At 70.3% G+C, this 115343-nt stretch carries 100 protein-coding genes, 1 tRNA gene, 3 rRNA genes, 3 pseudogenes and 2 riboswitches; of the genes and pseudogenes, 76 read left to right on the forward strand and 31 right to left on the reverse strand.

The annotated features are described in order from the left end of the window. Together FHX53_RS00005 and FHX53_RS00010 are read left to right on the forward strand one after the other, a co-directional pair. Window positions 1–2026: pseudogene (locus FHX53_RS00005) on the forward strand (hypothetical protein); the annotation flags it as partial. Beyond that, window positions 2019–3407 carry a DUF5719 family protein gene (locus tag FHX53_RS00010; RefSeq protein WP_182489033.1) on the forward strand — a complete coding sequence of 463 codons (1389 nt, stop codon included), beginning with the start codon at window positions 2019–2021 and terminating at the stop codon, window positions 3405–3407. The pseudogene FHX53_RS00005 and the gene FHX53_RS00010, both read left to right, overlap by 8 nt. A gap of 21 nt (window positions 3408–3428) precedes the next feature. Here the strand turns inward: FHX53_RS00010 and FHX53_RS00015 are convergent, their stop codons facing one another. Then, complete coding sequence (locus tag FHX53_RS00015) at window positions 3429–3887, reverse strand: metallopeptidase family protein (protein WP_182489034.1); 459 nt, start codon at window positions 3885–3887, stop codon at window positions 3429–3431. Window positions 3888–3921: 34 nt separating this feature from the next. Here FHX53_RS00015 and FHX53_RS00020 point away from each other — a divergent pair, with 34 nt between their 5' ends. The 7 genes and pseudogenes from FHX53_RS00020 to FHX53_RS00050 all read left to right on the forward strand — a co-directional run. Beyond that, window positions 3922–4134 carry a DUF3499 family protein gene (locus FHX53_RS00020; protein WP_055858883.1) on the forward strand — a complete coding sequence of 71 codons (213 nt, stop codon included), beginning with the start codon at window positions 3922–3924 and terminating at the stop codon, window positions 4132–4134. 45 nt (window positions 4135–4179) lie between these two features. Further along, entirely contained in the window at window positions 4180–5595 is a 1416-nt protein-coding gene (locus tag FHX53_RS00025) for a phosphomannomutase/phosphoglucomutase (RefSeq protein ID WP_182489035.1), read from the forward strand. Between the two features lie 187 nt (window positions 5596–5782). Continuing rightward, window positions 5783–7300, forward strand: coding sequence for an adenosylhomocysteinase (gene ahcY, locus FHX53_RS00030; RefSeq protein WP_182489037.1), 1518 nt, complete (start codon window positions 5783–5785; stop codon window positions 7298–7300). A gap of 576 nt (window positions 7301–7876) precedes the next feature. Beyond that, window positions 7877–9397 (forward strand): 16S ribosomal RNA (locus tag FHX53_RS00035). Window positions 9398–9917: 520 nt separating this feature from the next. Further along, window positions 9918–13051 (forward strand): 23S ribosomal RNA (locus tag FHX53_RS00040). A gap of 129 nt (window positions 13052–13180) precedes the next feature. After that, window positions 13181–13297 (forward strand): 5S ribosomal RNA (rrf, locus tag FHX53_RS00045). Together the 16S, 23S and 5S rRNA genes form the textbook arrangement of a ribosomal RNA operon. 158 nt (window positions 13298–13455) lie before the next feature. Next, window positions 13456–13842, forward strand: a pseudogene (locus FHX53_RS00050) (transposase family protein); the annotation flags it as partial. An 83-nt stretch (window positions 13843–13925) separates the two neighbouring features. Here FHX53_RS00050 and FHX53_RS00055 read toward each other — a convergent pair. Next, entirely contained in the window at window positions 13926–14789 is an 864-nt protein-coding gene (locus FHX53_RS00055; RefSeq protein ID WP_246335365.1) for an RDD family protein, read from the reverse strand. A gap of 16 nt (window positions 14790–14805) precedes the next feature. Between FHX53_RS00055 and FHX53_RS00060 the strand changes: the two genes are divergently transcribed. From FHX53_RS00060 to FHX53_RS14120, 4 genes and pseudogenes are all read left to right on the forward strand, one after another. Beyond that, on the forward strand, window positions 14806–15801 hold the full coding sequence (locus tag FHX53_RS00060) for a stage II sporulation protein M (RefSeq protein WP_182489039.1): 996 nt from the start codon (window positions 14806–14808) through the stop codon (window positions 15799–15801). Window positions 15802–15861: 60 nt separating this feature from the next. Continuing rightward, entirely contained in the window at window positions 15862–16290 is a 429-nt protein-coding gene (locus tag FHX53_RS00065) for a Fur family transcriptional regulator (RefSeq protein WP_343050702.1), read from the forward strand. A gap of 104 nt (window positions 16291–16394) precedes the next feature. Then, window positions 16395–17888, forward strand: a complete 1494-nt coding sequence (locus tag FHX53_RS00070; RefSeq protein ID WP_182489041.1) for a catalase — start codon at window positions 16395–16397, stop codon at window positions 17886–17888. A gap of 72 nt (window positions 17889–17960) precedes the next feature. Then, a pseudogene (locus FHX53_RS14120) lies at window positions 17961–18188 on the forward strand (FtsX-like permease family protein); the annotation flags it as partial. A gap of 166 nt (window positions 18189–18354) precedes the next feature. On the opposite strand, the gene FHX53_RS00075 reads toward FHX53_RS14120, so the two are convergent. The 5 genes from FHX53_RS00075 to FHX53_RS00095 are packed head-to-tail and all read right to left on the reverse strand — an operon-like array spanning window position 18355 to window position 23747. Continuing rightward, entirely contained in the window at window positions 18355–19680 is a 1326-nt protein-coding gene (locus FHX53_RS00075; protein ID WP_182489043.1) for a DUF58 domain-containing protein, read from the reverse strand. Between the two features lie 2 nt (window positions 19681–19682). After that, the gene (locus FHX53_RS00080; protein WP_182489045.1) at window positions 19683–20636 is read right to left on the reverse strand and encodes an AAA family ATPase; all 954 of its coding nucleotides are present in this window, start codon (window positions 20634–20636) and stop codon (window positions 19683–19685) included. A gap of 14 nt (window positions 20637–20650) precedes the next feature. Then, the gene (locus tag FHX53_RS00085; protein ID WP_182489048.1) at window positions 20651–21934 is read right to left on the reverse strand and encodes a DUF4350 domain-containing protein; all 1284 of its coding nucleotides are present in this window, start codon (window positions 21932–21934) and stop codon (window positions 20651–20653) included. Continuing rightward, complete coding sequence (locus tag FHX53_RS00090; RefSeq protein ID WP_182489050.1) at window positions 21931–22614, reverse strand: DUF4129 domain-containing protein; 684 nt, start codon at window positions 22612–22614, stop codon at window positions 21931–21933. The genes FHX53_RS00085 and FHX53_RS00090 overlap by 4 nt, the downstream gene beginning before the upstream one ends. Continuing rightward, window positions 22611–23747, reverse strand: a complete 1137-nt coding sequence (locus FHX53_RS00095; protein WP_182489052.1) for a DUF7847 domain-containing protein — start codon at window positions 23745–23747, stop codon at window positions 22611–22613. Before FHX53_RS00095 ends, FHX53_RS00090 begins: the two co-directional genes overlap by 4 nt. 132 nt (window positions 23748–23879) lie before the next feature. Here FHX53_RS00095 and mtrA point away from each other — a divergent pair, with 132 nt between their 5' ends. From mtrA to secA, 6 genes are all read left to right on the forward strand, one after another. Further along, the gene (gene mtrA, locus FHX53_RS00100) at window positions 23880–24560 is read left to right on the forward strand and encodes an MtrAB system response regulator MtrA (protein WP_182489054.1); all 681 of its coding nucleotides are present in this window, start codon (window positions 23880–23882) and stop codon (window positions 24558–24560) included. Window positions 24561–24564: 4 nt separating this feature from the next. Next, entirely contained in the window at window positions 24565–26184 is a 1620-nt protein-coding gene (mtrB, locus tag FHX53_RS00105) for an MtrAB system histidine kinase MtrB (protein WP_182489056.1), read from the forward strand. Further along, complete coding sequence (locus FHX53_RS00110; RefSeq protein WP_182489057.1) at window positions 26177–27874, forward strand: LpqB family beta-propeller domain-containing protein; 1698 nt, start codon at window positions 26177–26179, stop codon at window positions 27872–27874. Before mtrB ends, FHX53_RS00110 begins: the two co-directional genes overlap by 8 nt. A 93-nt stretch (window positions 27875–27967) precedes the next feature. After that, window positions 27968–28804 (forward strand): ComF family protein, encoded by an 837-nt coding sequence (locus tag FHX53_RS00115; RefSeq protein WP_182489059.1) that lies wholly within the window; start codon window positions 27968–27970, stop codon window positions 28802–28804. A 47-nt stretch (window positions 28805–28851) separates the two neighbouring features. Beyond that, complete coding sequence (gene hpf / locus FHX53_RS00120; protein WP_182489062.1) at window positions 28852–29532, forward strand: ribosome hibernation-promoting factor, HPF/YfiA family; 681 nt, start codon at window positions 28852–28854, stop codon at window positions 29530–29532. Window positions 29533–29757: 225 nt separating this feature from the next. Beyond that, window positions 29758–32568: a preprotein translocase subunit SecA gene (secA, locus tag FHX53_RS00125; protein ID WP_182489064.1), complete on the forward strand. Its 2811-nt coding sequence runs from the start codon at window positions 29758–29760 to the stop codon at window positions 32566–32568. 30 nt (window positions 32569–32598) lie between these two features. On the opposite strand, the gene FHX53_RS00130 is transcribed toward secA, so the two are convergent. Both FHX53_RS00130 and FHX53_RS00135 read right to left on the reverse strand, forming a co-directional pair. Then, on the reverse strand, window positions 32599–33798 hold the full coding sequence (locus FHX53_RS00130; protein WP_182489066.1) for an MFS transporter: 1200 nt from the start codon (window positions 33796–33798) through the stop codon (window positions 32599–32601). Between the two features lie 138 nt (window positions 33799–33936). Next, window positions 33937–34431, reverse strand: a complete 495-nt coding sequence (locus FHX53_RS00135; RefSeq protein ID WP_220476060.1) for an Rv3235 family protein — start codon at window positions 34429–34431, stop codon at window positions 33937–33939. Window positions 34432–34616: 185 nt separating this feature from the next. Between FHX53_RS00135 and FHX53_RS00140 the strand changes: the two genes are divergently transcribed. Next, on the forward strand, window positions 34617–35201 hold the full coding sequence (locus FHX53_RS00140; protein WP_182489068.1) for a hypothetical protein: 585 nt from the start codon (window positions 34617–34619) through the stop codon (window positions 35199–35201). Here FHX53_RS00140 and FHX53_RS00145 read toward each other — a convergent pair. Continuing rightward, the gene (locus FHX53_RS00145; RefSeq protein WP_343050703.1) at window positions 35177–35461 is read right to left on the reverse strand and encodes a helix-turn-helix domain-containing protein; all 285 of its coding nucleotides are present in this window, start codon (window positions 35459–35461) and stop codon (window positions 35177–35179) included. The two genes, FHX53_RS00140 and FHX53_RS00145, sit on opposite strands and share 25 nt — an antisense overlap. Window positions 35462–35602: 141 nt before the next feature. On the opposite strand from FHX53_RS00145, the gene FHX53_RS00150 reads away from it, so the two are divergent. The 3 genes from FHX53_RS00150 to FHX53_RS00160 are packed head-to-tail and all read left to right on the forward strand — an operon-like array spanning window position 35603 to window position 39338. Next, window positions 35603–36241, forward strand: a complete 639-nt coding sequence (locus FHX53_RS00150; protein ID WP_182489070.1) for a CpaB family protein — start codon at window positions 35603–35605, stop codon at window positions 36239–36241. After that, complete coding sequence (locus FHX53_RS00155; RefSeq protein WP_182489072.1) at window positions 36180–37829, forward strand: CpaE/TadZ family protein; 1650 nt, start codon at window positions 36180–36182, stop codon at window positions 37827–37829. Before FHX53_RS00150 ends, FHX53_RS00155 begins: the two co-directional genes overlap by 62 nt. A 9-nt stretch (window positions 37830–37838) precedes the next feature. Beyond that, window positions 37839–39338: a histidine kinase N-terminal domain-containing protein gene (locus FHX53_RS00160; protein ID WP_182489074.1), complete on the forward strand. Its 1500-nt coding sequence runs from the start codon at window positions 37839–37841 to the stop codon at window positions 39336–39338. A gap of 102 nt (window positions 39339–39440) precedes the next feature. Here the strand turns inward: FHX53_RS00160 and FHX53_RS00165 are convergent, their stop codons facing one another. After that, the gene (locus FHX53_RS00165; protein ID WP_055859575.1) at window positions 39441–39689 is read right to left on the reverse strand and encodes a WhiB family transcriptional regulator; all 249 of its coding nucleotides are present in this window, start codon (window positions 39687–39689) and stop codon (window positions 39441–39443) included. A gap of 217 nt (window positions 39690–39906) precedes the next feature. Here FHX53_RS00165 and FHX53_RS00170 point away from each other — a divergent pair, with 217 nt between their 5' ends. Then, window positions 39907–40314 carry a hypothetical protein gene (locus tag FHX53_RS00170; RefSeq protein ID WP_182489076.1) on the forward strand — a complete coding sequence of 136 codons (408 nt, stop codon included), beginning with the start codon at window positions 39907–39909 and terminating at the stop codon, window positions 40312–40314. A gap of 33 nt (window positions 40315–40347) precedes the next feature. On the opposite strand, the gene bcp is transcribed toward FHX53_RS00170, so the two are convergent. Continuing rightward, on the reverse strand, window positions 40348–40824 hold the full coding sequence (gene bcp, locus FHX53_RS00175) for a thioredoxin-dependent thiol peroxidase (RefSeq protein WP_182489078.1): 477 nt from the start codon (window positions 40822–40824) through the stop codon (window positions 40348–40350). Window positions 40825–40989: 165 nt separating this feature from the next. Between bcp and FHX53_RS00180 the strand changes: the two genes are divergently transcribed. Together FHX53_RS00180 and FHX53_RS00185 are read left to right on the forward strand one after the other, a co-directional pair. Next, a tRNA-Lys gene (locus tag FHX53_RS00180) sits at window positions 40990–41062 on the forward strand. 81 nt (window positions 41063–41143) lie between these two features. Next, entirely contained in the window at window positions 41144–41776 is a 633-nt protein-coding gene (locus tag FHX53_RS00185) for a LysE family transporter (RefSeq protein WP_182489080.1), read from the forward strand. A 42-nt stretch (window positions 41777–41818) separates the two neighbouring features. Here FHX53_RS00185 and FHX53_RS00190 read toward each other — a convergent pair whose 3' ends face one another. Continuing rightward, on the reverse strand, window positions 41819–42025 hold the full coding sequence (locus tag FHX53_RS00190; RefSeq protein WP_182489082.1) for a hypothetical protein: 207 nt from the start codon (window positions 42023–42025) through the stop codon (window positions 41819–41821). 113 nt (window positions 42026–42138) lie between these two features. Between FHX53_RS00190 and FHX53_RS00195 the strand changes: the two genes are divergently transcribed. From FHX53_RS00195 to FHX53_RS00205, 3 genes are read left to right on the forward strand one after another with little or no spacing between them, the layout of a single operon-like run. Beyond that, window positions 42139–42699, forward strand: a complete 561-nt coding sequence (locus FHX53_RS00195; protein WP_182489084.1) for a TetR family transcriptional regulator — start codon at window positions 42139–42141, stop codon at window positions 42697–42699. 10 nt (window positions 42700–42709) lie between these two features. After that, entirely contained in the window at window positions 42710–45592 is a 2883-nt protein-coding gene (locus FHX53_RS00200) for an MMPL family transporter (protein ID WP_182489086.1), read from the forward strand. Beyond that, entirely contained in the window at window positions 45589–47487 is a 1899-nt protein-coding gene (locus tag FHX53_RS00205; protein WP_182489088.1) for a YhgE/Pip domain-containing protein, read from the forward strand. Before FHX53_RS00200 ends, FHX53_RS00205 begins: the two co-directional genes overlap by 4 nt. A 293-nt stretch (window positions 47488–47780) precedes the next feature. Here the strand turns inward: FHX53_RS00205 and FHX53_RS00210 are convergent, their stop codons facing one another. Further along, window positions 47781–49343 (reverse strand): amino acid permease, encoded by a 1563-nt coding sequence (locus tag FHX53_RS00210; protein WP_182489090.1) that lies wholly within the window; start codon window positions 49341–49343, stop codon window positions 47781–47783. Window positions 49344–49564: 221 nt separating this feature from the next. On the opposite strand from FHX53_RS00210, the gene FHX53_RS00215 reads away from it, so the two are divergent. From FHX53_RS00215 to FHX53_RS00235, 5 genes are read left to right on the forward strand one after another with little or no spacing between them, the layout of a single operon-like run. Next, entirely contained in the window at window positions 49565–50944 is a 1380-nt protein-coding gene (locus tag FHX53_RS00215; protein WP_182489092.1) for a glutamine synthetase family protein, read from the forward strand. Next, window positions 50925–51680 carry a gamma-glutamyl-gamma-aminobutyrate hydrolase family protein gene (locus FHX53_RS00220; protein WP_182489094.1) on the forward strand — a complete coding sequence of 252 codons (756 nt, stop codon included), beginning with the start codon at window positions 50925–50927 and terminating at the stop codon, window positions 51678–51680. The genes FHX53_RS00215 and FHX53_RS00220 overlap by 20 nt, the downstream gene beginning before the upstream one ends. Next, entirely contained in the window at window positions 51677–53035 is a 1359-nt protein-coding gene (locus FHX53_RS00225; protein WP_182489095.1) for an aldehyde dehydrogenase family protein, read from the forward strand. Before FHX53_RS00220 ends, FHX53_RS00225 begins: the two co-directional genes overlap by 4 nt. Before the next feature lie 14 nt (window positions 53036–53049). Then, window positions 53050–53838 (forward strand): 3-oxoacyl-ACP reductase, encoded by a 789-nt coding sequence (locus tag FHX53_RS00230; RefSeq protein ID WP_220476062.1) that lies wholly within the window; start codon window positions 53050–53052, stop codon window positions 53836–53838. Window positions 53839–53849: 11 nt separating this feature from the next. Beyond that, entirely contained in the window at window positions 53850–54581 is a 732-nt protein-coding gene (locus FHX53_RS00235; RefSeq protein ID WP_182489097.1) for an FCD domain-containing protein, read from the forward strand. A 44-nt stretch (window positions 54582–54625) separates the two neighbouring features. On the opposite strand, the gene FHX53_RS00240 is transcribed toward FHX53_RS00235, so the two are convergent. Then, a complete protein-coding gene (locus FHX53_RS00240; RefSeq protein ID WP_182489099.1) occupies window positions 54626–55417 on the reverse strand; it encodes a sugar phosphate isomerase/epimerase family protein in 792 nt (263 codons plus the stop codon). 151 nt (window positions 55418–55568) lie between these two features. Here FHX53_RS00240 and otsA point away from each other — a divergent pair, with 151 nt between their 5' ends. The 12 genes from otsA (at window position 55569) to ilvC (ending at window position 69295) form a co-directional block, all read left to right on the forward strand. Beyond that, window positions 55569–56990, forward strand: a complete 1422-nt coding sequence (otsA, locus tag FHX53_RS00245) for an alpha,alpha-trehalose-phosphate synthase (UDP-forming) (protein WP_182489100.1) — start codon at window positions 55569–55571, stop codon at window positions 56988–56990. Between the two features lie 12 nt (window positions 56991–57002). After that, the gene (gene otsB / locus FHX53_RS00250) at window positions 57003–57824 is read left to right on the forward strand and encodes a trehalose-phosphatase (protein WP_182489102.1); all 822 of its coding nucleotides are present in this window, start codon (window positions 57003–57005) and stop codon (window positions 57822–57824) included. A 75-nt stretch (window positions 57825–57899) separates the two neighbouring features. Continuing rightward, window positions 57900–60809, forward strand: a complete 2910-nt coding sequence (locus tag FHX53_RS00255; RefSeq protein WP_182489104.1) for a Na+/H+ antiporter subunit A — start codon at window positions 57900–57902, stop codon at window positions 60807–60809. Continuing rightward, window positions 60806–61240: a Na(+)/H(+) antiporter subunit C gene (locus tag FHX53_RS00260; protein WP_182489106.1), complete on the forward strand. Its 435-nt coding sequence runs from the start codon at window positions 60806–60808 to the stop codon at window positions 61238–61240. The genes FHX53_RS00255 and FHX53_RS00260 overlap by 4 nt, the downstream gene beginning before the upstream one ends. Further along, window positions 61237–62817, forward strand: coding sequence for a Na+/H+ antiporter subunit D (locus tag FHX53_RS00265; RefSeq protein ID WP_182489108.1), 1581 nt, complete (start codon window positions 61237–61239; stop codon window positions 62815–62817). The genes FHX53_RS00260 and FHX53_RS00265 overlap by 4 nt, the downstream gene beginning before the upstream one ends. Further along, complete coding sequence (locus FHX53_RS00270) at window positions 62810–63364, forward strand: Na+/H+ antiporter subunit E (protein WP_182489110.1); 555 nt, start codon at window positions 62810–62812, stop codon at window positions 63362–63364. Before FHX53_RS00265 ends, FHX53_RS00270 begins: the two co-directional genes overlap by 8 nt. Further along, window positions 63361–63690: an MrpF/PhaF family protein gene (locus tag FHX53_RS00275; RefSeq protein WP_343050705.1), complete on the forward strand. Its 330-nt coding sequence runs from the start codon at window positions 63361–63363 to the stop codon at window positions 63688–63690. Before FHX53_RS00270 ends, FHX53_RS00275 begins: the two co-directional genes overlap by 4 nt. Continuing rightward, window positions 63690–64145, forward strand: coding sequence for a monovalent cation/H(+) antiporter subunit G (mnhG, locus tag FHX53_RS00280; RefSeq protein ID WP_182489114.1), 456 nt, complete (start codon window positions 63690–63692; stop codon window positions 64143–64145). The genes FHX53_RS00275 and mnhG overlap by 1 nt, the downstream gene beginning before the upstream one ends. A 9-nt stretch (window positions 64146–64154) precedes the next feature. Next, window positions 64155–65849 carry a dihydroxy-acid dehydratase gene (ilvD, locus tag FHX53_RS00285; protein WP_182489116.1) on the forward strand — a complete coding sequence of 565 codons (1695 nt, stop codon included), beginning with the start codon at window positions 64155–64157 and terminating at the stop codon, window positions 65847–65849. 43 nt (window positions 65850–65892) lie between these two features. Next, window positions 65893–67692: an acetolactate synthase large subunit gene (locus tag FHX53_RS00290; RefSeq protein WP_182489118.1), complete on the forward strand. Its 1800-nt coding sequence runs from the start codon at window positions 65893–65895 to the stop codon at window positions 67690–67692. A 3-nt stretch (window positions 67693–67695) separates the two neighbouring features. Next, entirely contained in the window at window positions 67696–68208 is a 513-nt protein-coding gene (gene ilvN / locus FHX53_RS00295; RefSeq protein WP_182489120.1) for an acetolactate synthase small subunit, read from the forward strand. Between the two features lie 61 nt (window positions 68209–68269). After that, window positions 68270–69295 carry a ketol-acid reductoisomerase gene (gene ilvC, locus FHX53_RS00300; RefSeq protein ID WP_182489122.1) on the forward strand — a complete coding sequence of 342 codons (1026 nt, stop codon included), beginning with the start codon at window positions 68270–68272 and terminating at the stop codon, window positions 69293–69295. Between the two features lie 312 nt (window positions 69296–69607). On the opposite strand, the gene FHX53_RS00305 is transcribed toward ilvC, so the two are convergent. After that, complete coding sequence (locus FHX53_RS00305; protein ID WP_182489124.1) at window positions 69608–70402, reverse strand: DUF1353 domain-containing protein; 795 nt, start codon at window positions 70400–70402, stop codon at window positions 69608–69610. An 80-nt stretch (window positions 70403–70482) separates the two neighbouring features. On the opposite strand from FHX53_RS00305, the gene FHX53_RS00310 reads away from it, so the two are divergent. Beyond that, entirely contained in the window at window positions 70483–70950 is a 468-nt protein-coding gene (locus tag FHX53_RS00310) for a hypothetical protein (RefSeq protein ID WP_182489126.1), read from the forward strand. After that, the gene (locus FHX53_RS00315) at window positions 70920–71300 is read left to right on the forward strand and encodes a hypothetical protein (protein WP_182489128.1); all 381 of its coding nucleotides are present in this window, start codon (window positions 70920–70922) and stop codon (window positions 71298–71300) included. The genes FHX53_RS00310 and FHX53_RS00315 overlap by 31 nt, the downstream gene beginning before the upstream one ends. On the opposite strand, the gene thiD is transcribed toward FHX53_RS00315, so the two are convergent. The 5 genes from thiD to FHX53_RS00340 form a co-directional block, all read right to left on the reverse strand. Beyond that, a complete protein-coding gene (thiD, locus tag FHX53_RS00320; protein ID WP_182489130.1) occupies window positions 71290–72150 on the reverse strand; it encodes a bifunctional hydroxymethylpyrimidine kinase/phosphomethylpyrimidine kinase in 861 nt (286 codons plus the stop codon). The two genes, FHX53_RS00315 and thiD, sit on opposite strands and share 11 nt — an antisense overlap. Then, the gene (thiE, locus tag FHX53_RS00325; protein WP_182489132.1) at window positions 72138–72806 is read right to left on the reverse strand and encodes a thiamine phosphate synthase; all 669 of its coding nucleotides are present in this window, start codon (window positions 72804–72806) and stop codon (window positions 72138–72140) included. Before thiE ends, thiD begins: the two co-directional genes overlap by 13 nt. Continuing rightward, window positions 72803–73645 carry a hydroxyethylthiazole kinase gene (thiM, locus tag FHX53_RS00330; RefSeq protein WP_182489134.1) on the reverse strand — a complete coding sequence of 281 codons (843 nt, stop codon included), beginning with the start codon at window positions 73643–73645 and terminating at the stop codon, window positions 72803–72805. Before thiM ends, thiE begins: the two co-directional genes overlap by 4 nt. Then, on the reverse strand, window positions 73642–75375 hold the full coding sequence (gene thiC, locus FHX53_RS00335; protein ID WP_182489136.1) for a phosphomethylpyrimidine synthase ThiC: 1734 nt from the start codon (window positions 75373–75375) through the stop codon (window positions 73642–73644). The genes thiM and thiC overlap by 4 nt, the downstream gene beginning before the upstream one ends. A 169-nt stretch (window positions 75376–75544) precedes the next feature. Then, the gene (locus tag FHX53_RS00340) at window positions 75545–75922 is read right to left on the reverse strand and encodes a DoxX family protein (protein WP_246335366.1); all 378 of its coding nucleotides are present in this window, start codon (window positions 75920–75922) and stop codon (window positions 75545–75547) included. A gap of 116 nt (window positions 75923–76038) precedes the next feature. Here FHX53_RS00340 and serA point away from each other — a divergent pair, with 116 nt between their 5' ends. Next, on the forward strand, window positions 76039–77631 hold the full coding sequence (gene serA, locus FHX53_RS00345; RefSeq protein ID WP_182489140.1) for a phosphoglycerate dehydrogenase: 1593 nt from the start codon (window positions 76039–76041) through the stop codon (window positions 77629–77631). 89 nt (window positions 77632–77720) lie between these two features. On the opposite strand, the gene FHX53_RS00350 is transcribed toward serA, so the two are convergent. Beyond that, window positions 77721–77960 (reverse strand): DUF6458 family protein, encoded by a 240-nt coding sequence (locus tag FHX53_RS00350; protein ID WP_182489142.1) that lies wholly within the window; start codon window positions 77958–77960, stop codon window positions 77721–77723. 221 nt (window positions 77961–78181) lie between these two features. Here FHX53_RS00350 and FHX53_RS00355 point away from each other — a divergent pair, with 221 nt between their 5' ends. The 6 genes from FHX53_RS00355 to FHX53_RS00380 all read left to right on the forward strand — a co-directional run bounded on the left by FHX53_RS00355 (window position 78182) and on the right by FHX53_RS00380 (window position 83845). After that, window positions 78182–79231: a 3-isopropylmalate dehydrogenase gene (locus tag FHX53_RS00355; protein ID WP_182489144.1), complete on the forward strand. Its 1050-nt coding sequence runs from the start codon at window positions 78182–78184 to the stop codon at window positions 79229–79231. An 88-nt stretch (window positions 79232–79319) separates the two neighbouring features. After that, the gene (locus FHX53_RS00360) at window positions 79320–80444 is read left to right on the forward strand and encodes a branched-chain amino acid aminotransferase (protein ID WP_182489146.1); all 1125 of its coding nucleotides are present in this window, start codon (window positions 79320–79322) and stop codon (window positions 80442–80444) included. 5 nt (window positions 80445–80449) lie between these two features. Beyond that, window positions 80450–80878, forward strand: a complete 429-nt coding sequence (locus FHX53_RS00365) for a hypothetical protein (protein WP_182489148.1) — start codon at window positions 80450–80452, stop codon at window positions 80876–80878. Beyond that, on the forward strand, window positions 80875–81192 hold the full coding sequence (fdxA, locus tag FHX53_RS00370) for a ferredoxin (RefSeq protein WP_182489150.1): 318 nt from the start codon (window positions 80875–80877) through the stop codon (window positions 81190–81192). The genes FHX53_RS00365 and fdxA overlap by 4 nt, the downstream gene beginning before the upstream one ends. Window positions 81193–81204: 12 nt before the next feature. Continuing rightward, window positions 81205–82356: a succinyldiaminopimelate transaminase gene (gene dapC / locus FHX53_RS00375; protein WP_182489152.1), complete on the forward strand. Its 1152-nt coding sequence runs from the start codon at window positions 81205–81207 to the stop codon at window positions 82354–82356. A gap of 205 nt (window positions 82357–82561) precedes the next feature. Further along, window positions 82562–83845, forward strand: a complete 1284-nt coding sequence (locus FHX53_RS00380) for a citrate synthase (protein ID WP_182489154.1) — start codon at window positions 82562–82564, stop codon at window positions 83843–83845. Window positions 83846–84115: 270 nt separating this feature from the next. Here FHX53_RS00380 and dapD read toward each other — a convergent pair whose 3' ends face one another. Then, entirely contained in the window at window positions 84116–85081 is a 966-nt protein-coding gene (gene dapD / locus FHX53_RS00385; protein ID WP_182489156.1) for a 2,3,4,5-tetrahydropyridine-2,6-dicarboxylate N-succinyltransferase, read from the reverse strand. A 40-nt stretch (window positions 85082–85121) separates the two neighbouring features. On the opposite strand from dapD, the gene dapE reads away from it, so the two are divergent. From dapE to FHX53_RS00400, 3 genes are all read left to right on the forward strand, one after another. Next, window positions 85122–86240, forward strand: a complete 1119-nt coding sequence (gene dapE / locus FHX53_RS00390) for a succinyl-diaminopimelate desuccinylase (RefSeq protein ID WP_246335367.1) — start codon at window positions 85122–85124, stop codon at window positions 86238–86240. After that, window positions 86222–87469: a hypothetical protein gene (locus FHX53_RS00395; RefSeq protein ID WP_182489158.1), complete on the forward strand. Its 1248-nt coding sequence runs from the start codon at window positions 86222–86224 to the stop codon at window positions 87467–87469. The genes dapE and FHX53_RS00395 overlap by 19 nt, the downstream gene beginning before the upstream one ends. 118 nt (window positions 87470–87587) lie before the next feature. After that, window positions 87588–87755, forward strand: coding sequence for a DUF3117 domain-containing protein (locus FHX53_RS00400; RefSeq protein ID WP_082514986.1), 168 nt, complete (start codon window positions 87588–87590; stop codon window positions 87753–87755). Window positions 87756–87848: 93 nt separating this feature from the next. Here FHX53_RS00400 and FHX53_RS00405 read toward each other — a convergent pair whose 3' ends face one another. Beyond that, window positions 87849–88481, reverse strand: coding sequence for a class I SAM-dependent methyltransferase (locus tag FHX53_RS00405; protein ID WP_182489160.1), 633 nt, complete (start codon window positions 88479–88481; stop codon window positions 87849–87851). 63 nt (window positions 88482–88544) lie between these two features. Between FHX53_RS00405 and FHX53_RS00410 the strand changes: the two genes are divergently transcribed. Further along, entirely contained in the window at window positions 88545–88937 is a 393-nt protein-coding gene (locus FHX53_RS00410; protein ID WP_182489162.1) for a twin-arginine translocase TatA/TatE family subunit, read from the forward strand. A 19-nt stretch (window positions 88938–88956) separates the two neighbouring features. Here the strand turns inward: FHX53_RS00410 and FHX53_RS00415 are convergent, their stop codons facing one another. The 4 genes from FHX53_RS00415 to FHX53_RS00430 form a co-directional block, all read right to left on the reverse strand. Then, window positions 88957–89883 carry a LysR family transcriptional regulator gene (locus tag FHX53_RS00415; RefSeq protein WP_182489164.1) on the reverse strand — a complete coding sequence of 309 codons (927 nt, stop codon included), beginning with the start codon at window positions 89881–89883 and terminating at the stop codon, window positions 88957–88959. Window positions 89884–90216: 333 nt separating this feature from the next. Next, complete coding sequence (locus FHX53_RS00420; protein ID WP_343050706.1) at window positions 90217–91329, reverse strand: Mrp/NBP35 family ATP-binding protein; 1113 nt, start codon at window positions 91327–91329, stop codon at window positions 90217–90219. Then, window positions 91322–91882: a DUF1003 domain-containing protein gene (locus FHX53_RS00425; RefSeq protein ID WP_182489166.1), complete on the reverse strand. Its 561-nt coding sequence runs from the start codon at window positions 91880–91882 to the stop codon at window positions 91322–91324. The genes FHX53_RS00420 and FHX53_RS00425 overlap by 8 nt, the downstream gene beginning before the upstream one ends. After that, window positions 91872–93203, reverse strand: coding sequence for a magnesium transporter MgtE N-terminal domain-containing protein (locus FHX53_RS00430; protein ID WP_182489168.1), 1332 nt, complete (start codon window positions 93201–93203; stop codon window positions 91872–91874). Before FHX53_RS00430 ends, FHX53_RS00425 begins: the two co-directional genes overlap by 11 nt. 36 nt (window positions 93204–93239) lie before the next feature. On the opposite strand from FHX53_RS00430, the gene FHX53_RS00435 reads away from it, so the two are divergent. The 14 genes from FHX53_RS00435 (at window position 93240) to FHX53_RS00500 (ending at window position 107768) form a co-directional block, all read left to right on the forward strand. Then, window positions 93240–93803 carry a YflT domain-containing protein gene (locus FHX53_RS00435; RefSeq protein ID WP_182489170.1) on the forward strand — a complete coding sequence of 188 codons (564 nt, stop codon included), beginning with the start codon at window positions 93240–93242 and terminating at the stop codon, window positions 93801–93803. Window positions 93804–93880: 77 nt separating this feature from the next. Then, a complete protein-coding gene (locus tag FHX53_RS00440) occupies window positions 93881–94144 on the forward strand; it encodes a hypothetical protein (protein WP_182489172.1) in 264 nt (87 codons plus the stop codon). Window positions 94145–94272: 128 nt separating this feature from the next. After that, on the forward strand, window positions 94273–95280 hold the full coding sequence (locus tag FHX53_RS00445) for a sugar phosphate isomerase/epimerase family protein (protein ID WP_182489174.1): 1008 nt from the start codon (window positions 94273–94275) through the stop codon (window positions 95278–95280). Window positions 95281–95340: 60 nt separating this feature from the next. Next, window positions 95341–96306, forward strand: a complete 966-nt coding sequence (gene iolC / locus FHX53_RS00450; RefSeq protein WP_182489176.1) for a 5-dehydro-2-deoxygluconokinase — start codon at window positions 95341–95343, stop codon at window positions 96304–96306. After that, window positions 96303–97220 carry a Cgl0159 family (beta/alpha)8-fold protein gene (locus tag FHX53_RS00455; protein ID WP_220476064.1) on the forward strand — a complete coding sequence of 306 codons (918 nt, stop codon included), beginning with the start codon at window positions 96303–96305 and terminating at the stop codon, window positions 97218–97220. Before iolC ends, FHX53_RS00455 begins: the two co-directional genes overlap by 4 nt. A 47-nt stretch (window positions 97221–97267) precedes the next feature. After that, on the forward strand, window positions 97268–98764 hold the full coding sequence (locus FHX53_RS00460; RefSeq protein WP_182489178.1) for a CoA-acylating methylmalonate-semialdehyde dehydrogenase: 1497 nt from the start codon (window positions 97268–97270) through the stop codon (window positions 98762–98764). 8 nt (window positions 98765–98772) lie between these two features. Beyond that, window positions 98773–99735: a 5-deoxy-glucuronate isomerase gene (gene iolB / locus FHX53_RS00465; protein ID WP_182489180.1), complete on the forward strand. Its 963-nt coding sequence runs from the start codon at window positions 98773–98775 to the stop codon at window positions 99733–99735. Between the two features lie 11 nt (window positions 99736–99746). Next, complete coding sequence (gene iolD / locus FHX53_RS00470) at window positions 99747–101630, forward strand: 3D-(3,5/4)-trihydroxycyclohexane-1,2-dione acylhydrolase (decyclizing) (RefSeq protein ID WP_246335368.1); 1884 nt, start codon at window positions 99747–99749, stop codon at window positions 101628–101630. A gap of 28 nt (window positions 101631–101658) precedes the next feature. Then, on the forward strand, window positions 101659–102582 hold the full coding sequence (locus FHX53_RS00475; protein WP_182489184.1) for a sugar phosphate isomerase/epimerase family protein: 924 nt from the start codon (window positions 101659–101661) through the stop codon (window positions 102580–102582). Between the two features lie 32 nt (window positions 102583–102614). Continuing rightward, the gene (locus FHX53_RS00480) at window positions 102615–103625 is read left to right on the forward strand and encodes a Gfo/Idh/MocA family protein (protein WP_182489186.1); all 1011 of its coding nucleotides are present in this window, start codon (window positions 102615–102617) and stop codon (window positions 103623–103625) included. Window positions 103626–103645: 20 nt separating this feature from the next. Beyond that, the gene (locus FHX53_RS00485; protein WP_220476065.1) at window positions 103646–104530 is read left to right on the forward strand and encodes a sugar phosphate isomerase/epimerase family protein; all 885 of its coding nucleotides are present in this window, start codon (window positions 103646–103648) and stop codon (window positions 104528–104530) included. A gap of 198 nt (window positions 104531–104728) precedes the next feature. Next, the gene (locus FHX53_RS00490; RefSeq protein WP_182489190.1) at window positions 104729–105772 is read left to right on the forward strand and encodes a substrate-binding domain-containing protein; all 1044 of its coding nucleotides are present in this window, start codon (window positions 104729–104731) and stop codon (window positions 105770–105772) included. A gap of 128 nt (window positions 105773–105900) precedes the next feature. After that, the gene (locus FHX53_RS00495) at window positions 105901–107004 is read left to right on the forward strand and encodes an ABC transporter permease (protein ID WP_182489192.1); all 1104 of its coding nucleotides are present in this window, start codon (window positions 105901–105903) and stop codon (window positions 107002–107004) included. Beyond that, the gene (locus FHX53_RS00500) at window positions 107001–107768 is read left to right on the forward strand and encodes an ATP-binding cassette domain-containing protein (RefSeq protein ID WP_182489194.1); all 768 of its coding nucleotides are present in this window, start codon (window positions 107001–107003) and stop codon (window positions 107766–107768) included. The genes FHX53_RS00495 and FHX53_RS00500 overlap by 4 nt, the downstream gene beginning before the upstream one ends. 133 nt (window positions 107769–107901) lie before the next feature. Here FHX53_RS00500 and FHX53_RS00505 read toward each other — a convergent pair whose 3' ends face one another. Next, a complete protein-coding gene (locus FHX53_RS00505) occupies window positions 107902–108690 on the reverse strand; it encodes a GntR family transcriptional regulator (RefSeq protein ID WP_182489196.1) in 789 nt (262 codons plus the stop codon). Between the two features lie 170 nt (window positions 108691–108860). Further along, a riboswitch (glycine riboswitch) is annotated at window positions 108861–108960 on the forward strand. Between the two features lies 1 nt (window position 108961). After that, window positions 108962–109095: riboswitch (glycine riboswitch) on the forward strand. Between the two features lie 32 nt (window positions 109096–109127). On the opposite strand from FHX53_RS00505, the gene gcvT reads away from it, so the two are divergent. The 3 genes from gcvT to gcvP are packed head-to-tail and all read left to right on the forward strand — an operon-like array spanning window position 109128 to window position 113626. Beyond that, window positions 109128–110285 (forward strand): glycine cleavage system aminomethyltransferase GcvT, encoded by a 1158-nt coding sequence (gcvT, locus tag FHX53_RS00510; RefSeq protein ID WP_182489198.1) that lies wholly within the window; start codon window positions 109128–109130, stop codon window positions 110283–110285. Further along, window positions 110282–110656 carry a glycine cleavage system protein GcvH gene (gene gcvH, locus FHX53_RS00515; RefSeq protein WP_182489200.1) on the forward strand — a complete coding sequence of 125 codons (375 nt, stop codon included), beginning with the start codon at window positions 110282–110284 and terminating at the stop codon, window positions 110654–110656. Before gcvT ends, gcvH begins: the two co-directional genes overlap by 4 nt. A gap of 15 nt (window positions 110657–110671) precedes the next feature. Further along, a complete protein-coding gene (gcvP, locus tag FHX53_RS00520; protein ID WP_182489203.1) occupies window positions 110672–113626 on the forward strand; it encodes an aminomethyl-transferring glycine dehydrogenase in 2955 nt (984 codons plus the stop codon). A gap of 166 nt (window positions 113627–113792) precedes the next feature. Here the strand turns inward: gcvP and FHX53_RS00525 are convergent, their stop codons facing one another. After that, window positions 113793–114302: a peroxiredoxin gene (locus FHX53_RS00525; RefSeq protein ID WP_182489205.1), complete on the reverse strand. Its 510-nt coding sequence runs from the start codon at window positions 114300–114302 to the stop codon at window positions 113793–113795. Window positions 114303–114311: 9 nt separating this feature from the next. Beyond that, complete coding sequence (locus tag FHX53_RS00530; protein WP_182489207.1) at window positions 114312–115109, reverse strand: CPBP family glutamic-type intramembrane protease; 798 nt, start codon at window positions 115107–115109, stop codon at window positions 114312–114314. Between the last annotated feature and the right edge of the window lie 234 nt (window positions 115110–115343).

A 115343-nucleotide genomic window follows, 5' to 3' on the forward strand; every position in this document is an offset into this window, starting at 1 on the left:
CCTTCTCGGCAAGCGCCCGACGCGCGTGCTCGGCGAGTTCGGCGCCGCGTTCGCCATCGCGTTCTCGGGCGCGGCCATCCCCACTGCCCGCCGCCGCATCGCGCGGTCGCGGTCCGTCGGATGGGCCGCGATCGACGCCTTGCGCATGACGCCGGACGAGGTGCGCCGCCGCCGGGCGATCGGCCGCGACGCCCTCCTCGGCGCCGGTGAGGCGCAGGCCCGCCCCCGACCCGACTTCTTCCCCGGAGGCGGCCTCGTCGTCGCGGGCTTCGCCCTCACCGGCGGCCTCCTCATGTCCTCACTCCTCGCAGCGCCCGCCCTCGCGGGCGGCGCGCTCGGCCCCCTGGCGCCGGATGTCCCCGCGCTCTGGGCGGCGACCCTCGCGACCGACGACGGTCCCGCCGACCCCTTCGCCTTCGTCCTGGCGGCCCTCGGGTCGCTGACCGTCTGGCAGCCATCGCTCGCGGTCGTCGCGCTGTGGGTCGTGGCTCCGGCGCTCGCGGCGCTCGGCGCGTGGTGGGCCGCCGCTCACCTCGTCGAGCGGCGCGGCCCCGCGGCCGCGGTCGCCTCCGTCTACGCGCTCGCGCCCGCGGTCGCGGTGTCGCTCGTCGACGGGCGGCTCCCCGCCCTCGTGGCACTGCTGGCTCTGCCGTGGCTCGTCGTCGCGGCCGCGCGCGCGCCGCGATCGTGGAGCGCGACCGCGGTCGCGGGGCTCCTCGCGGCGGTGACCATCGCATCCGCCCCCTCTCTCGGCATCGCCCTCGTGGTGGTCTGGGCGGCCTGGATGGCCGCCAACCCGCGGCGGGTCGTTCGACTGCTCACCCTCGTCGTGCCGACGGCGGCGCTCTTCGCGCCCCTCGCCGTTGCGCACGTGCTGAGGGGCACTCCGCTCGGCCTCCTCGCCGACCCCGGCCTTCCCTCGCAGCCGGCGGGGATCGCTCCCACCGGGCTGCTCCTCGGCTGGCCCGACCTCTCGATCGCGCTGGGGCCGGTCGCCGCGCTCCTGCCCGCCGAGGCGCCGCCCCTCGTCGTCGCGGCGGTGCTCGCCGCTCTCGCCGCTCCGCTCGCGGCCCTCTCGCTCCTCGCCCTCGGGCTGCGCGGCGGGTCGCGCGCTGTCGTCCCCCTCGTCGCCGCCGCATCGGGCCTCGCCCTCGCCGTCCTGGTGTCGGGGGTCGCCGTGGTCACGGCCGAGGGGGTCGCGGTGCGCGTCGACCCCGCCCCTGCCCTCGGCCTCTACTGGCTCGGACTCGCGCTCGCCGCGGGCGTCGCCCTCGACGGTCTCCGCCGCGCCGCGGCCGTTCCCGCACTCGTCCTCGTGCTCGCGAGCGCGCTCGCCGCGAGCCCGGCCCTCGCGATGCTCCTCCTCGGCACGGCGAGCGTCGGACCGGGACCCGACCGCACCCTGCCGGCGATCGTCGCGGCCGACGCGGTCGCCGACGCGAGCATCGCCACGCTCGTTCTCACGCCGGTCGACGTCGGCCTCGCGGCGCGCATCGAGCGGGGAGCCGGCGACTCTCTCGTCGTCCACCGCACCTTTCCCGCGACGGTCGGCCTCGCGAGCGATGCCGACGCCACCCCCGAGCAGGAGCGCCTCGCCGAGCTCGCCGCGAGCCTCGCCGTGCGCAGCGGACTCGACGTGGCCCCGCTCATCGAGCAGGAGGACGTGCGATTCGTCCTACTGGCCGAGCGCGCCCGCACGACCGGTGTCGACGCCCCGCTCGACCCTTCCGGCTCGGTCGCCTCCGCCGACGTCTCCGCCGCCCTCGACGCGAACGTGCTCCTCGTCGCGGTCGGGGACACGGATGCCGGCCGGCTGTGGCGGGTCGTCGCCGCCGACGAGACCCCGGCCGCGATCGCGGCGCTCCCCGCGACTGCGCTCCCGATCCTCGTCGGCCAGCTCGGCATCCTCGCTCTGACGCTGCTGCTCGCCGCGCCCACGGGGCCGCGCCCCCGCCGGATGCGCGCGGAGGACGGCACGATCGACGACCCCGCCACGACGTTCGACCCCGAGGACGACGATGACTGATCGGCTCCTGCTCCTGGCGCGCGGACGCCACGTCGGCGTCGCGCTGCTCGGCGCGGGCGCCGCCGCCGCGCTCGTCGTCGGAGTGCTCGCCGTGCCGGGGCCGGTGATCACGGCGCGGCCGACGACGGTCGAGGTCACCCCGGTGCGCGCGACGCAGTCGCTCGTGTGCGGCGGCCCCGTCCTGGGGCTCTCGCGCGGGCCCGAGCCCGAGATCATCGCCGTGGGCGAGCCCGTCCGCCGCAGCGCGGGCGAGGGGCTCGTCGAGCGTGCGATCGGCGAGAGCGACGCGGTCGATGGGGGAGCGGTGATCGTCGAGCTCCCGGCCGAGGCGCCCGCCGACGACGTCTCCGCGACCGAGCGGCAGGAGCTCGACGAGCCCGAGCTGCGTGGCCTCGCCGTCGCCGAGTGCCTCCCTCCCGCACCGACCTCGTGGCTCGTCGGCGGGAGCACGACGACCGGCCGATCGAGCACGATCGTGCTGAGCAACCCCGGAGAGGTCGCCGCGACCGTCGACCTCTCGGTCTGGGGCGCGGACGGGCCGCTCGACACCGCGGGCAGCTCGGGCCTCATCGTCCCGCCCGGCGCCCAGCGCGTCATCCCGCTGTCCGGGCTCGCCCCGGATCAGTCGTCGCCCGTGGTCGGCATCACGAGCCGCGGCGGCGCGGTCGCGGCGACCCTCCAACAGTCGACGATCGTCGGACTCGAGCCCGCGGGAGTCGACATCGTCACGCCCGTGAGCGCGCCGAGAGAGCGCGTCGTCATCCCTGTGCTGCCCGTCGGCGACGGCGAGGGCCTCGCCGTCGCCGCGGCCGCCCTCGGCGCCACCGACTTCTCGACAGTGCTCCGAGTCCTCGCGCCCGGCGACGAGCCGGCCGACATCACCGTGAGCCTGCTGCCCGACGCCGGGGGAGCGGGAACGGCTCTCACCGCTCGCGTCGAGCCGGGCGCCGTCGTCGACATCGCCCTCGGCGACCTCGCCGACGGCGACTACAGCGTCATCATCGACGCGACCAGGCCGGTCGTCGCCGCCGCGCGCGCCTCGACGGCCAGCGACGGGGGCATCGACTCGGCGTGGTTCACCGCGGCGCCTCTCCTCGACGACGAGGACGGTGACATCGTGTTCGCCGTCGCTCCGGGTGCGGGAGCGCGCCTGCACCTCGTCGCCCCCGACGATGGCGCGATCGTGACGGTCGACGACGCTCTCGTCGAGCTCGGTCCCCGATCGCGCACGAGCCTGGAGCTCGCGGGAAGCACGGCGCCTGTGATGATCGTGAGCGGGGAGGTGCGGGCGTCCGTCTCGTATCTGACGGATGCGGGGCTCGCGTCATCGCGCATCCTCGCCCCGATCGCCGCCCCGCGACCGATCACCGTCCTCCCGTAGCCCGGAGAGCGACGGATGGCGCTACCAGTGCCGGAACCGGTCGGGCGCGAGATCCCACGGATCCTTGCCGATGAGCTCGCCGACGGCGCGGAACACGCACGACTCCACCATGAGCCGGCGGTGCCAGTCGTCCTCCCGGTGCAGGCGGCTCATGCGCTCGATCGGGATCCGGTAGAGCACGACGAGACGGTGCTGCGGGATCACCCGCCAGCGCGCAACGCCCGAGACTCCCGGCGGCTGATCGGGCATCGGCAGCACCTCGATGCGGAGGGCGGCGAGCTCGTCCGGCCAGAGGTCCTGCAGGTAGTCGGCGGTCGCCTGCACGGTCGCCTCGAAAGCGTCGAGACGGGTGTGGGCGAGGGGAAGGTCGGGCCCGGTCACGGGGGATCGGCCGTTGCGGCCGTGCCGCGCGCGCGCCCGTGCGCTCGGGAGCGCCCGGGGGCTCGCGTACGAGCGCGGACGACGCGAGGCGAACGGCATGGCTCCAGCGTATCGCCGCCGTATGCTGAAGGTGATGAGCGGTCGAGGGTGCAGCAAGGTCGCGTGCGGCGAGACGGCGGTGAGCACGCTCACCTACGTGTACGCCGACTCGATGGCCGTCCTCGGCCCCCTCAGCGCACGACCCGAACCGCACAGCTACGACCTGTGCTCGCGCCACTCGCAGTCGCTCTCCGCCCCGCAGGGCTGGCAGGTCGTGCGCTACTCGGCGCTCGGCGAGGTCGGCTGAGCGACGCCCGCCGGTCGCCCGCCCGCGCCCCGGTACGGTGGAGCGGTGAGCACCGCACCCGATCTCAGTCAGTTCATCAAGGCCTACGACGTCCGAGGGCTCGTCGGCTCCCAGCTGACTGACGAGGTCGTCGAGGCGCTCGGCGCCGGCTTCGTCGACGAGATCGGTTCGGCGGGGCTCGAGGTGATGGTCGGTCACGACATGCGCGACTCCTCGCCCGGCTTCGTCGCCGCCTTCGCCCGCGGCGCGCAGGCCCGCGGCGCTCACGTCGTCAACCTCGGGCTGTGCTCGACCGACGAGTCCTACTTCGCCTCGGGCCGGTACGACGCGCCCGCCGCGATGTTCACCGCGAGCCACAACCCGGCGACCTACAACGGCATCAAGTTCTCGCGGGCCGGTGCGCAGGGCATCAGCCTCGCGACGGGGCTCGCCGGTATCCGCGACCGCGCGCAGGCATACCTCGAGGCGGGGGCCGTCCCGGCCGTGGCCGAGCCGGGCGGCTACTCAGTGCGCGACGTGCTGGCCGACTACGCCGCGTACCTGAGATCCCTCGTCGATCTGTCGGGCATCCGCCCGCTGCGCATCGTCGTCGACGCCGGAAACGGCATGGGCGGGATGACCGCGCCCGCCGTCCTCGGAACCGCCGCGGGCCTCGCGCCGCTCCCGCTCGAGATCATCCCGCTCTACTTCGAGCTCGACGGCACCTTCCCCAACCACGAGGCGAACCCGCTCGAGCCCGCCAATCTCGTCGACCTGCAGAAGGCCGTGCTCGATCACGGCGCCGACCTCGGGCTCGCGTTCGACGGCGACGCCGACCGCTGCTTCGTCATCGACGAGCTCGGCCAGCCCGTGACGCCGAGCGCAGTCGCCGCGATCGTGGCGCAGCGCGAGATCGACCGCGTGCGCTCAGCAGGCGAGACGGGCGAGATCCACGTCATCCACAACCTCATCACCTCGCGCATCGTCGCCGAGACGATCGAGGCGGCGGGGGCCGAGCCCGTCCGCACGAACGTCGGGCACTCGCTCATCAAGGACCGCATGCGCGAGACGGGCGCGATCTTCGGCGGCGAGCACTCGGCGCACTACTACTTCCGCGACTTCTGGGGCGCGGACAACGGCATGCTCGCGGCGATGCACCTGCTATCCCAGTACGGTGCGTTCGACGGTCCGCTCTCGAAGCTCGCCGCGCAGTACACCCCGTACACCGCGAGCGGCGAGATCAACTCGACCGTGACCGACGTGCCCGCCGCGTACACGCGCATCGTCGAGGCCTTCGCCGGTCGCGCCGAGATCGACGAGCTCGACGGGCTCACCTTCACCGGCAGCGCCGATGACGGCTGGTTCTGGTTCAACGTGCGCCCCTCGAACACCGAGCCGCTGCTGCGCCTCAACGCCGAGGCGCAGACGCCCGAGGTCATGGCGGCGATCCGCGACGAGGTGCTGGGCCTGATCCGCGCGTAGCCGCGCGCCATCCGCGTCGAGCGCCTCTCGCACGGTTGAGTGCGTTCGCCACGGTTGCCCGCGAAGTTTCGGGCTCATTCGCCACTTATGTACTCGATCGCTCGGCCGCGCTTCTCTCACCCCCGCGCGGGCCGCACCCCCGGCTCGCGCTCAGCGGGCGTGCGCCGAGTCCTGCGAGAATGCCCGCATGGCCATCGAGACCGGCGCTCCTGCGAGCGCCCCCGCATCCCCCCTCGCCCGCGTGATCGAGCGCAACGGCGTTCCCTTCGCCGTGCGCGACCTCTCCCTCGCCGAGTCGGGGCGCCACCAGCTGCGGCTCGCCGAGCACGAGATGCCCGGCCTCATGGCCCTCCGCGAGGAGTTCGGGCCGCACCAGCCGCTCGCCGGGGCCCGCATCGCCGGGTCGCTGCACATGACCGTGCAGACCGCCGTGCTCATCGAGACGCTCGTCGCCCTCGGCGCCGACGTGCGCTGGGCGAGCTGCAACATCTTCTCTACGCAGGACGAGGCCGCCGCCGCTGTCGTCGTCGGCCGCACCGGCACCCCCGAGGCGCCCGAGGGAACCCCGGTCTTCGCCTGGAAGGGCGAGACCCTCGAGGAGTACTGGTGGGCCACGCAGCAGATCTTCGACTTCGGCGTCGACTCCTCTGGCGCCCCGCTGGGCCCGACGATGATCCTCGACGACGGCGGCGACGCGACCCTCCTGGTGCACAAGGGCACCGAGTTCGAGGCGGCAGGCGCGATGCCGGATGCCGCGGCCGACGAGAGCGCGGAAGGGCGCGTCGTCCTCGATGTGCTCCGCGCCTCGCTCGCGAGCGACCCGCAGCGCTGGACCCGCGTCGGCCAGGGCATCATCGGCGTGACGGAGGAGACCACGACGGGCGTCCACCGCCTGTACGAGCTGCACCGCGACGGCCAGCTGCTCTTCCCCGCCATCAACGTCAACGACTCGGTCACGAAGAGCAAGTTCGACAACAAGTACGGCATCCGGCACTCGCTGCCCGACGGCCTCAACCGCGCTACCGACGTGCTCATGGGCGGCAAGACCGTCTTCGTGTGCGGCTACGGCGACGTGGGCAAGGGCAGCGCGGATGCCCTCCGCGGTCAGGGCGCACGCGTCATCGTCTCCGAGATCGACCCGATCAACGCGCTGCAGGCCGCGATGGACGGCTATCAGGTCGCCCGGCTCGACGACGTCATCGGCGAGATCGACATCCTCGTCACCGCGACGGGCAACGAGTCGGTCGTGACGCTCGAGCACCTCCAGGGCCTCAAGCACCTGGCGATCGTCGCGAACGTCGGTCACTTCGACAACGAGATCGACATGGCGGGGCTCGAGAGCCTGCCGGGGGCCGAGCGAATCGAGATCAAGCCGCAGGTGCACGAGTGGCGCCTGCCGACCGGGCGATCGATCCTCGTGCTGAGCGAGGGGCGTCTGATGAACCTCGGCAACGCGACGGGGCACCCGAGCTTCGTGATGAGCGCCTCGTTCACGAACCAGGTGCTCGCCCAGCTCGAGCTGCACACGAATCTCGACGCGTACCCGCTCGGCGTCCACGTTCTACCGAAGGCGCTCGACGAGAAGGTCGCGCGCCTGCACCTGGACGCCCTCGGCGTGAAGCTCACCGAGCTCACCCCCCGCCAGGCCGCCTACATCGGCGTCGATCCTGCGGGCCCGTACAAGGTCGATCACTACCGCTACTGACGCGTTGACGGATGCGGGCCCGGTGCGATGCACCGGGCCCGTTCCCGCACCTCGGCAGAGGCATCCCGGACCCTGATCGCCCGCGACACGCCCGAGCCGACGAGGATTTGCCCGACGCCCCGCTCGGCCGTAATGTATCTACCTGTTGCCCCAAGCGGGCGGGAGAGCGAAAAGCCTCCCGAACCCCAAGCGGAAACGAACCCCCTCCTTCTCAGCCAGAACGGCTCGCCGTTCCGATGCGTGGAGGAGCGGGAAGCGGATCCCCTCCGATGACAGCGGCTCTCTCGAGAGCCGGCCAGTCGACGGGGAGCCGGAAGGAAGAGCCCTGTTGCGAGCGCTGCGAAGCGCGAGGTCAGGTGCGCCCGATCCTTGAGAACTCAACAGCGTGCACTAAGTCAATGCCAAATTATCCTCGTCGGTCGACATCGTCGGCCGGTTGAGATTCCTTTGGATTGAAACGAATGTCAGTAGATATTCGAACTTCAGTCAGACAAACTCGCGGCAGCTCATCACTTCGGTGGCGGTTGTCGCAACTAGATGTGTCGCTCGGCCTTCGGGTCGTTCGGCTATCAAACATTTACGGAGAGTTTGATCCTGGCTCAGGACGAACGCTGGCGGCGTGCTTAACACATGCAAGTCGAACGATGAAGCTGGAGCTTGCTCTGGTGGATTAGTGGCGAACGGGTGAGTAACACGTGAGTAACCTGCCCTTGACTCTGGGATAAGCGTTGGAAACGACGTCTAATACCGGATACGAGCTTCAGCCGCATGGCTAGGAGTTGGAAAGAATTTTGGTCAAGGATGGACTCGCGGCCTATCAGCTTGTTGGTGAGGTAATGGCTCACCAAGGCGACGACGGGTAGCCGGCCTGAGAGGGTGACCGGCCACACTGGGACTGAGACACGGCCCAGACTCCTACGGGAGGCAGCAGTGGGGAATATTGCACAATGGGCGCAAGCCTGATGCAGCAACGCCGCGTGAGGGACGACGGCCTTCGGGTTGTAAACCTCTTTTAGCAGGGAAGAAGCGCAAGTGACGGTACCTGCAGAAAAAGCACCGGCTAACTACGTGCCAGCAGCCGCGGTAATACGTAGGGTGCAAGCGTTGTCCGGAATTATTGGGCGTAAAGAGCTCGTAGGCGGTTTGTCGCGTCTGCTGTGAAAACGCGAGGCTCAACCTCGCGCCTGCAGTGGGTACGGGCAGACTAGAGTGCGGTAGGGGAGATTGGAATTCCTGGTGTAGCGGTGGAATGCGCAGATATCAGGAGGAACACCGATGGCGAAGGCAGATCTCTGGGCCGTAACTGACGCTGAGGAGCGAAAGCGTGGGGAGCGAACAGGATTAGATACCCTGGTAGTCCACGCCGTAAACGTTGGGAACTAGATGTAGGGACCATTCCACGGTTTCTGTGTCGCAGCTAACGCATTAAGTTCCCCGCCTGGGGAGTACGGTCGCAAGACTAAAACTCAAAGGAATTGACGGGGGCCCGCACAAGCGGCGGAGCATGCGGATTAATTCGATGCAACGCGAAGAACCTTACCAAGGCTTGACATATAGAGGAAACGTGCAGAAATGTACGCCCCGCAAGGTCTCTATACAGGTGGTGCATGGTTGTCGTCAGCTCGTGTCGTGAGATGTTGGGTTAAGTCCCGCAACGAGCGCAACCCTCGTCCTATGTTGCCAGCACGTTATGGTGGGAACTCATGGGAGACTGCCGGGGTCAACTCGGAGGAAGGTGGGGATGACGTCAAATCATCATGCCCCTTATGTCTTGGGCTTCACGCATGCTACAATGGCCGGTACAAAGGGCTGCGATACCGTAAGGTGGAGCGAATCCCAAAAAGCCGGTCTCAGTTCGGATTGAGGTCTGCAACTCGACCTCATGAAGTTGGAGTCGCTAGTAATCGTGGATCAGCAACGCCACGGTGAATACGTTCCCGGGCCTTGTACACACCGCCCGTCAAGTCATGAAAGTCGGTAACACCCGAAGCCAGTGGCCCAACCGCAAGGAGGGAGCTGTCGAAGGTGGGATCGGTGATTAGGACTAAGTCGTAACAAGGTAGCCGTACCGGAAGGTGCGGCTGGATCACCTCCTTTCTAAGGAGCATCTGCTGCGCGAGCCTCGGTTCGCTGCGGCCAGAACCCGCATCGCAGGCGTACGTTCTGCGGCGGGAGCTCATGGGTGGAACATTGACTTGGGTGTCGGGCGTTCATCGTCTGCTCAGTACGACCTCTCTTGAGGGGTCTGGAACGGCGGTCGGCGGTTCTCCTGGCACATGCACGCTGTTGGGTCCTGAGGGACCGGGCACCGCGAACGCTCGCGGGCAGTGGGGCTTACGGGCCGAAGCTGCCAGGTGGCGGGGGCGGGGAGCTGGTTTCTCGGACTTCCGAGCTGCGACGCTGATGCGTCAGGGCAGGGAGTGCCGACCGTACGTTGAGAACTACACAGTGGACGCGAGCATCTTAGAAACATCGATTCGTGCTGGGTTAAACCACGCAGGGTTGGTGATTTCTGAAGATCACCAGATCGAGAGATCTGGATAGATCATTGGTCTGCGCAGCGAGGCATCCTCTCGAGGGTGCTGTTCGGCGCACGATCGATTCAACATACTCATGTAGTCAAGTTTCTAAGAGCAAACGGTGGATGCCTTGGCATCTGGAGCCGAAGAAGGACGTAGCAATCTGCGATAAGCCTCGGGGAGCTGATAAGCGAGCCGTGATCCGAGGATGTCCGAATGGGGAAACCCCGCTGGGCGGCGTGCCGACCTAGTGACTCCCGCCTGAATATATAGGGCGGGTAGAGGGAACGTGGGGAAGTGAAACATCTCAGTACCCACAGGAAGAGAAAACAACAGTGATTCCGTCAGTAGTGGCGAGCGAACGCGGAAGAGGCTAAACCGATCATGTGTGATAGCCGGCAGGTGTTGCATGGTCGGGGTTGTGGGACTTTCCAGGGGATCTGCCGATCTCCAAGGGTTACAGCGCGATATAGACGAATGGTTCTTGAAAGGCCAGTCATAGAGGGTGCCAACCCCGTAGTCGAAATGTCGTAATGGCCCGGAGAGTATCCCAAGTAGCACGGGGCCCGAGAAATCCCGTGTGAATCTGTCAGGACCACCTGATAAGCCTAAATACTCCCAGATGACCGATAGCGGACAAGTACCGTGAGGGAAAGGTGAAAAGTACCCCGGGAGGGGAGTGAAATAGTACCTGAAACCGTTTGCTTACAATCCGTCGGAGCCGCCCTAGCAGCGGTGACGGCGTGCCTTTTGAAGAATGAGCCTGCGAGTTAGCGATATGTGGCGAGGTTAACCCGTGTGGGGTAGCCGTAGCGAAAGCGAGTCTGAATAGGGCGATTCAGTCGCATGTCCTAGACCCGAAGCGAAGTGATCTATCCATGGCCAGGTTGAAGCGACGGTAAGACGTCGTGGAGGACCGAACCCACTTAGGTTGAAAACTGAGGGGATGAGCTGTGGATAGGGGTGAAAGGCCAATCAAACTTCGTGATAGCTGGTTCTCTCCGAAATGCATTTAGGTGCAGCGTTGCGTGTTTCTTGCCGGAGGTAGAGCTACTGGATGGCCGATGGGCCCCAAAAGGTTACTGACGTCAGCCAAACTCCGAATGCCGGTAAGTGAGAGCGCAGCAGTGAGACAGTGGGGGATAAGCTTCATTGTCGAGAGGGAAACAACCCAGACTACCGACTAAGGTCCCTAAGCGTGTGCTAAGTGGGAAAGGATGTGGAGTTGCACAGACAACCAGGAGGTTGGCTTAGAAGCAGCCACCCTTGAAAGAGTGCGTAATAGCTCACTGGTCAAGTGATTCCGCGCCGACAATGTAACGGGGCTCAAGCACACCACCGAAGTCGTAGGATTCGCATATTAGGTAGGCCTTCGTGGTCCAGCCGTGCGGATCGGTAGGAGAGCGTCGTGTGGGCAGTGAAGCGGCGGTGTGAACCAGCCGTGGAGGCCACACGAGTGAGAATGCAGGCATGAGTAGCGAAAGACGGGTGAGAAACCCGTCCTCCGAAAGACCAAGGGTTCCAGGGCCAGGTTAATCCGCCCTGGGTAAGTCGGGACCTAAGGCGAGGCCGACAGGCGTAGTCGATGGACAACGGGTTGATATTCCCGTACTGACGAAGAACCGCCCAAGTCAATCCAGTAATGCTAAGTGTCCGAATCCCTCTGACTGAGCCCTTCGGGGTGAGGCGTTGGGGCTAGCACACGACCCTATGCTGGTGCGGCTAGCGTATTAACAGGTGTGACGCAGGAAGGTAGCTGAGCCGGGCGATGGTAGTCCCGGTGTAAGGACGTAGGGCGAGGGATAGGCAAATCCGTTCCTCACATAGCCTGAGATCCGATGCGTACCCCTCACGGGGGAAATCAGTGATCCTATGCTGCCGAGAAAAGCATCGACGCGAGGTTCTAGTCACCCGTACCCCAAACCGACTCAGGTGGTCAGGTAGAGAATACCAAGGAGATCGAGAGAATCGTGGTTAAGGAACTCGGCAAAATGCCCCCGTAACTTCGGGAGAAGGGGGGCCGGATTCGTGAAGGGACGTTCTCTTTCGAGGGAACATGGCTCCTGGAGCGTTGAAGGCCGCAGAGACCAGTGGGAAGCGACTGTTTACTAAAAACACAGGTCCGTGCCAAGTCGCAAGACGATGTATACGGACTGACGCCTGCCCGGTGCTGGAAGGTTAAGAGGAGTGGTTAGCGCAAGCGAAGCTACGAATTTAAGCCCCAGTAAACGGCGGTGGTAACTATAACCATCCTAAGGTAGCGAAATTCCTTGTCGGGTAAGTTCCGACCTGCACGAATGGCGTAACGACTTCCCAGCTGTCTCAACCGCGAACTCGGCGAAATTGCACTACGAGTAAAGATGCTCGTTACGCGCAGCAGGACGGAAAGACCCCGTGACCTTTACTACAGCTTGGTATTGGTGTTCGGTGTGGCTTGTGTAGGATAGGTGGGAGACTGTGAAGCTGGCACGCTAGTGTCGGTGGAGTCGTTGTTGAAATACCACTCTGGTCACTCTGGATGTCTAACTTAGAACCGTAATCCGGTTCAGGGACAGTGCCTGGTGGGTAGTTTAACTGGGGCGGTTGCCTCCCAAAAAGTAACGGAGGCGCCCAAAGGTTCCCTCAACCTGGTTGGCAATCAGGTGTCGAGTGTAAGTGCACAAGGGAGCTTGACTGTGAGACTGACAGGTCGAGCAGGGACGAAAGTCGGGACTAGTGATCCGGCAGTGGCTTGTGGAAGCGCTGTCGCTCAACGGATAAAAGGTACCTCGGGGATAACAGGCTGATCTTGCCCAAGAGTCCATATCGACGGCATGGTTTGGCACCTCGATGTCGGCTCGTCGCATCCTGGGGCTGGAGTAGGTCCCAAGGGTTGGGCTGTTCGCCCATTAAAGCGGTACGCGAGCTGGGTTTAGAACGTCGTGAGACAGTTCGGTCCCTATCCGCTGCGCGCGTAGGAAGTTTGAGAGGATCTGACCCTAGTACGAGAGGACCGGGTTGGACGAACCTCTGGTGTGTCAGTTGTTCCGCCAGGAGCACCGCTGATTAGCTACGTTCGGGATGGATAACCGCTGAAAGCATCTAAGCGGGAAGCCGGCCTCAAGATGAGACTTCCATACCCTTCGGGGTGAGAGGCTCCCAGCCAGATTACTGGGTTGATAGGCAGGATGTGGAAGAGGGGACTAAAGACCCTTGCAGCTGACCTGTACTAATAAGCCGATGACTTGACAACACCCCACCCTTGTGGTGGGGGGAGTATGCGCTTGCGTCCACTTTGTGGTTCCTGATTGACGGTCGGGAATCGCGCACAGAAACACTTCTAGTGAGTTCTGTCCGTAAACGATTGATAAATCAATAGTGTTTCGGCGGCCATAGCGAAGGGGAAACGCCCGGTTACATTCCGAACCCGGAAGCTAAGACCTTCTGCGCCGATGGTACTGCGAGGGTGACCTCGTGGGAGAGTAGGACACCGCCGGACTTCTTTCGAGAGAAGCCCCTCCATTCGTGGAGGGGCTTCTCGTCGTTAATGGGCTCTTCGCATTTGAGGGGGTAGGTCGGTAGCGCGTCGATCCGTGCAGATGGGTCGAGGTCTTCCAGGATGGAATTTCTCACGCTGCCGATCCGAAAGACCTCGACGTGTTCAACGCTACCTTCGACCCTGCCGATCTGACCGTATTCTGCCGTCTTGATGAGCTCGGGCTCGTGGCCGTCGGGCAGCGGGTCCAGCGCCACCTGGCAGTGTTGGAGTGCCGGTTCGTCGAGGCCGACCAGTGGTGTCGGTGGTGCGGGGCTGAGGGCATCTCGCGCGGCACCGAGGCCAGACGGCTGGCGCATGTCCCGTTCGGTGGGCGGCCGACGGTCCTGTTGGTGCGGGTGCGCCGCTACCGGTGCTCGGGCTGCGGGAGGTCGTGGCGGCAGGACACCACCGCGGCGGCTGCGCCGAGGTTGAAGCTGTCCCGTGGAGCGCTCACCTGGGCGCTCACCGCGCTCGTGGTGGACCATCTCACGATCTTACGAGGAGCCCGTTAATGGCCCAACCCCCGGCACCGGAGTGTGCCCGCGGCCTGGATCGGGGCGGAGCGCCCCGGTGCCACGTCGACGTCGGTTCAGCCGCGGTCGGGGAACCCGTGGGGCAGCGCTCCGAGCGTCGGCGCGAGCTGCTCGAGGCGAGCCCGCTCGAGATCGAGCGCCCGCGCCTCCCGCTCGCGGCGCAGCACTGCGACGGCGGCGAGGAAGAGCTCGGGGTCGGCGTCGGGAACGGGCGAGACGAACACGGCCGCATCCCGCGCCAGGGCGGCGGCGAGCCTCTGGCGCGTGGCCGGGGTGTGCCCGCCGGCCTGCGCGAGGAACTGCGCGATTCGGCGGGAGAGCACATCGGGGAGGCGGGCAACATCGGCAGTCTCGGCCCAGTCGGCGAGGCTCCCCGGCACACCGAAAGTCCGAGGAGCGATCCGGGCGATGCGCTCGTACTGGCTGTACGTCCCTGCGATGAGGTCGCCGAGGCGCTTCGCCCGCGCGTTGAGCATCGCGATCATGACCGCAGCGCCTCCGAGCGTGAGGACGATCTCGAAGAGGCCGACGAAGGAGCGGATGAACGCGTGCCGGAACGACACGGCCCCGCCGTCGTCGCGCACGATGCGATCGCCGAGGGCCCACCGCCCGAGCGACTTCCCCTGCGAGGCGGTCTCGACCACGGCGGGGACGATCACGAGCCCGAGCACAGCGCTCGAGATCGCGACGGCGGCGTAGAGGTTCTCGGGCACGCCGAGCGACGGCGCCGTCTCGAGCAGCAGCCAGACGAGCAGCCCCGTGCCGACGACGTACACGAGATAGTCGATCGCGGCGCCCGCGGCGCGGAGGATGACGCTCGACGCCCGGAGCTGCAGGGCGACCGCTTCGCCGGTGAGGAGCTCTCGCTCCGCGTCGTAGTCCATCCCGTTCGCGATCGGGGCCGACGCAGAACCGGACATGCCATCATCTAAACAGATGGATCTCGACGCGTACTCCGCCGCCCACTCCGACGAGTGGGACCGCCTTGATGCGCTCGCGCGCCGACGCCGCTTCGCCGGTCGCGACGCGGACGAGCTCATCGACCACTATCAGGCGGCCGCCACCCACCTCTCGGCGATCTCGACGACCGCGGGCGACGTGCCGGAGCGCGAGCGCCTCTCCGTTGCGCTGTCGCGGGCGCGTCTGCGCTTCACCGGCGCGCAGGCCGAGCCGCTCGCGCAGCTCGCGCGGTACGCGACGCGGGAGGTCCCGGCGGCGCTGTACCGCATCCGGTTTCTGACGCTCGTGGTCGCCGCCCTCTTCACGATCGTCGCGGCGCTCTATGCAGTGTGGATCGGCTCGAACCCGGCGGTGCTCGCGAGCCTCGGCGACTACGAGATGCTGCGCCGGTACGCCGAGCAGGATTTCGTCAACTACTACTCCGAGTCGTCCGAGGCGTCGTTCGCCGGCCAAGTGTGGGTCAACAACGCCTGGATCGCCGCGCAGTGCGTCGCGTTCGGCATCTCGGGGTTCTGGGTGCCGTTCGTCCTCCTGCAGAACGCTCAGGGAGTCGGCCAGAGCGCGGCGATCATGGCCGAGTTCGACCGCCTCGACGTGTTCTTCCTCAACATCGCCCCGCACGGCCAGCTCGAGCTGTACTGCATCTTCGTCGCGGCGGCGGCGGGGCTCATGATCTTCTGGGCCTGGGTCGCACCGGGCTCGCGCACCCGACTGCAGGCTCTTGCCGAGGACGGCCGCGCGCTCTTCGCGGTGATCGGCGGCCTCGTCGTCGGACTGCTCGTGAGCGGGATCGTCGAGGGGTACGTCACGCGGCAGGAGTGGCCCGACGTCATCCGCATCGGCATCGGCGCCCTCGCGCTCGCATGGTTCCTCTGGCTGCAGTGGGGCGTGGGCCGCGCCGCGACCCGCGACGGCGAGACCGGCGACCTCGACCCCATCAGCAGGGGCGCCCGCGTCGTCGTCGCCGACTGAGTGAGCATCCTGAATCCATCATGTTTTGGACTCATTCACGAAAAGGGATAGGGTCGAGAGGTGCCCGTGACCGATGAGACGCTCCTCCGCGAGGCGGGCCTGCGGGTGACCGCCGGCCGCCTGGCGGTGCTGCGCACCATCGAGCGGATGCCGCACAGCGAGGCCGATCGCATCCACGCCGCCCTCGTGGCCGGCGGCGATCGCCTCACGCTGCAGGCGGTGCACAACGTGCTCGGCGACCTGACGGCCGCCGGCCTCCTGCGGCGCATCGAACCCGCGCGGAGCCCCGCGCGCTACGAGCGCCGCACCGGCGACAACCACCACCACGTCGTCTGCACCCGGTGCGGCGCCGTTGGCGATGTCGACTGCGTCGTCGGCGAGGCCCCGTGCCTCGTGCCGTCGAGCACGGGCGGCTTCACGGTGACGACCGCCGAGGTGACGTTCTGGGGCCTGTGCCCCGCGTGCGCCGCATCGGCGGCCATCACCTAGCGCGCTCTCCGACCGACGAGCGCCGCGGATGTCCGTGGCTCTCGGTCGATCGTGCGCGCCTCGAGCACAGTCCATTTCCCCACCCCCTGAAGGAGCCCTTCCGCGTGACGAACCGTACGACGACCACCTCCGGCGCCCCCGTGGCGAGCGATCAGCATTCGCAGACCGTCGGCGCCGACGGCGTCATCCCGCTCACCGACCACTACCTGGTCGAGAAGCTCGCCCAGTTCAATCGCGAGCGCGTGCCCGAGCGCGTCGTGCACGCCAAGGGCGGCGGGGCCTTCGGCGTGTTCGAGACCACCCACGACGTGTCGGCGTACACCCGGGCCGCGTTCCTGCAGCCGGGGGCGACGGCCGAGACGCTCGCGCGCTTTTCCTCGGTCGCCGGCGAGCAGGGCAGCCCTGACACGTGGCGCGATCCGCGCGGATTCGCGCTGAAGTTCTACACCTCCGAGGGCAACTACGACCTCGTGGGCAACAACACGCCCGTCTTCTTCATCAAGGACGGCATCAAGTTCCCCGACTTCATCCGCTCGCAGAAGCGACTGCCGGGATCGGGACTCCGCGACCACAACATGCAGTGGGACTTCTGGACGCTGCAGCCGGAGTCGTCGCACCAGGTGACGTGGCTGATGGGCGATCGGGGCATCCCGTCGTCGTGGCGGCACATGGACGGCTTCGGGTCGCACACCTACCAGTGGATCAACGCCGCGGGCGAGCGATTCTGGGTGAAGTACCACTTCCGCACCGAGCAGGGCCACGAGACGCTCACGCAGGAGCAGGCGGACCGCATCGCCGGTGAGGACGCCGACCTGCACCGCCGCGATCTCTTCGAGGCGATCGAGCGCGGCGAGCACCCCTCGTGGCAGCTGTCGGTGCAGGTCATGCCGTACGAGGAGGCGAAGACCTACCGCTTCAACCCGTTCGACCTCACGAAGGTGTGGCCGAAGGCCGACTACCCGCTGATCCCGGTCGGGCGCCTGACGCTGAATCGCAACCCGGAGAACTTCTTCGCGCAGATCGAGCAGGCGACCTTCGCGCCGTCGAACTTCGTGCCCGGCATCGCCGCGAGCCCCGACCGCATGCTGCAGGCGCGCATCTTCAGCTACGCCGACGCGCACCGCTACCGCGTGGGCACCAACCACGCGCAGCTGCCGGTCAACGCGCCGAAGACCGAGGCGCACGCCTACTCGAAGGAAGGCGCGATGACGTACTCCTTCCCGCCCGCGGACCAGCCCGTCTACGCGCCGAACTCGTTCGGCGGCCCGCACGCCGACGCGGCCGCGCACGGCCCCGACCGCGGCTGGGAGATGGACGGCGAGCTCATCCGCACTTCGGCGACCGTGCACGCGGACGACGACGACTACGGCCAGGCGCGCGAGCTCATCACCCGGGTGATGGACGATGCCCAGCGCGACCGGCTCGTCGCGACGATCATCGGGCACGTCTCGGGCGTGACGATCCCCGAGTTGCGCGAGCGCGTCATCCAGTACTGGACGAGCATCGAGCCCACGATCGGTGCTCACGTCGCGGCCGGTCTTCCGGGGATCGCCGAGCCGCGGGAGACCCTCGTACCGGCGCCGACCGCCGCGAAGTAGCGGGCATCCTCGACTGACGGGTCGCCTCTCCGCACGGAGGGGCGGCCCGTTCGCGGGAGCGGCGACACGCCGATCCCGAGAACCTCTCGACGCGACGAGGCGATCCTCGGGGCGATGGGTGCGACGCGTCGCCTGCGCCGCGCGGTGAGCTTCTGGCAGGCCGTGCTGCTCGCAGGCATCGGCGCCGTCGTCGGGGCGGGCCTCGGCCTCCTCGCGGCGGGTGCCCTCGCGCTGCCGGGCGGCCCGATGCCGTTCGCGCCGCCGCTCCTCCAGCTCGGGATCGCCGCCCTCGGCGTCCCCCTGGTCATCGCCGTCGGCGCCCGACCCGCACACGATGCGCTGTTCGACCAAGTGAAGGGAGCGAGCGGTGTTCCGACGGCGTGTCGGCGTCGACACGCCGATCAGTGCGGCCCCGCTCCCTTCATTTCGTCGAGGGCGGCTGTGTCTGGCCGACCGAGCATCGCCGCTACAGCCGCCCGGCGGCCTTGTACGCGAGATACCGGTCGGCGACGGCGGGCGGAAGATCGAGCGGTGCGGCCGTCACGACGTCGGCGCCGAGGCGCTTCACCGCCGCGGCCACGCGCTGAGCATCCAGCATCGCCCGCTCGGCCGCCGCGGCGCGGTAGACGGATGCTCGGTCCGAGCGATCCGCCGCCGCCGACAGCAGCGCGGGGTCGGTGACGGCCGCGACGAGCACGAGATGCTTGTGCGTCAGCTGCGGCAGCATCGCGAGGAGCCCCCGCGTGGATCCTGGCGAGTCGAGCGGCGTCGCGATGACGACGAGCGCGCGCTGCGATGTCATCGAGCGCACGAGCGAGGGCACGGCCGTCCAGTCGGTCTCGAGCAGCTCGGGGTCGATGGGCGCCATGGTGTCGACGAGCTTCGCGAGCAGGTCGGCGCCGCGCGCCCCCTGCACGCGCCCGCGCACGCGCCGGTCGAACACGGCGACGTCGACGCGGTCGCCCGCGCGGTCGGCGAGGGCCGACAGCAGCAGAGTCGACTCGAAGGCGGTGTCGATGCGCGTCTCATCGGCGATGCGCGCTGCGGCGGTTCGACCCGAGTCGACGATCACGACGACGTGCCGGTCGCGCTCGGGCCGCCAGGTCCGCACCATGAGCGTCGGCGCGGGCGACCCCGCCGGTCCGGGTCCGCCGGCCCGCCGCGCCGTCGCGCGCCAGTCGATCGAGCGCACGTCGTCGCCGCGCACATACTCGCGCAGGCTGTCGAACTCGGTGCCCTGCCCTCGCACCATGAGCGAGGTGCGGCCGTCGAGCTCGCGCAGGCGGGCGAGCCGCGAGGGCAGGTGGCGCCGCGCGGAGAACTCGGGCAGCACCCGAATGCCTCCCGGCACGCGGATGCTCGCCTGCCGCCCCGCGAGCCGCATCGGCCCGATCGCGCGGATCGTCACCATCGCGGCCCGCCGCTCGCCGCGCCGCCACGGCCGCAGCACGCTGCGCACCGCGCGGCGCTCGCCCGCGGGCACGTCGATCCGCTGCCGTCGGGGAGTCGCTCCGGCCGAGGGCTCCCACGCGTCGCGGATCACGCCGCGCAAGCGGCGGCGCGAGCCGTTGGTGACGAGCAGGGTCACCTCGGCCTGCTCGGTCAGGCGCACGCGATCGGGGCCGGACCGCGCGAGCGACGTGGCGCGCGGGGAGGCCGCGAGCGCGGCATCCACCGCCATGAGCACGAGGCAGAGTCCGACCCAGCCGACGTACGCCCACCCGTTCGCGAGCAGCACGACGGGCACGGCGCCGAGAGCGACGAGCGCGACGAACCACCCGGTGACGGCCACGGCTACAGCGGGACCTGGGTCTGCTGCACGACCGAGCGCAGGATGGTGTCGGCCGAGACGCCCTCCAGCTCGGCCTCGGGCCGCAGGCCGATGCGGTGCCGCCACACGGGCAGGATCATCTGCTGCACGTGGTCGGGAGTGATCGCCTCGGCGCCCGACAGCCACGCCCACGCCTTGGTCGCGGCGAGCAGCGCCGTCGTGCCGCGCGGGCTCACGCCCAGGCGCACCGAAGGGCTCTGGCGCGTGCCGCGCGCGAGGTCGACGAGGTAGGCGAGCAGCTCGGGCGTCGCGCCGACCTTCGCCACCTCGGCCCGCGCGGCCGTGATCTGCTCGGCGCCGAGCACGGGCCGCAGCCCCGCGGCGGCGAGGTCGCGCGCGCTGAAGCCGTCCGCGTGGCGCCGAAGCACCTCGACCTCGGCCTCCCGCGGCGGCAGGTCGAGCACGAGCTTGAGCAGGAAGCGGTCGAGCTGCGCCTCGGGCAGCGTGTACGTGCCTTCGTACTCGACGGGGTTCTGCGTCGCCGCGACGAGGAATGGATCCGGCAGCGGATGGGTCGTTCCATCGACGGTGACCTGCCGCTCCTCCATGGCCTCGAGCAGCGACGACTGCGTCTTCGGGGGAGTGCGGTTGATCTCGTCCGCGAGCAGGATGTTCGTGAAGACGGGCCCGCGCCGGAACTCGAAGTCGCCGTTCTTCGCGTCGTACACGACCGAGCCCGTGACGTCGCCCGGCATGAGATCCGGCGTGAACTGCACGCGCGTCGTCGTGAGGCTGAGCGCGTGGCTGAGCGAGCGGACGAGGAGCGTCTTCGCCACGCCGGGAACGCCCTCGAGCAGCACGTGCCCGTTCGCGAGCAGCGCGACCATGAGCCCGCTCACGGCCGCGTCCTGGCCGACGACGGCCTTGCCCACCTCGCTCCGCACGTTCGCGAAGGATGCCCGCAGGTCGCTGTCCATGGTCGTTCTCCTCTTTATCGGGTGGTCGGTTCGGGGCGGTCGTCGGAGAGCGCGACGCGACGCTGGACGAGGCGCTCGAGCTCGAGCAGCTCGTCGGAGAGCGCGATGAGCTCGCCGTCGTCCTGCGGCTCGCGGTCGACGAGCAGGGCGCGCAGGCCCGCCCGATCGCGGCCGGTGATGCCCGCGACGGCGGTGATGATGTTGTCGAGGCCGGCGGCGCTGCCGAGCGCGAGGCCCTCGGCGAGGCGGCGCAGCGTGCCGACCCGAAGAGCGTCGAGCGCGCGTAGACGCGAGCCTTCGCGGGCGTAGAGGCGCGCGCGGCCCTCCATGGTCTCGGTCGTGCGCACGACGACCGGCAGGTTCTCGATCACGACAGGTCCGAGGCGACGGCCGCGCCATACGGCGGCGGCGAGCCCGACCGTGAGCGCGAGCCACGCGATCGGGTTCACCCAGCCGGGGTAGAGCTCCGACAGCTCGGTCGCCCCGTCCACGATGTCCGCCGTCGACGCGACGTACCAGACGAGGCGCGGATGCTCGCCCACGAGTCCGAGCGCGAGCGCGGCGTTGCCCTCCCGTCCGATGAGGCCGTTCTGCACGACGCCGCCCGCGCCGATCAGGTGCAGCGCGCCCCCGGCAGGCTGGTCGAGCGACACGAGCGCCGCGCCGCCTTCGCCCTCGCCGCCGGGGAAGCACACCTCGACGTCGGCTCCGGTCGAGGCCGCGCCCGTGGCGTCGAGGACCACGCCGTCGGTCGTGATCGACCCGGCGCGCTGAGCGGCCGGGAGCGAGCATCCCGGCTCATCCCTCACGCCGCCCAGGGAAGGGATCCCTGGCCCGACCGCGGGAGCGAGAGTTCCGACCGCGAGCGCTGGGGGCTCGACGAGGACGAGCGAGGGCGCGGCGCCGTCGAGGTCGCCCCACTGCTCAGCGGAGAGCACTGCACGCGGATCGGCGGCGACGAGCGTCGTCGCGGCCGGGTCGTCGACCGCAGCGAGGGCCGCGCCCAGGGTGTCGACCGTCACGACGTCGACTCCGGAGTCGCGCAGAACCTCGATGAGCGCGCGAGAGCCGGCCGGCGCGGCCTCATCGGCGGCGAAGCGATCGGCCTCCGCGGTCGATCGGCTCGTGAGTCCGTACACGGCGGCGAACGCGACGAGGAGGGCCGCGAGGACGATCCAGAAGAGCGCACGGCGGAGAGCCCGACGCGCGGTCGGGGTGACGACGTGCTGCGCCGAATGCACCGGCGCGCCGGTCACGACGCCGCGTGCGCTGCCCTCGTCCGTGCTCGTCGCCGTCATCGCGGAGCCTCGACGAGGTCGGGGGAGCCCGTCGCCCGCTCGAGGAGCGGCGTGGCCCCGACGAGCCGATCGTCCAGTGCACGGACCCGCTCGTAGCCGTCGCGATCGCCGTCATGCGCGAGGTAGCGCACGCCGTCGAACAGATCGGCCGCCGCCTCGAGGTCGGCGCCGGCGTCGGGGAACGCGCGCGCCGCCTGCCGGGCGACCGCGTGCGCGGTCGTGCCGGGGAGGAGCGCGACGAGCGTCCGCTCGTCGAGGGAGCGCGCGATCGCCCGGTAGCGGTCGGCGATGGCTGTATGCCAGTCGTCGCGCGCGGCCGCCGCCGCAGCATTCCGTCGCAGCTCGCGTGCCGAGCGCGCGTCGCTCTCGCCGAAGAGATCGTCGCCCGCCCGCGACCGGCGTCGCCAGCGCGGCAGGCCGTAGATGATCAGCGCGGCGATGACGGCCAGGGCGATGAGCACGCCGCCGACGAGGAGGACCCCGAGGGGCAGGCCGCCCGTCCCGCCGAACTCCAGATTCGCGAACCACTCGATGATCGACTGCGTCAGCAGGTCGAACCAGGTCGGCTGCGCCTGCGCGTACTCGAGCTTCGCCAGCTCGTCGAGCAGGAGGTCGCGCGCCCCGTCGGCATCGGGCTCGAGGGGTGCGGTGACGACCGGAGCGGCAGGGCGGGGGGTCACGACCGAGCGGGCAGGAACGGGTCGTCTGTACTCGCGCCGGCCGCCCTCGCCTCGACGGTGCGCTGCAGATCGAGATCGAGCCCCTCGTCGCGCATGCGGGCATCGACGTAGAGGAGCGTCGCGCCGCCGGAGAGCAGCACGGCGCCGACTGCGCCGACGACGGCGCTCAGCGCGATCGCGATGAGGTTGATGCCGATGAGGAAGCTCAGATCCGCCGTTAGGTCGCCGGTCGGGTTCACGAGTGCGCCGGCGAATCCGGAGACGAGGCTGAACGGGGCCGTGACGACGCTCGCCGCGGTCTGGATCGCGACCGACAGCAGGAGCATGATGCCGAAGGTGCGCCAGAAGCGGCCGATGATGAGCCGCCAGGATCGGCCGACGGACTCGCGGAGGGGCCGGCGCTCGAGCACGAGGGCGGGCGGGACGAAGAGGAGCTTGATCCAGAGCCAGGAGGCGAGCACGGCCATCCCGAGACCGCCGAGGACGCCGACGACGACGCCGGCGACGATGCCGCCCACGTCGCCGATGGAGACCATGAGGACGACGAGCCCGACGAGGATCGCGATCGCGACCACCAGGAGGGCGCTCAGGAGGAGGGACCAGCCTACGAGGGCGCCCCAGCGGCCGCGCCCCCGCGCCCACAGCTGGCGGAAGGTCAGGCGCTCGCCGAGGGAGGCGGTCGCGACCTCGATCGCGATGACCCCCTGGAGCAGCGCCCCGGCGACGACCGTGAGCGCGGCGGTGAGGAGAGCGGAGATCAGGACGACCGCGCCTGTGCCGATCGCGATCGCTTCCATGTCCTCCGGAGCGGCGCGCGCGATGCGGTCGGTGCCGAGGAGGACGACGACCGTGACGACCGCACCGGCGATGAACGCGACGAGCGTGGTCAGTCCGATCGCGACGCCGAAGACGGGTCGCGGGTTGCGGCGGAGCACGCGGAAGGTCGTCCCGAAGATCGTGCCGAAGTCCAGGGGTCGCAGGGGGATGAGGCCGGGACGCGGGGGCGGCGCCCAGCCGACGGCGGGCGGTGCGACCGCCGGGGCGGCCTGTGCCGCGTGCCACGGCGATTCGCTGCTCGGCGGAACAGGAGCGGCCGAGGCTCCGGGGGACTGCCACGTGGGGCTGTCGGTCATCGTCTCGCGTCCTTCACGGCGTGGTCGTTCCCTGACGAACGTATGGTGTCACACTCGTCTAGGCTGTAGCGAACACCCCTCGGGTTCGCCTGATAGGCGCCCAGGATCGGCCAAGGAGGGCCTCAGAGCACCATGACCCCGCGCATCCTCGTCGTCGATGACGACACGGCGCTCGCCGAGATGATCGGCATCGTGCTCCGCGGCGAGGGCTACGAGACCGTCTTCTCGCACGATGGGGCGGAGGCGGTCGGCGCGTTCGAGGAATCCAAGCCCGACCTCGTCCTCCTCGACCTCATGCTGCCGGGCATGGACGGCATCCAGGTGTGTCGCGCGATCCGCGAGACGAGCGGAACGCCCATCATCATGCTCACCGCGAAGTCCGACACAGCGGATGTCGTGCAGGGCCTGGAGAGCGGAGCCGACGACTACGTCGTCAAGCCCTTCAACCCCAAGGAGCTCGTGGCGCGCATCAAGACGCGCCTGCGCCCCTCTCCCGAGGCCGCCGTCTCGACTCTGCCGATCGGTGACCTCGTCATCGACGTCACCGCCCACGAGGTCAAGCGCGGCGACCAGTCGATCTCGCTCACGCCGCTCGAATTCGACCTGCTGCTCGCGCTCGCGATGAAGCCGAACCAGGTGTTCACGCGCGAGATGCTGCTCGAGCAGGTCTGGGGCTACCAGTACAAGGCCGACACGCGCCTGGTCAACGTCCACGTGCAGCGACTGCGCGCGAAGGTCGAGCTCGACCCCGATGAGCCCCGCATCGTCATGACCGTGCGCGGCGTGGGCTACCGGGCCGGCGCCACGCTCTGATCCGATGCCGCCCTTCGACTGGCGCGACTGGCTCGCCCGGGCCAGGAGGCTGTGGCGCACCTCCTTGCAGCTGCGCACGGTCGCGATCACGGTCGCGCTGTCGACGGTCGCGGTCACGATCATCTCTGGCTACATGTCGCTGAGCATCGCCACGAATCTGTACGAGGCACGCAAGCAGCAGGTGCTCGCCGAGGCGCGCCAGGCGACGGCGAGCGCGCAGCAGCTGTTCGACTCATCGGTGACCCAGACGGGCACGATCGACCTCGAGACGGCGAACTCGACCGCTCAGACGACGATCCGCGCCGCGACCTCTAACCCCGGAGGCACGCAGTACGCGATCCTCCGCAGCGAGGGGCAGTCCAGCGCCCAGATCATGCAGTCGGTGACGAGCCGTGAGCTCGACATCTCGGTGATCTCGTCCGAGCTCGAGTCGCAGGTTACGCGGGGGGACGGCTCGGTGTACGCGCAGGCCGTCTCGCTCTCGACCGCCGCGGGCGTCGACCCCGGTATCGTCGTGGGCGGCGCGATCGAGGTGCCGACGGCGGGGCAGTACGAGCTCTACCTCGTCTACAACGTGCGCGACGTGCAGCAGACCCTCGACTTCGTGCAGCAGACGCTCGTCATCGGCTCGCTCCTGCTCGTCCTCACGATCGGCCTCGTGACGTTCTTCGTCGTCCGGCTCGCGATCGCCCCGGTGCGCGTCGCCGCCGACACCGCCGAGAAGCTCGCCGCGGGCCAGCTGGAGGAGCGCATCCCCGAGAAGGGCGAGGACGTGATCGCGACCCTCGCGCGCTCGTTCAACCGCATGGCCGACAGCCTGCAGCGGCAGATCACGCAGCTCGCCGACCTGTCGCGCGTGCAGCAGCGCTTCGTCTCCGACGTCTCGCACGAACTGCGCACCCCGCTCACGACGATCCGCCTCGCGGGCGATGTCCTCTACGACCAGCGCGACCAGTTCGCCCCGGCGACCGCGCGCACCGCCGAACTGCTGCACACGCAGGTCGAGCGCTTCGAGTCGATGCTCGGCGACCTGCTCGAGATGAGCCGATTCGACGCCGGTGCCGCCCAGCTCGATATCGAGCCGACGAACCTCGTGCGCCTCGTGGAGGACTCGCTAGAGGGCATCCGGCCCCTCGCCGAGGAGAAGGGCAGCGAGCTACGGCTCGTGGCGCCGGGCGGCTACTTCGAGGCGGATGCCGATGCGCGCCGCCTGCGCCGCATCCTGCAGAATCTGCTCGGCAACGCCGTCGACCACGGCGAGGGCCGTCCGGTGGTCGTCTACGTCGACTCCGACGCGGACGCCGTCGCGATCGCCGTGCGGGACTACGGCGTCGGCATGAGCGCCGAGGAGCTCGAGCGGGTCTTCGACCGCTTCTGGCGCGCCGACCCCTCCCGTCAGCGATCGACGGGCGGGACGGGGCTCGGGCTCGCGATCGCGACCGAGGACGCGCACCTGCACGGCGGCGCGCTCGACGTGTGGTCGATTGAGGGAGAGGGGTCGTGCTTCCGGCTCACGCTGCCCCGCCGACCGGGCCGGCCGCTCACCGGCTCGCCCATCGATCTGCCGCCGGTCGATCCGCTCGACGCGGCGCTCGCCGAGATCGGGGGAGGCCCCGATGACTGAGCGCCGAGTGCGCGTTCGGCTGCGCCGCCGCTGGGTCGCGCTCGCCGCGGTCGTGCCTGCGCTGCTGCTCGCGGCCTGCGTGCAGGTGCCGTTCAGCGGCCCCGTCCAGCCCGGCGGCGAGGTGGAGGGGAACATCGACGCCGAGTTCGACTTCCTGCCATCGGGTCCCGCTGAAGGAGCGAGCCAGGAGGAGATCCTCGCCGGCTTCCTCGCCGCAACGACCGCGTCGCAGAACAACTACCGCATCGCCAGGCAGTACCTCGCGGAGGACGCGCAGCAGGTGTGGAACCCGTACGCCGGAACGCTCGTCCGCAGCCGCGAGGGCATCGTCGCCCGCGTCGACGACAGCACGCTGTCGTACACGGCCGCGGTGAGCGCCGAGGTCGACGGGCTGGGGCGCTACAGCTCGGCAGGCGAGAGCCCTCAGGAGCTCGCGCCGTTCCGCTTCGTGGAGGAGGAGGGCGAGTGGCGCATCGCCGAGCTGCAGGACGGCATCCTGATCTCGCAGCAGGCCTTCCCCTCCGCCTTCAGCCAGCACTCCGCCTACTACTACGACCCGGCGTTCCAGAACCTCGTCCCCGACCTGCGCTGGTTCCCGACCCGCGCTGAGGTCGCCTCGCGCATCGTGCGGGCCGTGCTCGAGGCGCCGACGAGCTGGCTGGAAGGGGCGGTCGTCTCCGCGGTGCCCGAGGGCGCTGCGCTCGCCGCCCCCGTCACGGTCACGGGCGGCGTGGCTCAGGTCGACCTGACCGACGAAGTTCTGCTCATCGATGATGCGCAGCGCCGGGCGCTCAAGCGTCAGCTCGAGGCGAGCCTGCGCAATGTCTCCAACGTCGCGAGCGTGCAGCTCACGGTCGATCAGAACCCCGTCCAGGTGACGGACGGCCCTCTCGGGCTCGACGTGCCTCCCCAGGTCGACGCGCGCCTGCTGGTCCGCACCGAGGAGAGCTTCGGATTCGTCGGGGCGTCCGGCGTCGAGCCCCTCGGCCTCCTGAGCGAGCGCGTGCTCGATCTTCAGGCGACGGCCGTGACGCTCGGGCCGAGCGGGACCCTCGCGGCGGCGCTCACCGACGCCGGCGTCTGGTCGGTGCGCACGGGGGAGGCCCCCGCTGCGCTGCTCGACGCGCGCGCCGGACTCATCGCCCCGAGCGTCGACGGCTACAGCTTCCTCTGGACCACGACCGCGAGCGGGGCGGGCGGCATCCGGGCGACTGAGCTCAACGGCACGATCCACGCCGTCGAAGCGCCGATCGCGGAGGGGGATCGCGTCGTCTCGATCGACGTGTCGCGCGATGACGCGCGCATGCTCCTGCTTCTCGACGGCGGCAGCGGGCCGCGGCTCGTCGTCGCGGCGATCATCCGCGACGTGCAGTCGAACGTGCCCGTCCGGCTGGGCCGGTTCGAGGAGCTCCCGATCGTCGGAGGCACCCCCATCGACGCCGCCTGGGTCGACGAGGTGAGGGTCGCCGCGCTCGTCTCCGATGTGGACGGTGCGCTCGCGCAGCTGCTCGAGATCGGCGGACGATCGCGCTCGCTCGGACGTCCGGCCGACGCCGTTCAGCTCGTCGGAGGCAATGGCGGGGCGGAGGGTCTGCGAGCCCTCACGGTCGATGGAGTGGTGCTCGAGCCCCGCGGGTCGGGCTGGCAGAGCACGGGCGCGCGCGCCGTGTTCCTCGGCATCCAGCAGTAGCGCCGCTCCTCCCCGCTGGGGTCCACGGCGTCGAATCCCCGACCGCCTGCTCCTCGGCGGCGCGCTCGCCACGCTGCGCGGCACACTCGCCGGATGATCGAACCGCCTCATCCCGTTCGACGCGCGTCGCTTCCGAGCCCTCTGCGCTCCGCGCTCCTCGATGCGGCGGCGCTCATCGCGCCGATCGACTGCGCGGGATGCGGCTCGCCCGACCGCGCTCTGTGCCCAGCCTGCGAGGCGGCGCTGGCCCCCGATATCCGAACAGCGCCCCTCGCAGTCGCACCGGGATGGTCGCTCCCGCTCGTCGCCGGCCTCGCCTACGAGGGAACCGCTCGCGCCGTCGTGCTCGCGCTGAAGGAGGACGGCCGAACCGAGCTCGCTCGTTCGCTGCGAGTGCCGCTGCTCGCTGCGCTCGACCTCGCCTACGCGCGGCCGGAGGCCCGGGGTGCCCTCCTCGTTCCCGTCCCCGGATCGCGCGGCGCGCTCGGCCGCCGCGGATTCCACCCGGTCGATCTCATCGCGCGCCGAGCCGGGCTCGCTACGACGCGGGCGCTCGACATCCGCGGTGAGTCCGGCACGCGCGCGCAGAAGCACAGGTCGCTCGCCGAGCGCACGCGAGAGAGCGCGGAGCCGGTGGTCGTGCGGGGTCTGCGCGGGTGCTCCGTCGTGCTGCTCGACGACGTCGTGACGAGCGGGGCGACCCTGCGCGCCGCGGCGCGCGCGCTCGCGCGAGCGGGCGCCGCGGTCGTGGGCTGCGCCGCGATCGCCGCGACGGATCGCCGGGCGGGGGAGTCGGCCATCCCCTGGACGCTCGCACCGGGTCCGGCGCGCACGGTCAGCACCTCCATAGGCGATGCGGAGGCGACCGCCACCGGCGCGGCGGTGACATTGCGCGCGGGGAGGACTAGCGTGTCGTCATGGAAGGCGTGATCACCGCCTGACCGCAGGCGGCACGCTCAACGGTCAAGGAGGTCGACGTGGACATCAGCATCACGGGTCGGAACATCGGGATCACCGACAGGTTCCGGGACTACGCCACCGAGAAGGCGGAGAAGGTCTCCCACCTCGCCGATCGTGCGCTCGCGCTCGAGATCAAGGTCTCGCGCCACCACGAGAAGGCCGGCGGGCATGTGGGAGACGACCGTGTGGAGATGACCCTCGTCGGGCCCGGGCCGGTGGTGCGGGCCGAATCGGCGGGCAGCGACAAGTACGTGGCCTTCGATCTGGCGATCGACAAGCTCCTGGAACGGCTGAGACGAGCCAAGGACAAGAAGAAGGTGCATCGCGGCCAGCATCGGCCCGTGTCTCTGCGCGAGGCGTCCGCTGATGGGTTCCGGGTCGTCGACATCACCCCCGCCGACGTCGAGACGATCGAGAAGGTCGCGACCGGCCAGCATCCGATCGTCGAGGAGCCGGCGGTCGAGGGCGAGGCGTCGTACTCGCCCGTCGTGGTCCGGCAGAAGGTCTTCCCTGCGGTGTCGATGACGGTCGACGAGGCGGTCGATCAGCTCGAGCTCGTGGGCCACGACTTCTTCCTGTTCATCGACGCCGCGTCCGACCGCCCGAGCGTCGTCTACCGCCGCACCGGCTGGAACTACGGAGTCATCGGTCTCGAGATCGAGCAGGAGGCCCCGGCGAAGAGCCGCCGCCGCGGCTGAGCCGCCGTCGCGGCCGCCGCGTCGCAGGATGCCCGGAGCGCCGGGTGCGTAGCTCGCGCACCCGGCGCTCCCGCGTCCGTCACCGGGCCTCCGCCGAGCGCACCTTGCTAGCATGGGCCCGCCGCACCTCGCGGTGGGCCGCCGCATGTCCGGGAATGATCCGTCGCGGCGACCCCGAGACCTGAGGGCCCCGACTGCGCGGGCTCGATGAGTGGAGTTACCGAAGTGGCGAATGTTCTCGAGCGAGTCCTCCGGGTCGGCGAAGGCCGCATCCTCCGTCGACTGAAGTCGTACGCCGATGCGATCAACCAGCTCGAGGACGACTTCACCGACCTCACGGACGACGAGCTCAAGAACGAGACGGCCGAGCTGCGCGAGCGCTACGGCAACGGCGAGTCGCTCGACGACCTCCTGCCCGAGGCCTTCGCCGCGGTGCGCGAGGCGGCCAAGCGCACGCTCGGGATGCGGCACTTCGATGTGCAGCTCATGGGCGGCGCGGCCCTGCACCTCGGGAACATCGCCGAGATGAAGACCGGTGAGGGCAAGACCCTCGTCGCGACGCTCGCCGCGTATCTCAACGCCATCCCCGCGCGCGGCGTTCACGTCATCACGGTCAACGACTACCTGGCGAGCTACCAGTCCGAGCTCATGGGGCGCATCTTCCGCGCGCTCGGCATGACCACAGGTTGCATCCTCTCCGGCCAGACGCCGGAGGTTCGTCGGCAGCAGTACTCGTGCGACATCACCTACGGCACGAACAACGAGTTCGGCTTCGACTACCTGCGCGACAACATGGCGTGGCAGTCGAGCGACATGGTGCAGCGCGGCCACTTCTTCGCGGTCGTCGACGAGGTCGACTCGATCCTGATCGATGAGGCCCGTACGCCGCTCATCATCTCCGGCCCCTCCTCGGGCGAGGCGAACCGCTGGTTCCAGGAGTTCGCGCGCATCGCGACGCGACTCGTCCCGGGCGAGGACTTCGAGGTCGATGAGAAGAAGCGCACGGTCGGCGTGCTCGAGCCCGGGATCGAGAAGGTCGAGGACTACCTCGGCATCGACAACCTCTACGAGTCGGCGAACACCCCGCTGATCTCCTTCCTCAACAACGCGATCAAGGCGGCGGCGCTCTTCAAGCGCGACAAGGACTACGTCGTCATGAATGGCGAGGTGCTCATCGTCGACGAGCACACCGGTCGCATCCTCGTCGGGCGCCGCTACAACGAGGGAATCCACCAGGCCATCGAGGCCAAGGAGGGCGTCACGGTCAAGGCAGAGAACCAGACGCTCGCGACCGTGACGCTGCAGAACTACTTCCGCCTGTACTCGAAGCTCTCCGGCATGACGGGAACCGCGGAGACCGAGGCCGCGGAGTTCATGAGCACCTACAAGCTCGGCGTGGTCCCCATCCCGACGAACCGGCCCATGCAGCGCATCGACCAGCCCGACCTCGTGTACAAGAACGAGCAGGCGAAGTTCGAGCAGGTGGTCGAGGACATCGTGCGTCGCCACGAGAAGGGCCAGCCCGTCCTCGTCGGCACGACGAGCGTCGAGAAGAGCGAGCTGCTCTCTCGGATGCTGGCCAAGCGCGGCGTGCGCCACGAGGTCCTCAACGCCAAGAACCACGCGCGCGAGGCCGCGATCATCGCGCAGGCGGGCCGCGTCGGCGCCGTCACCGTGGCGACGAACATGGCGGGCCGCGGCACGGACATCATGCTCGGCGGCAACGCCGAGTTCCTCGCCGTCTCCGAGATGAACGGCCGCGGCCTCAGCCCCGTCGACACTCCCGACGAGTACGAGGCGGAGTGGGATGCGGTGTTCGACCGCGTCAAGGAGCAGGTCGCCGTCGAGGCGGAGAAGGTGGTCGCCGCCGGCGGTCTCTACGTCCTCGGCACCGAGCGCCACGAGTCGCGCCGCATCGACAATCAGCTCCGCGGCCGCTCCGGCCGTCAGGGCGACCCCGGCGAGAGCCGCTTCTACCTCTCGTTGCAGGACGACCTCATGCGCCTATTCAACGCCGGTGCCGCGGAGGCCCTCATGGGCCGCTCGAACGTGCCGGACGACCTCGCGATCGAGTCGAAGGTCGTGAGCCGCGCCATCCGGTCGGCGCAGTCGCAGGTCGAGTCGCGCAACGCCGAGATTCGCAAGAACGTGCTTAAGTACGACGATGTCCTCAACCGCCAGCGCGAGGCGATCTACAACGACCGTCGCCACATCCTCGAGGGCGACGATCTGCAGGACCGCGTGCAGACGTTCATCGAGTCGGTCATCACCGAGGTCGTCGACTCGCACACCGCCTCCGGCCACTCCGACGAGTGGGATCTCGACCAGCTCTGGACCGAGCTGAAGACGCTCTACCCCGTCTCGCTCACGATCGATGAGGTCATCAGCGAGGCCGGGACGAAGCTCACGAGCGCCTTCCTCGTTCGGGAACTCGTCTCGGATGCCAAGCTCGCCTACGCCAAGCGCGAGGAGAGCCTCGGTCGCACGGCGACGCGCGAGCTCGAGCGCCGCGTCCTGCTGAGCGTCATCGACCGCCGCTGGCGCGACCACCTCTACGAGATGGACTATCTCAAGGACGGCATCGGCCTGCGCGCCATGGCGCAGCGCGACCCGCTCGTCGAGTACCAGCGCGAGGGCTTCGCTCTCTTCCAGTCGATGATGGGACAGATCCGCGAGGACGCCGTCGGGTTCCTGTTCAACCTCGAGGTCGAGGTCACGGGAGGGAAGGGCACCGCGCAGGTCACGGCGAAGGGCCTCAACGCCCCGCAGACCCCGCAGAACCTCAGCTACACGGCCCCGAGCGCCGACGGCGAGGTGGAGGTGCGCAACCAGCGCGGTCAGCTCCAGCAGGCGGAGACGACGAAGGCGCGCGAATCCGCTCCCGCTGGCACGACCACCGCGCCCGCGGCCGCGCGGGGCGCTGCTCCTGCTCGCCCGGCGGCCGGCGGCGTCGGCGCGTTCGGTCAGCGGACGGACGGCGATGCCGCCGCTCCGGCGAACCGCGCCCAGCGTCGGTCGCAGGGCAAGGGCAAGTAGTCGCGCAGGTCGCGCGCCCCGCGCCGCTGATCAGCGGAGGTCGGAGCGCGCGACCGCGACCGAGGTGCTGCCGAAAAGGACGGCGAGCACCGCGAAGACCGCGCCGGATCCGGCGACCACGGTCGCGGCACCGATGGCGACGGGGATGATCGACTGGCCGAGCCGGTTGCCTGTCAGCCGGGCGGCGAGCGCCGTGGCGCGCAGCCGGTCCGGAGCGGATCGTGAGACCCACGCCTTCGTCACGGGCTGGCCGATCCCGAGAACGACTCCGATGACGGCCATGAGCACGATCGCCGTCCACGCCGACCACGTCGGAGCCATGAGGACGAGCGCCGACGCGCCGATCCCGCACGCGCCCACGAGCAGCGGCCGACGCCCGAGACGCCGAACGAGCGGACCGATGCCGACGCGCACCGCGAACGAGAGCCCCGCCCGGATCGCGAGCAGGATGCTCACGAACGCGACCGACCACCCGCGGTCGGCGCCGATGGCCGGAAGGTGGACCGTGAGCACATCGGTCGCGGTGAGCACGATGGCGCTGGCCCAGAGCGCCTTTCCCATGTGCGGTGCTCGCAGCACCATGAGGATCCACTCCGGACCGTCGGGCGCGGGTTCGGCCGCTCTCGCCGCACCCGCGCCACCGGGATGATGGGGAAGGCGGGTCGCGGCGATGGCCGCCGCTGCGCACAGGCCGCCGGCGAGTAGGAAGGTCGGGGTGGTGCCGAACCGGTCGTCCGGCGCCGCGAGGTCGAGCGCGATGACGAGCTCGGCGAGCCCCCCCCCGGCGACGAACGGTCCGAGCATCTGTCCGAGCGAGATGGTCGCTCCGAAGGGGCCGAACCGAGCATCCGCCGCCTCGGAGGGGCCCGCATGCGCGACGATGGCCTGCAGTGTGACGACGGCGAAGATCAGGCCGAGACCGAGCAGCGCATGGGCGGCGACGAGCTGGGGGATCGAGGCGGCGATCGCGTGCGCGGCCGCGGCTCCCGCCATGAGGGCGATGCCGCCGATGGTCGTCCCGCGCGCGCCGCGACGGTCGACACGCCGGCCCACGGGGATGGCGATGAGGATCGAGAGGGCTCCGAAGGCGAAGGCGACGAGTCCGAGCTGCTCGACCGAGGCATCGGGGCCGAGCGCGCGATAGGAGGCCATGGGGCGCGACGCGTGCTGAGCGAACTGGACGAGCAGGGCGACGGCGAGCGCGAGGACGACCGTGGGGCGCGCCGCCATCGAAGCCTGCCGTCCATCGGTCGTGATCGGCGCCGTGCGCGACCGAAGCTGAGCGAGACGTCGTCTTGCTCAGACGCTGGGCCGTTGGAGGACGTCGGGTCAATCGAGGTGGCGCGGCGGTGCCCGACCGTGCGGTTCTCAGAGCACGTGGATGGCGCTCGCCCGCCAGCGGCGGTCGAGCCCTTCCAGTCGAACGGCGACGGCGCGCGACCGCGCGCGGGAGTTGACCACGACGACGGCCTCGATGATGCCGTCGCGGGGCTCGCAGATGATCGTGGAGCCGAGGGCGAACGCCGGCCGCACCGCCGGGCGGCCGCGCGCGGCCCGGGCGCGTGCGGAGATGACCTGGCGCTTCAGCAGGGTGGAGTACACGTCATCAGTGACCCAGCGGGCGATCTGCTCTAGTTCTCGCGCTCCGGCGAGGATCTCGATGACGCACCGCGTGAGGTTCTCGACGAGGGGCCGCGGGTCGGGCAGATCGGCGGTGGAGGTCGGCTGGTAGTCGAAGAACTCCTCGTGCGCGATGCGGGCGTGGACGGTGCGACCGGATCGGGAGCGAGCGCGGGGCGCGACGGATTCGTCGCGGTCTGCGTCGATGGCGGGGGACTCCGCAGGTGCGGCGGCAGAGCTCATTCCGACTCCTCATTCTCCGAGGGATCCAGGGGTGCCGCTCGCAGCGCGGGTGGCAGACCGTTGCGTTCACCCCCCGTTCGGGGGGCTGGATCACTCAAGCAGAATGATTTCTCAGTGTCCAGGGGGTGGCGCGAACTGTGGAGAACCGTGTCGTGATCGTCGGAGGGCGTGGCTAGCGTCGCCGCATGCGCTGGGACCATCTTTTCGACGACCTCGCCGCGCAGCTCGAGCACGAGCTGCGCGCGGAGGAGGCCGACCTGGAGCATGAGGAGGAGCGTCTGCGCCTCGGGCGTCTCGCGATCCGCGACCGCATCGCGGCGCTGCAGCGCGCGGCCGATCCCGGGGCGCGGCGCGTCCGCTACCGGTCACGATCCGGTGAGGTGCACTCCCTGCGTCCTCTGACGGTCGGACGTGACTGGATGGCTGGCGACCTCGACGACCGGTCGGGAACGCAGGGTGTGGTGCCGTTCTCGGCTATCGAGGCGCTTCTGATCGACCGCGCGCATGTCGCCGAGTCCCTCGCCGCGAGCCCGGAGGCACCCATCCTCGCAGCGCGGCTCGGCATCGCCTTCCTGCTGCGCGATCTCTGCCGGCGCCGGACCCCCCTGACGGTCGAGACGACCACCACGAGCGTCACCGGCACGATCGATCGCGTCGGGCGCGACCACTTCGACGTCGCCGTGCACGAGCTCGACACGCCCCGACGCGAGCGGGACGTCGATCACGTCCGCGTGATCGCGCTCGATCAGGTGCTCGTGCTGCGTCTCTGATCGGGGAAGATCTCGGCGACGTCGGCGTACTCCGCTTCGTGCCAAAGGGCGAGGCGACGGCTCTCGTCGTACTTGTCCGAAATGAATGACTCCAGAACGGCATGCTCGACCCGCCACTGACCGATCGACCCGAGCCGGATCGCCGGCAGCTCACCCGAGCGAACGAGGGCGAGCACTTCGGCCGCCGTGAGGCTGAGCACCTCCGCGACATCGGTGAGGGTCAGGAAACGCCCCATCGAGTCTCCGGTCGGGTCAGGCATGCACCGATCTTCGCATCACCGTCCGAGTGCGCGCCGAAGTGTGGATAACTGCGCTCGCCAGCCGCGGGCATTGCTCATCATCGTTCGCGTCTACCCGGGCGGCGCGCAGTCCGAGCCCGCCGCCCCTTCACGAGGAGCCCCATGAGCCAGCGCGATCGCGACGACCGCCCCGCCCGACGCCGCGCGCCCGACCCGCGGCTCCTCATCGGTCTCGCGCTCGTGGTGGCCTCGATCGCGGGAGTGGTGGGCATCGTCGCCGCGAACGATGACGGGAGCGAGGTCTACGTCGCCCCTCGTCTGCTCACCGCGGGCGAGCTCATCACCTCCGACGATCTCGAGGTGCGTCGAGTGTCGTTGGGCGCGGATGTGTCGACGTACATCGCGATCGGCACGCTCCCCGAGGCGGGCGTGGTGGTCGCGCGCACGATCGGCGAGGGCGAGCTCGTCCCGCTCGGAGCGGTCGGGGATGAGCGAGGTCCGTCGACTACGACGATCGTCGTCGCGCTCACGACTCCTCTGGGTGCGACGGTGCGCCCCGGGGATCAGCTCGATCTGTGGGGATCGCCTCTGGAGGAGGCCGGGCGGTTCGGAGCCCCCGTCGTGATCAGCTCCGCCGCGCAGCTCGTGCGGGAGGTCGCCGAGGAGGGGCTCGTGGCGGGAGCGCAGGCGGCGCGCGTGGAGCTGCTCGTCCCCCGACGGGACGTCGCACGGATCCTGCATGCTCTTGCGAACGGCGACGCCCTCGCCGCTGTTCCCGTCTCGCTCGCGGTCGGCCGCTGACGTGCGAGTCGCCCTCGCCCTCCCCGGCCCGATCTCGGATGTGGTCGAGCTCGAGCTGCTGCGGGCCGGTCACCGCATCGCCTGGAGGGCGGAGGATCGAGAATCGCTCCTCACGCAGCTCGCGGAGTGCGTCCCTGACGTCGTCCTCGTCGCCGACGACCCTGCGGTCGCGACCACGGAGGTCGTGGGAGCGTGCGATCTCCTCGGCGTCCGCACCTGTCTGGTGCGGGCGGACGAGGCCGTCTCGGCGACCGCCCGACTGCTCGGAGTGCACGACATCCTCCGGGTCCTGCCCGAGGCGCCCATCGACCTGAGAGTGCTCGCGCCGCCCTTCGACGCCCTCGATGGGGGCATCGCCGATGCCGCAGGCGTCCCCCCGGGGCTCGCGGCGGCACCCTCCTCCTCGCCGCCGGTCGGCCCGGATCCGCATTCGGCGACGGCACCGGGTCGGGCACCCGCTCCCGAGACGCCGTCTGATCCGGGTGGTGGGGCTCTGCCTCCCCACCGCATCGACCCCGCGGCTTCGCCGATCGATGCTGACGTCGGCCGCCGACGGACCCCGCGCGAGCCGGGAGCGAGCCGTCGCTGGCCGTGGGTCCGCCCGCCTCGATCGGAGCCCGCGCCCGTGGAGCGCGTCGTTGCGCGCCATGATGGCGTGCTCGACGGAAGGCAGGACATCGAGCGGCCGGACCGCACGACGGGTGTCGCCGCCGCGCCGCCGCAGCGCGTCGTCGCGATCTGGGGCCCCGCCGGCGCCCCGGGTCGCACGACGCTCGCGATCTCCCTGGCCGCGGAGCTCGCGGCCCGAGGACATCGGGTCTGCCTCGTGGATGCCGACACCTATGGAGGCACAGTCGCTCCTGCGCTCGGCCTGCTCGATGAGGCGCCGGGCTTCGCAGCCGCATGCCGGCTCGCCGGTTCGGATTCGCTCACCGAGGCCGAGCTCGATCGCATCGCCCTGACCTACGGGGGCACTGCTGCGCCTTTCCGCGTTCTCACCGGCATCGGTCGACCGCATCGTTGGCCGGAGCTGTCGCGCGACCGCGTCGCTCGCGCTCTCGAAGCCGCGCGTCGGTGGAACGACGTCGTCGTCGTCGACACCGGCTTCAACCTCGAGACCGACGAGGAGGTCTCGAGCGACATGCTCGCCCCGCGCCGGAACGCCGCCACGATCGCGGCGCTCCGCGCCGCCGACGAGGTCGTCGCCGTCGGCGCCGCTGACCCGGTGGGGCTCGCGCGCCTGCTGCGAACCCACGCGGATCTGCTCGAGACGGTGACGACCGATCGCGTGCACGTCGTCGCGAACCGGGTGCGAGGGAGCGTGCTCGGCATCGACCCGGCCGGTCAGGTGCGGCAGACGCTCGACCGCTTCGGCGGCATCGTCGATCCGATCCTCGTCGCCGATGACCCGAGCGCGGCGGACGCAGCGCTGCTGAGCGCCCGCACGGTGCTCGATGTCGCCCCGCGCTCGGCTCTGCGTCAGGGCGCAGCCGCTCTCACCGATCGGCTCGGCTTCGGCGCAGCCACCGCCCGGAGCCGCTCAGGGGCGGCGACCCGCGGGCGGGGGATGCTCCGGCGAACGGGGTAGCCTTTCCGGGTGTCGACCCTCTCCGATCTCGTTCACGAGCATGCGGCTCTGAGCGACGCCGACATCGAGTGGCTCCACCTCCTCATCGCCGAGGGTCAGCTGCTCGCCGACCTCGCCTTCGCCGACATCGTGCTGTGGGTGCCGACCACCGCGGGTGGCTTCGTCGCCGTCGCGCACGCTCGGCCCTCGAGCTCGGCGACGCTCTTCTACCGCGACTTCGTGGGCCAGGAGATCAAGCCCGAGTGGCGCCGGCAGGTCACCCAGGCCTTCGAGTCGGCAAAGATCGTCGACTCGAGCGCGCCCGACTGGTACGAGGAGACTCCCACCAGAGTGCGGGCGGTTCCCGTCGTGCGGCGGCTGTCGCCGGGCGGCAAGGCCGTGAGCGAGCATCCCATCGCGGTCACGACGCGCCACACCAACTTGAGCGAAGCGCGCATGCCGAGCCGCCAGGAGCTCACCTTCAACGAGTGCGCCAACGATCTTTTCGAGATGATCGCGAGCGCCGACTTCCCCGACATGGCGGCGCCGAGCGGGCCGCGACGTGGCGCGCCGCGCGCCTCGGACGGCCTGATCCGGCTCGACGTCGACGGCATGGTCACCTTCGCGAGCCCCAACGGTCTGAGCGCCTTCAACCGAATGGGATTCGCGGGCGAGCTCGAGGGCGAGTCGCTCGCCGACGTCACGACGCGCCTCCTGCACGGAAAGCTCGTCGTCGACGAGTCGCTGCCGCTCGTGGTCACGGGTCGCGCGCCGTGGCGCACCGATATCGACGCCCGTGGCGTGACGGTGAGCCTGCGGGCGATCCCGCTCCGGCTCGGCGGCGTGCGGATCGGCGCGATCGTGCTCGTGCGCGACGTCACCGAGGTGCGCCACCAGGAGCGCGAGCTCATCACCAAGGACGCGACGATCCGCGAGATCCATCACCGGGTGAAGAACAATCTGCAGACCGTCGCCTCGCTGCTGCGCATCCAAGCCCGCAGGACCCACAGCGAGGGGGCGAGGGATGCCCTGACGCAGGCCATGCGTCGCGTCGCGGCCATCGCCGTCGTGCACGACACCCTCTCGGAGGGCCTCAGTCAGAACGTCGACTTCGACGAGGTGTTCGCGCGCGTGCTCATGCTCATCGCCGAGGTCGCCTCGAGCCACAACACGGTCGTGCGGCCGAAGTCGACGGGCAGCTTCGGCACTCTGCCGAGCGAGTACGCGACGCCTCTCGCGCTCGCCCTCACGGAGCTCGTCACGAATGCCGTAGAGCACGGTCTCGTCGGCCGCAGCGACGGTGAGGTCGAGATCGTCGCGAGCCGCACCGACGACAGACTCGCGGTCAAGGTCCGCGACAACGGGGGAGGGCTTCCGGAGGGCAAGGTCGGCTCGGGTCTCGGCACGCAGATCGTGCGCACGCTCATCCAGGGCGAGCTCGGCGGCACGATCGACTGGCACACGCTCGAGGGGGAGGGCACCGAGGTCACGATCGAGGTGCCGCTGCTCTACCTCAAGCGCCGAGCCTGATCGCGAATCGCGTCAGCACGACGGCGAGCACCGCGCGGAGGGCAGAAGAACGCCCCGCCTCCGCGCGATGCTCGCAGCGACGACGGGGCGGTCGGTGCGGAGCTACGAGGCGCGTCGTGCGCGAGCGGCACGGCGCTTGAGGGCGCGGCGCTCGTCCTCGCTGAGACCGCCCCAGACGCCCGAGTCCTGATTGGTCTCGAGGGCGTACTGCAGGCACGTCTCGGTAACCGAGCAGCGACCGCACACCGTCTTGGCCTTCTCGATCTGGTCGACCGCTGGGCCGGTGTTGCCGACCGGGAAGAACAGCTCGGGGTCAGCGGTGAGGCAGGCTGCCTTGTCACGCCAGTCCATGGGACAGTGCTCCTAGGGTTGGGGTTCGGGCGCCATGAAACGAAGTGCCGAGAAGTGCTGTGATTGGCGCACCGCGACCTCGTGCGAACGAGATCTTCGAGTGGGGAGTGAAGAGGGATCTTCAGGACGGCCCACGGCGTTGTAGGCGGCACTTCAACCGCAACTAGGCTCGCACGTAACACGACCGAAATCAAGAGTTTCCGCGAGAGGGGTTTGCGTGCAGGACACCGGCCGGACACCTCCCGTCATCCTTCTGGTCGTCATCCTGGCGGCGGAGGCCGCCCTCATGATCGGTGTCTCGATCTTTCTGCTGACCGAGCTGGTGACAGGCCCCGCAGCATCGGTCGGCACAGCCGTCGCCCTCCTCATCGCGTGCGTCATCGCCGCCGCCTGGCTCGTGGTCATCACCATCGCCGCGTGGCGCGGGCGGCCCTGGACGCGCGGCGGCGCGCTCGTCTGGCAGTTCCTGCAGGTCGCGGTCGGCGTCGGCAGCATCCAGGGCTTCCTGCCGAGACCGGATATCGCGACGTGGCTTCTCATCCCGGCGATCGTCGCGATCGTCCTGCTGCTCACTCCCTCGGTGAGCGAGCACCTCGCTCGACGCGACGAAGGGCCCGAGTCGTAGCGACTCGAGCCCGTCGGCGGTGCGATTGGCGGCTCAGGCGTCGAGACCGAGCTTCTTGCGCAGGCTCGCGACGTGGCCGGTGGCCTTTACGTTGTAGAGAGGGTGCGTGAGGACGCCGCTCTCGTCGATGACGAACGTGGATCGGATGACGCCCGTCACCGTCTTCCCGTACATCGACTTCTCGCCGTAGGCCCCGTAAGCGTGGTGCACGGCGAGATCGGGATCGCTCAGCAGCGGGAAGTTCAGGTTCTCCTCGTCGGCGAACTTCTGCAGGGCCGAGCCCTGATCCTTCGAGACGCCCAGCACCTGGTAGCCGGCGGCCGCGAGTGAGTTGAGGTTGTCGCGGAAGTCGCACGCCTGCGTCGTGCAGCCGGGCGTGGAGGCGGCAGGGTAGAAGTAGAGAACGACCTTCTGGCCCGCGTAGTCGGCGAGCGAGACGTGCCGGCCATCCTTGTCGGCGAGAGTGAAAGCGGGGGCCGGCGTGCCGGCCTCGAGGCGGGCCTCGGTCATGGGGGCTCCTTGGGAGTGAGGGGTCTGCGTGCGCGTCACCCTCCGGGCGCCGGCGCTTCCTGGTCAGTGTATGGATGCGCGCCCCGCGTCGGCTGGGCGCTCGCTGTGTAGAGGGGGCCTCTCGATCTCTGCTATCGTTTCCTCTCGGTTCGCTCGTCGAACTACGCACCTCTAGCTCAATTGGCAGAGCAACTGACTCTTAATCAGTGGGTTCCGGGTTCAAGTCCCGGGGGGTGTACGAAACCCCGGTTCGCTCTCGCCAGCTGCCGGGGTTTTCTCGTGCTCAGAGGCCCGTCCGCACACCCCTAGCATCGGGAGCGTGGTGTTCGGTCCCGAGTTCGCGGCGTTCCTCCTGACGTCGATCGTCGTCATCGTCGTGCCGGGGCCCGGTGTGCTCTTCGTCATCGGCCGCGCCCTGGCCCTCGGCACGCGCGCCGCCCTGCTGAGCGTGCTCGGCGGCGCCGCCGGTGTCGGGCTCCAGATCGTGTCAGTCGCGTTCGGGGTCGGTGTCGCGATCGCGCAGTCGGAGCTGCTGTTCACCGCGCTCAAGATCGCCGGCGCCCTCGTCCTCGTGTGGCTCGGCGTGCAGTCGATCCGGCACAGGAACGACTTCGGCGAGGAGGAGCTGGACCCCGTCACGCCGCGCGCCCGGACGATCGTGCGCGAGAGCGTGGTCGTCGGCATCACGAACCCCAAGACGATCGTCTTCTTCGTCGCGGCGCTGCCCCAGGCGGTGGTGCCGGGTGGAGCCGACCCGATCGTCCAGATGCTGCTGCTCGGCGCGATCTTCTTGGTCATCGGCATCGTGAGCGACGGGCTCTACGGCGTCGCGGCGGGCACCGCGCGCGAGTGGTTCGCCTCGAACAGAGGCCGCATCGCCGCCGTGCGCGCGGCCGGCGGCGGGGCGCTCATCGCGCTCGGCCTCGTGATGGCCTTCGCGGCGCGCAGCTGAGCCGCGGGCATCCCCCCTCGGCGGAATCGCGGTCGGTGCGCCCTAGCTGTCGACGAGCTGGAAGGCGGGGTCGCCCGGGTTCTTCTGGTCCTCGATGATCGTGCCGACGGCGATCGCGACGCTGATGCCCCAGCTCGCCCACATCAGGGCGAGGCGCCAGTCGTGAGGGCCCCGCCGGGTGGCGTTGATGACGCTGACGGCCGAGACCGCGGCGCTGATGATCGCTCCGTTGAACAGGTACTTGCGCACGGATGCACCTCCATAAGATCGGTGGCCCACGCTACCGGGTGACCGGAGGGCCGTGCGGCGGGTGCTCAGGATCCCCTCAGCATCCTGACCGATCGGTCAGGTATGGTGCCGGGGTGTCCCGATCCGAAGATCTGCGCCTCATCGCGCTCACCGAGTTCGCGAGCGCGGGCTACGCCGCCACTTCGCTGCAGCGCATCGCCGACCTCGCCGGGTCGTCGAAGGCGAGCGTGCTGTACCACTACGACTCCAAGGAGCAGCTGCTCGAGGCGGCCCTCGCTCCTGCGCTCGACGACCTGTCCGCGCTCATCGACGAGACCGCCGCACGCGGCCTCGACCGCGAGCACCGCGCCGCCTTCGTCGAGCGATTCGTCGACTACCTGCTCGCGCACCGGCAGGTCGTCCACCTCGTGATCAACCAGGGAGCGACGCTCGAGGACGTCCCCGTCATGCAGCGCGCCCTCGTCCAGATGCGCCGCGTCTCCGACCTCTTCGACGTCGCCGCGAGCTCGCCCGTGGAGAAGCTCCGCTACGGCATCGCCCTCGGCGGCGCTGCCTACTGCCTCGCCGCCGCCCGCCAGCTCGAGGTCGTCGAGGAGGAGCCCGAGGTGCTCCGCGCCGGCCTCCTCGCCGTCATCAGCGAGCTCCTCCTCCCCGTCACCGACCCCGCTCGCTAGGAGTCCGCCAGTGTCCACACTGCTGTACCGCATCGGGCGCGTCGCCTACCGCCGTGCCTGGCTCGTCCTCGTCTCCTGGGTGCTCCTGCTCGCCGCCGCGCTCGGCGGCGGCCTCGCCCTCGGCGGGCAGACGGAGGAGGCGTTCTCCATCCCCGGAACCGAATCGCAGGAGGCGCTCGACCAGCTCGAGCAGCTGTTCCCTGCCGCGGCGGGGGCGAGCGCTCAGGCGGTCGTCGTCGCCCCCGACGGCGCGTCGGTGACCGATCCGGGCATCCGCGCCGAGATCGACGACCTCGCGGCCGACCTCTCGCGCATCGACGGCGTTCGCAGCGTCCTCGGCCCGTTCGACGAGTTCGCCGACGGGCAGGTGAGCGACGACGAGGGGGTCGCGATCGTGCAGGTGCAGCTCGAGGGCACCTCGGAGGAGGTCGACGACACCACGCTCGAGGCGCTTATCGCGACCGGCGACGACCGAGACGCGCGCGTCGAGTTCGCCGGCCAGGTGTTCCAGGACACCACCGTGGGCCTCACCGTGAGCGAGGTCATCGGCGTGCTCGTGGCCGCCGCCGTCCTGATCGTCACCTTCGGCTCCCTCGCCGCGGCGGGTATGCCCCTGGTCACCGCGCTGATCGGCGTCGGCATCGTGATGGGCGGCATCCTCGCGCTCGCCGCGGTCATGCCCGTGTCGAGCTCGGCGCCCCTGCTGGCGCTCATGATCGGCCTCGCGGTCGGCATCGACTACGCGCTGTTCATCGTCTCCCGGCACCGCACGCAGCTCGCGCGCGGCATGGACCCGGCCGAGTCTGCCGCGGTCGCCGTCGGCACCGCGGGCAGCGCGGTCGTCTTCGCGGGTCTCACGGTCATCATCGCGCTCCTCGGCCTGCTCGTCGTGGGCATCCCGTTCCTCTCGGTCATGGGGGTCGGGGCCGCCTTCGCGGTCCTCGTCGCGATCGCCGGAGCCGTGACCCTGCTGCCCGCTCTGCTCGGGATCTGGGGCGCGCGGCTCGTGCCCAGGGCAGGATCCCGCGCCTGGCGCCGCGCCCAGCGCGAGGCCGAGCACGCCCGCACGATGGGGCGCCGCTGGGTTCGGGGCGTCATGAAGCGGCCCGTGCTCACGACGATCGCCGTGGTCGTCGTGCTCGGCACGCTGTCGATACCGACGTTCTCGCTCGATCTCAACCTGCCAGACGGCGGAAGCGAGCCCGCGGGCTCGACCCAGCGCGAGGCATACGACCTCATCGCCGGCGCCTTCGGACCGGGCACCGCTGGCCCGCTGCTCGTGACGGCCGACATCACGCAGACCACCGACATCCTCGATGACCTGGATGGCATCCGCTCCGAGCTCGCGGACGTCGACGGCGTCGCGAGCGTCAGCCGCGGCATCCCCTCGCCCGGCCTGGAACTCGCGATCTTCCGCGTCGCCCCCGTGACGGCTCCCGACGACCCCGCGACGAAGACCGTCGTCGCCGAGCTCCGCGATGCCGCAGCCGGAATCGAGAGCGAGTTCGGCACGCCGCTGTCGATCACGGGCACGACCGCGGTCGGGATCGACATCTCGACCCGCCTGACAAACGCGCTGGTCCCGTTCGCGCTCATCGTCATGGGGCTGTCGGTCCTGCTGCTCATGGCGGTGTTCCGGTCGGTGCTCGTGCCGGTCAAGGCGGCGCTGGGCTTCCTGCTCACCGTCGGCACCGGCCTCGGCGTCTCGGTCGCCGTCTTCCAGTGGGGCTGGGGCGCCGAGCTCCTGCACACCGAGGCGGGTCCGATCCTTAGCTTCATGCCGATCATCCTCATGGCGGTGCTCTTCGGCCTCGCGATGGACTACGAGGTATTCCTCGTCTCGGGCATGCGCGAGGAGTTCGTCCGCACGGGCGACCCGCGCTCCGCCATCGAGGACGGCTTCGCCCACGGCGCCCGCGTCGTGACGGCCGCGGCGCTCATCATGTTCTTCGTCTTCGCGGCGTTCGTGCCGGAGGGCTCGAACCTCATCAAGCCCATCGCGCTCGGGCTCGCCGTCGGCATCGCCGTCGACGCGTTCGTCCTCCGCATGACGCTCGGCCCGGCGATCATGACGCTCCTCGGCCGCGCCGCGTGGTGGTTACCGCGATCGCTCGATCGGGCGATGCCGGATCTCGACGTCGAGGGCGAGCAGCTGCGCGACCACCGCGAGCACGTCGTGTGGGCGAGCCAGCAGGGCGACGCCGTCGTCGTGGCCGATCGCCTCCAGCTCCAGGCGACGGATGCCGTGCTCTCCCTGCGCGCGCAGGCGGGCGACCGCGTCGCTCTCGTCGCCGACGCGGCAACGCGTCGCCTCGCGGGTGCGACTCTCGCCGGCTACCTGCCGGCGCTCGGCGGCCGCGCGGTCGTGGCCGGCGCCGTCCTCCCCTCGGAGGCGGGGCGCGCCTCGCGCCGCGTCAGTCTCGTGGACGTCGGCGGCGACCGGCTCACGGTGTCGACCACGGCGGGCGAGCTCGTACGGGAGAGACTCGCGCTCGCGCCGCGCGCCGCCCGCCGCGGGCGCGGCGGCCCGGGAGCGCGCTCGACCGACCGCTGGCTCGAGCGCCTAGCGACCCTCGCCGAGCGTCACGGCGCCTCGTCCGGCCCGATCTCCGCCGCCGACCTCGTCGCGGCCCTCCCCGCTCACTCGCGCGCACTGCTTCTCGCGGCGGTCGGCACCCTCGACGGCACGCCGATCCTCGTGCTCGACGCGCCCGACGGCGCGCTCGCGCCCGGCGAGGTCGACGCGATCGACGAGGTCGTGCGCGCTCTCGCCGGCGACGGCGTCGTCCGCGTCTGGGGCGTGGCGCCCGGATCCGCCGACGGCCTCGACCCGGCCGACGAGCTCGCGCTGCTGCTGGATACCGCCCTCTCGACCACGGAGGCCTTCCGATGAGCACCCCCATCCCCGACCCCGATTCACGGCGTCGTCCGAGCGGCGCTCGCCGCTGGGCGGGCATCATCGCCGCCGTCATGGTCCCGCTCGGGCTCGTCGGCGCCGCGCTCGCCGCCGTCGGCGACGCGGACGACGCGCTCGACCGCATCCCCGCCGCCGTCGTCAACGCGGATGAGCTCGTCACGACGACGGGCCCCGACGGCGAGGAGCAGCCCGTCTTCGCCGGGCGCCAGCTCGTCACCGAGCTGACCGGCCCCGACGCATCGGGGTTCGACTGGCGCGCGATGAGCGCCGAGCAGGCCGCGGCCGATCTCGCCTCGGGCGAGGTTCTCGCCGTTCTTACGATCCCCGAGGGCTTCTCGCGCTCGCTGCTCACGGTGGGCTCGCCCGACCAGGAGCTCGCCGAGCTCGTGATCGAGACCGACGACGCGCACAGCTATCTCGCCGGGACGATCGTGCAGGCGGTCGGCTCGAGCCTCGCGACGCAGATCGGCGACACCGTGACCGGGCAGTACCTCGCGGGCTTGCAGTCCGGGCTGGGCGAGCTGGGCTCCGCGCTCGGCGACGCCTCCGAGGGCGCCGAGCAGCTCGGCGACGGCGTCGGCGAGGTCGGCGCGGGCGTCGCCTCGCTCGGCGACGGCATCGCGGCGCTCGGATCGGGTGCCGACGCGTCAGCCGCGGGAGCCCGCGACTTCGCGGCAGGGCTCGAGCAGTACACGGGCGGCGTGGCGAGCCTGTCGACCGGTCTCGCGCAGCTCGATCAGGGCGCGGCGGGGCTCGACCAGCTCGCGACCGCCGTCGCCTCGGCCGATGCTGCCGCGTCCTTCGCTGCCGGCCAGCTCGCGGCGCTCGTCCCCGCCGTGCAGGCGTCGAGCCTGGCCGACGCCGAGAAGCAGGCGTTCATCGCCGCGCTCACCCAGGCGCAGATCGCGGCAGGCACCACGACCGCGGTCGCCCCCCAGATCAAGGGAGCCGTCGACGGCATCCAGGGCGGCATCGCCGAGAGCGCGGTCGGAGCGGCAGCCCTCGCGGGCGGCGGCCCGGCCCTCGTTCAGGGCGCGGATGCTCTCGCCGACGGTCTCGGAGCCCTCGGGTCGGGCGCCGCCGAGGCGAGCGCAGGGGCCGGAGAGCTCGCCGCCGGGGCCGACGCCCTCGCCGCGGGCGCCGACGCCCTCGCCGCGGGGCTCGCCGACGGCGCTGCGCAGGTGCCCGAGTCGGGAGACGCCGAGCTCGCGAGCTCTCCCGTCGCCGTCGAGTCGACGCGCGCCAACGCCGTCGACGGCCTCGGGGGAGTCCTCGCGGGCACCCTCGTGCCCGTCGGTCTCTGGCTGGGGGCTCTCGCCACGATGATCGTCGTGCGCCCCGCGGCCTCGGGCGTGGTCGGGACGGCCGCATCGGCGGGCGCGATCCTGCGTCGGGTGCTGGGGCGGGCATCCCTTCTCGCGGTGGCGCAGGCGGTGCTAGTGACGGCCCTCCTGCACACCGCCGGGGGAGTGGACCTCGCTCTCGCGCCCGCCGTGCTCGCCCTCACGGCGCTCATCGCGCTCGCCCTCACGGCGCTGCACGCGGCGCTCGTGCTGGGGCTCGGGCGCGCAGGCCTCGTCGTGTCGATCCTGATGCTGGGCGTGCAGCTCGTGGCGATCGGCGGGCTCATCCCCGTCGTCGCGCTCGCCGAGCCGTTCCCCACCCTGAGCGCCGTGCTTCCGCTGTCGTACGCGGTGGACGGGCTGCAGGCGCTGCTCGCGGGAGGCGACGGAGCGCGCATCGCGGGCGCGGTCGGCGCGATGCTCGTGGTCGGGGTCCTCTCTCTCGTCGTCGCGCGCGTCGCGGTCGGTCGCGCCCGCCGCCGCTCGGCGCTCGCGGGGTTCGCGCCGGGAGCGCTCGCGCGGGCCTGATCGGCGCGGATCACACCCGCCGGTCGCATCCGGTCGCGCCGACGCCGGGCCCCACCGTCGCCCTCGCCCCTGCGACGGTCGCACGGCGTGCACGTTCTCCGGAGTCCCGGGATGACCGCCGCGTCGTGCTGCGGTCCGATCGCCGCCCCGCGCCGGAAATCCGGAGAACGTGCACGCCGCGGGTCGGCGATCGGACGGGCCCGGAGCCCCAGCCACTCGATGAGCCGGACCAGCAGGCGGGCACGCGAACGGGCCGCGGAGAACGATCACCGCGGCCCGTCGTGAAGCGAGCGTCAGCTGCGATTGAGCTCCGGGTCCCGCTCCGGGTCACCCTCGGAGTCGAGCTCCCTCGTGAGCTCGTGGGTGCCGCCGCTCATCGCGTACTCCTCCTCGGGGGACAGGACGAGCTGCTTGCGGTAGTGCAGGCCGAACCCGAGCAGGATGAGCGCGTAGACGATGATGATCGCGACGATCGCCGCCTGGAAGGCGGGGTTCAGGAGAAGACCCACGAACACGAGCGCGGCGATCGCGGCGGCGCTGTACGCCCCGAACGTTCCCATCGGGCTCTTGTACGGGCGGGGGACGTTCGGGAACTTTCTCCGCAAGATGAGGAACGCCACCATCTGCAGGAAGTACGCCACGACCGCGCCCCACACCGCGATGTTGAGGATGATCGCTCCGGCGACCGCGCCGATGCCCTCAGGGTCGACGCGACCGAGCAGGTCGAGCACGACGATCGCGATGAAGCCGACCATGGCGCCCACCGTGAGCGCGACCCACGGGGTCTTGTTCTTGCCGGTGAGCGACATGAACTTCGGGTAGTATCCTGCGCGCGATAGCGAGTACATGTTGCGCCCGTAGGCGAACATGATGCCGTGGAGCGAGGCGAGCAGCCCGATGAGGGCGAAGATCGCGAGCACGGCAGCCAGCTCGGGGCCCACGATCGAAGCGAAGCCCTCGACGAGCGGCTCGAGCGAGACACCCGTGGCCTCCGCCCCGAGAACGCCGGTGTTGAGGAAGAGCACGAGGAGGCCCGTGATGATGAGCGTCGCGCGAGCGAGCACCGCGGCGCGCGGGATGTCCTTCTCGGGGGAGTGCGACTCCTCGGCCGCGAGGGGGAGCTCCTCGATGCCCAGGAAGAACCACATCGCGAACGGCAGCGCGAACAGGATCGCGACCCAGCCCTCCGGCAGGAACACCGTCGATCCGGCGACCTCGGGATTGGGCGCCATGTCCCACAGCTTGTCCCACGAGAACGCGCCGGAGGCGAGCGCCATGACCGAGAACACCAGGATGATGCCGATCGCGATGATGGAGACGACGATCGCGAAGCGGAACGAGATGGCCGCGCCGGCCGCATTGAGCCCGACGAACGCTGCGTAGAGGAGGATCCACCAGATCCACATCAAGTTCTGATCGGCGAGCGAGAAGCCGAGGAGCCCGCCGGTCACGAAGTCCAGGTACTGGGCCGAGAAGAACACGACGACGGCGGTCGTCGCGACGTACTCGATCGTCTCGGCGGCTCCCGTGATCAGGCCGCCCCATGGGCCCATGGCCGAGCGGCCGAAGGAGTACGCGCCTCCCGTGTGCGGCATTGCGGCCGACATCTCGCTGATGGAGAAGGTCAGGCCGTAGTACATGAGCACGAGGACGGCAAAGGCGATGAGCATGCCGCCGAAGCCCGCGAAGTCGATGCCGAAGTTCCAGCCGGAGAAGTCGCCGGAGATGACCGCAGCGACGGCGAGGCCCCAGAGGCCCCACACTCCCGCTGATCGGCGCAGGCCGCGCTTCTCGAAGTAGCCCTTGTCGACGCTGGTGTACGTGACACCGCCCGTCGCCTTGGTCGTTTCCGCCATGCATTCCTCCTGGGGGGATGGACATCGAGTCCGGGGTGGACAGGGGTGGAGCTGTCATGCGCGTTCGATGGCACGGCGCCACGGTGCGCTTGTGGGGAAGCATGCCGCTAAAGGTGGTTCCTGTCTACCATTAACGCGCGAGCGGCCCGTAAACGGGCCGTTGCAGGTGCGCCGCGTGTGGTACTAATGGTCGAAACCGCGCCAGTCGAAGGAGACGAGCCATGACCGCTGCACCCTCCGGAGTCCGCTCGGGGAACCTGAGCGCCCACGATCTCGAGAAGAGCATCCGGGCCGGGGAGATCGACACGGTCATCGTCGCCTTCACCGACATGCAGGGCCGGCTCGTCGGGAAGCGCGTCTCGGCGCGCCTGTTCAGCGAGGAGGTCGGCTCGCACGGAGCGGAGTGCTGCAACTACCTGCTCGCGGTCGACGTCGAGATGAACACCGTCGACGGGTACGCCATCTCGAGCTGGGAGCGCGGCTACGGCGATATGGTCATGCAGCCCGACCTCGACACCCTCCGGCTCATTCCATGGCTGCCAGGCACCGCGATGGTGCTCGCCGATCTGCTCTTCCTCGACGGCACGCCGGTCGCCCCGAGCCCGCGCGCGGTCCTCCGCCGCCAGGTCGACCGCCTCGCCGCCCACGGCCTAGAGCCCTTCGTCGGCACCGAGCTCGAGTTCATCGTCTTCGACGACGGCTACCGCGACGCCTGGCGCAAGGGCTACCGCGACCTCACGCCCGCGAGCGACTACAACATCGACTACGCGCTCATGGCATCGACGCGCATGGAGCCGCTGCTGCGCGACATCCGCCTGAGCATGGACGGCGCGGGCATGTACTGCGAGGGCGTCAAGGGCGAGTGCAACCTCGGCCAGCAGGAGATCGCCTTCCGCTACGCTCACGCGCTCGCGACGTGCGACAACCACTCGATCTACAAGAACGGCGCGAAGGAGATCGCCGACCGTCACGGCAAGTCACTGACGTTCATGGCGAAGTTCAACGAGCGCGAGGGCAACAGCTGCCACATCCACCTCAGCGTGCGCGGCACAGACGGCGCCCCCGTCATGGCGGGCGATCGCGAGCACGGGTTCTCGCCCCTCATGGAGCACTGGCTCGCCGGCCAGCTCGCCGCAATGCGCGAGCTCACCCTGTTCTTCGCCCCCGCGATCAACTCGTACAAGCGCTACGTCGAGGGCAGCTTCGCCCCCACCGCGATCGCGTGGGGCTTCGACAACCGCACGTGCGCGCTCCGCGTCGTCGGCCACGGTCAGAGCCTGCGCGTCGAGAACCGCGTGCCGGGCGGCGACGTCAACCAGTACCTCGCGACGGCCGCGATCATCGCGGCGGGCATCCACGGGATCGAGAACGAGCTCACCCTCGAGGAGGCCTTCACGGGGAACGCCTACGGCTCCGACAAGCCGCGCGTGCCCGCGACGCTGCGCGAGGCCGCCGAGCTGTTCGCCGGCTCCGCGATCGCGCGGAGCGCGTTCGGGCAGGATGTCGTCGACCACTACCTGAACACGGCGCGCGTCGAGCAGAAGGCATTCGACGCGGCCGTCACCGACTGGGAGCGCTTCCGTGGCTTCGAACGATTCTGACCATCGCCGACCCGTCATCGGGCTCACGACCTACCTCGAGCAGGCGCAGACGGGCGTGTGGGATGTCCCCGCCGCGTTCCTGCCGAAGTTCTACTTCGAGGCGGTGACGCGCGCCGGCGGAACCGTCGTCCTGCTGCCTCCCCAGCCGGTGGACCAGGCCGTCGCCGACAGCGTCCTCGATGGGCTCGACGGGCTCATCATCACGGGAGGCAAGGACGTGGAGGCCGCCCGGTACGGGGAGGCTCCGCACCCGACCAACGACGTGCCGCGCACCGATCGCGACGACTTCGAGTTCGCGCTCCTGGAGCGCGCGATCGCCCGCGACATCCCCTTCTTCGGCATCTGCCGGGGCATGCAGGTTCTCAACGTGCTGCGTGGCGGCACGCTCATCCAGCACCTGCCGGACGTCATCGGCACCGACAGGTACAACGCGGGCGGCGGCGTCTTCACGCCGAACCCGGCGATCACCGTCCCGGGCACCCGCCTGGCCGAGCTCGTCGGCGGCGAGGTGACCGTGCAGAGCTACCACCACCAGGCGCTCGACGAGGTCGGCGATGGCCTGACGGTGAGCGCGCGCGGCGACGACGGCATCATCCAGGCCGTCGACGTCGACGGCATGAGCTTCGGCGTCGCCGTGCAGTGGCACCCCGAGATGTCGCAGGACGACCTCCGTCTGTTCGCGGGCCTCGTCGAGGCGGCGGCCGAGCGCGCCGAGAGCCGCCGGGTGCGCGCGTGAGCGAGACGACCCTCATCAACCCGGCCGACGAGACCGTCATCGCGGCGGTGCAGCACACGACGCTCGAGGAGGTCGACGAGGCCGTCGCGCGCGCAGTGGTCGCGCAGCGCGCCTGGTCCGCTCTCGCACCCGTCGACCGCGCGAGGGCCCTGCGCCGCTTCGCCGCCGTCGTCGACGCGCACATCGAGGAGCTCGCTCTGCTCGAGGTGCGCAACTCTGGCCACCCGATCGGCGCGGCCCGCTGGGAGGCGGGCAACGTGCGCGACGTGCTCGACTACTACAGCGGCGCACCCGAGCGGCTCATCGGCCAGCAGATCCCCGTCGCGGGCGGTCTCGACGTCACCTTCCACGAGCCGCTCGGCGTCGTCGGGGTGATCGTGCCGTGGAACTTCCCCATGCCGATCGCGGCATGGGGCTTCGCGCCGGCGCTCGCCGCGGGCAACGCCGTGCTCCTGAAGCCCGCCGACTGGACGCCGCTCACCGCCATCCGCCTCGGCGAGCTCGCGCTCGAGTCGGGCCTGCCGGAGCACCTCTTCCAGGTGCTCCCGGGCCGCGGCTCGGTCGTCGGCGACCGGTTCGTCACGCACGAGCAGGTGCGCAAGGTCGTCTTCACCGGCTCGACCGAGGTCGGCAAACGCGTGATGGCCGGATGCGCGGCGCAGGTGAAGCCCGTGACGCTCGAGCTCGGCGGCAAGAGCGCGAACATCGTGTTCGCCGACGCCGACCTCGAGGCCGCGGCATCCGGCGCCCCCGGATCGGTCTTCGACAACGCCGGCCAGGACTGCTGCGCCCGCTCGCGACTGCTCGTCGAGCGCAGCGTGCTCGACCGCTTCCTCGAGCTCCTCGAGCCCGCGGTGCGAGGCTTCCGCGTGGGCGACCCGAACGACGAGTCGACCGAGATGGGTCCGCTCGTGTCGAAGGGGCACTTCGAGAACGTCGCGGCCTTCCTCGACGACGACGTGACGGTCGCCTTCCGCGGCAGGGCACCCGACGGCCCCGGCTACTGGATGGCGCCCACCGTCCTCCTCCCCAGCCGCACCGACCGCGTCGCGACGGAGGAGATCTTCGGCCCCGTCGTCTCGGTGCTGCCGTTCGACGACGAAGCCGATGCGATCGCTCTGGCGAACGACTCGATCTTCGGGCTCTCCGGCTCGATCTGGACGCGCGACCTCGGCAGGGGCATCCGCGTCGCCCGCGGGGTCGAGAGCGGCGCGCTCAGCGTCAACTCGCACTCGTCCGTGCGGTACGCCACGCCCTTCGGCGGCTTCAAGCAGTCGGGTCTCGGGCGCGAGCTCGGCCCGGACGCCCCGCTCGCCTTCACCGAGACCAAGAACGTCTTCTTCTCCCACAGCTGACAGGAGCCGGCACCATGAACATCACCCCCATCGACCTCACCCAGCGGCTCGGCGGCAAGGTCGCCGTCATCACCGGCGGTGCGAGCGGCATCGGCTTCGCGACCGCGCGCCGCTTCGCCGCGGAGGGCGCGCGCGTCGTGATCGGCGACATGAACCCGGAGGCGGGGGAAGCGGCCGCGTCCGAGGTCGACGGGCTCTTCGTGCAGGTCGACGTGACCGACGAGGCCCAGGTCAACGCCCTGTTCGACACCGCGCAGAGGACGTACGGCTCGCTCGACATCGCCTTCAACAACGCCGGGATCTCGCCGCCCGACGACGACTCGATCGAGACCACGGAGCTTCCGGCGTGGGATCGCGTGCAGGAGGTCAATCTCAAGAGCGTCTACCTGTGCTCGCGCGCAGCGCTGCGACACATGGTCGCCCAGCAGTCCGGCTCGATCATCAACACCGCGTCCTTCGTCGCCGTCATGGGCAGCGCAACGAGCCAGATCTCGTACACGGCGTCCAAGGGCGGCGTGCTCGCGATGACGCGCGAGCTCGGGGTGCAGTTCGCCCGTCAGGGCATCCGCGTCAACGCTCTGTGCCCTGGCCCCGTCAACACGCCGCTGCTGCAGGAGTTGTTCGCCAAAGACCCCGAGCGCGCCCAGCGCCGCCTCGTGCACATCCCGAAGGGCCGCTTCGCCGAGGCGGAGGAGCTCGCCGCCGCCGTCGCGTTCCTCGCGAGCGACGACGCGTCGTTCATCACGGGCTCCACCTTCCTCGTCGACGGCGGCATCAGCGCCGCCTACGTGACGCCCCTCTGAACGAGCACGCCGTGACCGAGCCCGCACCGACGCCCGAGGGGCTCGCTCTCGAGGCCTTCAGCCGACCGGTGCGGGGCGGCAACGCCTTCGAGGAGACCCTCGCGCGGCTCCTGCAGCTCATCCGGCTCGGCGTCGTGCCGCCCGGCGAGGCCCTGGCCCCCGAGCGCGAGCTCGCGGCGCGGCTCGAGGTGAGTCGCGACACCGTGCGCGAGGCGATCAGGGCGCTCGCCGAGGCCGGCTACGTCGAGTCGCGGCGGGGCCGCTACGGAGGGACGTTCGTGCGCGAGCCGCTTCCGCACCCCGAGGAGGGCCCGGGCGAACGCGTGTCGGCCGACGAGGTGCGGGATGCTTTGCTCGTTCGCGCGGTGCTCGAGGTCGGCGCAGCGAGGGCGGCGGCATCCACGCCCCTGACGGCGGCGCAGCGCGACGATCTGGCGACCCGCATGCGCGAGGTCGCAGCCGCGGACGGCGCCGAGTACCGTCGCCTCGACTCGCGACTGCACCTCACCCTCGCCGAGCTCGCCGGCAGCCCCACGCTCGTCTCGCTCATGGCCGACAACAGGATGCGCGTCAACGTGCTGCTCGACCGGATCCCGCTGCTCCCGCCGAACATCGCGCACTCGAACGAGCAGCACGAGCGCATCGTGTGGGCCGTGCTGTCGGGCGATGCGGACGGCGCCGCGGCCGCGATGGCCGAGCACCTCGAGGGCACGGCGTCGCTCCTGCGGGGGTTCCTCGCGTAGGGGCCTCCCGCCCGACGTGCCCGCCGACCCGATCGGCCCGCGGCTCAGGCGAGGTGCTCGCGCGCGAACGCGACCGTCTCGCGCAGCTCGGCGAGCCGAGCGCGGTCGTCGCGGCCGCAGTGCCGCGTGTTGAGCTCGGCGACGACGTCGCCCGCGAACCCGCTCGCGACCAGGTGCCGCAGGAGCGCCGCGACCGGCTGCCCACCCCGCCCCGGAACGAGATGCGCGTCGACGAGGCGGCCTCCCGCGTCTGGCGCCGCAGCGTCGCACAGATGGACGTGGTGCAGGCGATCGCCCCACGCGCGCGCCAGCTCGAGGGCCGAGACGCGCGCCATGCTCGCGTGCGAGACGTCGAGCACGAGGCGGTCGACGGCGAGCTCGCCCGGGTTCCAGTGCGGGGCGAAGGCGTCGCGCGCGCGGCCGCCCGCCGCGACGGGGAACATGTTCTCGACCGCGATCGTCACCCCCGAGGCGGTGGCGATCTCGGCGACGGCGGCTTCGAACACCGCGGCCCAGCGGCCCTGCCAGCGCCAGGGCGGGTGGGCGACGACCGTGGTCGCTCCCAGCTCTTCGGCGAGGGCGGCGGCCCGCTCGAGCTTCGTGCGCGGGTTGCGCCCGAAGACCAGAGTGCTGAAGAGCAGGACGGGGGCGTGGATGCTCAGCACGGGCATCCCGTACCGCGTCGACAGCGCACCGATCGTGCGAGCGCTCTGCGTCGCGCGGTCGCTCGTGATCATGACCTCGACGCCGTCGAACCCGGCATCGCGAGCCAGCAGGAAGGCGGGCTCGAGGCGGCGGGGGAGCACGCTCGTGGTGCCCATGCCGACCCGGATCATGCGCTCACCCTACGCAGACGGCCCCGCGCATCCGCCCTGCGTCCGTGTCTGAGAGAAAGGTGATATTCGGCTGATACCGTATCGAGCCGGCCGGGCGCGAAAGCGCGAGAGCCGTGATCGATACGGAACGAGCGTGCGGAAAGCGAGAGACATGAGCCAGCGCGAGGGCAGATTCGACTTCGTCGTCGTCTCCAACCGACTCCCCGTCGACAGAGTCGTCGAGGCCGACGGATCGACGACCTGGCAGCGGTCTCCCGGCGGACTCGTCACCGCTCTCGAGCCCGTCATGCGCGCCGCGGACGGCGCGTGGGTCGGCTGGCCGGGGAAGCCCGACGTCGAGGTCGAGCCCTTCGAGGCCGACGACATGCACCTCGTGCCGGTCTCGCTCACCTCGGGCGAGGTCGAGCGCTACTACGAGGGCTTCAGCAACGACACGCTCTGGCCGCTCTACCACGACGTCATCTCGCCGCCGGCGTTCCATCGCGAATGGTGGGAGACCTACAAGGAGGTCAACGAGCGCTTCGCCCGCGCGAGCGCCGAAGTCGCCGCCCCGAACGCGACGGTGTGGGTCCAGGACTACCAGCTGCAGCTTGTCCCGGCCCTCCTGCGATCGCTGCGCCCCGACCTGACGATCGGCTTCTTCAACCACATCCCCTTCCCGCCCTACGGCATCTACTCGCAACTGCCGTGGCGGCGCGCGATCGCCGAGGGACTCCTGGGCGCGGACGTCATCGGCTTCCAGCGCTCCTCCGACGCGGCGAACTTCTTCAGCGCGGTGCGGCGACTGTTCGGCTACGGTACGCGAAGTCCTGAGATTCGCGTGCCCGACGGAGCGGGTGGGCACCGGTCGGTCATCGCGAAGGCCTTCCCGATCTCGATCGACGTCGAGAGCTTCGAGGAGGTCGCCCGCCGACCCGAGGTCATCGAGCGCGCGCGCCGGATCCGGCAGGATCTCGGCGACCCAGCGACCATCATGCTCGGCGTCGACCGGCTCGACTACACGAAGGGCATCGGGCATCGCCTGAAGGCGTTCGGCGAGCTCCTGCGCGACAAGTCGGTGAGCACGGGGGACGTCACTCTCGTCCAGGTCGCGAGTCCCAGCCGTGAGCGCGTCGAGGCGTACATGCAGCTGCGCGACGAGATCGAGCTCACGGTCGGCCGGATCAACGGCGACTTCTCCACCATCAGCCACCCCGCCATCGCCTACCTGCACCACGGGTATCCGCGCGAGGAGATGGTCGCGCTCTACCTCGCAGCCGACGTCATGCTCGTGACGGCGCTTCGTGATGGCATGAACCTCGTCGCGAAGGAGTACGTCGCCTGCCGGCACGATGAGGACGGCGTGCTGATCCTGAGCGAGTTCGCGGGTGCCGCCGATGAGCTGCGCAACGCGCTCCTGGTGAACCCGCACGACATCGAGGGCATCAAGGAGGCCATGCTCCAGGCGATCGAGATGCCCAAACGCGAGCGCTCGACGCGCATGCGGGCCCTCCGCCGCCGCGTCCGCGAGAACGATGTCGCCCGCTGGTCGCAGACTTTCCTCGACACGCTCCGCCACGTCGGGCACCGCTGAGAGATGAGCGCGATGACCCCCGCCCCCGACTCGTCGCCGAGCCCCGGGCTCGACCCCGTTCTCATCGCCGAGCTCGACCGCATCGCCGCCGTTCCGACCCTCCTCGTCGCCCTCGACTTCGACGGCACTCTCGCGCCGCTCGTCGACGACCCCGATGACGCGCGCGCGCATCCCGCGGCCCGAGCCGCACTGGACGCCCTCGCCGCTCTGCCCGGCACGATCGTCGCGCTCGTCTCCGGCCGCTCGCTCGAGAGCCTCGCGCGAGTCGGCGAGGCGGCAGCCGCTCAGCCGCTCGTCGGCTCGCACGGCCTCGAGGTGCGCTTCGGGTCGGGGGATGCCCGCCCCGCCGTCGACGCCGCCGACGCCGATCGCGCGTCCGCTCTGCGATCGCGGCTCGAGCCCGTTGTGGTCGCCGTGCCGGGGGCGTGGATCGAGCCGAAGCCCGCAGGCCTCGCCGTGCATTCGCGACGCGTCGACGACCCCGAGTCGGTGCGCGCGCTCGTCGAGGCGCTGCACGCCGAGGCGGCCGCCGTCGACGCCGATCTGACCGTGCGCGACGGCCGCGATGTCGTCGAGTTCGCCGTCCGCGACGCGACGAAGGGAGACGGGCTGCGCGCGCTCGTCGAGCGCTTCGCGCCGGACGCAGTGCTCTTCGCCGGCGACGATGTGACGGATGAGGACGCGCTCGCCGCGCTCGGACCGGGCGACCTCGGCATCAAGGTGGGGGAGGCCGAATCCGTTGCCCGCCTGCGGGTGGCCGACGTCGCCGCGATGGCGACCGCTCTCGAGCGTCTCCTCCGCTCCCGCGAACGACTCACAGGCGCCGTTCGGTAAACTGGAGGCCGAGAGCGCCGGAACCGACGCCAGCCCTCTCCCGCCCGTGCCGCATCGACACTCGAGGGAGGACCCGTGTTCGTCCTCCTCGTGCTGTTCGGCATCGTCGCCCTCCTGCTGCCTGCGCTCACCCGGGGGCTCAAGAACCGCGTGTTCCTCCTCGCGGCGCTCGTGCCCTTCGCGGCCTTCGTCCACGCGCTCGCGTCCGGCCCCGGCATCCTCGCCGGTGAGAACCTCGCCGAGCGCGCCCCCTGGGTTCCTCAGCTCCAGCTCACGCTCGACCTGTTCATGGATCCGCTAGCGTGGGTCATCACGCTCATCGTCACGGGCGTCGGTGCTCTCGTCCTGCTCTACTGCGCCTCCTACTTCACGCCAGAGAGCGAGGGGATCGGTCGCTTCGCGGCGACGCTCACGGCGTTCGCCGGAGCGATGTACGGCCTCGTCCTCGCGGAGGACGTCTTCCTGCTCTTCGTCTTCTGGGAGCTCACGAGCGTCTTCTCCTACCTCCTGATCGGCCACTACCAGGGCAGGAAGGCCAGCCGAGGCGCGGCGCTGCAGGCGCTCATCACGACGACGCTCGGTGGGCTCGTCATGCTCGTCGGGCTCGTCCTCCTCGCCCACCAGTCCGGGAGCGCGAGCATCCCCGTCATCCTCGCCACGGCCCCGGACGGCCCGCTCACGACGACCGCGATCGTGCTCGTCCTCGTCGGGGCCCTCTCGAAGTCCGCCATCCTCCCCTTCCACTTCTGGCTGCCGGGCGCGATGGCGGCGCCGACCCCCGTGAGCGCGTACCTCCACGCCGCCGCGATGGTCAAGGCCGGCGTCTATCTCATCGCCCGCCTCGCCCCCGGCTTCGCCGACGTGGCGTCGTGGCGCGAGATCCTCGTCGCGCTCGGGCTCGCCACGATGATCCTCGGCGGATGGGTCGCGCTGCGCCAGACCGACCTCAAGCTGCTCCTCGCGTACGGCACGGTCAGCCAGCTCGGCTTCCTCGTCGTGATCACCGGCTGGGGGACGCGCGACGCGGCCCTCGCGGCCGGGGCGCTTCTCGTCGCTCACGCGCTCTTCAAGTCCACGCTCTTCCTCGTCGTCGGCATCATCGACCACGGCGCGGGCACGCGCGATCTCAGATCGCTCTCCGGCCTCGGACGGCGCGCGCCCGTGCTCGCGGGCATCGCGGCGCTCGCGCTCGCGTCGATGGCGGGCCTGCCCCCGCTCTTCGGATTCGTCGCCAAGGAGGCGGTGCTGCACGCGCTGGTCGTCGACGCGCGCGACGGCATGGCTCTCGCCGCGATCGCGGTCGTGGGCGTCGTCGTCGGCTCCGCGCTCACGGCCGCGTACAGCATCCGCTTCTTCTGGGGCGCGTTCGCGACGAAGCGCGACGTCGAGGATGTCGCGGCGCTCGATCACGTCGGCCCCGGCTTCCTCTTCGCGCCCGCCGTGCTCGCGATCGCGGGGCTCGCGCTCGGGCCCCTCGCCGCGCTAGCCGACGCCGGCATCGCTCCCGCCGCGGCCGAGCTGCCGGCGGTCGAGAGCGCCTCAGCCGAGGCTTACCACCTCGCCCTCTGGCACGGGCTCACGCTCGAGCTCGGCCTGTCGCTCGTTGCCGTTCTCGCGGGCCTCGCGATCTTCCTCGCGCGCGAGTCCATCGCTCGTCTCCACGCGCGCGTGCACAGCCCGGTGAGCGCCTCCGAGCTGTACTGGGACGCCATCGGCGGCGTCGACCGTCTCGCCGTCCGCGTCACGACGCTCACGCAGCGCGGCTCGCTGCCGTTCTACCTCGGCGTCATCCTCGTCGTCTTCGTGGCGGGCACCGGAGCGACTCTCCTCATCGGCTCGAGCGGACTCGGTGAGGTGCGGCTGTGGGACACTCCGGCTCAGGTCGCGATCGGGGTCGTCATGATCGCCTCCGCGGTCGCGGCGACGCGCGCTCAGAAGCGCTTCACCGCCGTCCTGGTGGTCGGTGTCACCGGGTTCGGGATGTCGGCCCTCTTCGCGATCATGGGCGCGCCCGACCTCGCGATCACCCAGATCCTCGTCGAGCTCGTGACGCTCATCGCCTTCGTGCTCGTGCTGCGTCGCCTGCCCGCTCAGCTCGGCGACCGGCACGGCAGCACGCGCAGAGTCCTGCGCGCGATCATCGCCATCGCCGCCGGCGCGACGATGGGCGTCATCGCCCTGGTCGCGGCTGGCGCGAGGACCGAGCAGCCCATCTCCCGGCAGTGGCCGGAGCTCGCCTACGTCATCGGCCACGGCAGGAACACCGTCAACGTCGCCCTCGTCGACCTCCGCGCGTGGGACACCCTCGGCGAGCTCGCCGTGGTCATCGCCGCGGCGACGGGCGTCGCGAGCCTCCTGTTCATCCGCGGTCGCGACGACGCTCTCCCGCGACCGGCGCGCGGTGCAGTGCGGCGCCGCGTCGAGCAGCGACTGGACCGCGTGCGCGAGCAGGGCCGCCCAGGGGAGGTGCGTAACGCCTGGATCCTGGCCGGGCCCTCGCTCGATCCTCGCAACCGCTCGATCCTGCTCGAGGTCGTCGTGCGGCTCACCTTCCACGCGACGATCGTTGTCTCCCTCTACCTGCTGTTCGCGGGCCACAATCTGCCGGGCGGCGGCTTCGCGGGCGGTCTCGTCGCAGGCCTCGCGCTCGTCGGCCGCTACCTCGCCGGCGGTCGCTACGAACTCGGGGCCGCTGCCCCGGTGGGCGCTGGCACCGTCCTCGGCACCGGCATGCTCCTCGCGGCCGGCACGGCGGCCGTTCCGCTGCTTCTGGGGGCGGATGCCCTGACCTCCGCCTTCGTCGAGGCCGAGCTGCCCGTCCTCGGGCACGTGGAGTTCGTCACGTCGACGATCTTCGACGTCGGCGTCTACCTCATCGTCGTGGGTCTCGTCCTCGACGTGCTCCGCAGCTTGGGCGCGGAGGTCGATCGCCAGGGCGACCCGGTCGAGCGCGCCGCGGCCCCCGCGGAGGGAGCCCGCTCATGACCGTCTCGCTCGTGCTCGTCGTCATCATGTCCGCGATGTACGCGTGCGCCGTGTACCTGCTCCTCGAGCGCAGCCTCACGAGGGTGCTCCTCGGGTTCCTGCTCGCGGGCAACGCGACCAACCTGCTCATCCTGATCATGGTGGGTGAGGCGGGCATCGCCCCGATCTACGACGAGTCGGTGGACCCGTCCGAGTACACCGATCCGCTTCCGCAGGCGCTCATCCTCACCGCGATCGTCATCACCTTCGCCGTCTCCGCATTCCTCCTCGCGCTCATCTACCGCTCGTGGCGCCTGGCGAACGCCGATGACTTCAGCGACGACGCGGATGATCTCGCCCTGCGAGAGGGGACCGTGCTGATCGAGGCGGAGGAGACCCTCCCCGAGGCATCCACCACCGACTTCCCGCTCGACCGGGAGGACTCGCGATGACAGCCCTCGTCCCCCTCGTCGTCCTGGTGCCGCTGCTCGGAGCGGCGCTCACGCTCGTCGTCGGCCGCCGCCCCCGCCCGCAGCGCATCATCGCGATCGGCGCCCTCGTCATCGAGCTCGTCATCGGCATCGTCCTGCTCATCCACGTCGACCAGGTCGCGCCGCTCGTGATGGAGGTCGGCGGCTGGCAGGCGCCGTTCGGCATCGTGCTCGTGGTCGACCGGCTCGCGGCGCTCATGATCGTCGTCTCGGCGATCGTTCTGCTCGCGGTCCTCGTATTCTCGGTCGGGCAGGGACTTGCCGACGGCGACGAGGAGACCCCGGTCTCGATCTACAACCCCACCTACCTCATCCTCACCACGGGCGTCATGGTGGCCTTCATCGCGGGCGACCTGTTCAACCTCTACGTCGGCTTCGAGATCCTGCTCGTCTCCAGCTACGTGCTCATCACGCTCGGCGGGACCGAATCCCGCATCCGGGCGGGCGTCACCTACGTGGTCGTGAGCCTGCTGTCGTCGCTGCTCTTCCTCGCGTCGATCGCGATGATCTACGGCGCGCTCGGCACCGTGACGATCGCCCAGATCGCGCAGCGCATCGACGAGCTGCCGGTCGACGTGCAGATCCTGCTGCACGTCATGCTCCTCGTCGCCTTCGGCATCAAGGCAGCCGTGTTCCCTCTGTCGTTCTGGCTTCCCGACTCCTACCCGACGGCGCCCGCTCCCGTCACCGCCGCTTTCGCTGGCCTCCTGACGAAGATCGGCGTCTACGCCATCATCCGCGTCGAGACGGTCATCTTCCCCGGGCCCGAGCTCAATCCGGCCCTCATGGTGCTCGCGCTGCTCACGATGGTCGTCGGCGCGCTCGGCGCGGTCGCGCAGGCCGACATCAAGCGGATCCTCTCATTCACCCTCGTGAGCCACATCGGGTACATGATCCTGGGCGTCGCGCTCGGCACGGCGGAGGGCACCGCGGCGGCGATCTTCTACATCGTCCATCACATCGTCGTCCAGACCACACTCTTCCTCGCCGCCGGTCTCATCGAGCGCGAGGCGGGCAGCACCTCCATCACGCGCATCGGCGGGCTGCTCGCGAGCGCGCCCGTCGTCGCCGCTCTCTTCTTCATCCCCGCCCTGAATCTCGGGGGCATCCCGCCCTTCTCCGGCTTCCTCGGCAAGCTCGGACTCTTCCAGGCGACCGCGCAGCAAGGGGATGCCCTGGCCTACGCCCTCATCGGCGCCGGAGCCCTCGTCTCCCTGCTCACCCTCTACGCCCTCGTTCGCGTCTGGAACCTCGCGTTCTGGCGCTCGTCCGACGCCGTGGAGGGTGACGAGTCGCGCCTCCTCCGCTCGGTCGAGGAGGCGCCATTGAGCACGTCGACCGTCTCGGGAGCCCGCACCACCCCGCGCCTCATGACCCTCTCGACGGCGGGTATGGTCGTGGTCGGCATCGGGCTCACCGTCTTCGCCGGCCCGGTCTACGGCGTTGCGACCCGCGCGGGCGAGAAACTCGACGGGCCGGGCGCGTACATCCAGATGGTATTCCCGCTCTCGACCGAGGAGGGGAGCCCGCGTGACTGACCGGGAGCCGCGAGTGCTCGAGCGCGAGCGCGTGCCCATCCGGCAGCAGCTGCCGCTGCTGATCGCGCTCGTCCTGCTCTGGATGACGCTGTGGGGCTCCGTGGCTCCGCTCACGATCCTCACCGGAGTGATCGTGGCCCTCCTCGTCACCCGCGCGCTCTACCTGCCGCCCGTCGCGCTCTCCGGACGGTTCCACCTCGGCTGGATGCTCGCCTTCCTCGTCCGCTTCGCCGCCGATCTCGTCGTCGCCTCCTTCGAGGTCGCCTGGTACGCCTTCCGACCACGAGGGGTGAGCCGCAATGCCGTCATCCGCGTCGATCTCACCACCCGCAGCGATCTCGTGCTCACCGGCACGGCGCTCGCCGTCTCGCTCGTCCCCGGCTCGGTCGTGCTCGAGGTCGATCGGCCGAACTCGGTGCTCTACGTGCATTCGCTCGGCGTCGACTCTCCTGAGCGCGTCGAGCGCACGCGCGCCCATGTGCTCGACTACGAGCGGCGCCTCCTGCGAGCGATCGGCTCGCCCGAGGAATGGGAGGCGGTGCGGTGAGCACTCTCGTCATCGTCGCGAGCTCGATCCTGGCGATCGCCGCCGTCGTCGCGCTGTGGCGGGTGATCCGCGGCCCGAGCATCGTCGACCGGGTCATCGGCTCCGACGTGCTGCTGACCACGCTGATCCTCGTCGTGGGCACAGAGATGGTCGCCACCGGTCACACCCGCACGATCCCGCTCATGGTCGTGCTCGCCGCGACGGCGCTCCTCGGCACGGTCGCCGTCGCCCGGTTCGTGACCCGCCCGGAGGGGACGGCGACGAACGCCGACGCCTCGACCCCCGCATCCTCCCGTCCTGACGAGACCGAGAAGGGAATGGACTGATGGCCGACGCCGAACCCCTCTCGAGCATCCTCGACAGTGCCGCGGGCGTCCTGCTCGTCGGCGGGGCGCTCCTGTCGCTCGCGGCCGCGGTCGGTCTCGTCCGCTTCCCCGACGCGCTCAGCCGCCTGCACGCCGCCACCAAGCCGCAGATCCTCGGCCTCGTGCTCGTCGTCGTCGCGCTCGCGCTCAGCCAGCGCAGCTGGTCGGCGCTCCTGCTGCTCACGCCGGTGATCGTGCTGCAAATGCTCACCGCGCCCATCTCGGCGCACATGGTGGGTCGCGCCGGCTACCGCACGGGCGATTTCGACGCCTCGACCCTCGTCGTGGACGAACTGGCGGCGGATGTCGCCGACGCGGGCCGCTCGGATCTCCCGGGCTCGGCCGAGCCGACCGATCGCGCGACCCGTCGATCGCCCCGGCTTGATGCGTCGGCGGAGCCCTCCGGCGAGGCCTAAACTCGACCCATGTCGGAGATCGACCACAAGCCCCGTTCCCGCGTCGTCACGGACGGCATCGAAGCCACCACCTCGCGCGGCATGCTGCGCGCCGTCGGGATGGGCGACGACGACTGGGACAAGGCCCAGGTCGGCATCGCGAGCTCGTGGAACGAGATCACGCCGTGCAACCTCTCGCTCGGGCGCCTCGCACAGGCCGCGAAGGAGGGAGTGCACGCCGGTGGCGGGTACCCCCTGCAGTTCGGCACGGTGAGCGTCTCGGACGGCATCTCGATGGGCCACGAGGGCATGCACTTCTCGCTCGTGAGCCGCGAGGTCATCGCCGACAGCGTCGAGACCGTCATGCAGGCCGAGCGCCTCGACGGGTCCGTCCTCCTCGCCGGCTGCGACAAGTCGATCCCCGGCATGCTCATGGCGGCGGCGCGCCTCGACCTCGCGAGCGTCTTCCTCTACGCCGGCTCGATCGCGCCCGGCTGGGTGAAGCTCAGCGACGGCACCGAGAAGCCCATCACGATCATCGACTCGTTCGAGGCGGTGGGCGCCGTCAAGGCCGGGAAGATGAGCGCGGAGGACGCCCGCCGCATCGAGTGCGCCTTCGCCCCCGGCGAAGGCGCGTGCGGCGGCATGTACACCGCCAACACGATGGCCTCGGTCGCGGAGGCGCTCGGGCTGAGCCTGCCGGGGTCGGCGAGCCCCGCGAGCTACGACCGCCGCCGTGACATGTACGCCCACCGCTCGGGCCAGGCCGTCGTCAACCTGCTGAACAGGGGCATCACCGCCCGGCAGATCCTGACGAAGGAGGCGTTCGAGAACGCCGTCACGGTTGCTATGGCGCTCGGCGGCTCGACGAACGTCGTGCTGCACATCCTCGCGATCGCGAACGAGGCCGAGGTGCCCTTCACGCTCGACGATTTCAACCGCATCGGCAACCGGGTGCCGCACATCGGCGACCTCAAACCCTTCGGCAAGTACGTCATGAACGACGTCGACCGTCAGGGCGGCCTCCCCGTGCTCCTCAAGGCCCTCCTCGACGCGGGCCTCCTGCACGGCGACGTCATGACCGTGACGGGGAAGACGATGGCCGAGAACCTCGCCGAGCTGAACCCCGACCCGCTCGACGGGGAGGTGCTCCGCTCGCTCGACAACCCCATCCATGCAACGGGCGGCATCACCATCCTCCACGGCTCGTTCGCGCCCGAGGGCGCGGTCGTGAAGACCGCCGGATTCGACGCGACGGTCTTCGAGGGCCCCGCTCGCGTGTTCGAGCGCGAGCGCGCTGCGATGGACGCGCTGACGAACGGCCAGATCTCCGCCGGCGACGTCGTCGTCATCCGCTACGAGGGCCCCAAGGGTGGGCCAGGCATGCGCGAGATGCTCGCGATCACCGCGGCCATCAAGGGGGCGGGGCTCGGAAAAGATGTACTACTCTTGACCGACGGTCGATTCTCAGGCGGCACAACCGGACTGTGCATCGGCCACATAGCTCCCGAAGCGGTCGACGCCGGTCCGATCGCCTTCGTGCGCGATGGTGATCTCATACGGGTCGATATCGCTGCTCGCTCCCTCGACCTACTGGTCGACGCAGCCGAGCTGGAGGCGCGCCGCACCGGCTGGGCGCCCCTGCCTCCGCGCTACACCCGTGGCGTTCTCGCCAAGTACTCGAAGCTCGTGCGCTCCGCTGCGGAGGGCGCGGTCACCGGGTAGTCAGACGCTCACCCTTCCTCGCACACGACCTCAGGACTCCTTCATGTCTACGGAAGCAACCCCCGTGCCTGGCCCGTCCGTGCAGTCCCGCTCCGAGCCGCCCGTGCTCACCGGGTCGGGCGCGATCCTCGCTTCTCTCGAGAAGCTCGGCGTCACCGACGTCTTCGGCCTCCCGGGCGGCGCGATCATGCCGTTCTACGACGAGCTCATGGCCTCCACCGCCATCCGCCACATCCTCGTCCGCCATGAGCAGGGCGCCGGTCACGCCGCCGAGGGCTACGCCGCCGCGAGCGGCCGCCTCGGCGTCTGCATCGCCACCTCCGGCCCCGGCGCGACGAACCTCGTGACGGCGATCGCGGATGCCTACATGGATTCGGTGCCGCTTCTCGCGATCACCGGCCAGGTCTTCTCGACCTCGATGGGCACGGATGCGTTCCAGGAGGTCGACATCACGGGCATCACGATGCCCATCACGAAGCACTCCTTCCTCGTCACCAAGCCCGAGGACGTGGCCGGCGTGCTCGCCGCCGCCGTGCACATCGCCACGACCGGCCGCCCCGGCCCCGTGCTCGTCGACGTTACGAAGGACGCCCAGCAGAAATCGGCCCCGTTCATCTGGCCGCCGAAGATCGACCTGCCCGGGTACCGCCCGGTGACGAAGGCGCACGGCAAGCAGATCAACGCCGCCGCCCAGCTCATCGCCGAGTCGCGCCGCCCGGTGCTCTACGTCGGCGGCGGCGTCGTCCGCGCCGGCGCGCACGCCGAGCTGCTGCGCTTCGCGGAGGAGACCGGCGCGCCCGTCGTCACGACCCTCATGGCGCGCGGCGCGTTCCCCGACTCGCACCAGCAGAACCTCGGCATGCCGGGGATGCACGGAACCGTGCCCTCCGTGCTCGCCCTGCAGGAGAGCGACCTGCTCATCGCCCTCGGCGCCCGATTCGACGACCGCGTCACCGGTAAGGTGAGCGAGTTCGCTCCGCACGCCAAGGTCATCCACGTCGACATCGATCCGGCCGAGATCGGCAAGATCCGCGCCGCCGACGTGCCGATCGTGGGAGACGCCCGTGAGGTGCTCCTCGACCTGCTGCCCGCGTACCGCGATGCGACGAAGGCGGTGAAGCCCGACTTCTCCGACTGGTGGAAGCGCATCGAGAGCCTCCGCACGCAGTACCCGCTGGGCTACACGCTGCCCGACGACGGCCTGCTGTCGCCGCAGTGGGTCATCGAGAAGATCGGCGAGCTCTCCGGCCCCGAGGCGATCTACGCCGCGGGCGTGGGCCAGCACCAGATGTGGGCGGCGCAGTTCATCAAGTACGAGCGCCCCGGCGCGTGGCTGAACTCCGGCGGCGCCGGGACGATGGGCTACGCCGTGCCCGCCGCGATGGGCGCGAAGGTCGCCCAGCCCGACCGGCTCGTGTGGGCGATCGACGGCGACGGCTGCTTCCAGATGACCAACCAGGAGCTCGCGACCTGCACGATCAACGAGATCCCGATCAAGGTCGCCGTCATCAACAACTCCTCCCTCGGCATGGTCCGCCAGTGGCAGACGCTGTTCTACGACGGCCGCCACTCGTTCACCGACCTCAACACCGGGCACGACACGGCGATGATCCCCGACTTCATCAAGATGGCCGACGCCTACGGCGCGCTGGGCATCCGCGTGACGAAGCCGGAGGAGGTCGAACCGGCCATCCGCCTCGCGATGGAGACCAACGACCGCCCCGTCGTCATCGACTTCATCGTCAGCCGCGACGCGATGGTGTGGCCCATGGTCCCGCAGGGGGTCGGCAATTCGCAGGTGCAGTACGCGCGCGATCACGCGCCCGAGTGGGAGAGGGAGTAACCGATGTCGCACCACGTGCTCTCGCTCCTCGTCGAGGACAAGCCCGGTCTGCTCACGCGCGTCGCGGGGCTGTTCGCCCGCCGCGGATTCAACATCATCTCGCTCGCCGTCGGCACGACGGAGGTGCCGGGGCTCTCCCGCATCACGGTCGTCGTGGATGTCGAGGGCCTGCCCCTGGAGCAGGTCACCAAGCAGCTCAACAAGCTCGTCAACGTGCTCAAGATCGTCGAGCTCGACGCGACCCAGTCGGTGCAGCGCGAGCACATGCTCATCAAGGTGCGCGTCGACTCGACGACCCGTTCGCAGATCCTCGAGGCCGCGACGCTCTTCCGGGCGCGCATCGTCGACGTCGCGACGGACGCGCTCGTGATCGAGGTCACGGGCGACACCGCGAAGGTCGAGGCCCTGCTGCGCGTGCTCGAGCCCTACGGCATCAAGGAGATCGCGCAGTCGGGCCTGCTCGCCATGGGCCGCGGCTCGAAGAGCATCAGCGAGCGCGTCCTCAAGAACTCGTGACGTCCGCCCCGGGCGCCGCACGGACATCCCACCGAACCCACACCACAAGGAGACAATTCTCGTGACCGAGATCTACTACGACAAGGACGCCGACCTCGCTCTCATCCAGAGCAAGAAGGTCGCGATCGTCGGCTACGGCTCGCAGGGGCACGCCCACGCGCAGAACCTGCGCGACTCGGGCGTCGAGGTCGTCATCGCGCTCAAGGAGGGCTCGAAGTCGGTCGCCAAGGCGCACGAGGACGGCTTCACCGTCAAGACCGTCGCCGACGCCGCCGAGTGGGCCGACGTCATCATGATCCTCGCGCCCGACCAGTACCAGCGCTCGATCTACACCGAGAGCATCCAGGGCGCCATGAAGCCGGGCAAGACGCTCGCCTTCGCGCACGGCTTCAACATCCGCTTCGGCTACATCGACGCGCCCGAGGGCGTCGACGTCATCCTCGTCGCGCCCAAGGCCCCTGGCCACACGGTGCGCCGCGAGTTCGTCGCCGGCCGCGGGATCCCCGACATCGTCGCCGTCGAGCGCGACACCACCGGCCACGCCTGGGATCTCGCGCTCTCGTACGCGAAGGCCATCGGCGGCACGCGCGCGGGCGTCATCAAGACGACCTTCACGGAGGAGACCGAGACCGACCTGTTCGGCGAGCAGGCCGTGCTCTGCGGCGGCACCTCGCAGCTCGTGCAGTACGGCTTCGAGGTGCTCACCGAGGCCGGCTACCAGCCCGAGATCGCCTACTTCGAGGTGCTGCACGAGCTCAAGCTCATCGTCGACCTCATGTGGGAGGGCGGCATCGCCAAGCAGCGCTGGAGCGTGAGCGACACGGCCGAGTACGGCGACTACGTCTCCGGCCCGCGCGTCATCGACCCCTCGGTGAAGGAGAACATGCAGGCCGTGCTCGCCGACATCCAGTCGGGCGCGTTCGCCAAGCGCTTCATCGCCGACCAGGACGCGGGCGCGCCCGAGTTCCGCGAGCTGCGCGCGAAGGGCGAGCAGCACCCCATCGAGGAGACGGGCCGCAAGCTGCGCGCGCTCTTCGCGTGGAAGCAGCAGGACGCGGACTACGTCGACGGCAGCGCTGCGCGCTAGGTCGCACGCTCGCACGACGGCCGGTCGCCCCACGGGGCTACCGGCCGTCGTCGTTGCGGAGCTCGCCCGCCGCTTACGCGCACTGACCGGCGTTCATCGGCGCATCTCGTCCTGCTGGGGGCAGTTCGTGCGCCCTCGGGCGCACGAACTGCCCGAAAGAGTACGGAGTGCGTGCGGACAGCGCCGCAGCAGGTCGCCACGACGCGCAGGAGTGCGACGCGCAGGAGTGCGACGCGCAGGAGTGCGACGCGCAGGAGTGCGACGCGCAGGAGTGCGACGCGCAGGAGTGCGACGCGCAGACGCGAACGCGGCTCAGCGCGGGGGAGTGGCGGCCCCCGCCGCGTGCTCGGGGCCGTACTCGTCCTTCCAGCGGATCGTCGGCTCGGCCTGCGGGCGCGGCCCGCGGCGCCCCGTGAGCAGCCACACCCCGAGGGCGATGAGCCCCTCGACGTGCGAGGCGAGGAACGCGCCGAGCACGAGCGGGGCGTAGAGCGCCCCGAGGTACGCGGCCGCGATGACGAGACCCGCCGCGGGCCCCCACGGCGCGGCGAGCAGAGCGGGCGCCGCGAGCATCACGAGCCACCACGGCCCGAGCCCGCCGGCATCGACGATCGCGAGCACGGTCGCCGCGATGAGCCACAGCGCCCCGACCGCGACCTGCGCGAACAGCAGCCGACCGAGCGCGCCGCCGTGGCGCAGCCAGCTCTCGAGCCCGACGGCGGCCCACATGACGCGCGCCCGCAGCAGGTGGATGCCGTTGTCGATGAGTGCGACCCGGAAGAGGTCGTCGGCGATGCGCCGCCGCGGGAGGCGCTCCGCGACGGGCGCGCGCCGGGCATCCTCGACCATCGCGTCGTGCAGGATCGCCGGGAGCGTCTGCGGGCCGTAGTTCGCGATGAGTCCCCACAGGAACGGCGGCACCGACGCGAAGTCGGTCGAGTTGCCGAGCGTCGGCGGCCGCGAGACGTCGTGCGCGGGCACCGTCACGACCGAGCCGTCGCGCGGGTCGCGGTACGCGAAGGCCTCTGTGACCTGGAAGTCGCGCCCCATCCTGTACAGCAGCGGCACGCCTTCGAGCGGCCGCCCGTCGGCGGTGATGAACGGCATGTCGACCCCCTCCGGCTCGACGCTACCCGGCCCCTCCGACCCTCAGCGGGCGTCGTCCCGAGGGTCGGTAGGGTGGCCGCATGACCGCCGACCGCCGCGAGGACGCCCTCGACTGGGGCGACCCGGATGACCCGAGCTGGGTCGATCCGGGCCGCGACGATCGAGTCGACGCCGACGAGCCCGCGCCCGGCGATGAGGGGGCGGATGCCCGCGACGGCGCCGCCGCGCCCATCGCGACCGCCGCATCCCCCGCCGATCGCCGCCGCAGCGCCGTGACGGCGGCGACGGGTCTCCTCGCCGGGGTGTACCTGGCCTACTCGGTCGGATGGATCCTGTCGATCGGCTCCCTGCCCCTGACAGGCGCGACGCTGCTGATCGAGGTCATGTACCAGTTCGGCGAGTTCCTCGCGATCATCGCGTGCGCGCTGTGGTTCGGCGCCGTCATGGCGCTCACGCGCGGTGGCCGGCCCGCCGTGCGGATCGGCTGGCTCGCGCTCGGCACGCTCGTGCTCGCGCCGTGGCCGCTACTGCTGGCGGTGCTGTCGTGAACGCCGAGGCGCAGGATGCGCCCGCCGCCGCCCGCCCCCGCTTCGGCGCGAGCCGGGTCGCCGTGACGATCGCGCTCGGGCTTCTCGCCGCCTGGTTCCTCTTCGACGGCGTCTCCAATCTGCTCGCCCTGCCGCAGCAGTTGCGTGCGCTCGGCCTCGCCGACCGCACGCCGTGGCCCGTTCTGGCAGCGAGCGTGCTCGCGCCACCCGTCATCTTCGCCCTCGGGCTCGTCGTGGGGCGGCGTCAGACTCTCACGCGGTTCACGCTCGTGCTCATCGTCGCGCTCGCGACGATCGCCACGACGCGATTGAGCCTCGTCGCCGCGGCCTCGGCGATCGTCACGGGCTGAGCCGGTGCGAGGCCGCGCGCCCGTCGTCGCGCTCGCAGAGGTGGTGCAGCGGCCCGGCGCCGCGGCCGACATCGAGCACCTCGGCCGCGCGCAAGGCTCTGCCGAGCCACTGCTTCGCTCGGGCGAGCGACCGCGACCAATCGCGCTCGCCCACCTGCAGGGTCGCGAGCGCCGACGACAGCGCGCAGCCCGTGCCGTGCGTGTGGGGCGTGGCGACGCGCGGCGCCGATGCCTCGGTCAGCCGAGGCGCGTCGCCGCCGCGCGGCTCGACGAGAACGTCCACGGCGAGATCGCCGGTGCCGTCGCCGCCGGTGAGCAGCACGCGCGAACCCCACAGCGCGGTGGCGTCGACGGCATCGTCGACGGCATCGGCCCACGACGCCCGGCGCGGTCGCCCGAGCAGCGCGGCGAGCTCGTCGCGGTTCGGCGTCATGATGTCGACCCGTTCGATGAGCGCTCGCATGCCGCCGATCGCGACGGGCGAGGTGAGGGTGCGACCCGTCGTCGCGCGCAGCACGGGATCGAGCACGACGATCGGCGGTCGGGCGCGATCGAGCCAGGCCGCGACCGCGCGCGCCGCCGCGGCGCTGCCGAGCATGCCGATCTTCACCGCGTCGATCTCGACGTCGTCGCTCACGGCGTCGAGCTGGGCTGTCAGCAGTCGAGCGCTCACCGGCCGCACGGCCCGCACGTCCGTCGTGTTCTGGGCGACGATCGCCGTGATCGCGGCCATCGCGTAGCCGCCGTGAGCGCTGATGGTCTTGATATCGGCCTGGATTCCCGCGCCGCCGGTCGGGTCGGTGCCGGCGATCGCGAGCACTCGCGGCGGCCCGTCCCTCACGGGCCCCACGCCGTGACGAGTCGTCGGGCCGCGCCGTGGGCGTCGTCGGCACCGCCGATCGCCGAGGCGACGGCGACACCCGCGGCCCCCGCACGACGCAGAGCGGGCAGATCGTCGGCCTCGATGCCGCCGATCGCGATGCACGGCAGCGTCGTGCTCGCCACGAGCGCGCCGAGCCCCTCGATGCCGAGCGGGGCGGGGTGGTCGGGCTTGGTGGGGGTCTCGCGCACCGCACCGACCCCGAGGTAGTCGACGCAGCCCGGCGGCAGTCGTTCGATCTCGTCGAACTGCTGCGGCGTCTGCGCCGAGACGCCCACGATCGCCTCGGCGCCGACGAGCCGCCGAGCGAGCACGGCGGGCACGTCGTGCTGGCCCAGGTGCACGCCGTGCACCAGCGCGTGCGCAGCGTGCGCGGCGAGGAACACGTCGACGCGGTCGTTCATGATCACCGTCGCGCGATCGCCGACCGCGCGGGCGACGGCCGAGAGCAGCTCAAGCTGACGCGCGGCCGAACCGAGCTTGTCGCGCACCTGCACGGTGCGGACGCCGGCGGCGACCGCCTGCCGCACCACCTCGACGAACCGCCCGTCGCCGCAGACCGCGTGGTCGGCGACGAAGTAGACCCCGCTCGGCGTCGGGCGCCGGTCGCTGAGCTCGACCGTCACGCCAGCAGCGCTCGCGCCCGAACGCCCTCGCCGTCGATGCCGGCGAGGGCGTCGAGGAAGGCGGGTGCGAAGCTGCCCGGCCCGGCCGAGCGCTCGGCTGCGATCTCCGCGGCGATCGTGTAGACCGCGCTGGCGGCGACGACGGCGACCAGGGGATCGCCGCCGGCCGCCAGGAAGGCCGCCATGACTGCGCCGAGGGCGCATCCGCCGCCGGTCATGGTCGTCAGTCGCGCGTGGCCGGTGCGCACGAGAACCGTGCGCTCGCCGTCGGTGACGAGGTCGACGGCGCCCGAGACGGCGACGACCGCGCCGAAGCGTCGGGCGAGCGCCTCGGCGGCCTCGGCGGCGGCGTCGACGCTGTCGGTCGCATCGACGCCGCGCCCGCCCGCGCCGACGCCGGCGAGCGCCATGATCTCGGAGGCGTTGCCGCGGATCGCGGTGGGCCGGGCGGCGGCGAGCTTGCGGGCGAGCGCCGTCCGCACGGGCAGCGCCCCCACGGCGACCGGGTCGAGCACCCAGGGCGTTCCCGCCGTCGACGCGGAGCGCACCGCGTGCTCCATCGCCGCCCGCTGCTCTGCGTGCGGAGTGCCGAGGTTGACGAGCACGGCCGAGGCGACGCCGGCGAAGAGGCCGGCTTCCTCGGGGATGTCGACCATGGCGGGAGCGGCGCCGAGAGCGAGCAGGATGTTCGCGGTCGCGTTCGCGACGACCACGTTCGTCAGGCACTGCACGAGCGGCGCGCTCTCGCGCACGAGCTCGAGCCGGTCGGCGACATCGTCGGCCGGGACGACGGTGCTCGCGGCATCAGCGCTCGTGGCGGAGGCGACGACCGCGCTCATCGCGACTCCTCCGCGATGCTGACGACCGGAGCGTCGAGCAGGATGCGCCCGCCGCGATCGACGAACTCGCGCGCTTTGCGACGCATGCCCTCCTGCCGATCCTCCTCCGACAACCCGCCGAACTCGGTACGGATGTCTTGCGAGATGCGCATCGAGCAGAACTTCGGCCCGCACATCGAGCAGAAGTGCGCGGTCTTTGCCGGCTCGGCCGGCAGCGTCTCGTCGTGGAACGCCTCGGCGGTCTCGGGATCGAGCGAGAGGGCGAACTGATCTCGCCAGCGGAACTCGAAGCGAGCCTTCGACAGCGCGTCGTCGCGGTCCTGCGCCCCGGGGTGCCCCTTGGCGAGGTCGGCGGCGTGCGCGGCGATCTTGTAGGTGATGACGCCCGTCTTCACGTCGTCGCGGTTCGGCAGCCCCAGGTGCTCCTTCGGAGTCACGTAGCAGAGCATCGCGGTGCCGTAGCGGGCGATCTCGGTCGCCCCGATCGCCGAGGTGATGTGGTCGTAACCCGGCGCGATGTCGGTCACGAGAGGGCCGAGCGTGTAGAACGGGGCGCCGTCGCACAGCTCCTGCTGTCGCTCGACGTTCTCGCGCACGAGGTGCAGCGGCACGTGGCCGGGCCCTTCGACCATGACCTGCACGTCGTGCTGCCACGCGCGCTTGGTGAGCTCGGCGAGCGTGTCGAGCTCGGCGAACTGCGCGGCGTCGTTGGCATCGGCGATCGAGCCCGGCCGAAGTCCGTCGCCGAGCGAGAACGCCACGTCGTAGCGTGAGAGAATCTCGCACAGCTCGTCGAAGTGGGTGTACAGGAAGTTCTCGCGGTGGTGCGCGAGGCACCAGCCGGCCATGATCGAGCCGCCGCGCGAGACGATGCCCGTCACGCGGTCGGCAGTCAGCGGCACGTAGCGCAGCAGAACCCCGGCGTGCACCGTCATGTAGTCCACGCCCTGCTCGCACTGCTCGATGACGGTGTCGCGGTAGACCTCCCAGGTCAGCGCGCTCGCATCGCCGCCGACCTTCTCGAGGGCCTGGTAGAGCGGAACGGTGCCGATGGGCACGGGGGAGTTGCGGATGATCCACTCGCGCGTCGTGTGGATGTCGTCGCCCGTCGAAAGGTCCATGACGGTGTCGGCGCCCCAGCGGGTCGCCCATTGCAGCTTGTCGACCTCCTCGGCGATCGAGCTCGTGACGGCCGAGTTGCCGATGTTGGCGTTGATCTTCACGAGGAACGCCTTGCCGATGATCATCGGCTCGGATTCGGGGTGATTGATGTTGCTCGGGATGATCGCCCGGCCCGCCGCGACCTCGCTGCGCACGAGCTCGACGTCGCAGCCCTCGCGCAGCGCGACGAAGCGCATCTCGGAGGTGATCTCGCCGCGTCGCGCATAGTGCATCTGCGTCACCCGACGGCCCGGCAGCGCGCGGCGCGGGGCGGGCTTGGCGCCGCGCCACTCGGCCGAGGCCGCGCCCCGGCGGATCGCCGCCCGGCCGTCGTCGAGCAGCGAGCGCTCGCGGCCGGCGTACTGCTCGGTATCGCCGCGATCCGCGATCCAGCCGGCGCGCACCGGCGGGAGGCCGACGACGGGATCCCCGCCCGGCCCCTCCGTGCGGTAGACCTCGAGCGGCGGATTGTGCTCGCCGTTCGGCGAGGGCGAGAGCGCGATCGAGGTGACGGGAACGGCGATGCCGTGCTCGTCGTGATGGTGCGAGAGAGTGCGTGCAGTATGCACGGAGCGGCCCCTTCTTCCTTCGCCGGCATGACCCGGACAGGTTCGAACGGTCCCGGGCGGCGTCAGCCCGGTTCTCAGCCCTCTGCCTCAGGGCTCCCGCGTGTGGATGCCGCCTACGGTAGCGCACGCCGCGCCCGGCCCGCACGCCCCGGCCCCGCGCATCCTCTGATCAGGCGATCGCGACCCAGAGCACGACCGCGATGAGCGCGACCTGCGCGATGAGCCGGGGCCAGAACGGCACAGCGATGCGCCCGAAGCGCTCGGGGTGCTTCGCCGCGTAGGCGTTGGCCGGGAATACGCACACGAGGAACACAGCGAGCGCGACGCCGGCCGCGACCCGCGTCGGCTCCCACAGCAAGCCGAGGCCGCCGGCGATCTCGCACGCGCCCGTGATCCACACGAGCCAGCGGGCGGAGAGGAGCCGATTCCGCAGGGCGGGAGGAATGATCGCGGCCATGCCGCGCACGAGGACCGGTACGAAGTGGAGGGCGCCCATGGCGATGAACAGCGCCGCCGTGATTGCGCGCGCGAGCTCGACGGGCGTCATGGCCGCCATTCTGCCTGCGATACCCTGAGAGCACCGATCGCCCCCGCCGGTGCGCGGCGATCGCACACCACCACCTCTCCTCGTTTCGCGTACACCCCTGCGTTAGGACCGTCCTCGTGACCAAGCCGGTTGTGCTCATCGCCGAAGAACTCTCCCCCGCCACGGTCGATGCCCTCGGGCCCGACTTCGAGATCCGTCAGGTCGACGGCACCGACCGCCCGGCGCTGCTGTCAGCGCTCGCGGACGCGAGCGCGGTGCTCATACGGTCGGCGACGCAGATGGACGCCGAGGCGATCGCCGCGGGCCGTCAGCTCAAGGTCATCGCCCGCGCGGGCGTCGGCCTCGACAACGTCGACGTGAAGTCGGCGACGACCGCGGGCGTCATGGTCGTCAACGCCCCGACCTCCAACGTCATCTCGGCTGCCGAGCTCGCGGTCGGCCACCTGCTCGCCCTCGCGCGGCACATCCCCGACGCGAACGCCTCGATGAAGCGCGGCGAGTGGAAGCGCTCGGCCTTCACGGGCGTCGAGCTGTACGAGAAGACGGTCGGCATCGTCGGCCTGGGCCGCATCGGCACGCTCGTCGCCCAGCGTCTCGCGGGCTTCGGCGTCGAGCTCGTCGGCTACGACCCCTTCGTCCCGCCCGCGCGCGCTCAGCAGCTCGGCGTGACCCTGCTGAGCCTCGACGAGCTCATGGAGCGCAGCGACTTCATCACCATCCACATCCCGAAGACGCCCGAGACGACGAACCTCATCAGCACGGCCCAGTTCGGGAAGGCCAAGCCCGAGCTGCGCATCGTCAATGCCAGCCGCGGCGGCATCATCGACGAGGATGCCCTGCGCGAGGCGCTCGCCACCGGCCGCATCGCCGGGGCGGGCCTCGACGTTTTCGTCTCCGAGCCGCCCGTCGGCTCGCCGCTGCTCGACCTTCCCTCGATCCAGCTCACCCCGCACCTCGGGGCATCGACCGACGAGGCGCAGGAGAAGGCCGGCGTCTCGGTCGCGAGGTCGGTGCGCCTCGCGCTCGACGGCGAGCTCGTGCCCGATGCGGTCAACGTGGCGGGCGGCGTCATCGATCCGAGCGTGCGCCCGGGCATCCCGCTCATGGAGAAGCTCGGCCAGGTGTTCGCGAGCCTCGCCGATCACGCCTTCGCGAGCATCGACGTCGAGGTGCGAGGCGAGATCGTCGAGCACGACGTCAGCGTGCTCAAGCTCGCCGCGCTCAAGGGCATCTTCGGGCGCATCTCGAGCGAGCAGGTCAGCTACGTCAACGCGCCGCTGCTCGCCGAGCAGCTCGGGGTCGCCGTGCGTCTCATCGCCGACGCGACGAGCGAGGAGTACCGCAACCTGCTCACGGTCCGCGGCGCGCTCGCGGACGGCACGCAGCTCTCAGTATCGGGCACGCTCGTCGGCGCGAAGCAGGTCGAGAAGATCGTCGAGATCAACGGCTACGACGTCGAGGTGCCGATGGCCGAGCACTTCATCGTCATGCTCTACACCGATCGTCCCGGCATCGTGGCGGTCTACGGCAAGGAGTTCGGCGAGGCGCAGATCAACATCGCCGGCATGCAGATCGCCCGCCACGAGGCCGGCGGCCCCGCGCTGAGCGTGCTGACGGTCGACTCGCGCGTGCCCGAGGAGCTGTTGGAGCGCGTGCGCGCCGCGATCGACGCGACCGTCATGCGCGAGATCACGATCATCGACGGCTGAGCGCGCTCGACGCGACAGGCCGCGCACACGACGACGGCGCCGCCCCCACCAGGGGAACGGCGCCGTCGTCGTAGTCGGGCGTGTTCGCGCTAGACGATGTCGTCGCGGCGCGTGACGCGGTCGCCCGTGACCGGGTCGACCGTCGTGTGCGACGTCGACGTGGAGCGGCGACGGCTCATCAGCACGACGCCGATGATGACCGTCACGACGCCGGCGACCATCAGGATGTACCCGATCGTCGACAGCTCGATCCAGTCGAGGCTGACGTTCACAGCGAAGGCGAGGATCGCCCCCAGTGCGAACAGGAAGATTCCGAATCCGATGCTCATGGTGGAGCTCCTTCCGTATCCGAGAGAGAACCTAGCGTTACCTGGACGCTTCGCGAAAGCCCTCCGCGGCGCGACGATCGGCGCACGCGATAGCCTAGAGAGCCCTCGCGCCCCGGAATTCCGGGCATCCGAGCGTGATGCTGTGAATCAGCCGTGCCCTCCCCCACGCGGGGGTCGAACGCCCCGTCCGCCTCATTCCGCCCCCGCAGGAAAGGTCTTCTATGTCCTCGACCATCGACTTGGCCGTCATCCCCGGTGACGGCATCGGCCCGGAGGTCACGACCGAGGCCCTCGCTGTCCTCCATTCCGCGGTCGGCGGTGGTGTCGCGATCGCCGAGACGCACTACTCGCTCGGTGCCGAGCACTACCTCGAGACCGGCGAGATCCTGCACGACGAGACCATGGAGCGCCTCGCGCGCCACGACGCCATCCTCTTCGGTGCCGTCGGCGGCGATCCGCGGGATGCCCGGCTCGCGGGCGGGCTCATCGAGCGCGGTCTTCTGCTCCGACTGCGATTCGCGTTCGATCACTACGTCAACCTGCGACCCACGCGCCTCTTCCCGGGAGTGACCTCGCCGCTGTCGAGCCCCGGCGAGGTCGACTTCGTCGTCGTTCGGGAGGGCACCGAGGGCCCGTACGTGGGCAACGGCGGGAGCATCCGCGTCGGGACCCCGCACGAGATCGCCAACGAGGTCAGCGTGAACACGGCGTTCGGCGTCGAGCGCGTCGTGCGCTTCGGATTCGCGCAGGCCGCTGCCCGCAGCTGCCGCCTGACGCTCGTCCACAAGACCAACGTGCTCGTGAACGCCGGCTCGCTCTGGCAGCGCACGGTCGACCGCATCGCGCCGGAGTTCCCCGGCGTGAACGTCGACTACCTGCACGTCGACGCGGCGACGATCTTCCTCGTCACCGACCCCGCGCGCTTCGACGTGATCGTCACCGACAACCTGTTCGGCGACATCCTCACCGATCTCGCCGGCGCCATCAGCGGCGGCATCGGGCTCGCGGCATCGGGCAACATCAACCCCGACCGCGCCTTCCCGAGCATGTTCGAGCCCGTCCACGGCTCGGCGCCCGACATCGCCGGTCAGCAGAAAGCCGACCCGACGGCGGCGATCCTCTCGGCGGCGCTCCTGCTCGAGCACCTCGGGCACCCGGAGGCGGCAACCCGCATCACGACGGCCGTCGCCGCCGACCTGGCCGGTCGCGGCTCGGAGAGGCGGTCGACGCGCGAGGTCGGCGCGGCCATCCTGGCGGCCGTCGAGCGCTGAGCACGACCTGCTCCGCGACCGCGGCGGAGTACCCTGAACCCACACTCCACCGTCGGAGAGCATCCGACGGCGATTCTCGAGGACGACCATGACGAACCTCCTGCCGATGGCGGACCAGGGGCTGACCTTCCAGGTCACCCGCAACGAGCACGCGATGAGCGCGGAGCAGCGCGAGGCGATCCTCGCCGCACCGGGCTTCGGCAAGCACTTCACCGACCACATGGTCGACATCTGCTGGAGCGAGAGGGGCGGCTGGCACCGCCCGCGAGTGCAGCCGTACGGCCCGATCGCGCTCGACCCCTCGGCGGCCGTGCTGCATTACGGGCAGGAGATCTTCGAGGGCCTCAAGGCCTACCGTCGCGGCGACGGCTCAATCTGGTCATTCAGGCCCGACGCGAACGCGCGCCGCCTGCAGCGCTCCGCGAAGCGGCTCGCGCTGCCCGAGCTGCCCGTCGAGCACTTCCTCGAGTCGCTGCGTCAGCTCATCGCCGTCGACGGCGACTGGGTGCCGAGCGCGCCCGAGACGAGCCTGTACCTGCGCCCGTTCATGTTCGCCAAGGAGGCCTTCCTCGGCGTGCGTCCGGCCCACAAGGTCGCCTACTACGTGATCGCGTCGCCCGCCGGCGCCTACTTCTCCGGCGGCGTCGCCCCCGTCTCCATCTGGCTCACGACCTCGTACTCGCGCGCCGGCAAGGGCGGCACGGGCGCGGCGAAGACCGGAGGCAACTACGCCGCCTCTCTCGTCGCCCAGGCGGAGGCCGCTGAGCACGGCTGCCAGCAGGTGCTCTTCCTCGACTCGGTCGAGGGGACGTATCTGGAGGAGCTCGGCGGCATGAACGTCGTGCTCGTCACCAAGGACGGCACCCTCATCACTCCGCACAGCGACTCGATCCTCGAGGGGATCACGCGCGATTCGATCCTGCAGCTCGCGGAGGATCGCGGCCACCGCGTCGAGCGCCGCCGCGTGACGCTCGACGAGTGGCGCGACGGCGTCGCCTCCGGCGAGATCGTCGAGGCGTTCGCGTGCGGCACGGCCGCCGTCGTGACCCCCATCGGCCTGCTCAAGGGCGTCGTCGACGGCGAGGCCTTCGAGATCGGCTCGGCCGACGCCCAGCCCGGCGAGCTGACGATGTCGCTCCGCCAGGAGCTCACCGGCATCCAGTACGGCCGCCGCCCCGACACCCACGGGTGGATGCTCCGCCTGGACGCCTGAGCGACGTGACCACCCGCTCCGCCCGCCAGCGGGCGCTGCACCGCATCGGCGTGCTCGCGCTCTCGAGCCTGTGCGGCGCGATCATCGGGCTCGTGGGCTCCGCGACTCACCAGTCGCTCCCGCCGGTCGGCATCGTGCTCGCGGCCTCGACGACCGCGCTGTTCCTGACGGGGCTCCGCGCCTGGGGCGACGATCGCGGTCCCGCCGCCGCCGGCGCCTTCGGGATCGGCTCGGTCGTGCTCGCCCTCGCGACCCCGGGAGCCGGGGCATCCGTGCTCATCCCCGGCAACCTGCTCGGCTACGCGTGGACGGTCGGCATCATGCTCATCGCGCTCGTCGTGCTCGCTTGGCCCCGCGTTCAGCGCCTTCACCGTCGACCGGCGGGTAGCATCGAGACGACCGCTTCCGATCAGAGAGACCCTTCAGCGCCGTGACCTACGTGATCGCCCTTCCCTGCGTCGACGTCAAAGACCGCGCGTGCATCGACGAGTGCCCTGTCGACTGCATCTACGAGGGCGACCGGATGCTCTACATCCACCCCGACGAGTGCGTCGACTGCGGCGCCTGCGAGCCCGTGTGCCCCGTCGAGGCGATCTACTACGAGGACGACCTCCCCGAGCAGTGGAGCGACTACTACCGCGCGAACGTCGAGTTCTTCCAGGAGATCGGCTCGCCGGGCGGTGCGGCCAAGGTCGGCGTGATCCACGGCGACCACGAGGTCGTCACGGCGCTCCCGCCGCAGAACTGACGCGGGGCCCTCGTGCCCCTCTCGTTGCCCGACTTCCCCTGGGACTCGCTCGCGCCGTTCTCGGCCCGTGCGCGCGCCCACGCCGACGGCATCGTCGACCTCTCGGTCGGCTCGCCCGTCGACGAGACCCCCGCGGTCGTGCGCGACGCGCTCGTGGCCGCGACCGACGCGCACGCCTACCCGCAGACGATGGGGACGCCCGCCCTGCGCGAGGCGATCGTGCGCTGGTACGCGCGACGGCGCGGCGTGATCCTCCCCGGCACGGATGCCGTGCTCCCCACGATCGGCTCGAAGGAGCTCGTCGCGCTCCTGCCGCTCCTCCTCGGCCTCGGCCGCGACGACGTCATCGTGCATCCCCGCACCGCGTACCCGACGTACTCGGTCGGCGGCGCGCTGCTCGGCGCGACCGCGGTCGCGGAGGACGACCCCGCGCGCTGGCCAGACGGCGCGCGACTCATCTGGATCAACTCGCCCGGCAACCCCGACGGCGCCGTCCTCGGCACCGCCGGGCTGCGAGCGGCGGTCGCGCGAGCCCGCGAGCTGGGCGCCGTGCTCGTCAACGACGAGTGCTACGCAGAGCTCGGATGGGAGCCCGAGCGCTGGGGCGAGACGACCGAGGCCGGCGGCGCGGGCGACCCGCGCGGACCGGCGCTCGTGCCGAGCATCCTCGACCCCCGCGTCGTCGACGGCGACCTGACCGGCCTGCTGAGCGTGTACTCGCTCTCGAAGCAGTCGAACCTCGCCGGGTACCGTGCGGCCTTCCTGGCCGGCGACTCCGCGATCGTGCGGCAGCTGCTGGAAGCGCGCAAGCACCTCGGGCTCATCCCGCCCGCGCCCGTGCAGGCGGCCATGATCGCCGCGCTCGACGACGACGCGCACGTCGCCGCCCAGCGCGAGATCTACCGGTCGCGACGGGATGCCCTTGCCGGCGCCCTGCGCGCGTCCGGCTTCCGCATCGACCGCTCCGAGGCCGGGCTCTACCTGTGGGCCACGCGAGATGAGCCGGCGCTCGACACCCTCGCCGCGCTCGTGGAGCTCGGGATCCTCGCCGCCCCCGGAACCTTCTACGAGGGGGAGGGGTCGCGGCACGTGCGGCTCGCGCTCACGGCGACCGACGAGCGCATCGCGCAGGCGGCGGAGCGCCTGCGCGCGAGCGTGGCGTGACGCGCATGCCGTGGCCGTCACTTGTGACGAGCCACGGTCATCCTTGGCGGACTTCCACAACGCCGGATCGGGCGTCTTGGTCGATGCGGTACTGGTCGCCGCGGTCGCCTAGGCTGTAGTCGGGTTCCTTCCGCGGACCGGCGCCACCCCGACGAACGCGGCCATCCCGCCACCACCCCCGACCCCACCAACGCGAGGAGGCGCTGTGAGCGACGCCGACAAGGCCATCCTGCAGTTCCCCGGCGGAACCGCGGAGTTCCCCATCCTGACCAGTGCCGACGGCGCCTCGAGCATCGACGTCTCGACCCTGACGAAGCAGACCGGCCTCACGGCCCTCGACTACGGATTCGTCAACACCGCCTCGACGAAGAGCGCGATCACGTACATCGACGGCGACCAGGGGATCCTGCGCTATCGCGGGTACGCGATCGAGGACATCGCCGCCAACTCGAGCTTCCTCGAGGTCGCGTGGCTCCTCATCTACGGCGAGCTGCCGAGCGCCTCCGAGCTCGCCGCGTTCGACGAGCGGGTGCGTCGCCACACGCTCCTTCACGAGGACCTCAAGCGGTTCTTCGACTCGCTGCCGCACCAGGCGCACCCCATGTCGGTGCTCTCGTCGGCCGTCTCGGCGCTGTCGACCTACTACGGCGACTCGCTCAACCCGCACGACCCCGAGCAGGTCGAGATCTCGACCATCCGCCTCCTCGCGAAGCTTCCCGTCATCGCGGCCTACGCGCACAAGAAGTCGGTCGGTCAGGCGTTCCTGTACCCCGACAACTCGCTGAGCTTCGTCGACAACTTCCTCCGCCTGAACTTCGGCACCATGGCCGAGCCGTACGAGGTCAACCCCGTCATGTCGCAGGCGCTCGAGCGCCTGCTGATCCTCCACGAGGACCACGAGCAGAACGCCTCGACCTCGACCGTGCGCCTCGTCGGCTCGACCGAGGCCAACCTCTTCGCCTCGATCTCGGCGGGCATCAACGCTCTCTCGGGCCCGCTGCACGGCGGCGCGAACGAGTCGGTTCTGACGATGCTCGGCCGCATCCGCGACAGCGGCGAGAGCGTCGAGCGCTTCGTCGAGCGGGTGAAGAACAAGGAGGACGGCATCAAGCTCATGGGCTTCGGCCACCGGGTGTACAAGTCGTACGACCCGCGCGCCAAGCTCGTGAAGGAGAGCGCCGACGCCGTGCTCGCCGACCTCGGCATCAGCGACCCGCTGCTCGACATCGCGCGCGAGCTCGAGCAGATCGCCCTCGACGACGACTACTTCAAGGAGCGCCGCCTCTACCCGAACGTCGACTTCTATACGGGCGTCATCTACAAGGCCATGGGCTTCCCGACGCGCATGTTCACCGTGCTCTTCGCGATCGGCCGGCTTCCCGGCTGGATCGCCCACTGGCGCGAGATGAACGACGACCCGCAGACGAAGATCGGCCGCCCCCAGCAGCTCTACACGGGAGCGCCCGCGCGCGACTGGCCGCAGCGCTAGCCGCGCGGCGCGGGCCGCGTCTGCGCACTGCCGTCCGCCGCATGGTGTTCGCTCGTTCGGAGTCGGCGCTGTGGGACACGGCGTGTCGCGCGCCTCGGGCGGCGCGTCGCGACGCCGAACCGCGCGACGGTGCAGTCGGGGACGGTGCAAGTCCCGCAGCTCCGGTGGCGCGACTCACGCGCCCACTGAATCGGGCCACGGACGGAGTGCTGCGGCCCAGACCGGGCCTGAGCGAGACCCGCACCGGCGCGCGTGGCGCGGCGCGTCGCCCTACGCGTGCAGCGCCTCGTTGAGCACGACGCCGGCGCCCGTGCGGGGCAGCACCTCGACCGCTCCGGTGAGCGAGTTGCGCCGGAACAGCAGACCGGCCACGCCCGAGAGCTGCGCAGCCTTCACGGTGAGTGGGCGGGCATCCTCGTCGAGTGCGCCGTCGAGCACGACGACCTTCGTGCCGGCGGTCACGTAGAGCCCGGCCTCGACGACCGAGTCGTCGCCGATCGAGATGCCGATCCCTGAGTTGGCTCCGAGCAGGGCGCGCTCGCCGATCGAGACGCGGTGCGCGCCGCCGCCCGAGAGCGTGCCCATGATCGAGGCGCCGCCGCCGATGTCGCTGCCGTCGCCGACGACGACGCCCTGGCTGATGCGGCCCTCGACCATCGAGGCGCCGAGGGTTCCGGCGTTGAAGTTCACGAACCCCTCGTGCATGACGGTCGTGCCCGGCGAGAGGTACGCGCCGAGACGCACGCGCGAGGCGTCCGCGATGCGCACGCGCGGCGGCGTGACGTAGTCGAGCAGGCGCGGGAACTTGTCGATGCCCAGCGCCGAGACGCCGGCCCGCTGCAGCGCGGGGCGGTTCGCGTCGAAGTCGTCGGGGTGCACGGGGCCCGCGGTCGTCCACATGACGATGGGCAGGTGCCCGAAGACGCCGTCGAGGTTGACGGTGTTCGGCTTCACGAGGCGGTGGGACAGCAGGTGCAGTCGCAGGTACGAATCGGGCGTGGATGCGGGAGCCGCGGCGAGCTCGATCTCGACCGTGCGGGCCTCCATCTTCACTCCTCGGCGCGCGTCCTCCGCCTCCAGGTGCTCGATATCGGCCGGCACGATGTGGCGGTCGCGGCCCTCCGGAAGGGTGCCGAGGGCGGGGGAGGGGAACCAGGTGTCGAGAATCCCGCCGTCGGCGAGGCGGACGGTGGCGAGGCCGTAGCCCCAGGCGTGCGTGAGCGGGCTGTCGGGCATGGGATCCAGGCTACCCGCGCCGCGAACTAGGCTCGTGCCGATGAACGCGCAGCCGATGAACGCCCAGCCACTGGCCCCCGCCCTCCTCGACGACGTCGTGGCGCTCACCGCCGCGCTGTGCGACATCCCGAGCGTCTCGGCGGACGAGCGCGCTCTCGCCGACACGATCGAGGCGACGCTGCGCGTGCACGCCCCGCACCTCGAGCTCATCCGCGACGGGGATGCGATCGTCGCACGTACGAGCCTCGGCCGCGCCGAGCGCGTCGTGATCGCCGGCCACATCGACACGGTGCCCATCAACGACAACCTGCCCACGCGTCGCAGCGTCGACGACGGCATCGACACCCTGTGGGGGCGCGGCACGGTCGATATGAAGGGCGGCTGCGCGGTGCTCCTCGCCCTCGCGGTGCGGCTCGTCGACCCCGCCTACGACATCACGTGGGTCTGGTACGACCACGAGGAGGTCGCAAGCGAGCTCAATGGCCTCGGCCGACTCGCGCGAACGCGCCCCGAGCTCCTCGAGGGCGACTTCGCGATCCTCGGCGAGCCGAGCAACTCGGGCATCGAGGGCGGCTGCAACGGCACTCTGCGCCTTGAACTGCGCACGGCCGGCCGCCGCGCGCACTCGGCTCGCTCATGGATGGGGGTCAATGCCGTCCACGCGCTCGCGCCGATCCTCGAGCGCCTCGCCGCCTACGAGCCCGTGACCGTGACGGTCGACGGGCTCGACTACCGCGAGGGCCTCAACGCGGTCGGCGTGAGCGGCGGCGTCGCGGGCAACGTCATCCCCGACGCGGCGACACTGACCGTCAACTACCGATTCGCCCCCGACAAGACCCTCGCCGAGGCCGAGCAGCACGTGCGCGATCTCGTGGCCGATCTCGACCCGCCCGTCGAGGTCGTCGTCACCGATGCGGCGGCGGGCGCCCGCCCCGGACTGGATGCTCCGCTCGCACAGCGCTTCGTCCAGGCCGTGGGCGCCGAGCCAGCCCCCAAGTACGGCTGGACGGACGTCGCGCGCTTCAGCGAGCTCGGCATGCCCGCCGTCAACTACGGCCCCGGCGACCCGTCGCTCGCCCACACCGACGACGAGCGCGTCCCGGTCGAGCAGATCGTCGCGTGCGAGCGCGGCCTGCGCGCATGGCTGACCTCGGCCTGAGCTCCCGCCCGGTGGGGGAGCGACTGCTCGCCCTCCCCCGACGCCCGCCGTGGTGGCTGAGCATCCTCGCGCTGTACGCGGGGTCGCGCGTCGTCTCCACGGGCGTCCTGCTGCACTTCGCCTCGCGTCAGCAGGCGAACGCGTGGACGACTGCGCAGCCCGAGTACCTCGAGTTCGCCCGCCTGTGGGACGGCACGTGGTACTGGATCATCGCCGCGGGCGGCTACCCAGACGCTATCCCGCGCGACGAGGCGGGCCTCGCGACGGAGAACGCGTTCGCCTTCATGCCCGTCTATCCGTTCGTCGTGCGCGGGGTGATGGTGCTCACGGGGCTGCCCTTCGCTCCCACGGCCGTCGCGGTGTCGGTCCTAGCCGGGGCGGTCGCAGCGCTGCTGTTCCACAGGCTCGTGCGAACGTGGCTCGACGAGCGCGAGGCCCTCCTCGCGACGGCGCTGCTGTGCCTCGCGCCGGTCTCGCCGATCCTGCAGGTCGCGTACGCCGAGGCGCTGCACCTGGCGCTGCTGCTCGGGGCGCTCCTGCTCGTCGTCCGGCGCCGCTACGCGCCGCTCGCGGTGATCGTCACGATCATGGCTCTCACGCGGCCGAGCGGTCTCGCGTTCGCCTTCGGGCTCGCGCTCCTGCTCGCCTGGCGGTGGTGCCGCGATCACCGCGCGCTCGAGCCTTTTCCGATGCGCGAGCGCATCGAGCTCGCGGCCGTGACCGTCATCGCGGGCCTCGCGGGTCTCGCCTGGCCGGGCCTCGTGGCCCTCCTCACCGGCGACCTGACCGGATACATCGACACCGAGCTCGCCTGGCGCCGCCCCTACATCGGACCGGTCGAGCTCGTTCCGTTCACGGCCTGGTGGCAGGGAGCGCAATGGTGGCTCGGCGACGCGGTCGGTCCCGTCGTCCTGGTCGTCGTGCTCGCGGCGGCGGCCGCGTCCTTCGCCCTCCCGCAGATGCGCCGGATGCCCGTGGCGCTCCGCTGCTGGATCGTCGCCTACGCCGTCTACCTCCTCGCAGTGTTCTTCCCGCAGTCGAGCACGTTCCGACTGCTGCTGCCGCTCGCGCCCGTGCTCGGTGCGATCGGCGCCGGAGCCCTCGCGGTGCGGCCGCGCTGGCTGCGCGCCGCGCTCGTCATGCTCCTGCTCGCCGCCTCGGTCGCGGGCCAGCTCGGCTGGGTCCACATCGCGTGGTGGGTCGATGGCGCGGACTGGACCCCGCCCTGACCGGGATGCGCGGCGCGGGCCGTGACGAATATCCACGACCGGGCCTCCGTCGATTTAGCCGAACGACCCGCGTACTAGATAATGAGGGCAGAGCTTTCATCGAAAGGGGAAACCGCATATGGCCGCCATGAAGCCGAGAACCGGCGACGGACCGATGGAGGCTGTCAAGGAGGGGCGACTGATCATCGTGCGCGTACCGCTCGAGGGCGGTGGCCGCCTGGTCGTCTCCGTCAACGATGACGAGGCGAAGGAACTTCACGACGCGCTCGCCGCGGCGATCTCCTGACGACAGCACCCGATGCGTGAACGGGGTCGAGCCTCCGGGCTCGGCCCCGTCTCGTGTTTCCGGGCGCGCTCGCGTCGTCGACCCCGCAGGCGACTACGCGCCGCGCTTGATGATCTGCAGGAGTCCGTCGCCGACTGGCGAGAGGGCGACGTGCACGGCGCTCGAGCCCGCGAGCTCGCCGATCACGGAGCGGAAGTCGCGCGTCGTCGCCTCGCGCTTGGCCGGGTCTGCGACGGTGTCGCGCCACAGCGCGTGGGGGATGAGCACGACGCCGCCTACGCGGACGAGCCGCAGCGCGTGCTCCAGGTAGTCCAGGAGGCTCTTGGCGTCGGCGTCGACGAGCACGGCATCGTAGCTCGACTCGTTCATGCGGGGGAGGACGTCGATCGCGCGGCCCGTGATCATTCTCACGCGAGCGGTCGCGTGCCCGGCGTCGGTGAAGAACTTGCGGGCGTGCTGCTGGTGCTCGGCCTCGAGGTCGATCGTGGTCAGGTGGGCGCCGGGCGCGCCGCGGAGCATCCAGAGCCCGCTGACGCCGAGGCCGGTTCCGATCTCGATGATCGACTGCGCGTCGACGACGGCGGTCGCGAGCGCCAGGTGGGCGCCCGTCGCGGCGGTGACGGGGTCGACGCCCTGCTCGACGGAGTGGGCGCGGGCCGTGGCGATCTCATCGGGCTCGACCGTCGACTCCTCGACGTACTTCCACGACAGTTCCTTGCTGGCCACGGGCCCTCCTTCTCGCTGACAGCCTAGGGGTGGGGCTCCGGTTCGCCCGGCTATTCTGAGCGGGTGTCCTTCGGCCTGACGTTCGAGAAGCTCCTGCTCATCGGACTCATCGCCGTGCTCCTCATCGGCCCTGACCGGCTTCCCGGATACGCGGCGCAGTTCGCGCGTTTCATACGGACGCTGCGGGACATGGCGAACGGCGCGAAGGAGCGCATGCGAGACGAGATGGGACCGGACTTCGACGACGTCGACTGGAAGAAGCTCGATCCTCGCCAGTACGACCCGCGCCGCATAATCCGCGAGGCTCTTTTGGAGGACGATGCGCAGCCCGTCCGGCCCCGTGCGGGAAGCGCGGCCGCGACGGTCACGGCGCCGGTGCGGGAATCGGCGTACGCGCAGCGCCAGCGGCTCCAGAGGGAAGGCCGGCCGGCGCCGTTCGACGCCGAGGCGACATAGCCGCGACATCCCCCGGTGCTCAGCGCTCACCGACGGTGCGGTAGCCCGCGACGACGCGTTCGGCCTCGACCGCCAGCAGTTCGAGCACGCGGCGCACGCTCGGGCGCTCGGCGCGGTCGGCGCGCATGAGCGCCGAGATCTGCCGCTCGGCGGGGAGGCCCGTGATCGGCCGGGTGACGATGCCGTTGCCGTGGCTGCGCGTTGTGAAGCGCGGAAGGATCGCGATGCCGATGCCGGCCGCGACGAGCCGCTCGACGATGAGGTTGTCCATGACGCGCTGCACGATGCGCGGCTCGCGCCCGACGGTCGCCCCAAGGCGCTCGAGCACGCGATCGTACGGGTAGCCGACCGGCGCGCCGATCCAGTGCTCGTCGACGAGGTCGGTGCCCCGCACCACGGTCTTCTCCACGAGAGGGTGGCCGGCGGGCAGGGCGACGTCGAACGGCTCGATCATGAGCGGCACGCACCGGAGCCCGTTCTCGTTCCAATGGGCGGGGATTCCCTGCGAGTCGGCGATGACGACGTCGTAGTCGGCCGTGAGCTGCGCGAAGTCGGGGAGGGGGAGATCATGGTCGGTCAGCACGATCTCGAGGCCCTCTTCGTCGCGCAGCGCGCGCAGCGCCCCGGGGAGGAGCATCTGCCCGGCCGTCGGGAAGGCGCTCACGGACACCGAGCCTCGCGGACTCTGCTTGAACTCGAGCCAGAGCGCCTCGGCGGACTCGATCGCGACCGCGATCCGTCGAGCGGTGTCGGCGAGCGCGAGGCCCGCCCCGGTGAGCTCGAGGCCGCGCCCGCGCTTCTCGGTGAGAGCGACGCCCGCCTCCCGCTCGAGCAGCTTGAGCTGCTGCGAGACGGCACTCGGTGTGCGGTGCGTCGCTGCCGCAACGGCGGTGATGGACCCCCGATCGGCGAACTCGCGGAGCAGTTCGAGGCGGCGTACATCCATGAAGCCATACTACATGGACGCATAAGAAACATTCGATTGTGCTGAAACGTCACGTGAGGTCGAATAGGGGTGCTCAGGAAACGAAAAGGAGAACGCGGACATGCTCGCCGGATTGCTCATCATCGCTCTGCTCGGTATCGCCGGAGCGGTCTCGACCGCCGTGGTGACGGCGAAGGACGGCTACCGTCGCGTGCCGTCGCTTCCGCGCCCATAGCCGCCGACTCCGTCGACTGCCGTCGGATCCCGCGCTCACCATTCCAGGGGTGGGAGCGGGTTCCGGCGGCAGTCGTCGTTAACGCTCGGATGCTCGGCGCGGGCAGCCCGGAGCCCGAGTCAGCGCGGTGAGACGGTGAGCGGGCGCCCTGCAAGTCCGCGGCCCCGCGCTGCAATCGCACGGGCGAGATCTCTGATCGCCTCGGCCGCCGGGTCGCCGTCGACGAGCACGATCGGCTCGCCCTCGTCGCCGCCCTCCCGCAGCGCGATCGACAGCGGCACCCGCGCGAGCAACGGTACGCCGAGCCGCTCCGCCGTCTCGGCCCCGCCGCCGGAGCCGAACAGCTCGAGCACGCTTCCATCGGGCTGCGCGAGCCCCGCCATGTTCTCCACGACGCCGATGACCGTCTGACCGGTCTGCCTCGCCACGAGCGCCGAGCGCTCGGCGACGTCTGCCGCCGCCTTCTGCGGCGTCGTCACCACGACGACTTCCGCGTGCGGCAGCAGCTGCCCCACCGAGATCGCGACATCCCCCGTGCCGGGGGGCATGTCGAGCACGAGCACGTCGAGGTCGCCGAAATACACGTCGGTGAGGAACTGCTGCACCGTCCGGTGCAGCATCGGCCCGCGCCACGAGACGGCGGTGCGCTCGTCCACGAACATGCCGATCGAGATCACCGCGACGTCGTGCGCGCGCGGCGGCATGATCGCCTCGCCGACGCGCGTCGGCTTCGCCCCGGCGATGCCGAGGAGGCCCGGGATCGAGAAGCCGAACACATCGGCGTCGACGAGGCCGACCCGCAGCCCCTGCTGCGCGAGCGCGACGGCGAGGTTGGCGGTGATGGTCGACTTGCCGACGCCGCCCTTGCCGCTTGTCACGGCGATGACCCTCGTGAGCGAATCGGGGGTGAACGGCATGGCGGGCCGGTCGCCGCGCAGGCGGGCGATGAGGGCATCCCGCACCGCCGGGGCCATCACGCCGACCGCGACGTCGACCGACGCGACTCCCGGCACCGAGGATGCCGCGGCGCGGACATCGCGCTCGATGCGGTCGGCTGCGGGGCAGCCCACGATCGTGAGCTCGAGGTCGACCGTGACGCGGTCGCCCTGCACGCTCACGCGGGGCACCATGTCGAGCTCGGTGACGGGCCGGCGCAGCTCCGGGTCCATGACGCGGTCGAGTGCGCGACGCACGTCCTGCTCGGTCGGCGTCGGGGGAGCGGCGTCAGCCACGGCGGTCGCGGTCGTCGGCGGCGACCGCGATCTGCTCGAGGTCGGAGCGGTCGAGCTCCTCCAGGAGGCTGCGCAGCTCGGCGCGGATGAACTCCTTGGTGGCGATGTCCTTCATCGCCAGTCGGAGTGCGACGACCTCGCGGGCAAGGTACTCGGTGTCGGCGAGGGTTCGCTCGGCGCGCTGGCGGTCCTGCTCGATCTGCACGCGATCGCGGTCGTCCTGGCGGTTCTGCGCCAGCAGGATGAGGGGCGCCGCGTACGAGGCCTGCAGCGACAGGATGAGCGTGAGGAGTGTGAAGTTGAGGGCGCGCGGGTCGAACTGCGCGCCCGCCGGGGCTGAGCTGTTGTAGGTGATCCAGACCGCGACGAACAGCGTCATGCCGATGAGGAACCACGGCGTGCCCATCGCGCGGGCGAAGCCCTCCGAGAATCGTCCGATGCGGTCGCGGCTCGTGAACTGCGGGCGGAACAGCGATCGGCGCTGCGACTTGGGTGCGTCGAGTCCGTCGCGACGTGGCCCGGAGGACGGGCGGCGGCGGCGGTCAGCGGCCATCGGCCGGCCTCCTCGACGACGAGCCGCGACCGGCGCGCGGCACCGGCGCAGGCGATCGGCGGCGAGCGCGCGGCGGGAGGGGAGCGTCGTGCTCGGCGCTGCGCCAGTCGTCGGGCAGCAAGTAGTCGAGAACGTCATCGATCGTGACGAGCCCGACGAGGCGGCGCGTCTCGTCGACGACGGGCAGTGAGACGAGGTCGTAGCTCGCCAGGCGGCGCGACACCTCGGCGGCTGAGGTGTCGGGCGTCACCGGCTCGATCGACTGGTCGAGCAGAGTGCCGAGACGCTCGTGCGGCGGGTAGCGCAGCATCCGCTGGAAGTGCACCATCCCGAGGTAGCGCCCGGTGGGCGGCTCGTACGGCGGCAGCGTGACGCAGATGGCCGCGCCGATCGCGGGGGCGAGCTCGTGCCGACGGATGAGCGCGAGCCCCTCGGCCACGGTCGCGTCGGCCGAAACGATGATGGGCTCGGTCGTCATGAGCCCGCCGGCGGTGTCGGCGTCGTAGGAGAGCAGGAAGCGGACGTCCTCCGCCTCCTGGGGGTCCATGAGCTCGAGCAGGTGCTCGCCGCGCGTCGTCGGCAGCTGCGCGATGAGGTCGGCGGCGTCGTCGGGCTCCATGTTGTCGAGCACGTCGGCGGCGCGGTCGTCGTCGAGCTGGGAGAGGATGCGCACCTGATCCGACTCGGGCATCTCCTCGAGCGCGTCGGCGAGCCGGTCGTCGGGAAGCTCCTCCGCGACCTCCATGCGCCGCTCCTCGGAGAGCTCCAGGAGCGTGCTCGCGAGGTCGGCGGGAAGCAGGTCGGTGTACTGGGCGATGAGCTGCTCGGCGCTCTGGCCGGTAACCCCCGACGCCCGCTCGGTCACGTCGACCCAGCGCGCGAAGACCGTGCCGCCCTTGGCGAACGGCGCGGCTGCGGGGCGGGGGCGGCGGAGGAACAGCTGGCCCACGGCCCATTCGCCCGGCCCCGACTCCTCGATCGCGACGTCCTCGATCGTGGCCTCGCCGCTGCCGTCGCGCATGGAGACCCGGCGGCCGATCATCTCGGCGAGGACCCGCACCTCGCCTCCGCGCTGCTCGAACCGTCTGAGGTTGATGAGGCCCGTCGTGATGATCTGGCCCGAGCCGATGCTCGTGACGCGGCCGATGGAGAGGAACACCCGGCGCCGGCCGGGCACCTCGACCACGAGGCCGACCACGCGCGGAGCATCCGTTCGCCGGTACACGACCAGCACGTCGCGGACCTTGCCGACCTTGTCGCCCGCGGGGTCGAAGACGGAGCACCCGCTCAATCGGGCGACGAATACTTTCGCGGCGCTCACGCTGAAACCCTACCGTCGGGCTGACACAATGAGCCGATGACGAACAGCAGCCCCTTCGCGCGCCGCACCGCCGCTTCGCCGGTCGTTCCGCGGGGCGACGTGCTCGGCACCTTTGACAGCTACCCCGAGGCGCAGAAGATCGTGAACCGCCTCGCTCTCGCCGACTTCCCCGTCAAGAAGCTGTCGATCGTCGGCAACGATCTGAAGACCGTCGAGAAGATCACCGGCAAGCTCACCTACGCCCGCGCGGCGCTCGCCGGAGCCGCGAGCGGCGCCTGGTTCGGCCTGTTCATCGGCCTGCTGCTGTTCCTGTTCTCGCCGACCGGCGACTTCTCGTTCATCCTCGCCGCGGCGCTCATCGGCGCCGGCTTCGGCCTGCTCTTCGGGGTCGTCTCGTACGCCCTCAATCGGCGGCGTCGCGACTTCACCGCCACCCATCAGGTGCTCGCGAGCAACTACCAGATCATCATCGATCCGAACCTGACCGCCCGGGCTCAGCAGGTGCTCGCCGAGGGCTCGGGCGGCTCGGCTCCGGCTGCGGTGGCGGCGGATGCTCCCGCCCCGGTCGAGCAGGGCCATGATCCCGAGCCGCCGCGGTGACCTCCTCAGCGACTGACCCCGAGTCGGGCATCCCCGCCTAGCCGTCGTCAGCGGAGGGCGGCGCGACCAAGCCCATGATGACCTTGGACACCCGTCGCTGGGTACGGCCGGAGGACCTCAACGCCAACGGCACGCTCTTCGGCGGCAGTCTGCTGCGCTGGATCGACGAGGAGGCGGCGATCTACGCGATTCTCCCGCTCGGCGACGAGCGCGTCGTGTTCGTCGATCTCGACGACGGCGGGATGCCTCTCGAGCCGGGCTACTCGACCATCACGGAGGACCGCGACCGCATTCCGCGGCGGCACGCGTCGGCGATCCCGCGGGGTCGACCCGACCGCTGAGCTCAGGGACGCGCTTCGCGAGCATCGCCCGCGCCGGGGGTTTGGCACGCCTACCCAAACGGGTATATGTTAGGACAAACCGACAATTGCCTCACCGGTGGGGCGATCGCTCGATGAGGAGTCCTGACATGAAGCTCGGCGTCTACACCGCGATCCTGCACGACCGCGAGCTCCCCGAGGCGCTCGACGTACTCGTCGAGCTCGGCCTCGATGGGGCCGAGATCAACGTCGGAGGGTTCCTCCCGCCTCGCCACCTCCCGATCGACGCCGTCTTGTCGTCCGACGTCGCGCGCGACGAGTACCTCGCCCTCTTCGCCGATCGGGGCATCGCGATCACGGCGCTCAACTGCAACGGCAACCCGCTGCACCCCGATCCCGCCGTGACGCACCGCGCCGACCTCCTCGCCGCGATCCCGATCGCGGCGCGTCTCGGAGTCGACCGGGTCATCACGATGTCGGGCTCGCCGGCGAATCACGCCGGCGGAGTCCGCCCCGCCTGGGTGGTCAACCCCTGGAACAGCGTCGACATGGACTCGCTCGACTATCAGTGGGACGAGGTCGCGGTGCCGTTCTGGCGCGAGGTCGACCGCCTCGCCGCCGACCACGGCGTCAAGGTCGGCATCGAGATGCACCCTCAGAACGTCGTGTTCAACCCCGCGACTCTCATCCGCCTGGTGGAGCGCACAAATGCCACCCACGTCGGCGCCGAGATGGATCCGTCGCACCTGTTTTGGCAACAGATCGACCCGATCGTCGCTCTGGAGCACCTCGGTGAGCTCGTGATCACCGCCGCGGCGAAGGACGTGCGCATCAACCCCGCTGTGGCGCTGCACGGCGTGCTCGATGACCGCTTCCGCCGCATGCCGGCGGAGGAAAACCCACTCGCCCTCGGCGGCGGCTACACGCTGTGCGAGTGGCCGACCGAGGCGGCGTGGGACTTCGTCGCCGTCGGTCTCGGGCACGATCAGGAGTTCTGGAATCGTTTCGTCGCGACGCTCGCGCGCACGGCCCCCGATGTCGACCTCGCGATCGAGCACGAGGACGCATCGCTCGGACGTATCGAGGGGCTCGAAGTCGCCGCCTCCACCCTGAAGGTCGCTTTGGCGAACATCTCGCGCGAGGCGACTGGACGTTAACATCTTAATGTCCTAACATATAGGCATTCCTCCCAACAGCAGAAAGCCGTACACAGACGTATGAGCAGCTCGACCAGCCCAGCCCCACTCGATCTCGTCGCGATCGGGCGCGTGAGCGTCGACATCTACCCGCTGCAGTCCGGCATCGGGCTTGAGCAGGTCGAGACGTTCGGCAAGTTCCTCGGCGGCAGCGCGACCAACGTCACGGTGGCCGCCGCGCGTCACGGCGACGCGAGCGCGATCATCACGGGAGTCGGCTCCGACCCCTTCGGCCGCTTCGTCGTCGCCGAGCTCGAGCACCTCGGCGTGAGCAGCCGCTTCGTCGAGACTCGCGACGGTCTGCAGACGCCCGTCGTCTTCTGCGAGATCTTCCCGCCCGACGACTTCCCGCTCTACTTCTACCGCCCCGAACCCGTCCCCGACCTGCAGCTCGCGGCCGACCGCCTCGATCTCGGCGCTATCCGCGACGCGCGGGTCTTCTGGGCCACGGTGACGGGCCTGTCGGCCGAGCCGAGCCGCAGCGCGCACTTCGCCGCGTGGGACGCCCGCGCCCGCGCCCGCCACACGATCCTCGACCTCGACTACCGCCCCATGTTCTGGGCCGACCCGAGCGAGGCCTCGGCGCAGGTCGAGCGCGCTCTCGGGCACGTCACGGTCGCTGTGGGCAACCGCGAGGAGTGCGAGGTCGCCGTCGGCGAAACCGAGCCGCTGCGCGCGGCGGATGCGCTCCTCGAACGCGGCGTCGAGCTCGCGGTCGTCAAGCAGGGCCCCAAGGGCGTGCTCGCCAAGACCCGCGACGAGGTCGTCGAGGTTCCGCCGCACTGGGTCGACGTCGTCAACGGGCTCGGCGCGGGCGACAGCTTCGGCGGCGCCCTTGTCCACGGCCTCCTGCAGGAGTGGCCGCTCGAGCGCATCCTGCGCTTCGCCAACGCCGCCGGCGCGATCGTCGCGAGCCGGCTCGAGTGCAGCACCGCCATGCCCACGACCGCCGAGGTCGACGCCGCGATCGAGAAGAGCAGTCGATGACCACCCTCGACCCGCGCCCCGCGAGCGCAACAGCGGCGTCCGCCCTCGATCTCGCGATGCTGCGCGACACCCGCGCCCACAACCCCGGCGCGATCGGCCAGGTGCTCGCGACGCGTCAGCGCCGCGACATCCTCGGCGCCGACGGCCGTCTGTTCATCGTCGCCGCCGACCACCCCGCCCGTGGTGCGGTCGCCGTGGGCACCGACCCGACGGCGATGGCCAACCGCGAGGAGCTCCTCGGTCGGCTCGCGGCGGCGCTCTCGCGCCCCGGCGTCGACGGCGTGCTCGGCACGCCTGACATCATCGACGACCTCGCGCTTCTCGGCCTCCTCGACGACAAGGTCGTCGTGGGCTCGATGAACCGCGGCGGGCTGCGCGGCGCCTCCTTCGAGATGGACGACCGCTACACCGCGTACACGGTCGACCGCATGCTGCGCGACCGCATCGACTTCGCGAAGAACCTCGTGCGCATCAACCTCTCCGATGCGGGCTCGCTCGCGACCCTCGAGACGACTGCCCGCGTCGTCAACGAAGCCTCCGATTCGCAGCTACCCATCATGCTCGAGCCCTTCATGAGCTCGTGGGTCGGCGGGCGCGTGCAGAACGACCTCTCGACCGACGCCGTCATCCTCTCGATCGCGATCGCCTCCGGTCTCGGGCACTCGAGCGCCTACTCGTGGCTCAAGCTGCCGGTCGTCCCCGAGATGGAGCGCGTCATGGCCTCCACGACGCTGCCGACCCTGCTGCTCGGCGGCGAGGTCTCCGACGATCAGGACGCGGCCTTCGACTCGTGGTCAAGTGCTCTCTCGCTGCCCAACGTCCGCGGCCTCGTCGTCGGCCGCAGCCTGCTCTACCCGCCCGACGGCGACGTCGTCTCGGCCGTCGACACGGCCGCCGCGCTCGTTCACGGCTGACCCCGCCTTCCCTCCTTCAGTCCACCTCGAACGAAAAGAAGACCCTCATGTCGAGCACCCCTGTCGTCCCGCACTGGATCGACGGCGCCGAATTCCCCGGCACCTCCGGCCGCACCGCCGCCGTCTTCGACCCCGCCCTCGGTGTCGAGACCAAACGCGTGGCGCTCGCTGACGAGAGCGAGATCCAGCGCGCCGTGGCGTCGGCGAAGGCGGCCTTCCCCGCGTGGCGCGACCTGTCGCTCGCGAAGCGCCAGCAGGTCATGTTCTCGTTCCGCGAGCTGCTCAACGCCCGCAAGGGCGAGCTCGCCGAGATCATCACGGCCGAGCACGGCAAGGTGCAGAGCGACGCCCTCGGCGAAATCACGCGTGGGCAGGAGGTTGTCGAGGTCGCGACGGGCATCCCGCAGCTCATGAAGGGCGAGTACAGCGAAAGCGTGTCGACCGGCGTCGACGTGTACTCTATCCGCCAGCCGCTCGGCGTCGTGGGCATCATCAGCCCCTTCAACTTCCCGGCCATGGTGCCCATGTGGTTCTTCCCCCTAGCGCTCGCGGCGGGCAACTCGGTCATCCTCAAGCCGAGCGAGAAAGACCCGTCGGCGGCGATCTGGATCGCCCGCCTGCTGAAGGAGGCCGGTCTCCCCGACGGAGTCTTCACGGTGCTGCAGGGCGACAAGGTCTCGGTCGACGGGCTGCTCGAGCACCCCGACGTCGCGAGCATCTCGTTCGTCGGCTCGACCCCGATCGCCCAGTACGTCTACGAGACGGGCGCCCGTCACGGCAAGCGCGTGCAGGCCCTCGGAGGCGCGAAGAACCACATGCTCGTGCTGCCCGACGCCGACCTCGACCTCGTCGCCGACTCCGCGATCAACGCCGGCTTCGGCTCGGCCGGCGAGCGCTGCATGGCGATCTCGGTCGTCGTGGCGGTCGAGCCCGTCGCCGACGCCCTCATCGAGAAGATCACCGAGCGCATGGCCACCCTGCGCATCGGCGACGGCCGTCGCAACTGCGACATGGGCCCGCTCGTCACCAAGGAGCACCGCGACAAGGTCGCGGGCTACATCGAGATCGCCGAGCAGGATGGCGCGACAGTCGTCGTCGACGGCCGCGGCGTTGAGATCGACGGCGACGCCAACGGCTTCTGGCTCGGCCCGACCCTCATTGACCAGGTACCGACGAGCTCGCGCGTCTACACCGAGGAGATCTTCGGCCCCGTGCTCTCGATCGTGCGCGTGAAGACCTACGCCGAGGGCGTCGAGCTCATCAACTCGGGCGCGTACGGCAACGGCACGGCCATCTTCACCAACGACGGCGGCGCGGCTCGCCGGTTCCAGAACGAGGTGCAGGTCGGCATGATCGGGATCAACGTGCCGATCCCCGTGCCGGTCGCCTACTTCTCGTTCGGCGGCTGGAAGAACTCGCTGTTCGGCGACACGAAGGCGCACGGCGCCGCGGGCGTACGGTTCTTCACGCAGGAGAAGGCCATCACCTCGCGCTGGCTCGACCCCAGCCACGGCGGCATCAACCTGGGCTTCCCGCAGAATTGAGCACGGTCATGACTCGTCCTTCCTCCGACACCGCGCAGCCGAACGCCTGGCTGCACCCGCGGGGCGCCCTCGCGCGCGACGCGTGGGAATCGGTCGTGGATGCTCGGCTCGAGGGCTGGCAGCACACGGGCATCCGCGTCGCCGAGCTGACGAGCGCACCGCTCGCGCTGCCCGCTGGCGAGGTCGAGCGCATCATCGTGCCGCTCGCGGGCAGCTTTCGCGTCGAGTACCAGACCGAGGGCGAGCGACTGCCGCACGAGCAGATCCTCGCCGGCCGGGCAGCCGTCTTCGACGGACCGACCGACGTGCTGTACCTGCCGATCGGCACGTCGGCCGCGATCAGTGGCGAGGGCCGCGTCGCGGTCGCCGAGGCGCCCGCCACGGTCTGGCACCCGGCGCGTCACGTGCTCGCCTCCGAGGTTCCCGTCGAGCTGCGCGGAGCCGGTCGCGCCACGCGCCAGGTGCACAACTTCGGCGTGCCCGGTGCGCTCGAGGCCGACCGCCTCATCGTGTGCGAGGTCATCACGCCTGCCGACAACTGGTCGAGCTACCCGCCGCACAAGCACGACGAGCAAGTCGAGGGCGTCGAGAGCGCGCTCGAAGAGATCTACTACTTCGAAGCGGCCGTCACGCGCGGTGTCCCGGCGACCATCGCCGACGCGGCAGACCCGATCGGCTACGTGCGCACCTACGCCTCCCAGGCCGGCGAGATCGACACGCTCGCCGAGGTGCGTTCAGGCGACATCGCGCTCGTGCCGCACGGCTGGCACGGCCCGTGCATGGCCGCTCCTGGCTACGACCTTTACTACCTCAACGTCATGGCGGGCCCGGGAGCCGAGCGCGCGTGGCTCATCACCGACGACCCCGCCCACGCCTGGGTGCGGACGACGTGGGCCGACCAGGCCGCCGATGCCCGACTGCCCTACCTGACTCCCGCAACCGCGGACCGACCGGAGGACCCCCGCTCATGATCACTCGACGCATGACCGTCAGCCAGGCGCTCGTCGAGTTCCTCGCCAACCAGTGGACTGTCGATGGCGTTCATCGCGAGCGCACCATCCCGGGCGTCTTCGGGATCTTCGGCCACGGCAACGTCGCCGGCATCGGGCAGGCGCTCAGGCAGGCCAACGCGACGCAACCCGACCTCATGCCGTACTACCAGGCCCGCAACGAGCAGGCCATGGTGCATCAGTCGGTGGGCTACGCCCGCATCCACCGTCGCCTGGGCACGTTCGCGAGCGCTGCATCCGTCGGGCCGGGCGCCACCAATATGCTCACGGGCGCCGCTCTCGCGACGACCAACCGCATGCCCGCGCTGCTGCTGCCGAGCGACACGTTCGCCACGCGCGTCGCGGACCCCGTGCTGCAGCAGCTCGAGCAGCCGCACGACATCGGCATCACCGTCAACGACGCCTTCCGCCCGCTGTCGCGCTTCTTCGACCGCGTGCAGCGCCCCGAGCAGCTCTACTCGATCGCCCTCAGCGCGATGCGCGTGCTGCTCGACCCGGCTGAGACCGGCGCCGTCACGATCGCCCTGCCGGAGGACGTCCAGGCAGAGGCGATGGATGTTCCTCTCGAGTTCCTCGCGCCGCGGGAGTGGCACCTCCGCCGGCCGCTGCCCGAGCGTGCTCCGCTCGCCCGCGCGATCGAGGCCATCCGCGGTGCGAAGCGCCCCATGATCATCGCCGGCGGTGGAGTGCTCTACTCGGCGGCCGAGGAGCAGCTGCGTCGGTTCGTCGAGCTAACCGGCATACCGGTCGGCACGAGCCAGGCCGGCGGCGGCGTGCTCACGTGGGATCACCCGCAGAACCTCGGGGGAGTGGGCGCGACCGGCACGCTCGCCGCCAACCGCCGCGCGACCGAGGCCGACGTCATCATCGGCATCGGCACGCGCTACAGCGACTTCACGACGGCCAGCCGCACCGCCTTCCAGAACCCCGACGTCACCTTCGTCAACATCAATGTCGCGGCGTTCGACGCCTACAAGCACGGGACGCAGGTTGCCGTGATCGCCGACGCGCGCGAGACGCTCGACGCCCTCCTCGACGAGTTCGCGGGCTTCCGCATCGACGCCGACGACGAGGCCGCGCTCGCGCGGTCGAAGGCGGAGTGGGACGCGCTCGTCGACGAGGCCTTCGTGCCGAGCGGCAGCCCGCTGCCCGGCCAGCCCGAGATCATCGGCGCCGTGCAGGCGGCCTCCGACCCGACCGACGTCGTGGTCCAGGCCGCGGGCTCGCTCCCCGGAGACCTACACAAGCTCTGGCGCGTGCGCGACGCCCTCGGCTACCACGTCGAGTACGCGTACTCGTGCATGGGCTACGAGATCGCGGGCGGCATGGGCGTGCGTCGTGGGGCGCCCGATCGCGACGTCATCGTCATGGTCGGCGACGGCTCGTACCTCATGCTCAACTCCGAGCTCGTCACGGCCGTGGCAGAGGGCCTGAAAATCATCGTCGTCCTCATCCAGAACCACGGGTACGCCTCGATCGGGCACCTCTCCGAGACGGTGGGCTCCGAGCGATTCGGCACCTGGTACCGCGCATACGACCCCGAGCAGCGCAACTTCCAGGGCGACCAGGTGCTCCCCGTCGACCTCGCGGCGAACGCGCGCAGCTACGGACTCGATGTCATCGAGATCGAGCCGTGCGAGGACGCGATCGCCCAGCTGAGCGCCGCGATGGCGACGGCGAAGGCCTCCGACCGGTCGACGGTAATCCACATTAACAGCGACCCGCTCGTCTACGCGCCCGACGGCGCGGGCTGGTGGGACGTCCCGGTCGCCGAGGTCTCGACGCTCGAGGCGACGCAGCAGGCCCTGACCGAGTACCGCGAGCAGCGTGCGCGCCAGCGCCCGCTCCTCGGCTGACCCGCACCACCTCGAAGGAGAGACGAGCATGACGACCACCGACACCGCCCAGATCCGCGTCGGCACCGCGCCCGACTCGTGGGGCGTCTGGTTCCCCGATGACCCGAAGCAGGTGCCGTGGCAGCGCTTCCTCGATGAAGTGCAGGCCGCTGGCTACCACTGGATCGAGCTCGGCCCGTTCGGCTACCTGCCGACCGACCCCCACCAGCTCGAGGACGAGCTCGGCAAGCGCGACCTGAGGCTCACCGCCGGCACGGTCTTCACCGGCTTCCACAAGGGCGATGAGCAGTGGGAGCGCGCCTGGCAGCAGGCGCTCGACGTCGCGGGACTCGTCTCGAAGCTCGGCGTCGAGCACCTCGTCGTGATCCCCGACCTGTGGCGCAGCGACGCCACGGCCGAAGTGCTCGAGGCCCGCACCCTCACCGATGAGCAGTGGAGCCGACTCGCCTCCGGTCACGACCGCCTCGGCAAGGCCCTGCTCGAGGACTACGGCATCAAGCAGCAGTTCCACTCGCACGCCGACAGCCACATCGGCAGCTACGCCGAGGTCGAGCGCTTCCTCGCCGAGACGGATGCTCGCTTTACAAACCTCTGCCTCGACACCGGACACTTCGCCTACTACCTCGGAGATAACGTCAAGTTGATGCGCGCGCACCCCGAGCGCATCGGCTACCTGCACCTGAAGCAGGTCGAGCCCGACATCCTCGCCGACACGCTTAAGAACGATCTGCCGTTCGTCGACGCGGTCGCCCGGGGCGTCATGACCGAGCCGGGAGGAGCCGGAGTGCCGGAGTTCGCCCCGATCCTCGAACTCGCCGCTGAGATCGACCCGCAGATGTTCGCGATCGTCGAGCAGGACATGTACGGCTGCGACATCGACTTCCCCTTCCCCGTCGCGCAGCGCACGCGATCGCACATCGCCGGCTGCACGGCCGCCGCGCGCTTCCACTGATCCGCCACCACCTCAGAGAAGAGATCCGACTCATGGATGACCTCCGCATCGCCGTCGTCGGCGCCGGCATGATGGGCGCCGACCACATCACCCGCATCACCCAGCGCATCGTCGGCGCGACGGTCAGCGCCGTCGTCGAGCCCGACGCGGGCCGCGCGGCCGCCGCCATCGCGAACGCTCCCGGTGCCCAGCACTTCACCGCGATCGAGGATGCTCTCGCGAGCGCTGTCGTTGACGCCGTGCTCATCGCCACTCCCGGGCAGTTCCACGAGCCCGTGCTGCTCCCCGCGATCGAGGCAGGCCTGCCGATCCTCTGCGAGAAGCCGCTCACTCCCGACCCCGAGTCGAGCCTGCGCGTGCTCAAGGCCGAGCAGAAGGGCGGCAGGAAGCTCATCCAGGTCGGCTTCATGCGCCGCTTCGACAAGGAGTACATGCAGCTGCGCGAGCTCATCGCCTCCGGCGACGCCGGCGCGCTGCTCGCCCTCCGCTGCGCTCACCGCAACCCCGCCGTGCCCGACAGCTACACGAACCCGATGCTCATCAACGACTCGGTCGTTCACGAGATCGACATCGTGCGCTACCTCACCGACTCGCCGGTCACGGCCATCGAGGTCAAGCGCCCGCGGCGCAACTCGCTGTCGCCCGCGCACCTCGACGAGCCGATCCTCGTGCTGCTCGAGACCGACCAGGGCGTGCTCGCCGACGTCGAGATGAACGTCAGCGTGCAGTTCGGCTACCAGGTCAGGACCGAGGCGGTCTTCGAGCGCGGCATCGCCGAGATCGGCCGCACCGGCGGCATGACCCTCTGGCAGGACGGCCGCTACGGTCACGCCGAGCACGTCTCGTTCAACACGCGCTTCGCCGAGGCATACGACGCGCAGATCCAGCGCTGGGTGCGCGCCGCGCAGGCGGGGGCCATCGATGGGCCGAGCGCGTGGGACGGCTATCTCGTCGCCGCCGCCTGCAAGGCCGGCGTCGAGGCGCTCGAGACCGGCCGTCGCGTCGAGGTCGAGTACGCCGCGCGCCCGTCGTTCTACGCCTGATCGTCACGAAGGAGACTGTGATGAGAATCGCCCTTGATCCCACCCCGCTGCACCACACGCACGCGTTCCTGGAGTTCCCGCGCGTCGCCGCCGAGCTCGGCTACGAGTGGATTCAGCTGACGCCGCACGTCGACTTCATGCCGTTCTTCCGCCATCCTCGCGCCGACCGGGCGCTGATCTCAGCGACGAAGAAGGCGGCGAAGGACGCCGGAGTGGGCATCTCGTCGCTGCTGCCGGTGTACCGCTGGTCGTCGCCCGAGGAGGCTCAGCGCGAGGCCGCCGTGCGCAATTTCCGCCGTCTCATCGAGATCGCCGTCGAGCTCGAGGTGCGCGTCATCAACACCGAGTTCAGCGGGCGCCCCGAGCGCAGCGAGGACTCGGAAGCGGGGTTCTTCCGCTCCATGGAGGAGCTCCTGCCGATCATCGAGCGCGAGGGTATCCGGGTGAACATCGACCCGCACCCCGACGACTTCGTCGAGGAGGGCCACGAGGCGGTGCGCGTCATCCGCTCACTCGACTCAGCGCACGTCGGCTTCGTCTACGTCGGCTCGCACACGTTCCACTACGGCGACGACGCGCCCGGCATCATCGCGGCAGCGGGGGAGAGGCTGGGAGCGGCGTACGCAGCCGATTCCTTCGACCACCACCGCTCGCACGGCCTGCGCTACATCTCGAACCCCCCCGGCAACACCGCTCGTGTGCACCAGCACCTCCGCATCGGCGACGGCGACGTCAACTGGGACGAGTACTACGACGCGCTGCATGCCGTGGGCTTCCTCGACCGCGATGATGCGCTCATCGTCTCGAACGTCTTCGCCGAGGACGAGCAGTGGGAGGCGATCAGCCGCTTCCAGCTCGAAGCCATCCGCGCGGGCATCGCGTCGGCGCATCGTCGAGCATCCTGAGCCCGGGCGGGGCGGGGTCCGCGGCGCCCTTCTCGGCGGCGAGACCCGCCCCGCTCGTATGTTCGCTATAAGTACATATGTCATGACAAACTATTGACCTTTTGACTCTCGCACCGTAGATTCAAAGAACAGCAACGTCGCTCCGGCTCCGCGCTACCCCTAGCGCCCGCGGAGCCCGCTATGAAGGGACACAACGAAGTGATCACCAGCACCATCAAGCGCAGCCTCTTGGGCTTCGGCGCTCTCTCCGCGTCCGCGATTCTCCTCGCCGGCTGCTCCGCGGGCGCCGCACCTGCAGCCAATGGCGAGGTCGCCGCCCTCGAGTCCGGCTTCGGCTCGCGCGCCGAGGAGCGCGACGTCTACTTCTTCACCTACTACAACCCGGCGGGCGACGCTTTCTGGGCCCAGATCCTCCAGGGCGCCGAAGACGCCGCGGCACTCGGCAACCTCGAGTTCACCCACCAGACCGCAGAGGGCGACTCGGCCACAATGGTCAACCTCGTGCAGACCGCCATCGCAACCGACCCGGCGTTCATCTTCATGCCCTTCAACGAGGGCGAGGCCTGGGTCGACGTCGCGTGCCAGGCTGCCGATGCGGGCATTCCCGTCATCGCCTTCAACGTTCCGGCTCCCGAGAGTGCGGGCGACTGCGTCTCCGGATTCGTCGGCCAGGACTTCTACGAGGTCGGCACTATCGTCGCGCAGAACCTGCTCGACTCGGGTGTCGTCGCCGAAGGCGACAAGGTGCTCATCACTGCCGAAGAACCGGACCAGCCGTACGCGCTCCAGCGCGGGGGCGGCGTCTACGACGTCCTCAAGGAGGCCGGCGTCGGCGTTATCGACCAGTCAGAATGGCTCCGCACCGGAGGTGAGGACGCCCCGGCTCTCGACGCGCTCACCACGTGGCTCGTCGCGAACCCCGACGTCAAGGCGGTCGTCCCCGTCGGTGGCACCCCGCACCGCAACCTTCCGGCAGCTCTTGCTGCTGCGGGCAACTCGACGACCAAGGTCATCGGCTTCGACACCGCTCCGGCGATCGTCCAGGGCCTGAAGGATGGCCAGATCCTCGCGACGGCCGACCAGCAGGGCTACATCCAGGGTTTCCAGTCGGTCATGCAGGGTGTGCTGAACCTCGACTTCGGCTTCTCGGCCGCGAACATCAACTCGGGTGGTCTCGGACTCATCACGAAGGAGACCGTCGAAAACATCGAGGCCCCGGACCTCCAGGGCGTCCGCTGGTAACTCCGCACCACTCGTAGCACCGGTGGGGTCGACTGGAGCATTCCTGGTCGACCCCACCGCCGCACCACCCCTCCCTCCCTCGGCGACGCGAGCCGCCCCCACTCTCATCAGCGTTGAAGGTAGAAACCATGTCAGATAGGAAATCGACCGACGTCGACTCCCCGGTCCTCGAGGTGACCCTCGCGACCGAGGCCATCACGACGCAGCGACGGATGTCCGACGCTCAGGCATCGACGGGCTTCGGCGCCCGTCTGCGTCACGACCTGCAGTTCATCCGCGGCCGCGGAGCCCTCGAGATCTCCGTGGTCCTCGTGGTCCTGCTCACCGGGTACATCACCGCGAGCCTCATCTCGCCGACAGGATTCGCGTTCCTGAATCCGAACAACCTCTCGGGCGTCATCTCGCAGGCCGTGCCGGTGCTCGCCATTCTGGGCCTCGCTGCGGGCATCCTCATGATCGCCGGCGAGTTCGATCTGTCACTCGGCGCGAACATCACCCTCAGCGCCATCGTCTTCATCAAGACGGCCGAGAGCGTGAACCTCTGGGTCGCGATTCTCGCCGGTATTCTGTGCGGGGTCGTCGTGGCGCTCGTCAACGGCGCGATCGTCGTCTACACGCGCATCCCCTCGTTCATCGCTACGCTCGGTATGAGTTTCTTCTGGATGGGCGCGGGCATCTTCATCAACGGCACCACGCCCGCGACGCTCACGACCTCGCGCGACGAGACGATGGTGTTCCTGTTCGCCCAGGACTTCGGCTTCTTCCGCTCGCAGCTCATCTGGCTCATCATCATCGGCGTGCTCGCGTGGCTGTTCCTGCACCGCCACCGTCGCGGAAACCACCTCTTCGCCGTCGGCGGCAACCCCGCAGCGGCCGAGGCCATCTCGATCAACCCCAAGCGGGTCAAGCTCATGGCCTTCGCGATCTTCGGCGGACTCGTGGGCTTCGCCTCAATCCTCATCGCCGTGCGCACCTCGTCGATGCAGCCGGGCGGTTCGGCCACCGAGGACTTCACGCTCTTCGCGATCGCTGCAGCGGTCGTCGGCGGCACCTCGCTGTGGGGTGGTCGAGGCACGGTGCTCGGCATCATCGTTGGCGCCGCGCTCATCGAGCTCATCCGGAACGGCCTGCTCCTCGCCAAGGCGCCCGGCTTCTACATCACCCTCTTCGTCGGCGTCACCATCGTCATCGCCGCGATTTTCAACAAGCTCATGGAAGGCAAAGCACGATGAGCGCTCTCTTCGCCCTGAAAGGCGTGACCAAGAAGTACGGCCCCAACACCGTCCTCAACGACGTGAGCTTCGAGATCGGCAAGGGTGAGGTCGTCGGCCTCCTCGGGGACAACGGCGCCGGCAAGTCCACGCTCGTCAAGATCATGTCGGGCGTCGTCCAGGCCGATCAGGGCGACTTCACGTGGGATGACGCACCCGTCGAGAAGATGAACCGCGACATCACCGAGCGACTCGGAGTCGAGACGATCTTCCAGGACTCTGCTCTCGTGCCGTTCATGACGATCACGCGCAACATCTTCATGGGCCGCGAGATCACCAACAAGCTCGGCTTCATGAAGATGAAGGAGATGGACTCGATCACCGCCGAGGTGCTTGACTCGGTCGTCACCATCGAGGGCATCAAGAGCCCCAAGCAACTCGTCGCCTCTCTCTCGGGCGGTCAGGCGCAGGCTGTCGCGATCGCGCGCGCCGTGCACTTCAAGCGCAGCCTGCTGATCCTCGATGAGCCCACCTCGGCGCTCGCCGTGCGCGCGACCGAGGCGCTGCTGAATTACCTCACGCACCTCAAGAGCGACGGCGTGAGCTCGGTGCTCGTCACCCACAACCTGCACCACGCGTATCAGGTGTGCGACCGCCACATCGTGATGAACCACGGTCGCAAGATTTTGGATGTCCGCCGCGAGGACACGACTGTGGAGGAGCTCACCGCCGCCGTCGTCGAGGGCGCGGAGGGCATCCGTCGATACCGAGAGGGTCGCTTCTAGCGAACCTCGAGGGAGGGAAGGCGGGGCTCGGCCGCGAGCCGGGCCCCGTTCCTTCGCTCCGCCGCACGAAGACTTGCACTTCACGGCTTGGCCGGGTCCCACTTGGTGGTGTTGGAAGGCCGGCGGGCCGTTCCTACTTTTCTACGAGCGTCACCTCGAATGCATAGACGTCGGGCTGGTAGCAGTGTCGGCCGAATTCGACCGCGCGGCCGGAGCCGTCGAAGGCGGTGCGCTCCATGGTGAGAACGGCCCCGCCGCGCTCGAGGCCGAGGATGTCCGCCTCCTCCGCGACCGCCTTGCGGGCGCCGATGCGTTGCTGGGCCACGCGCATCGTGATGCCGCGAGTGCGAAGCATCTGATACAGGCCGTGCTCCTCGATGTCAGAGGTCGACAGGTCGGCTACGTCGGCGGGGAGCCAATTCTCGAGGATCGCCACGGGGATGCCGTCGGCGCGGCGTACCCGGCGCAGGTGCACGACAGACGCGCCCTCGGCGACACCGAGGTGGGTGGCCACATGGCCAGGTGCCTCGACGATCTCCATCGAGAGCACGTCGGTGCTCGGGTGCTTCCCGCTCTGCACGAGATCGTCGTAGAGGCTCGTGAGCTCGAGGCCGCGAGTGACCTGGCCCTGCACGACCTGCGTGCCGATTCCGCGGCGTCGCACGAGAAGTCCCTTCGCGACCACCTCCTGGATCGCGCGGCGCACGGTCGGGCGGCTGAGGCCCAGCCGGTTGCCCAAGGCAACCTCGTTCTCGAGGCGGGCGCCGGGGGGCAGATCGCCCTGACGGATGGCCTTCTCTATGATCTGCGCGACCTGGAAGTAGAGCGGGATGGGCCCTGACCGGTCGAGCTGCATGAAGGTGCTGAGGGGCAGCACGACCTCGGGCGAGGAGGTGCCGGCGGCGGGCGCGGAGGCTGACATGCCCTCCACTATGCCAGTTTGACCTAACATTTCCGCACCGTGACATGGATCATGCGTCGGCGCCCGATCCCGAAGCGAAGATCTCGAGCACGCCGGTCGTGGGAGGAACGCCCCGCGGTTGATACGCTGACCCTGCACGATCGCTCCACCACAACCGAACATCGGGCCGCACAGCGAGTGCGGGAGAGCCGACGGGGCTGACGCCGCCGACGGCACCGAAGGAGCAAGCCTCCCCGCCAATCTCTCAGGTACGCGTACCGCTCTCGCCAGGCCACTCTGAAAAGCAGAGCGCATCCCGGCACCGCTGCCGCGACGAGCGCTCTCGCCCACGGTGAAAGCTCGCCACGACCGGCACGACCGGAGAGGGCGCGTGAAGCTCTCAGGCACCATGACAGAGGGGGAGTTCCACCGGCCACCAGCTGCGTCAGGAGAACTCCGTGTCCGATCCCACCGTGTCCGATCCGTCCGCCGCATCCGCGCGGTTCTCGCCCCTGCACGAGCAGCACGTCGCGCTCGGCGCGAGCTTCACCGACTTCGCCGGCTGGCAGATGCCCGTCCGCTACACCTCCGACCTCGCCGAGCACCACGCGGTGCGCACGGCGGCCGGTCTCTTCGACATCTCGCACATGGCCGAGATCGCGGTCATCGGCGAGGCCGCCGGCGCCTTCCTCGACGAGGCGCTCGCCGGGCGGCTGTCGGAGCTCGCCGTCGGCAGGGCGAAGTACTCGCTCATCCTCGACGAGCGCGGCGGCATCATCGACGACCTCATCGTCTACCGCATCACCGACCACGAGTTCCTCGTCGTCGCGAACGCCTCGAATAGGGATGCCGTGGTCGCCGCCCTCGAGGCGCGCACCGCCGAACACGGCGTCGCGATCGACGACCGCACCGACGCCACGGCCCTCATCGCGGTGCAGGGGCCCGCTGCGCGCGCGGTCCTCGAGGCGACGCCGCAGTTCCTCGCCCCCGAGCTCGACGACCTGAAGTACTACGCCTGGACGACCGGCACGTTCACCGGGCCCGAGGGCGAGAGTTCCGTCGAGATCCTCGTCGCGCGCACGGGCTACACGGGCGAGGACGGCTTCGAGCTCTACCTCGGCGTCGCGCACGCCGCGGCGCTCTGGCGGGCGCTCCTCGCCGCCGGCGAGCCGCTCGGCCTGCAGCCGTGCGGGCTCGCGGCGCGCGACACCCTCCGGCTCGAGGCGGGCATGCCGCTCTACGGTCACGAGCTCGGCACGAGCATCCAGCCCGTTCAGGCGGGGCTGGGGCGCGTCGTCGTGACGTCCAAGGAGTCGTTCGTCGGCAAGGCCGCGGTCGAGGCGGGCCCCGGCGAGGACGCGCGCGTTCTGGTCGGCCTCACCGCGGAGGGCCGCCGCGCAGCCCGCGCCGGCTACCCCGTCATGAGCGGCGAGGAGGTCGTCGGCGAGGTCACCTCCGGCGCCCTGTCGCCCACCCTCGGTCACCCCATCGCGATGGCCCTCGTGCACCCGGCCCACGCCGAGCCCGGCACGACCCTCGACCTCGACGTGCGCGGCAGCCGCATTCCCGCGACCGTCGTCCCGCTCCCCTTCTACACGAAAGAGGCCCGACCATGAGCGCAGTCCCCGCCGACCTGCAGTACACCGCCGAGCACGAGTGGGTGCGCCTCGAGGGCGACGTCGCCACCGTGGGCATCACGCAGTACGCCGCCGACGCGCTCGGCGACGTCGTCTACGTCGACCTGCCGAAGGTCGGCTCGAGCGTGACCTCGGGCTCGATCGTCGGCGAGGTCGAGTCGACCAAGTCGGTCGGCGAGCTCTACGCGCCGCTCGACGGAGAGGTCGTCGAGGCGAACGACGCCGTCGTCGACGCGCCCGAGACCATCAACTCCGACCCCTACGGCGAGGGCTGGCTCGTCAAGGTGCGCGTCGCCGAGACCCCGACGCTCATGAGCGCCGACGAGTACCGCGCCCTCATCGGCGAGTAGGAGCATCCGACCCCCATGTCTTTGGATTTCAGCGCCCGCCACATCGGCATCGACGACTCCGCGCGGCAGCTCATGCTCGACGCGCTCGGCTGCGCCTCGCTCGACGCCCTCATGGATGCGGCGGTGCCGACCGCGATCCGCCAGACCGCCCCGCTGCGCAGCCTGCCTCACGCCGCGACCGAGGCCGAGGCTCTCGCCGAGCTGCGCGCCATCGCCGCCGAGAATCGCGTGCGCGTCAGCCTCATCGGCCAGGGCTACTACGGCACGATCACGCCCGCCGTGATCCAGCGCAACGTGCTCGAGAACCCCAGCTGGTACACGGCGTACACGCCCTACCAGCCCGAGATCTCGCAGGGTCGGCTCGAGGCGCTGCTGAACTTCCAGACCATGGTGAGCGAGCTCGCCGGCCTGCACACCGCCAACGCCTCGATGCTCGACGAGGCGACCGCGGTCGTCGAGGGCATGCTGCTCGCGCGCCGGGCGTCGAAGAGTTCGTCGAATCTCTTCCTCGTCGACAGCGACCTGTTCGCCCAGACGCGCGCGGTGCTGGACGGCCGCGCCGAGGCTGTCGGCCTCGAGCTGCGCTACCTGCCGCTCGCCGACACCGACCCGGCCGACCTGCCCGAGGCGTTCGGCGTCTTCGTGCAGTACCCCGCCGCCTCGGGCCGCATCTGGGACCCGTCGGCGATCATCGCCCGCGTCAAGGAGCAGGGCGGGATCGCGATCGTCGCCGCCGACCTGCTCGCGCTCACCCTCATCACGAGCCCCGGCGAGCTCGGCGCCGACGTCGCCGTCGGCACCACGCAGCGGTTCGGCGTGCCCATGGGCTTCGGCGGGCCGCACGCCGGCTACCTCGCCGTGCGCGAGGGCCTCGAGCGCTCGATGCCCGGCCGCCTCGTCGGCGTCTCGCGCGACGCCGACGGCCGCCCCGCCTACCGGCTGACGCTGCAGACCCGCGAGCAGCACATCCGCCGCGACAAGGCCACGTCGAACATCTGCACCGCGCAGGTGCTGCTCGCCGTCATGGCGTCAATGTTCGGCGTGTACCACGGGCCCGACGGCCTGCGCCGGATCGCGACGCGCGTCGCGCGCACCACGGCGGCGTTCGCCGAGCGGCTCGCCGCCAACAGCGTCGAGGTGCTCAACGACGCCGCGTTCGACACGCTCACGATCGCCGTTCCGGGACGTGCCGATGACATCATCGCCGCCGCCCGCGACCGCGACATCCTGCTGTGGCGGGTCGACGCCGACACGGTGCGCCTGAGCTTCGACGAGCAGTCATCGACCGACTCCGCGCTGTTCGCGGAGCTCTCGGGCGTCTTCGGGTTCATGCCGGGGTCGGGGATCCCCGGCGCCGGCGCGTCCGAGCCGGTGACGCGCATCCCCGCCGCGCTCGAGCGCGAATCCGAGTTCATGACCCACCCGGTGTTCCACACGCACCGCAGCGAGACCGCGATGATGCGCTACCTCAAGCGCCTCGCCGACCGCGACTACGCGCTCGACCGCGGCATGATCCCGCTCGGCTCCTGCACCATGAAGCTCAACGCCGCGACCGAGATGGCCGCCGTCACGTGGCCCGAGTTCAGCGCGCTGCACCCGTTCGCACCGCTCGAGGACGTCCAGGGGTCGCTCGTGCTCATCGGCATGCTCGAGACGTGGCTCGCCGAGCTCACCGGCTACGACGCCGTGTCGCTGCAGCCCAACGCGGGCAGCCAGGGCGAGCTCGCGGGCCTCCTCGCGATCCGCGGCTACCACCGCTCGCGCGGCGACGAGCACCGCACTGTCTGCCTCATCCCGTCGAGCGCGCACGGCACGAACGCGGCCTCGGCGGTCCTCGCCGGGATGCGCGTCGTCGTCATCGCCACGACCGTGACGGGCGACGTCGACCTCGCCGACCTGCGCGCGAAGATCGAGACGCACCGCGACGAGCTCGCCGCGCTCATGATCACCTACCCGTCGACGCACGGCGTGTACGAGCACGACGTCATGGAGGTCACGGCCGCCGTGCACGAGGCCGGCGGCCAGGTGTACATCGACGGCGCCAACCTCAACGCGCTCCTCGGCTACGCCCGCTACGGCGACATCGGCGGCGACGTCAGTCACCTCAATCTGCACAAGACCTTCTGCATCCCGCACGGCGGGGGAGGGCCCGGCGTCGGCCCCGTCGCAGCCAAGGCGCACCTGGCCGAGTTCCTGCCCGGCCACCCGCTCGCCCAGATGGACGTCCACCCGCCGTTCGACATGACGACCGGCTCGGCCGGCACCAGCGAGCACCGCGGAGCGCCCGTCTCCGCCGCGCCGTTCGGCTCGGCGAGCATCCTGCCGATCTCGTGGGCCTACGCCCGCATGATGGGCTCCGAGGGGCTGACGGATGCGACGGCGAACGCCGTCCTCTCCGCCAACTATGTGGCGCTGCGACTCCGCGAGCACTATCCGGTGCTCTACGCAGGCGAGAACGGTCTCGTCGCGCACGAGTGCATCCTCGACCTGCGCCCCCTCAAGGAGTCGACGGGCATCGGCAATGACGACGTCGCGAAGCGCCTCATGGACTACGGGTTCCACGCGCCCACGATGTCGTTCCCCGTCGCGGGGACGCTCATGGTCGAGCCGACCGAGTCGGAGGATCTCGCCGAGCTCGAGCGATTCATCCAGGCCATGATCGCGATCCGCCTCGAGGCCGACCGCGTCGCGGCGGGGGAGTGGCCGGCGGGCGACAATCCGCTCGTGAACGCGCCGCACACGGCCGAGAGCGTCATCGCCGGCGAGTGGGAGCACCCCTACTCGCGCGAGCTCGCCGTGTACCCGGCGTCGCTCGTCGCGGACGACGAGCACGGGTCCGGCGCCGACGGCTCCGGCGGGTTCGGGGCGACGCGCGCCGACAAGTACTGGCCGCCGGTGCGCCGTGTCGACCAGGCCTACGGCGATCGCAACCTCGTCTGCGCCTGTCCGCCGATCGAGGCGTTCGCCTAGCGGCTCGTACCCGGCGGCCTCCTCGAATCTCGCGTGGTTGACGAAATGAAGGGAGCGACCGCGCCGTAGTCGGCGTGTCGCCAGCGACACGCCGGTGGAGGACCGCGGCTCCCTTCATTTGGTTCAGGAAGAGCGGACGACCACGCCCGCGCGAGGAGCGCCGCGGCTAGGAGGCGGCGGAGGCGTCGAGACCGGGCGACCCCGGCAGTAGTGCGAGCTGCTCGCGGATCGTCCTGGCGCTCTGGTACGTCACGCCGACGAGCGCGACGTGCTTCCAGCGCAGCACCCCGCCGGCATCGATGATGAAGATCGAGCGGCGCACGCCGACGCCGAAGAGCCCGACCCCGTAAGCGTCGACGACGTCGCCGCGCTCGTCGGCGAGCAGCGGGAAGGTCAGCTTCGAGCGGCGGGCGAACGACTCGTGCGAGGCCGCGCTCTGGCGGCTGATCGCCCACACCTCGGCGCCGAGCTCCTCGAAGCCGGAGAGTTCGTTCTGGTAGTTGCAGAGCTGCGAGGTGCAGCCGGGCGAGGCGTCGGCGGGGTAGAACGCGAGCACGAGGGGCGAGCCGCGGTGCTCGCGCAGCGAGAAGAGCCGGTGCTGAGCATCCGCGCCCCGCATTGTCACGCCCGGCAGGGTGAAGTCGGGGGCGAGCTGGCCGATCTCGAGCTGAGTCATGCGGTGAGGCTAGGCGGGCAAACCGAGAAGTTCCGGGAACTCTGACGCCGCCCAGGGGTATCCCACGAAGATCACTGCGTCGAGCGCTGTGTGGCCGATGACAAGCGGCAGGACGCGGCCCGTGCGCGTGTAGATCCAGCCGAACACGATGCCCATGACGAAGTTGCCGATGAACGCCCCGAAGCCCTGGTAGAGATGGTACGTCGCGCGCAGCAGGGCGCTTGTGAGGATGATCGCCCACGGGCTCCAGCGGAGGTCGCGCAGGCGGGCGAAGAGATAGCCGACCGCGATGACCTCCTCGATCACCCCGGCGCGGACGGCCGCGAGCAGGAGGACGGGAACCGTCCACCAGTAGGTGTCGAGCGCGGTCGGTACGACGGTCACGGTGATGCCCAGCGCGCGGCCGACGACGTAGAGCGCGAGGCCCGGGACCCCGATCAGCAGCGCGAGCCCGAGCCCGTCGCGCGTATCGCGCCAGGGCCGCGCACCGTCGATGCCGAGCCTGGCGAGGTGCGGGCGGGCGACCTGCCACAGCAGGAACGCAACGAGAGCGACGGCCACGAGGTCGAAGAAGATCGCGAGCAGCTGGTAGATCAGGTCGAAAACCTCGCGATCGTCGCGGGAACGATTGATCGTCGCCGTCTGCTGCGACAGCGGCACCTCGCTCGTCACGCGGTTGGCGATGGCGACGAGCGAATAGACCGCGCTCGCTCCGAGAGATAGGCCGAGCACGATGAGGATCTCCGCGCGGATGCGGCGACGAGAGGGGATGCCTGTGCTGACGTCGGTCGCGGCGGAGGCGGTCACGGTAGAAGTATCATGCGTCGTCCCCGTGAGGTGCCGAGCTCAGTTGTGGGAGAGGAGCAGGATTCGCCCTCTTAACGGCGTTGCTCTTTAGAGCACGGCTACACATCAGGACGCGATGAATGCTCGGAACAATCCGGGCAAGCGCGCGCCGGAGCGGGGAGATCAGGCGTAACGCGCAGGAATTGTGCGTTCTGAGGGCGGATGGGCGCAGTTTATCGGATCTGTGCACAGGAA

This window comes from Microcella alkalica (assembly GCF_014137945.1).
Lineage (GTDB): Bacteria > Actinomycetota > Actinomycetes > Actinomycetales > Microbacteriaceae > Microcella > Microcella alkalica.

Bases quoted from the DNA above. Each gene is read 5' to 3' on its own strand.
- dapD (WP_182489156.1), bottom strand. From the start codon at position 85,081: ATGCCCGACAGCCCGCTCACGCACGCCTGGGGCTACGGCCTCGCCACC.
- FHX53_RS00210 (WP_182489090.1), bottom strand. From the start codon at position 49,343: ATGGCGGAAACGACCAAGGCGACGGGCGGTGTCACGTACACCAGCGTC.
- FHX53_RS00505 (WP_182489196.1), bottom strand. From the start codon at position 108,690: ATGTCAGCCTCCGCGCCCGCCGCCGGCACCTCCTCGCCCGAGGTCGTG.
- FHX53_RS00340 (WP_246335366.1), bottom strand. From the start codon at position 75,922: ATGACGCCCGTCGAGCTCGCGCGCGCAATCACGGCGGCGCTGTTCATC.
- FHX53_RS00350 (WP_182489142.1), bottom strand. From the start codon at position 77,960: ATGAGCATCGGATTCGGAATCTTCCTGTTCGCACTGGGGGCGATCCTC.
- FHX53_RS00110 (WP_182489057.1), top strand. From the start codon at position 26,177: ATGACTGAGCGCCGAGTGCGCGTTCGGCTGCGCCGCCGCTGGGTCGCG.
- ahcY (WP_182489037.1), top strand. From the start codon at position 5,783: ATGGCCATCGAGACCGGCGCTCCTGCGAGCGCCCCCGCATCCCCCCTC.
- FHX53_RS00435 (WP_182489170.1), top strand. From the start codon at position 93,240: ATGACGAACAGCAGCCCCTTCGCGCGCCGCACCGCCGCTTCGCCGGTC.
- thiM (WP_182489134.1), bottom strand. From the start codon at position 73,645: ATGAGCGCGGTCGTCGCCTCCGCCACGAGCGCTGATGCCGCGAGCACC.
- FHX53_RS00305 (WP_182489124.1), bottom strand. From the start codon at position 70,402: ATGCCGTTCATCACCGCCGACGGGCGGCCGCTCGAAGGCGTGCCGCTG.
- bcp (WP_182489078.1), bottom strand. From the start codon at position 40,824: ATGACCGAGGCCCGCCTCGAGGCCGGCACGCCGGCCCCCGCTTTCACT.
- gcvP (WP_182489203.1), top strand. From the start codon at position 110,672: ATGTCTTTGGATTTCAGCGCCCGCCACATCGGCATCGACGACTCCGCG.
- FHX53_RS00310 (WP_182489126.1), top strand. From the start codon at position 70,483: ATGACCGCCGACCGCCGCGAGGACGCCCTCGACTGGGGCGACCCGGAT.
- FHX53_RS00455 (WP_220476064.1), top strand. From the start codon at position 96,303: ATGACCACCCTCGACCCGCGCCCCGCGAGCGCAACAGCGGCGTCCGCC.
- FHX53_RS00060 (WP_182489039.1), top strand. From the start codon at position 14,806: ATGGATCTCGACGCGTACTCCGCCGCCCACTCCGACGAGTGGGACCGC.
- FHX53_RS00145 (WP_343050703.1), bottom strand. From the start codon at position 35,461: ATGCCTGACCCGACCGGAGACTCGATGGGGCGTTTCCTGACCCTCACC.
- FHX53_RS00525 (WP_182489205.1), bottom strand. From the start codon at position 114,302: ATGACTCAGCTCGAGATCGGCCAGCTCGCCCCCGACTTCACCCTGCCG.
- FHX53_RS00165 (WP_055859575.1), bottom strand. From the start codon at position 39,689: ATGGACTGGCGTGACAAGGCAGCCTGCCTCACCGCTGACCCCGAGCTG.
- FHX53_RS00140 (WP_182489068.1), top strand. From the start codon at position 34,617: ATGCGCTGGGACCATCTTTTCGACGACCTCGCCGCGCAGCTCGAGCAC.
- FHX53_RS00440 (WP_182489172.1), top strand. From the start codon at position 93,881: ATGACCTTGGACACCCGTCGCTGGGTACGGCCGGAGGACCTCAACGCC.
- FHX53_RS00130 (WP_182489066.1), bottom strand. From the start codon at position 33,798: ATGGCGGCGCGCCCCACGGTCGTCCTCGCGCTCGCCGTCGCCCTGCTC.
- FHX53_RS00205 (WP_182489088.1), top strand. From the start codon at position 45,589: ATGAGCACCCCCATCCCCGACCCCGATTCACGGCGTCGTCCGAGCGGC.
- ilvN (WP_182489120.1), top strand. From the start codon at position 67,696: ATGTCGCACCACGTGCTCTCGCTCCTCGTCGAGGACAAGCCCGGTCTG.
- dapE (WP_246335367.1), top strand. From the start codon at position 85,122: ATGAACGCGCAGCCGATGAACGCCCAGCCACTGGCCCCCGCCCTCCTC.
- gcvH (WP_182489200.1), top strand. From the start codon at position 110,282: ATGAGCGCAGTCCCCGCCGACCTGCAGTACACCGCCGAGCACGAGTGG.
- ilvD (WP_182489116.1), top strand. From the start codon at position 64,155: ATGTCGGAGATCGACCACAAGCCCCGTTCCCGCGTCGTCACGGACGGC.
- FHX53_RS00485 (WP_220476065.1), top strand. From the start codon at position 103,646: ATGAGAATCGCCCTTGATCCCACCCCGCTGCACCACACGCACGCGTTC.
- FHX53_RS00475 (WP_182489184.1), top strand. From the start codon at position 101,659: ATGACGACCACCGACACCGCCCAGATCCGCGTCGGCACCGCGCCCGAC.
- FHX53_RS00115 (WP_182489059.1), top strand. From the start codon at position 27,968: ATGATCGAACCGCCTCATCCCGTTCGACGCGCGTCGCTTCCGAGCCCT.
- FHX53_RS00265 (WP_182489108.1), top strand. From the start codon at position 61,237: ATGACAGCCCTCGTCCCCCTCGTCGTCCTGGTGCCGCTGCTCGGAGCG.
- FHX53_RS00290 (WP_182489118.1), top strand. From the start codon at position 65,893: ATGTCTACGGAAGCAACCCCCGTGCCTGGCCCGTCCGTGCAGTCCCGC.
- FHX53_RS00020 (WP_055858883.1), top strand. From the start codon at position 3,922: ATGAGCGGTCGAGGGTGCAGCAAGGTCGCGTGCGGCGAGACGGCGGTG.
- FHX53_RS00360 (WP_182489146.1), top strand. From the start codon at position 79,320: ATGACGAACCTCCTGCCGATGGCGGACCAGGGGCTGACCTTCCAGGTC.
- mtrA (WP_182489054.1), top strand. From the start codon at position 23,880: ATGACCCCGCGCATCCTCGTCGTCGATGACGACACGGCGCTCGCCGAG.
- FHX53_RS00240 (WP_182489099.1), bottom strand. From the start codon at position 55,417: ATGATCCGGGTCGGCATGGGCACCACGAGCGTGCTCCCCCGCCGCCTC.
- FHX53_RS00085 (WP_182489048.1), bottom strand. From the start codon at position 21,934: ATGACGGCGACGAGCACGGACGAGGGCAGCGCACGCGGCGTCGTGACC.
- FHX53_RS00480 (WP_182489186.1), top strand. From the start codon at position 102,615: ATGGATGACCTCCGCATCGCCGTCGTCGGCGCCGGCATGATGGGCGCC.
- iolC (WP_182489176.1), top strand. From the start codon at position 95,341: ATGAGCAGCTCGACCAGCCCAGCCCCACTCGATCTCGTCGCGATCGGG.
- FHX53_RS00400 (WP_082514986.1), top strand. From the start codon at position 87,588: ATGGCCGCCATGAAGCCGAGAACCGGCGACGGACCGATGGAGGCTGTC.
- FHX53_RS00055 (WP_246335365.1), bottom strand. From the start codon at position 14,789: ATGTCCGGTTCTGCGTCGGCCCCGATCGCGAACGGGATGGACTACGAC.
- FHX53_RS00095 (WP_182489052.1), bottom strand. From the start codon at position 23,747: ATGACCGACAGCCCCACGTGGCAGTCCCCCGGAGCCTCGGCCGCTCCT.
- FHX53_RS00425 (WP_182489166.1), bottom strand. From the start codon at position 91,882: ATGGCCGCTGACCGCCGCCGCCGCCCGTCCTCCGGGCCACGTCGCGAC.
- FHX53_RS00260 (WP_182489106.1), top strand. From the start codon at position 60,806: ATGACCGTCTCGCTCGTGCTCGTCGTCATCATGTCCGCGATGTACGCG.
- FHX53_RS00135 (WP_220476060.1), bottom strand. From the start codon at position 34,431: ATGAGCTCTGCCGCCGCACCTGCGGAGTCCCCCGCCATCGACGCAGAC.
- FHX53_RS00500 (WP_182489194.1), top strand. From the start codon at position 107,001: ATGAGCGCTCTCTTCGCCCTGAAAGGCGTGACCAAGAAGTACGGCCCC.
- iolB (WP_182489180.1), top strand. From the start codon at position 98,773: ATGACTCGTCCTTCCTCCGACACCGCGCAGCCGAACGCCTGGCTGCAC.
- FHX53_RS00395 (WP_182489158.1), top strand. From the start codon at position 86,222: ATGGCTGACCTCGGCCTGAGCTCCCGCCCGGTGGGGGAGCGACTGCTC.
- mnhG (WP_182489114.1), top strand. From the start codon at position 63,690: ATGGCCGACGCCGAACCCCTCTCGAGCATCCTCGACAGTGCCGCGGGC.
- FHX53_RS00495 (WP_182489192.1), top strand. From the start codon at position 105,901: ATGTCAGATAGGAAATCGACCGACGTCGACTCCCCGGTCCTCGAGGTG.
- FHX53_RS00415 (WP_182489164.1), bottom strand. From the start codon at position 89,883: ATGGATGTACGCCGCCTCGAACTGCTCCGCGAGTTCGCCGATCGGGGG.
- otsA (WP_182489100.1), top strand. From the start codon at position 55,569: ATGAGCCAGCGCGAGGGCAGATTCGACTTCGTCGTCGTCTCCAACCGA.
- FHX53_RS00010 (WP_182489033.1), top strand. From the start codon at position 2,019: ATGACTGATCGGCTCCTGCTCCTGGCGCGCGGACGCCACGTCGGCGTC.
- otsB (WP_182489102.1), top strand. From the start codon at position 57,003: ATGACCCCCGCCCCCGACTCGTCGCCGAGCCCCGGGCTCGACCCCGTT.
- FHX53_RS00155 (WP_182489072.1), top strand. From the start codon at position 36,180: ATGCTCTTGCGAACGGCGACGCCCTCGCCGCTGTTCCCGTCTCGCTCG.
- FHX53_RS00355 (WP_182489144.1), top strand. From the start codon at position 78,182: ATGTCCTCGACCATCGACTTGGCCGTCATCCCCGGTGACGGCATCGGC.
- iolD (WP_246335368.1), top strand. From the start codon at position 99,747: ATGACCGTCAGCCAGGCGCTCGTCGAGTTCCTCGCCAACCAGTGGACT.
- FHX53_RS00080 (WP_182489045.1), bottom strand. From the start codon at position 20,636: ATGGACAGCGACCTGCGGGCATCCTTCGCGAACGTGCGGAGCGAGGTG.
- FHX53_RS00445 (WP_182489174.1), top strand. From the start codon at position 94,273: ATGAAGCTCGGCGTCTACACCGCGATCCTGCACGACCGCGAGCTCCCC.
- FHX53_RS00460 (WP_182489178.1), top strand. From the start codon at position 97,268: ATGTCGAGCACCCCTGTCGTCCCGCACTGGATCGACGGCGCCGAATTC.
- FHX53_RS00150 (WP_182489070.1), top strand. From the start codon at position 35,603: ATGAGCCAGCGCGATCGCGACGACCGCCCCGCCCGACGCCGCGCGCCC.
- FHX53_RS00215 (WP_182489092.1), top strand. From the start codon at position 49,565: ATGACCGCTGCACCCTCCGGAGTCCGCTCGGGGAACCTGAGCGCCCAC.
- FHX53_RS00015 (WP_182489034.1), bottom strand. From the start codon at position 3,887: ATGCCGTTCGCCTCGCGTCGTCCGCGCTCGTACGCGAGCCCCCGGGCG.
- FHX53_RS00230 (WP_220476062.1), top strand. From the start codon at position 53,050: ATGAACATCACCCCCATCGACCTCACCCAGCGGCTCGGCGGCAAGGTC.
- mtrB (WP_182489056.1), top strand. From the start codon at position 24,565: ATGCCGCCCTTCGACTGGCGCGACTGGCTCGCCCGGGCCAGGAGGCTG.